Source organism: Sediminibacterium roseum (assembly GCF_009939005.1).
In the GTDB taxonomy this organism is placed as follows: domain Bacteria; phylum Bacteroidota; class Bacteroidia; order Chitinophagales; family Chitinophagaceae; genus Sediminibacterium; species Sediminibacterium roseum.
This window is the reverse complement of record NZ_JAACJS010000015.1, coordinates 592024-707366: the sequence shown is the minus strand read 5'-3', so window position 1 is coordinate 707366 and position 115343 is coordinate 592024. Positions and strand designations below refer to the sequence as shown.

The window sequence follows — 115343 nt, the reverse complement described above, 5'->3', positions numbered from 1 at the left end:
ATACTTTTACCAGGTCCGCGCCATTGCCTATTTGTGTGCGTGTTTCCCTGGTCAGTCCGTCGGTTCCGTCTGCTTCGGCGGCGCCTTTGACCAGGATGTTCGCCGTGTTTTTTGTTTTTGGCCCATAGCTGCCGGTAGCAACAATGGCCCTTGTTGCGATGATCATGCGCGGGCCGGGAACGATTCCTTTTTCAATGGCGGCCTTCAAACCCACATCATCGTAATCCGCACCCTCTGTTCCCAGGTCGCGCACCGTTGTAAATCCTGCGCGCAATGTTTTCTCCGCATGCACCACCGCGCGGGCCGTACGTTCCGCCCTTGATTCGTTCATTACCTGCTCGTCCCATTTTGTTTCGTTGTAAGGATGAAGGAACAGGTGCGAGTGGCCCTCGATCAACCCGGGCAGCAAAGTGGTTCCTTTCAGGTCGATGGTTTTGTAAATACCTTCCGGTTTTACCGTGTTTGCTTCGCCTGCGGCGATGATGGTATTTTTTTTAACCAGCACCACCCAGTTGGTATGCATGGTTTCGCCGTCGAACACACGGTCGGGCCTGAGCAGGTAAGTGGTATCGTTTGTTTGCGCGCTGAGCAATGAAGCGACTAAAACGGTAAGAGCCAATAGCAGCGTGTGTTTTCTCATAAGGATGGTTGATGGTGCATATGCCGGCACCCAGGCCGCATACACCCATGAAGTTAACCCGTTTCCCAAAATAAATTTGTTTATGATCATATTCTGCCGCATTTTTGTTTCACAATGAACCAGGCAACAAACAAATATTGGTGGTGGCATACAAACTCCGTTCGGGGATTGTAATGGCATGGCCAGTACTTTTTTGAATTATATTCAAAAGACCCCGACACAAAATGTCGGGGTCTTTTTTTTACTCCCGTTGAAAGGAGGTAAGGGCAAAAACGCTAAAAGATGAAGAAACTGGAATTACAGACACACTGCAGGAAAATGCTCGCTGATGTATTCACGCCGGTAGGGATCTACCTGCGCATCCGCGACCGGTTCAGGGATACGGTTTTACTGGAGAGCACGGATCACCACACATCGGAGAACAGCTATTCGTTTATCTGTATCAATGCGATCGGCGGAATAGAGATCAGTTCGCCGAGCACGATCGAATTCAAATTGCCCGGGCAAACACCTGAGCGTGTCAATATAAAACATGCAACCGAGGTACCCGCGCAGTTGTGGTCGTTCATGCAAAAGTTCGATGCACAACCTCCTGCTGAGAAAGAAGGAAAATTTGCGCAGGGGCTCTTTGGTTACACGGCCTTTGACGCCGTGCAGTTCTTCGACACGATCACCCTTAAAAATACAGCAGGCAATGAGCCTGTGATCCCGCTGATCCGCTACCGGCTGTACCAGTACGTAATTGCGTTCAATCATTTCAAAGATGAGTTGTATGTATGCGAGAACGTATTGCCGGGTATTGAATCTGAAATATCAATTGTTGAATCGCTGATCAGGAGCAAAGATGTTCCTGTGTTCCCGTTCAGTGCAAAAGGCGGCGAATCCTCAAACATGACGGACGATGAATACCGCAGCATGGTAAGCAAAGGGATACAACGTTGCATGCGCGGCGATGTTTTCCAGATCGTTTTAAGCAGGCGGTTCCAGCAGGGCTTTGCAGGCGATGAATTCAATGTATACCGGGCCTTACGTAGCGTGAACCCGTCTCCCTACTTGTTTTTCTTCGACTACGGCGATTACAAACTCATGGGCTCTTCACCGGAGGCGCAGCTCATTATTCAGAACGGGAAAGCGGTTGTTCACCCTATTGCCGGCACTTTTAAAAGATCGGGCGACGATGAGGTTGACCAGCAGATGGCCGAAAAATTATTACAGGATGCCAAAGAAAACGCCGAGCACGTAATGCTTGTTGATCTCGCACGCAACGACCTGAGCAGGGCATGCGATGATGTTGTAGTGAGCCGCTACAGGCAGGTGCAATATTACAGCCATGTGATACACCTTGTAAGCGAAGTAACGGGCAGGGTAAAAAAAGACCAGAACCCGTTTGAATTGCTCGCGAAAACATTTCCCGCAGGCACGCTGAGCGGCGCCCCGAAATTTAAAGCGATGGAGATCATCGACGATTATGAGCCAACTGCAAGAAGTTATTACGGCGGCGGTATCGGTTTCATCGGGTTCGATGGAAGCTGCAACCACGCTATTATGATCCGTACCTTCCTCAGCAAAAACAATACACTCATTTACCAGGCCGGCGCGGGCGTTGTTGCCGCGAGCGTTCCTGAAAACGAGCTGCAGGAAGTGAACAACAAACTCAACGCATTAAAAAAGGCAATTGAAATAGCAGAGGGAATTTAAACAAGGATAAACAACGAACATGAAAATTTTAGTATTCGATAACTACGATTCTTTTACCTATAACCTTGTTCACCTGGTTGAAAAGATCACCCACCAGGAAGTGGATGTATACCGCAACGATGAGTTGCCGATGGAGAAAGCGAAAGCGTACGACAAAATTATTTTATCGCCCGGCCCCGGTATTCCCTCCGAAGCGGGGATGTTGTTGCCTTTGATCAAGGAATATGCAGCATCAAAATCCATACTGGGCGTATGCCTGGGCCACCAGGCAATCGGCGAGGCGTTTGGCGGGCAGCTTACCAACCTGTCGACGGTGTTTCATGGTGTGGCAACGGATATTGTTGTGCACAACGAGTCGGCTGCAACACCCGATCCACGGCCCTCGTTGTTTGATGGCCTTCCATCCAGGCTGTCTGTTGGCCGCTACCACAGCTGGGTGATCGATGAGAAAAATTTTCCTGCAGAACTAGAGGTCACTGCGCGGGATGCAAATCATTACATCATGGCTTTGCAACACAAAACCTACGATATACAGGGTGTACAATTTCACCCGGAAAGCGTGCTTACGCCGGATGGCGAAAAGATGATCGCCAACTGGTTAAAGCAATAACCGCAAACTTCCCGGTGAACAATTGAAATGGCTGAAAAACAAAAAAGATGAAAAAGATCCTGCAATACCTTTTTGAACACAAAACACTTTCCCGCGAAAGCGCAAAAGAAATATTGGTGAATATGTCGCGGGGAGATTACAATGAAGCGGAGATGTCTGCTTTCATCACCATCTTCCTCATGCGCAGCATTACGATCGAAGAGCTGCAGGGTTTCCGCGATGCATTGCTGGAGCTTTGCGTAAAGGCCGATCTGAAAGACCACAAAGTGATGGACATTGTTGGAACCGGCGGCGATGGAAAGAATACGTTCAACATCTCTACGCTCTCCTGTTTTATCGTTGCCGGCGCGGGTCAGAAAATTGCAAAGCATGGCAACTACGGGGCATCGTCGATCAGCGGTTCGTCTAATGTGATGGAGCAGCTGGGATATAAATTCAAGAACAACAATGCACAATTGCTGGAAGAACTGGAAGCAGCCAACATCTGTTTCCTGCATGCACCGTTGTTTCACCCCGCATTGAAGATCGTGGGGCCGATCCGCAAAAACCTTGGCGTGCGTACTTTTTTCAATATGCTGGGGCCGATGGTCAACCCTGCGTCACCGGCCTACCAGTTGGTGGGCGTGTACAACCTGGAAATGGCGAGGATCTACAATTACCTGCTGCAGCAATCGGGCAATGCCTTCACCATCATACATGGACTGGATGGATACGATGAGATCTCACTTACCAACGATACAAAGGTGATCACCAACCACGGTGAAAAGATCATGACGCCCGAACAGCTGGGCAAGCGAACCGTAACAGCCGAAGACATTTATGGCGGCAACACTGTAGAGGAGGCGGCTGCCATCTTCACACGCATTATCAAAGGCGAAGGAACATGGGCCCAGAATGCGGTGGTACTCGCAAACGCAGCAATGGCGCTGCATTGCACGGGCAACTACGGCAGTTACAATGATGCCTATCTTGCCGCGGTTGAGAGCCTTGAAAGCGGGAAAGCGAACCAGGTTTTACAAACATTAATCAGCCTTCAATAAGATGAATATTTTAGACACCATCATCGCACACAAGAAAAAGGAAGTAGCGGCGCGCAAACAACAGGTCTCCGTTGCGGAGCTGGAGAAAGGCTATTTTTTTTCGCACCCCGTACTATCCCTCCGTTCCTTTCTCGCAGATCCTTCTAAAACGGGCATCATAGCCGAGTACAAAAGAAAATCACCCAGCAAAGGCATCATCAATGATAAGGCAACGGTGGAAGAAGTTACAATGGCCTATGCGGCAAACGGCGCTTCTGGTATTTCTGTGTTGACGGATCATGAGTTTTTTGGCGGCTCATTACAGGATCTTACCGAAGCAACCATCAACGAGGTGCCTTTGCTCCGCAAGGATTTTATGATCGATGAGTACCAGCTCATCGAGGCCAAATCTTTTGGCGCAGAAGTGATCCTGCTCATCGCCGCATGTTTATCGCCCGCAGCGGTCAAAACAATGGCCACCACGGCCAAACAACTGGGACTGGAAGTGCTGCTCGAGGTACACAATGAAGAGGAGCTGGGCCATGTTTGCGAGGCGGTTGACCTGGTGGGTGTGAACAACAGGAATTTAAAAACGTTTGAAGTGAGTATAGATACATCGCTCGGCCTTATCAACAAGATACCCAAAGAAAAGCCTGCGGTGGCAGAAAGCGGCATCAGCGATGTAAATACTATCGTAACTTTACGGGAAGCCGGTTTCAAAGGATTTCTCATCGGGGAGAACTTTATGAAAGAGGCGAGCCCTTCGATTGCTTTTGCTGATTTTGTTAATCAACTAAAAGCAAGCTGACATGCGTATCAAGGTTTGTGGCATGACCAATGCCGAACAGGTTCTTCAACTCGATGAGATGGGTGTTGAATTCGCGGGTTTTATTTTTTACCCCAAATCGCCCCGCTATGTGCACCGGTTCATGCCCAAACCAGAGTTGAAAAGACTGAAAGGAAAGAACATAAACAAGGTAGGCGTATTCGTAAATGCAACAGTGGATGAGGTGCTCGAAGCTGTTGACGATTGCGGGCTCTACATCGTTCAGCTGCATGGTGATGAAACACCTAAGTACTGTGAAAAAATTGCCAACTATGTAACCGTTGTAAAAGCGTTCCGCCTCCGTGAGGATGACAATGTGTTGTGGAAAGTAAAGGATTATACCGACATCGCAGATATGTTTTTATTCGACACAGAAGGCGCGGGTTACGGAGGTACGGGAAAAAAATTCGACTGGAACGTTCTGCAGGGACTGAACATAGGCAAACCCTTTTTTCTCAGCGGCGGCATTGGCCCCGATGATATAGATAAGCTGGCTGAATTTGCGCAGGAGCCCGTTGCCAAAGATCTTTTTTCGATCGATGTGAACAGCAGGTTTGAAACATCGCCCGGGATCAAGAACATGGATGCGCTGGAACAATTTGTAACCAAAATAAAACCGTTCTGACGGTTCGCGGTATCTCGTAAACAAAAATGGAAATGACAACATCATATCAACAACCCGATCAACAAGGGTATTACGGGCAATTCGGCGGTGCATACATTCCCGAAATGCTGCACAGGAACGTGGAAGAGCTTACGGAAAAATACCTCGGCATCATCTATGAAGAATCGTTTCAAAAAGAATTCCAGCAGTTGCTCCGCGATTATGTGGGACGGCCCACGCCTTTGTTTCTTGCAGAGCGTTTGAGCAAGGAGCACAATGTGCCGGTTTACCTGAAGAGAGAGGACCTGTGTCATACCGGCGCCCACAAGATCAACAATACCATCGGCCAGATCTTACTGGCGCGGAAGCTTGGTAAAACACGCATCATTGCCGAGACAGGCGCAGGGCAGCATGGTGTTGCCACTGCAACCGTATGCGCATTGAAGGGGATGGAATGCATTGTTTACATGGGAGAAAAAGACATAGAGCGGCAGGCGCCGAATGTGGCACGGATGAAAATGCTCGGGGCAAAAGTTGTTCCGGCAGCAAGTGGAAGCAAAACATTGAAAGATGCAACGAATGAGGCCATCCGCGACTGGATCAACAACCCGGTAGACACGCACTACATCATCGGGAGCGTGGTGGGCCCGCATCCATACCCCGATATGGTTGCGCGTTTTCAAAGTGTGATCAGCGAAGAAACCAGGAAGCAATTAAAGGAACATACCGGCACGGAACTACCCACACACGTGATCGCGTGTGTAGGCGGAGGAAGCAATGCTGCAGGAATGTTCTATCATTTTCTCGACGAACCCTCCGTACAGCTTGTTGCCGTAGAGGCGGCGGGCCACGGTGTAAACAGCGGAATGAGCGCAGCAACAACGCAACTCGGGAAACCGGGCATATTGCATGGCAGCAAGAGCCTGGTGATGCAGACAACCGATGGACAGGTAGTGGAACCGCACAGCATTTCTGCAGGACTGGATTACCCCGGCGTTGGGCCGCTTCATGCGCATTTGTTTGAAAGCGGGCGCGGAACATTTTTAAATGCAACAGATGAAGAAGCACTGCAGGCCGCTTTTCACCTGGCCAAAACAGAAGGCATCATTCCTGCGTTGGAAAGCGCACACGCGTTTTCGGTGTTGGAGAAATTGAAATTAAAACCGTCGGACCGCGTTGTGGTTTGTTTGAGCGGAAGAGGAGATAAGGATCTCGCAACCTACATGAACGCAATGCAAAAATAATTTTATGAGCAGGTTACAGGAGTTGTTTGCTACAAAAAATAAGAACGTATTGAATGTATACTGTACTGCAGGGTATCCTGAACTGAACAGCACATTGAAACTGATGAAGGCGCTGCAGCAAAACGGTGTAGACATCATCGAACTCGGCATGCCTTACAGCGATCCGCTGGCCGACGGGCCCGTGATACAGGCGAGCGGAAGCAAAGCGCTGGAGAACGGGATGACGATCACGGTCTTGTTTGATCAACTGAAAGACCTGCGTAAAGAGATTACTGTTCCTGTTGTTTTAATGGGATACATGAACCCCGTTCTGCAATACGGTTTTGAGAAGTTCTGTAAAGATGCCGCAGCATTGGGTGTAGACGGATTGATCCTGCCCGATCTTCCTGAATTTGAGTTTGAGAACGAATACGGCGCGATCATTAAAAAATACGGCCTTGATTTTATTTTCCTGGTTACACCGGAAACCTCCGAACAACGCGTGCGTAAACTGGACCAGTTGAGCAGTGGCTTCTTGTATGCGGTGAGTTCGTCTGCAACCACCGGCCAGGACAAAGATTTCAATGCAGTGGAGAAATACCTGCAAAGGCTTCAATCGATGCAATTGAAAAACCCGGTGCTGGTGGGGTTTGGCATCAAAGACAAGGAAACGTTTGATTCTGCCTGCAAATATGCAAGCGGCGCGATCATCGGAACAGCATTCATAAAAGAATTAGAGAAGGGAATCGATATCGATTCAACCATTCAATCGTTCATCGGCCAATTAAGGTAAAATGAAACTTGCGATCATAAAATACAATGCGGGTAATATCCAGTCGGTACTCTATGCGCTGGAACGGATAGGCATGGACGCGATGGTAACAGACGATCACGAACAGATCAGGCTGGCCGATAAAGTGATCTTCCCGGGTGTGGGAGAGGCGAGTACTGCAATGCATTATTTGCGCGAGCGGAAACTGGATACGCTGATCAAAGGCCTGCAACAACCCGTACTCGGTATTTGTTTGGGAATGCAGTTGATGTGTACGCATACCGAAGAGAACAACACAGACTGTCTCGGTATTTTCGATACACCCGTTAAGAAATTTTCAGGCGGGTTGAAGATCCCGCAGATCGGTTGGAACTCGGCGACAGAAACAGGCACACCGCTTTTTAAAAACATTGCCGATCCCGCATATTTTTATTTTGTTCACAGTTATTATGCCGGGCTGTGCGATGAAACGGCGGCGGTAACGGAATATACAAGAAGGTTCAGCAGCGCCTTGCAGAAAGATAATTTTTACGGCGTTCAGTTTCACCCTGAAAAAAGCGCGGAAGCGGGCGAGCAGCTGCTGAAAAATTTTATTGAACTATAGACAACAATACCATGGTACTTATACCTGCAATAGATATCATCGATGGAAAATGTGTACGGCTCACGCAGGGCGATTACGCACAGAAGACCGTTTACAACGAGAACCCGCTTGAAGTAGCGAAAATGTTTGAGGCCGCGGGATTGCAAAGGCTGCACCTTGTTGACCTCGACGGCGCGAAAGCAGGAGCGGTAAAGAACTGGAAAGTATTGGAGTCGATCGCAAACCATACAGGGCTTGTGATCGATTTCGGCGGCGGTATAAAAAAAGAAGAAGACCTGCAGTTGGTGTTCGGCTCAGGCGCTGCACTGGCAACCATTGGAAGCCTCGCGGTAAAGAACGAAGCGCTTTTTTCGGAATGGATCGAGAAATACGGCGCCGGTAAATTTTTATTGGGGGCGGATGTGAAAGACGAAAAGATCGCGATCGGCGGATGGCTGGAAACAACGGATGTTGAAGTGACCGGTTTTATAGAAAAATATGCAGGGAAAGGCATCCGGCAGTTGTTTTGCACCGATGTAAGCAAAGACGGAAAACTGGAGGGGCCATCGGTAGCGTTGTACCAAAAGATCATTGCCCGTTTCCCGGAATTGTTTTTTATTGCAAGCGGTGGCGTGAGTTCCATTGAAGACCTTGAAGAACTGCGTGCGATCGGCTGCAGCGGGGCGATCATTGGCAAGGCCATTTATGAGAACCGCATTACCATAGATCAATTGCGTTCATTTTAAACAATTGCCGCGAAAAATATGCTGACAAAAAGAATCATACCCTGTCTGGATATCAAAGACGGCAGAACCGTTAAAGGCATCAATTTTGAAAACATCCGTGATGCCGGCGACCCGGTGGAGCTGGGCGCTTTGTATGCACGCGAAGGCGCGGATGAATTGGTGTTCCTAGATATTACGGCAACGGTGGAGAGAAGGAAAACCTTAAGTGAACTGGTAAACAAAATTTCGCATCACATCAACGTCCCGTTCACTGTTGGCGGGGGCATCAGTAGTGTGGATGATGTAAGCGTGCTGTTGCAGAACGGCGCGGATAAGATCTCGGTAAACACCGCTGCCTTTAAGAACCCCGCACTCATAGCGCAACTTGCAAAGGAATTCGGGAGCCAGTGCGTGGTGCTTGCCATCGATACAAAAAAAGAAGAGGATGGAGAATGGTATGTTTACCTCAATGGCGGCCGGGTAAAAACAACAACGCGTTGCAGGGATTGGGCAAGACAGGCAGTGGATCTTGGCGCCGGCGAAATATTGCTTACCTCGATGAACAACGATGGAACAAAGCAGGGGTTTGCGCTTGACATAACCGCCGCGCTTGCCGGCGAACTTCCTGTTCCCGTGATCGCATCGGGTGGCGGCGGCACCATGGAACATTTTGTGGATGTGTTTACCGAAGGGAAAGCGGATGCTGCGTTGGCCGCAAGCATTTTTCATTTCAAGGAGATAGGGATCGGCGAGTTGAAAGATTATTTATGGGAAAAACAAATTGCAGTCAGGCGATAGGGTAAAGTTTCCGGGCAGATCAATAAAAAAAACAAAAATGAAAATCGATTTCAACAAATACGCAGACGGCCTCGTTCCGGCAATTGTGCAGGATTTCAATACCGGCAAAGTGCTGATGCTCGGTTTTATGAACCCCGAAGCGCTTGCAAAAACAGAGCAAACGGGAAAGGTGACCTTTTTCAGCCGCAGCAAGCAAAGGCTCTGGACAAAAGGCGAAGAGAGCGGCCATTTCCTGGAACTGAAAAGCCTGGCGGTAGATTGCGACCACGATACACTTTTGGTAAAGGCGCACCCCAGAGGGCCGGTTTGCCATACCGGCGCGGACACCTGCTGGGGCGAGACCAACCAGCCTGATAATTTTTTATTATACCTTGAAGAGATCATCCGCTTGCGCAGGCAGGTGGCGCCGCAAGACTCCTACGTTGCCAGCCTTTTTGCCAAAGGGATCAACAAAATAGCCCAGAAAGTGGGGGAGGAAGCGGTAGAACTGGTAATAGAGGCCAAAGACGATAACGATGAGCTGTTTTTGGGAGAGGCCGCAGACCTGCTCTTCCACTATTTGCTTTTGCTTAACGCGAAAGGGTTTAATTTGCAGAACGTATTGGATATCCTTCAAAAAAGACATACAAAATAATATGAAAAGATTGCTGGTATTATTGCTGCTGCCCTTTGCAGGGCTTGCCCAGATCAAGAACACCGGGTTTGTGGTGAAGGGGCAATTGGCAGGCATCGCGGATGGTACAACGCTTGCGCTGAACTCTATCAACGGACAAAGCATCACTACCGGCAAAATCCTGAAAGGCGCTTTCTCGCTCAAAGGAACCCTTCCCGGAACAGATATTTTAAAACTCACGGCCAACGGAACAGAACAATCGGTAGAGATGCTGATGAGCAACAATGAAACCGTTACGCTCACCGGCAACTGGGCCGATCCGAATTCTGTTGTGGTAAAAGGTGCAGCCGCCCAGGAAGATTTTGAAGCGTTTAAGAAAACAGTGTTCCCGTTCCTGGGCCAGCGCAACATGCTCGTGAGCAGCGCCAATGCCGAAAGGGATGCTGCAAAGAAAAATGCGATCATTTCCGAGATCAATAAGATCGATGTGGTGATCCCGAACCTGGCCATCCAGTTTGCCGAGAGCAAACCCAATTCTGTTGCAAGTACATGGGCGCTGTATTTTATCTCGCCCCTATTTGCCAACAGGATCATGGAACTGGAAAACGCCTACAGCAAACTGCAGTCATCCGCAAAAAAATTGGTATACGTAAGCAACCTCGAGCAATTTATCGCCAATGGAAAGATCGGTATGATCGGCTCGCAGGCGCTCGACTTTACGCAGAACGATGTGAACGGTAAACCGGTGAGCCTCTCATCGTTCAAAGGAAAATATGTACTGGTTGATTTCTGGGCAAGCTGGTGCGGGCCATGCAGGGGCGAGAACCCGAATGTGGTAAGCGCTTACCAGAAATACAAAAATAAAAACTTCACGGTGCTTGGCGTATCGCTCGACCAGTCGAAACCAAACTGGCTCAAAGCCATCAGCGACGATAACCTCGACTGGACGCACGTAAGCGATCTTCAATACTGGAACAATGCCGCGGCCCGTATGTACCACATCGAGAGCATACCGATGAACCTGTTGATCGATCCCGCAGGCAAGATCATTGCCAAGAACATCCGCGGGGAAGAACTGCAACGTACTTTAGCGGAAGTATTGAAATGATAAGCGTTTGCTGCAGCTGCTGATTTTTAAAACAATTCTTCGTAAGCCGCCGCATTGAAACCTACCGTAATTACCTTACCCGCTTTTTCGATCACGGGCCTTTTGATCGCGCTTGTATTTTGAACGAGCAGCTCGATCGCTTTTTTTTCGTTGTTGATGGTGGCCTGCGTTTTGGCATCCAGCTCCCGCCAGGTCGTGCTTTTCTTATTGAGGATCGTTTCCCAACCCACCTGCCCGCACCAGGTTTTTAGTTTCGCCGCGGTAATACCGTCGGTCTTGTAATTGTGAAAATCATATTTGATTTTGTGCGCATCTAACCAGTCCCTCACTTTTTTTACCGTATCACAATTGGGAATGCCGTACACTGTATACATATTTACCGATTAAGGCTGCAAAAATACCTATCCCAACTTATTTAGAGGCAAAATTCCGGGTCTATGCGTTTACTTTGCAGGCAAGCAATCGTTACATGAGATTTTTAGCCTTCATACTTCTTGCAGGCATCCATACTTCATTACTGGCGCAGGAAAACGGGAACCCGAAAAAAGCACAGATGGGTAGCGTGGTGGGTAATATCCTGGATAATCTATCCGGCAAAGCGTTGCCGTTTGCCAATGTTGTGCTTACCGATATGAATACGGCGGTAAAACGTTCCATCGTTGCCGATAAGAATGGCGGGTTTGAGTTTGACAGGACACCGTTTGGTTTTTACCGTTTAACAGTTGATGTGGTAGGGTTTGCCAAAACGAATATCGACAGCATACGTGTGCATGCCGACAGGCCCGATGTGAACCTGAACGATGTTCGCCTGAACGCCGCAGGCACCTCGCTCGATGAGGTGATTGTTTACGCGGAAAAACCATTGATCGAAAACAAGGATGGCAAGCTTACCTATAATGTAGCGGAGAGCCCGCTGAGCAGCGGCAGCAATGCTTCTGAAATGCTCAAGAACCTCCCGTTGATGAATGCGAATCCCGATGGTACTTTGCTGCTGCGCGGTAAAGAACCCTTGATCCTGATGGATGAGAAACCGGTTAACCTGAGCGGCCAGCAATTGTCTGACCTGCTCGAGAGCCTGCCTGCCAATGTTGTTGAGAAAGTGGAAGTGATGCTCAATCCACCGCCTGAATATGCAACCTATCCTGGCGGCGTGATCAATATCATCACCAAAAAAGGACGTGTAGGCGTTTACAAGAAGATCAACTTCAGTGCAGGCTCCAGGAAAGAGATAGCCGTTTCGGGAAATTTCAATTACAGGAGCAGCAAGCTGAACATCAGTTCCAGCGCGGGTTACGGGGCAGTGGAAGTGAGGGGTAATTCGTATTCGCACAGGCAGAATATTTACAAAGACTCGGTCAATTATTTTTATTCAGAATCAGCATTCACCAACAGGAGCAAACATCCGAATGCAAGGGTACAGGTGGATTATGATTTTACAAAGAAGAGCAGCCTGAGTGTTGTATACCAGGGCAACCTCAATTTTTTCAACAACAACAGCAGCGCGTTGTATACCAACCGGGATAGTTTGCTGCGTGTATACAAGGCAAGTTCAAGGGCCAATTCTTACGATGGTATCGGCTATAGCCACGGATTCAATACCTCCTATCAATGGAAAGGAAAGAACCCGGTAGAGAAACTGCAGGCATATGCGGGACTGAGTTTCAGCAAGAACGACAACGACAGGGATTTTTACCAGCAGTTCCTCCGTGCAGATTTTCTGCCAACGGGCCTGGATTCAACGCAATTGCAGTTGACAGACAATTACATCACGTCGTTTCATACAAATGTGAACTACAACAAACCATTGAATGATACAGGAACCACTTTTTTATCGGTGGGTAGTTCTTATTCGTCCAATACCTATCACAACATTTTAAACACAAGTTTTTTAAGAAGGATCGATCGCGTATTTGTGGGCAACGACCTGCTGAGCAATAATTTTTATTTCCGCCAGTCGATCTTTACGGTAAGGGCGGCATTGATCATTGGCATGCCGCGCCACATCAGGCTGATCGTTGGCGCGCAGGCGGAAAGAACAGGTGCGGAGTTTGAATTCATCAAAGGAAATGCGCCGAATGCGAACAATGCGTACTGGAGAATTTTGCCCAGTGTAACGATCAGGAAAGAATTTGACAAGCAGTTAAACATGTCGCTTGTATTCAGGGAAACGATCCGGCGGCCCGGTATCACTGAACTCAATCCCAGTATAGATTACGGCGATCCGTACAACATCCGTTTCGGCAATCCTTACATACAGCCCTCGCTCACGGATAATTTTGACCTGAACCTGAGTTATGTGGAAAAGAATTTCAACATCAACGGATCGCTGGGTTACAACAGGATCAAGAATGTGTTCAATTCGATCAGGACATTGATCGACAGCGGCAAAACGCAAACCACCTACCAGAATATTTCCGACCAGGAAGAATACCAGGCCAGCCTTTGGGCGGGCATCACGCTTGCAAAGCGGCTGCGCATCAGCGTGAGCGGTGGATACAATTACAACAAATACAGTGAGCGCGAAAAATTGTTGTACCGTTATGTAGACAGGGGCACTTTCTATACCACGTTCAACTACAGCTACGCTCCCGATAACCTGACCAACATCGAGGCAAACAACCGCTACACGAGTTTCGCCGGCCCGCAAGGCCGTTCGCGGAGCAACATCAATATGAGTTTAAGCGTGCAGCGTAAATTCTTTAAGAGAAAAATGATCCTCACGCTTTCGGCCATCGATCCGTTTGGACTGCAGAAGTTCAACGGCTACACAACCGGAACCAATTTCAATATTGAAAGCTTCAGCGTGCAGAACACCCAGAATTTCAGGATCGCGGTAAGTTACCAGTTCAGTAAAGTGATCGTGAAGAGCAACCTGAATTCAAAGGATAAAAAGGATGCGTTGGAGAAACTGAAGAAATAACCCGCCCTTGTGGCTGGCCTTTTATTCGTGGTGAATAGACAATCTTGTTTTGAGCCAGCTGTCTTTAACAGGGATCATCCATTCTGTAAGCAATGTTTCTTTGCTCGCCACAAGGTTATTGAAATAAGGCGTTTCTGCATTGATGAAATTATTGTCGAACGCGTATTTCAACTGCGCAAGCGGGATGGTCTGTATTTTTTCTTTAACAATAAAAGCCAGGTTCTGCCTGTTGAACATATCCACCTTGAACCGTTCTTCGATCTGTTTGATAAGACGCACGGAGCTGTCGGTGCTGCAGCCGCTTACGCCCGCGGCGGTCTCATCTGCCATCAGCACAACAAACTGTGCGAAGAGAAGATTGGCATACCCTTTTACTTTTGCACCGTGGCTGTTCCAGTTCTCTACAAAATCGTTCATCATGTCTTCCATTTCCAATGCCTCGCTGATCATGAATGAGCGGTTGGATTGATAGATCCATACGCGGGAGGAGGGGTGAAAGTCGGATGGGATCAGGTGGTGGTATTCGAAGTGGTTCATAAAGCAAAATTAGTAAAAAGGAGCCACCTGCGTACGGGCTTGTGCCGGGGGAATACAGGGTTACAGCATGCTTGCTGCCACCAGCTCTGCAACATCCATCACGGCAACATCCCCTTCTTTTTCGCGGTTCTTTACCCCGTCTGTGAGCATGGTATTGCAAAACGGGCAGGCGGAAGCGATAATCGATGCACCGGTTTCCAACGCTTCATCGGTGCGTTCTATGTTGATGCGTTTGTTGCCCGGCTCGTCTTCTTTGAACATCTGGGCGCCGCCTGCACCGCAGCAGAGCCCGTTGGTACGGCAGCGTTTCATTTCTACCAGTTCGGCATCCAGCGCTTCCAGCACTTTGCGCGGCGCCTCGTAGATGGAATTGGCGCGGCCGAGGTAGCAGCTGTCGTGGTAAGAAATCCTGCGGCCCTTGAAGCTGCCGCCTTCTTTCATTTTTATTTTTCCCTCGTCGATGAGTTGTTGTAACAAAGTAGTATGGTGTATCACCTCGTAATTGCCACCCAGCTCGGGGTATTCGTTCTTCAATATGTTGAAGCAGTGCGGGCAGGTGGTAACGATCTTTTTGATACCATATCCATTCAACACCTGGATGTTCTGGTAGGCCATCATCTGGAACAGAAATTCGTTTCCCGCCCTGCGTGCCGGGTCGCCGGTGCAGGCCTCTTCTTTACCGAGGATGGCATATTTGAAACCAACCTTATCGAGAATGGTGGCAAAAGCCTTTGTGATCTTCTGCGCACGCTGGTCGAAACTGCCGGAGCAACCCACCCAGAACAATACATCCGGGGTCTCGCCATTCGCCATCATCTCAGCCATTGTGTTCACCTTCATAAGGAAAGATTTTTACGAAAATAAGGAAAACTGGAGAGTGAACGGCGAATAGCCGATCGTTCCCAGCCCCAACGATAAGCGTTCCTCCATTCAACATTCGCGATTCACGATCTTGTTGTATTTTCATCCGCTATGATTTACATCCTCCTCCTCGGGCTCCTCGTCAGCTTTCTTGGCCAATTGCCTTTGGGGAACATGAGTTTTACGTCTACCCAGATCTGCATCCAGGAAGGCGCCAAAAAAGCCTGGCAGTTTGCATTTGGCGTGGCCATTGTTGAAATGGTGTATTTGCGGGTTGCGCTCACCGGTATGGACTGGATCGTTAAACACCGCACATGGTTCCTGGTGCTGGGATGGATTACAGTGGCCATGTTCCTTGTACTCGGCGTTCTTGCATTTCATTCAGCCAACAAACAGAAAGGAGAGAAGAAAGCTTTGCTGCTCAACAACAAGCTCAACCGTTTTGTTCTGGGACTGTTGATGAGCGCCCTCAACCCCGTACAGATTCCTTTCTGGTTTTTATGGACGTCTACCTTCATACAAACCCATGCGCTGCCTGTTGAAATGAAAGCGTTCGATTTTTTTACAGTAGGGGCGGGTGGAGGAACACTGGCCGGGCTGGCTGTGTATATTCACGGCGGCAATTTCCTTGTGTCGAAGATGAATACAAGTAACAAGACGCTGAACAAGATCATGGGTGTGATCTTTATTATCACCGCGTTGATCCAGTTGTGGAGGATGATCTATCAGCCCTTTATCTGATTTAGTCTACAATAAACAACCGGCAACCTTTTTCACTGAAGGTCCTGTGCGCATCACTTCCATCCCCTACGGTGTACATGTTGTTTTTTGTGAGGATGTGTTTTGTGCCGTCTGCCAGTTCTGTTTCCATTTCCCCTTCGATGCAGAAGATGATATGCCCTTTCTCGCACCAGTGGTCGGCGAGGTAATTGGGAGAGTAAGTAACGAGGCGGATGCGCACATCGTCCCTGTAGATGATCCTCCATTCCGCAGTGCCGGTGGCGCCTGTTTTGATCTCGGGTTCAACTTCCGCAAAATCGGTAATGGAAAAAGGAAATGGACTGAATTTCATTGGTAAGAAAAAAGGTTCACAATTGTTTTCCTGGACGAGCATATCAGGTTCCGCAAGTTCCCTTACTCACTGGTCATTTTTCCCGCTGTTCATGCGTTCAATTCAACCGCCCACCTGTCCCTGTCGTCTGGCGAAAATTTCCACGGTGCAAAGTTGTTTTCGATGTTGCTGAATGTTCCGTTCCATTCCTGCGGTGCATTGCTTTCTTCCATGATGAGCGAACGGCGCAGCTCGAGGATGATCTCCAGTGGTGAAATGCTTACCGGGCACGCTTCCACGCAGGCGTTGCAGGTGGTACACGCGCGCAGTTCTTCTACACTGATGTAATCGTGCAGCAAGGTTTTGCTATCGGCAACAAATGCCTTGTTGAGGTCGATGTTCGCGCCTACGTCTTCCATGCGGTCGCGGGTCGACATCATTATTTTCCTCGGGCTCAGTTTTTTTCCTGTGATGTTTGCCGGGCATGCGGCCGTACATCTTCCGCATTCTGTACAACTGTAAGCGTCGAGCAGGTTTTTCCAGCTCAGTTCAAAAATATCTTTTGCGCCGAAATGCGCCGGAGGTGCAGCGTCGGCGGGTGCGGTTTCGGGTTGCATGGCATACAATACTTCGTTCTGTACAGCTGGCATATTCTTCATCTTGCCCTGCGGTTCAAGCCGTGTATAATAAGCGTTCGGAAATGCGAGCAGTATGTGCAGGTGTTTTGAGTAGGGCAGGTAATTCAGGAACGCAAAAATACCGGCGATGTGCAGCCACCATGCGGTCCGTTCAATTGCAACCAGCGTTCCATCGCTCATACCGTTGAACAATGGCGTAAGTAAATGTGAGAAAAGGAATGCACCTGTCTGGTGATAATGTTCATTGCCGCGAAGCTGCAGCGTTTGATCCACTGCGTTCATTGTTAAGAACAGCGACATAAGTACGATCTCGGTAAACAGGATGTAATTTGCGTCGCTGCGTGGCCATCCATCCAGGTCCCTGCTGATGAAACGTTTTAACCTGATGATGTTTCTCCTGGCCAGGAAAACGACGCAGACAAGGATCACTCCCACCGCTAAAAATTCAAAACCATTGATCAGCCAGTTGTATAGGCTGCCGAGCACTGGTGCAAACAGGCGGTGCGTGCCGAAGATGCCATCCAGCACGATCTCAAGCACTTCCAGATTGATGATGATAAAGCCGGCATAGATCACCAGGTGCATGACGGCCACCAGCGGGTTTTTGAACATTTTCTTTTGGCCCAGGGCAAGCAGCAGCAAATTGCGCCAGCGTTTGGCGGGTTGGTCGTTGAGGTTCTCGTCTTTACCCAACAAAATATTACGCCTGATCCCGCCGATCTTTTTGGCAAACATCCATGTTGCAATCGCTGCAAGCAATACAAATCCGATCTGCTGTAAATAATGCATAGCCACCAGTTATTTTGCTAAGATAGTGAAGTATCGCCATTGCAGGAATGGCACCGCAGCTGAAAAAGTGTTGGTTCGCGGAACACGGTATTTTCTTCCCGCAGCTCACTCGTAACGGTTTAACCCCATTCCCGTATTTTTGATCCTCAAAACACGCACATGCCCGATAAAAACTACATCCTCAACAAAGAAGGCGCCGAGCAGAAATTACAGCGCATGTCGCTCGAACTTGCCGAGCACCTGAGTGGTGATGATTCGCCAGTGGTACTGATCGGAATACGCAACAGCGGCACGGTGATCGCCCAAAAGGCCGCCGCACTGCTGAAAAACGATGTGCCCAATGATGTGAAGGTGATCTCGGTTTCCATGGATAAAACGCATCCCACCACCGTTGAGCTCAGCGAAAAGATCAATTTCGATGGGTTGCACGTGGTGATCATTGATGATGTGACCAACAGCGGGCGCACATTGCTGTATGCATTAAAGCCCTTGCTTGATTTCCATCCAAAAAGCATCCAGACATTTGTGCTGGTTGAGCGGATGCACAAATTGTTCCCCGTCAGCCCCGATTATGTAGGGCTGTCTGTAGCCACTACCATCCAGGAACACATCAATGTTGAAGTGGAAGGGGACGTTGTTTCAGGTGCGTACATTGTGTAGGGCGCATGCCGTGTGTAGCAATGCCAAACCCCGGTTGTGGCTGCTTTCAGCTGATGCGGGCCCTCTTAAAAATGCAACCAGTTCCACTCGATTCCCCGTTTCGAAAAACCGATGGACGGCGACGGGAACTTCAATGAATTGATCACGGAAAAAGCGGTTTTCAGAAATTTACTTTTGGTCCTGATCTTTGTCAGATCGATGTCGGGAGCGATATACCATTGCCGGTAACGCGGCACATCGCTGCGGTTGAAGATGATGTTGCCGTTTTTGTCTTCCGCAATATTGTCTGTGCCGCCAAACATCCCTTCTGCACCGTAACCGATCGCGATGTTCAGCCATTCGGGAAGATTTGATCTTTTATAGAACGATTTAAGATTGATGCTTGCCCAATAGGTTTGCCCGTTGTAATCTTTCAATATCCTTTCAAGCGCAGCGTTGCCAAACATCTCGTTCGCGCGGGTACGCAGCGAAGGGTCGGTGTAGTTGTTGCGGTGAAATGAAAATTTCAGCTGCACCCTTTGTTCATTCCAAACCAGTTCCTGCGCCATATAAAGGCCGCTGCCGGCGATGTCTGCGCCGAGATCGCCGAGGCTGAAGCCCCATCCCTCCGAGAGGCCGTCGAGCACTTCTATCGCAGTAAGAAATGCCGTGCTGCTCAATCCACTGATCCAGACCCGCTTCCTGTGCGGAACACCCGCCCATTGCCATAAGCCATTGTTGAGTCGGGTAAGGTTGTATGCACTGTATACATGGCCCGCCTTGTCTACCTGCAGCCATCCGCTGTTGTCGTTAAAAAAATGAAAAGCCGTCTGCGCATAGTTTTTGTACCATGCATCGGAAAGGGCAACGATGGCGCCGGCGTACAGTGCCATACTTGTTGCTGCAGCGGCGCGTACGCGTTTTTTATTGGGAAGGGAGGAATACAAGGCGGTATCTGCAGAAGCATGGAGGCGGGCCGCTGCGGCAGCGCTATCCTGGCCATACAGCGCGGGGCAGCAAAAAACAGTTAGTATCAGCAGCAGTTTGTTCACTTCGCCAAACTTACACCAGTAAATCGACGGCGCGGGGTTATGGTTGGTTGAAAATGCAAAAAATATTCATAAACTTGCTGTTTGATTGAGGACGATTTAAAAATTATACTATGGACGCTTCCATTCAGGAGAGGATCAACGTGTGGGTTAACGGTAATTACGACCAGGATACAAAAGACGCGATCAGCAGGTTACAGAACGAAAACCCTGATGAACTTGCAGATGCATTTTACCAGAACCTCGAGTTCGGTACAGGTGGCCTGCGAGGCATCATGGGCATAGGAACCAACCGCATCAACAAATACACCATTGGCATGGCCACACAGGGATTCGCCAATTACCTCAGGAAAACATATGGTAACGAAGAAGTGAAGCTCGCCATTGCGCACGACAGCCGCAACAACAGCCGTTTCTTTGCAGAAACCACGGCAAATGTTTTTGCTGCGAATGGTTTTAAGGTCTTCCTGTTCGAATCGCTGCGGCCCACCCCGGAGCTGAGTTTTGCGATCAGGACACTGGGGTGCAAAGGCGGCGTGGTTTGTACAGCCTCTCACAACCCGAAGGAATACAATGGATACAAAGCGTATTGGAACGACGGCGGACAGCTTGTTCCCCCGCACGATAAAAATGTGATCGCGGAAGTAGAGGCCATCAAAGACGTAAACGAAGTGAAGTGGGATGGCGGTAGTGCGAACATCACACTCATCGGCACCGATATGGATGCGAAGTACATCGACATGGTAAAAGAGCTGAGCGTTTACCCGGATGTGATCAGCAAACAGCACGACCTTAAGATCGTATACACGCCCATTCACGGCACGGGCATCATGCTGGTGCCGGAAACATTGAAGCGCTTTGGGTTTACCAATGTTACCATTGTTTCAGAACAGGTAACACCGAACGGGAATTTTCCAACGGTAAACTATCCAAACCCTGAAGAAGCTGAAACGATGAGCATCGGTTTGAAAAAAGCAAAGGAACTGGATGCCGATATTTTATTGGGAACGGACCCTGATGCAGACCGCGTGGGCATCGGCGTAAAAAACCACAAAGGCGAATGGGTTTTAATGAACGGCAACCAGACCGCCGTACTCGCTTTCAGTTACATGATGGAAGCGCGCAAAGCGAAAGGCATTGCGCGGCCGGAGGATATGGTCATAACCACTATCGTTACTACGGAAATGATCAACGAAGTGGCCAAACAGAACAATGTTGCCTGCTACAATGTACTTACCGGTTTCAAATGGATCGCGGAAAAAATAAAGGAGCTCGACGGACAAAAGAATTATGTGATCGGTGGTGAAGAAAGTTTTGGTTTGATGATCGGCAACCAGATCCGCGATAAGGATGCCGTGAGCGCGGTGGCGTTGATGTGCGAGATGGCAGCTTATGAAAAGAACCAGGGAAAGACCCTGTTTGATAAAATGATCGAGCTGTACATCAAATACGGTTTCTATTACGAGAACCTGATCAGCATCACAAAGAAGGGAATGAACGGCCAGAAAGAGATTGCCGATATGATGGAGGGCTACCGCAGCAACCCGCCGAAAACCATTTCAGGGGCACAGGTTACCACTTTGCTGGATTACCAACTGCAACAGGGAACCAACCTCGCAACGGGCGAAACCTGGAAGATCGATCTGCCGAAAAGCAACGTACTCCAGTTCATCACAGCAGACGGAACCAAAATTTCAGCGCGCCCATCGGGTACAGAACCCAAGATCAAATTTTATTTCAGCGTGAATACAAAACTCGAAAAGAAAGAAGATTTCGACGCAAAGTTTGCCGAACTCGAAAACAAGATCAAGGCGATTATAGAGGAGATGAATTTGAAAAACTAAATGATAAAGTACGAACTACGAATCGCGGAATTCAAGATAACTTGCAGCTGACATTAATTCCTTCTTGTGCTTGCGGTTCCACTTCGTAGTTCGTTAATGGCTTTGCGAAGTTTGGGTCATCTGTGATCTCACTGCTGGCTTGGCCACTGCAGACCCAATTAACTGAAGCCAAATTATTGCTGTCCACCCACAAATTCAAAAGCTGATGGGCCAGATACTGCAGCCCGACTTTTGCAAAACCCAATGTTGGTGGCAGTGCTAGGAATTTAGGAGCGTTTCAACCTCTGATTTCAAAACAGGAAGGTATTTAATTATTATACTCTAAATAATCTCATCAGATACACTGTCGTATCCATGAATAATCCTATTTCGTGTGTCAACAATTCTTCGCGAATTTGAAATCTGAATCTCAGGAAAAGTGGAAAGAATTCGGTTCAATGCCTCTCCAATAATTTCAATATTTCTCTCACAGCTCTACGGGTGCGAAGGTCGTTTTGATAGCCGGCAAATGTTTTTGGGGTTGAGTCAAAGAAAGAATCGATCTCAGAAATGGCTTTGGAAATGTCGAATAGCCAAGTACGAACCTCATTGTCCATAAACAAGGGCTTTTTGTTTTTCTACTGTCCGAAGGAAGTATGGATTTTTTATAGCCTTTTCCTCCAAAAGATCGACTTTTCTTTTCAAAAGTTCCTCCAAAGAAAATTTTAGGTCATAATAATTGTCAGCATATTCACTTGGTTGAACAGGAAGAAATTCCACGAGTAAATCAAAATCACTTCCAATGCTGAATCGATCGGTAAGAACAGACCCAAACGCAAATAGATGTTTCACCGAATGAGATGAACATATATCTTTGATTTTATCGATATGGTCTGAAAACTGGTGCATAATCGAAGTTACAAATTATTTACAAAATGAATTTTTAAAGTACATTTTCACCAACGTGCTTCTTGTTTTGCTTATTTGTGTATCGGGATATTTGAAAAGCTTCCATTCAATATTTCATATTCTGCCGTTTTGTTGCCGTATTGATCCCAGAGAAAATATTTGAAATGGAAAGTTCCGCTCAGTGTTTTGTCTGGATTTTGCTGAACGGCTAATTGCCCTTGCTGAAAGTAGTGCAGTTTTGCTTTCCAGGACGTGGGGGTGGTTTTTGTTTCGATGAAGTTCCCGTAAAAATTTGGGTCCAGCGTATAGGTTGCAGAAACCTGGTTGGCCAATGTAAAATCCGGAACCAGGAACCTGATCTGGATGCTGCTGTCGTTGGTAAGTTTGTTCTCCCCGGATATCTTCAATTCATAATTTCCTGTGTAAGGGTTCTTTTCCGACGTGGCCGTTACCGGGTTTGTAAAGTTGGTGGGGATCTTGTTCACCACCGCGCTGAACGCCGGTGGGGCGGTGGTTACCGGTGCATCGTTCTTTGTACATGCTGTGAGCAGCAGGAGCGCCACAGCCGGCAGGATTTGTTTTGGTTTCATAGAATAATTATTGTGCCGCAATATGGTTTTGGCTACCGGAAGCAAAAATGTAAAGTTGTACCACCGGTTGTAATCTGGTGCGGATGGCATGTGCGTTATTTTATTTTAGTGTTGTTTCTTTTCACAACGGGCAAAGGGTGTGGATCGCATCGGCACTAAACGCTATATTCGTATTGCTATGAGAAAATATGAGGATACATATCAACACAAAGGCCTTCGGAAGAAACTTGTGGACCTGCTGAAGGAAAAAGGCATCACCGATGAAAAAGTGTTGGATGCCATCAACAACATTCCCCGCCATTATTTTCTCGATTCTGCCTTCGACAAGATCGCGTACGAAGACCGCGCCTTCCCGATAGCCGCAGACCAGACTATTTCGCAGCCGTACACGGTTGCGTACCAAACGCAGCTGCTGCAGGTCAGGAAAAACGATAAGGTACTGGAGATCGGAACCGGGAGCGTTTACCAATCAACCGTATTGGCCGAGATGGGTGCGTGGGTATACACCATAGAGCGGCAGAAGAAATTATACGACCTGCAGAAAGAATATTTTTTCCGCAGCAGGTATCCCAATATCAAATTCTTTTTTGGCGATGGTTTCGAGGGGTTACCCACTTTTGCCCCGTTCGATAAGATCATCATCACCGCAGCGGCGCCCTTCATTCCGCCGAAACTGGTTCAGCAACTAAAGACCGGAGGCCTTATGGTCATCCCCGTCGACGAAGGCGAGAACCAACGCATGCTCCGCCTCACCAAACAAGCAGACGGAACCGTTACCGAAGAGGCATTCGAAGAATTTTCTTTCGTACCGATGTTAACTGGAAAGAACAGAAACTAATACTTAGAAATTAGGACTTAGAAATTAGGAATTAGAAATTATAATATCATTGGTAGCATATCGCTGTTTAAATACGGGTAAATCCAAAAAAAGCCGTTCGATAAGAACGGCTTTTTTTGTTATTTGTTGAGAAGAGAAGCTGATCACCACCCATCCCAATTATTAATTCCTAATTCCTAATTATTAATTTTATTGGTTTCCTTGCATCATATCCTGTCCTCCCCCTTGTTCTGCTTTTGTGTTTTTGCGTTTGAACAGGGTTGCGTCAAACTTGCCGAAGCGGTAGTTGAAGTTGAGGCGCAATACCTGCTGGTCTCTTCTTCTCTCGCTGTTTTGTGTGAAGTAGATGCTTTCAGAATAAGATTTGAATACCTGTGTGCGGAACACATCGTTCATGCTGAGTGTCAGTGAACCGCTTTGGCCATTCTTCCAGGTCCAGTCTTTACGGATCGCGAGGTCGAAACCATAACGTGGCAGGTTGTAGCCCTGTGCAGTAGCCTGCGGGCCACCGAACATCATACCACCGCCGCCGCCACCGCCTCGTCCGCCGCCACCGCCTGAACTGGGCGGTAACACGCTTTTCGCCTGGTAGTCGCCGCTGAATTGTACAGACAATCCTTTTGCTACCTTGAATGTGCTGTTCATTTTTGCAAACCAGCTGAACATCGAATTCTTGATCGTTTGTGCCGGCATGGTTGCCGTTGCCGGTGTTGATGCATCGATGTCTGAATAGAACAGGTTTGCGTTCACGGTCAGGTCCCACCATTTTGTTACCGGCAATTTGTTGGTTAACTCAAGACCGGTTGTATAACTCGCATTTGCATTGATATACGTGGTAAAGAATGCGCTGTCGCCTGTTGCCGGCGTAAGGTCATTCGGGCGGAAATCTGTGAAACGCGTGATCAGGTTTGTTGTATGCTTGAAGAACACGGTTGCGAGGAAGTTCGCATTGCGTTTGTAAGCGTCGTTGTACGATACCTCGAAAGAGTTGGTGAATTCGGGGTTCAATCCTGCATTACCGATGTTGATGTTCTGTGGATCAGAATAATCAGGGAACGGCATCAGCTGGAAGAAATTAGGACGGTTGATACGGCGTGAATAGTTCAACTGGAAATCCTGTTTGTCGTCGATTCTGTACGTAACGAACGCACTCGGGAAAAGGCTCAAAGGATAATTCACTTTGAACTGTGATGAATCCTGTCCTTTTGAATTCAACAAAGTGCCTGTGTAATTCGAGCTCTCTGCACGAAATCCCAAAAGGTAGCTCCATTTGCCTGCTTTGAAGCTGTACGTTGCATACGCTGCAGAAACCTGGTCGTGGAACTTGTATTTGTTGCTGATGGCCGGAACCAACACATACGTTCCGGTGCCGGAATTGTACAGGTATTGGTCGCTCAGGTTGTTGAAATCACGCACCGCTGTCCTGGCGCCCGCTTCAAACTTGGTGTCGTCGCTGATCGGGTTTTCGTAATCGGCCTGGATGGTGTAGAACTTGTTTGTTCCGTTACCGATCGTGCGCTGCTGAAGACCCGGCGCCTTGATGGTGCCGTTCGGATTATAGGTTTGTGTATTGATGTTGTTGAGGTTGTCGTTCTTGCTTGAGTTGTAGTTCACATCAGCAGAAAGATCATGCCCGTTCTTCGCAAAATTGTGTTTGTAGCTGAACTGTGATCCGAAATTCTGGAACACCGAATGGCTTGTTTGCGAGATATTGTTGTAAGCGGTGTATACGGTTTTTACGGTTGAATCAACACGCTGGTTCTGCTCGTTGTTGAATTCGCCGCGGTTGAAATTTGCCGCAATGGAGAAAGTGTTCCTGTTATCAGCGAAGAAATCCAGTCCCGCACGGTAAAAACCAAAGAAACCACTGTTGGTGCCATTGCTGGTATTGTGAACGGTGCTTGATGAAGAGAAAGTGTTCCTGTCTACAATGCCTTCCGATAAAGATTTGCGCTGGTTGTAATTTCCGCTCAGCGAAAGGTTCAGTTTGTTCTGGCGGAGGTTGAGGTCGCCGCCGAGGTTGATCTTGCCACGCGAATCAACACCTGTCCTGATACCGCCGTTGTAACCGGTCTTCTTGTTTTTCTTCAGTACAATGTTGAGGATACCTGCATTGCCGCCCGATGCGTCGAATTTTGCCGACGGGTTGGTGATGAGCTCCACTTTTTCAATGATGTCTGCAGGGATCTGGTCGAGTGTAAGCGTCGTGGGCCTGTTGTCGATAAAGATCGTCGGCGATGCGTTGCGCAAGGTAACGTTGCCATCGATGTCTACGTTCAGTGCCGGTATGTTTTTCATGATCTCGGTAGCGGTTTGTCCTGTGCTCACGAGGTTTTTATCCACGTTGAATACTTTCCGGTCGATACCCATCTCAAATTGTGGTTTGGCCGATGCTGTAACGGTTACGTTGCCGAGGTCGGTTGCATCTGCTTCCATTTTTATGTTGCCAAGGTCTTTATCGGCCATACCCAGCATCTGCTGCATATCAGCGCCACCGCCCTGTGGCATTTTGATGTCGAAGCCAGCCTGTTGTTCAATTGGTTTGTAGTTGAGCGCGGAGGCTTTGAGTTTGTATTTGCCCATTACAGACAGGTTATCAAAGCTGAAATCACCATTTTGTTTGGTGATGAGGGTACCGATCGATACTTCTTTCATTTTTTTGGTCACGGTGTCGAACCTGTTGCCCAGCAACTGAACGGTTACGCCCTCGATGCCTTTGTTGGTTTTGCTGTCTACCAGCTTGCCATACAAATGGCCGATGTTTCCACCCTGGCCCGCGCCACCCGGCCGCATTCCCATACCGCCCGGCATTTGCGAAAACGCCGGCAGCGCCAAAAGGGTTACCGCGATAAAAGCTAAAAATTTTCTCATGTGTGTATGCTTATAATTATTGTACAAATCTCCGTTACCGGGCTTTTTTACCCGATTTTCATTACACCAGCGGTAATATGGCAGTTTCAAGTGGGTAAACAGCGGCTTTCGCCTCCATCCCCACCCGGTTTTGTCGGTGATCAGAGGTTTACCAGTATAAATACCTGAACGAAACCGATGACCAACCCGATGCCCGCCCCCAAAAGCGCTACCTTTCTGCCCTTGTTTCCCACCAGTACCCGTACCATTTCTTCCAGTTTGCCGGCAGGAAGTGCGGCGATCTTTTCGGAGACCAGCCTGGCGGGATCCATTCCGGCCCGCAACCCGTTCATGTAGTTTTTCATCACCACCGGGAAAAGTTCCTTTAATTCTGCTATGAAAACCGATTTCAGTTCACCGATCGTTCTTTCTCCCACCAGCATCCCGATCATGGGCATTTTTGCAGGCAGTTTTACGCGTAAAAATTCGTCAACCTCCTTTTCGATCAATGGCATCAGGCGCTCAAGATGAGCCGGATCGGAAAGCTTTTCGCCCACCAGTTCCTGCGCCCACAATGTTTCGCCTACCAGCCCGCCAACTTTCTCGGCAAGTTCCTGTTGTATGGATGGAGAAGACCCCCGGAAGCCAGGCCGGGAGCGGTTTTGCGGGTTCAGGTTCAGCAGTACCCTGATCAACATCCATCCAACCAGCCAACCCGTAAACGCGGTAAGCAAGGGAACCAGCACCAATCCTGACTGCATGTATTTAAATTTAAAAACCTACCCGCTTTGTGCAGATAGGTTTTAGAGGGAGGATGAGGGGGTTCGAACCCCCGACCTCTAGTGCCACAAACTAGCGCTCTAACCAACTGAGCTACAACCTCCGTTTTTGGGATTGCAAAAATAGGTAAAATCAACATTACTTGGAACGCATTTTTTATATCCCTTTAAAATTACCTTCCATCAAAACCTTTGTTAATTGGGAAAAGCGTTGACCGGGCGGATGGCTTTTTGGGTTATTTTTGAGAACAGTCATGCAAAAATTTACGCAATTTATGAAGAGTAGAAAAGGGTTACTGGTCCTGGCCATCGTATTGTTCGGGGGCCTGTTCTTTGCTTTCAGGTCAACCAGCCATGGTTCAACTGATATCATCATCACACTGAAACAAAGACTATTGGCGGGAGTAGGGCAGATTCTCGAGGAAAACCATTACAGTCCGAAAAATATCAACGACGATTTTTCAAGAAAAGTATTCAAACGGTTCATCGAAGAACTCGATGGCGATAAATCGCATTTTCTTCAGTCTGACATCAACATTTTGAAAAAATACGAGACCACGCTCGACGATGAGATCCACGGCACACAGGAAGTGATGTTTGCGCCGGAGGTAAGTAAGATCTATGACCAGCGCATCAAGGAAGTGCGGGCGATCTATAAAGACATTCTTTCCAAACCCTTTGATTTTACGAAAGACGAATCCATTGTTACCGATGGCGATAAACTCAATTACGTAAACGGCGAAGCGGAAAGAAAAGAACGGTGGAGAAAGAAAATGAAATACTACACCCTCGAGCGTTATGTGGATGCACTTGAACAGCGCGAAAAGAACAAGGGCGCAAAAGATTTCAAGTTCAAGGCCGATTCAACGCTTGAAAGAGAAGCAAGGGAGAAAGTGCTGAAAACAATGAACGAAACATACGATCGTATTTCAAAAACATTCAAGGAAGACGATCGTTTCAACTCGTACATCAACGTGGTAACAAACCTGATGGATCCGCACAGCGATTATTTTCCGCCGGTGGAAAAAAGGGCGTTTGATGAGCGCATGAGCGGAAAATTCTACGGCATCGGCGCCAGCCTCCAGAAAGACGATGCGGGCGTGAAGATCGCAACGCTGGTTACCGGCGGCGCAGCCTGGAAATCGGGGAAAGTGGTGGTGAACGATGTGATCACCAAGGTGGCACAGGGAGATGCGGAGCCGGTTGACATCACCGGTTTTGAAACAACCGATGCGGTTAAACTGATCCGCGGAAACAAAGGAACAGAAGTAAAACTTACCCTCAAAAAACAAGACGGTTCCGTACAGGTTGTAAGCCTGATCCGCGAAGAAGTGGTACAGGATGAACTCGATGTGCGCAGCGCCGTTGTTCAGAACGGAAAAGACAAGATCGGTTACATATGGCTGCCCGATTTCTACGCCGATTTCGAAAACGAGAACGGGCACCGCTGCTCGCAGGATGTGGCAAGGGAAGTGGTCAAACTCAAAGCAGAAAAAGTAGACGGGATCGTGATCGATGTACGCAACAACGGTGGCGGTGCCTTGTACGAGGTAGTGAAGATGGTAGGCCTTTTCATTAAGAGCGGCCCTGTTGTACAGGTGAAAGAAAGAGGCGGAAAAATAGACGCCAATACCTGGAGAGACGGCGACGAATCCGTTTTGTACGATGGGCCACTTGCCGTAATGGTAAATGAATTCAGCGCATCTGCGAGCGAGATCTTTGCAGGGGCGATACAGGATTACAAACGTGGCATCATCATCGGCAGCACATCAACCTATGGCAAAGGAACGGTGCAGCGCCAGATACCGCTTGGTAAACCCAACGACGCATTCAGTACGAGAACAGACCTGGGTGCCATGACATTGACCTTCCAGAAATTCTACCGTGTAAACGGCGGTTCTACGCAATTGAAAGGAATTGTTCCTGATGTGGTGTTACCGGATCCGTATGAGTATTACAAGGCGCGCGAGAAAGACAATCCCGAAGCCTTGCCTTACGATGAAATCCCGAAAGTGCCTTATACACCATGGAACGGCGGATATGATTTTTCTTCTGTTGTAGCCAATGCAAATGCAAAAGTAAAAGCCAATGCCAATCTCACTTTGCTCAATACAAACCTGCAATGGCTCAACCGGAACAATGAATTGCCCACTTCGCTGAACCTGAATACCTACCGCGAACGCTTGAAAAAAGTGATCGCAACCGTAAACCAGAACAACACTTTGCTGAAGAGCAAGGAAGAACTGAATGTTTACGTGGTAGATGCCGATAAAGACAAATTCTACAACAACCCGAGCGAACAGAAAGGCGAACTGTACAAAGCCTGGCTCAAAGGGTTGAAAACCGATATGTACATCGACGAAACCGTTCACCTGATCAGTGAAATGGCGAAGTTGAAGACACAAACCGCGCAAAAGTAAAAGGAGAAATTTGGAGCAGGAGTTTGAGCTATCTTTGGATCGTTCAAGCTCCTGGTCCTTAATCTCAAACGCCTAACGCCCTGTTTCCATGCCCGAGAAAAAATGGTACGCGCTTTATACAAAGCCCCGCTGGGAAAAAAAGATCGACAGCGTATTGATCCGTAAAGGTATTGAGAGCTGGTGCCCTTTGCAGAAAATAGAGCGCCAGTGGAGCGACCGGAAAAAAGTGATCGAGGAGCCGCTTTTCAAATCCTATGTGTTTGTAAGGATAGAGGACAGCGAACGCGCCAAAGTGCTCATGACAGACGGCGTCCTCAATTTTGTGTATTATCTCGGGAAACCGGCTGTGATCAAGAACGAAGAAGTAGACACCATCAAAAGATACCTCGCCGAAAAAGACGCCAGCATCTTCATCCTCTCGCAGGAAGGTTTCAAGGAAGAAACGAAGATCAAAGTGAACCACGGCGTGTTCATGGGTAATGAAGGAACCGTTTTGCGGGGCGGCAAAAAGAAAGTATATGTAAAACTGGAAAGTTTAGGGCAGGTAATGGTGGTCGAATTTCCTGCAGAATATTTGTCGCCGATTTAGTGCCGCGAACCTGCAACTCCCGATCGTTACATCGTCCAGTCAACAAGCTCGTTCGCCCATTCCTGCCTGTGCGGCGTGGTAATGCGGAGGTAGTTGTCTGTATATCCTTCCATCATTCCATTTTTATTAAATGCTTCAAACAGCACCTTGCGTGTCTGCCCGGTAAACTGGCTGGTGAAGTATTGCATTTTCATGTAGGAAAGATTGCGAAGCGTTTTGTTGCGCTCGTTGCGGATGTGGATCGGAACAACCGGTTTTATTTCCAGTGCCTTGGTATGGTCGCGCTCTGAATAAGTAAACACGTGCAGGTACGACACATCGAGTGCATGGAGAAAATCGAAGGTCTCCTGGAAATGCGCATCCGTTTCCCCGGGAAAGCCAACGATCACATCCACACCAACGGCGCAATGCGGCATCAGTTTTTTGATGAGGCCGATGCGGTCTGCATACAGTTCTCTCCTGTATCTTCTTCTCATCAAACCAAGGATATCATTGCTCCCGCTCTGCAGCGGGATATGGAAATGCGGCATGAACCGGTTGCTGTTTGCAACAAATTCGATGATCTCGTTGGTTAATAAATTCGGTTCGATGGAAGAAATGCGGTAGCGTTCTATTCCCTCCACTTTATCGAGCGCCTTTACAAGGCCGAAGAAATTTTCGTCTTTCCCGTTGCCGTCTGCGCCTTTCCCGAAATCACCAAGGTTAACACCGGTGAGCACGATTTCCTTTACGCCGTCTTTGGCAAGCTGTTCCGCTTCCTTAACCACATGGGCAATGGTATCGCTCCTGCTTTTGCCGCGCGCCATGGGTATGGTACAGAAGGAGCAGTTGTAATCGCAGCCATCCTGCACCTTTAAAAAAGTACGGGTGCGGTCGTTTTGCGAGAAAGAGGCGGTAAAACCGCTCACATCTTCGATATCGCAACTGCATATTCTGGCCGCATCGCCTTTGGCCAACTGGCCAATGTGCTGCGCAATGTTGAATTTTTCGGCCGCGCCCAATACAAGGTCAACCCCCGGGATGGATGCGATCTCTTTTGGTTTAAGCTGCGCATAACACCCCGTAATTACCACAAAACTCTCCGGCGCCTTCCGCTGGATGCGGCGTACGAGGTGGCGGCATTCTTTGTCGGCGTTATCGGTAACGGAGCAGGTATTGATCACGTACACATCGGCCAGGTCCTCAAACGCCCTTTTCTCAAACCCTTCATTCTCCAGCATACGCGAAAGCGTAGAGGTTTCTGAAAAGTTCAGTTTACACCCCAGGGTGTGAAAAGCGACTGTACGTTTGTTGTTCATCGGGCGGCAAAGATAGGAATCAGTTGGGAGAGATCGGATGGAGATTGGTTGCCGGATGGTTAAAATGGCGGGTTGCGCAAATGGACAAACCGGGCCAGACAGGTTCGGTAGTTTACCGGCAGGTACACGCGACCCCTTTAACCGCCTGGTCATTTGAACCACGTGACAACCCGATTCCGCTGGCAAACGCCAAATGCCCAACTCTCTAAATCTTCTCAAAAAATCGATGCGGTGCATCCCATTTTAGCCAATAAAAGCTATGTTTGCCAGTCTTAAAAAACCAAAACCAATGCAGTTTAAGAAGATCAATAACATGGTTGGGTGGGTAGTTTGTGTAATTGCCTGTTCCGTTTACATTTTAACAGCAGAAGCCGGCGGCAGTTTCTGGGATTGCGGTGAGTTTGTGAGCAGTTGTTTTAAACTCCAGATTCCTCACCCGCCGGGAGCGCCTTTGTTCGTGTTGCTGGGCCGTGTGTTCATTGTATTGTTTGGCGATAACCCGCTGCATGCGGCCAAAGCCGTGAACATCATGAGCGCGCTGGGCAGCGGCTTTACTATTTTATTTTTATTCTGGACGATCACGCATTTCGCGCGCCGCATCGTGCATGTGAAAACCAGCGATGTGCTTACTTCTTCACAGGCATGGGCCATCATGGGCGCAGGTGTGGTTGGTGCACTTGCCTATACCTTCAGCGATTCTTTCTGGTACAGCGCCGTAGAAGGCGAGGTGTACGCGCTTTCTTCTTTCTTCACCGCCATTGTATTCTGGGCAATCCTTAAATGGGAGGCCAATGCAGAAGAGCCGGGCGCAGACAGGTGGATCGTGTTCATCTTCTTCCTCATGGGGCTGTCCATCGGTGTTCACCTGTTGAACCTCCTTACCATCCCTGCCATCGTAATGGTGTATTATTTCCGCAGGAGAGACGGCTTCAACTATGCAAAGATCCGCAAATGGTTCCTCACCCTGCTCATCGGCGGGGGCATCGTTGGTGTGATCGGTGCATTCATCATGGCTTCCATGGAAGCATCGGGCAGCTCATTGCCTACAGATGGAACCATCCCTTCACTTGTACTGTTCGGAACGGCGATAGCCATCGGCCTGCTTTACCTTGTTGAAAGGTTCGGCAAACAAAACAAGGCGCTCTGGGGCGGAACCTATATTTTCTTTGTACTCGGTTGTGTGATCACCGGTGTGGTACAGGTTGCCGTGATACAGTATTCCATCAAAGCCGCCGGTATGTTCGATATCTGGTTCGTGAACGGGTTTGGCGCGCCATTCTTCTCAGGATTTACCTTCTTCTTTATATTGCTCGCCATACTCTGCTGGGTTGGGCTGCGCATCGCCAGCAAAAGATCGATGGCGTACCTGCGCCTGGGCATATGGTGCTTTGTATTCATGCTCATCGGGTACAGTACCTACCTCACCACCATGATCCGGAGCAGTGCCAACCCTTCGGTGGATATGTACAACGTGGATAATCCTAACAGCCTTGTTGGTTACCTCAGCCGTGAACAGTATGGCGACTTCCCGCTTTTGTACGGGCAAAGATTCACATCGCAGCCGTATGATCTGAAAGAAACGAGCATGCGTTACCAGAAATCGCACGACAAATACATCGAGCTGGGTAAAGACAAAAAATATGTGTACCGCGCAGAAGACAAAATGGTGTTCCCGCGTGTGTGGGATGCAAGCAACGACCAGAGTCATGCGGATTACTATGGCTATTACCTCGGCATCAACCGTTCGCGGGAAGGACAGTGGGAAAGGGAACCAACGCAGGCCGACAACGTTAAATTCTTTGCAGGCTACCAGGTATACTGGATGTACTTCCGCTACTTCATGTGGAACTTCGCAGGAAAACAGAACGATAACCAGGGATTGTTTGCCGGCAACGTGAGAGACGGAAACTGGATCTCGGGCCTTCCATCGGATAACCTGATGTATGGCGACCAGAGCGTGATGCCCGACAGCCTGAAAAACAACAAGGCCAACAACAAGCTTTTCCTGTTGCCGCTTGTGTTGGGAATGATCGGGTTGTTCTACCAGTTCAAAAGAAGAAAAGGCGATGGCATTGTAAACCTCCTGCTCTTCTTTTTTACCGGGTTGGCGATCGTGTTGTACCTCAACCAGGCCGGCTACCAGCCACGTGAACGTGACTATGCATACGTAGGAAGCTTCTATGCATTTGCGATCTGGATCGGCTTAAGCGTCGTGTATATTTTTGAAATCGCATCTTCATGGAACCAGAAAATCATCAACTCCGTGCTGATGTCGGGTATTGTCCTTTCAGCCGTATTCGCCATTTTAGGCGCGGCAGGCGGCGCAGGCGGCGGAGCGATCGCTTTTGCGGCAGGACTGATGATCGTATTCGGACTGGTAGCATATGGTTTGCCTTTTGTTCTGAAAGGCATCAAGGACAAGAAAACCCTCGCGATGCTTTCTTTCGTGGTATTGCTCGCGGTACCGGTATTGATGGCGCAGCAGGAGTGGGACGACCACGACCGCAGCAACAAGCAATTACCGCGCGACCTTGCCAAAGATTACCTTGAAAGCTGTGCGCCAAACGCGATCCTCTTCACTTACGGTGATAACGATACTTACCCGCTGTGGTATGCGCAGGAAGTAGAAGGCATTCGTCCGGATATCCGTGTGATCAACTTCAGCCTGTTGGGTATCGACTGGTACATCAACGAACTCCGTTACAAAGTGAACCAGAGCGATCCTGTGGATGTGATCTGGACACCAGAACAGATAGAAGGCGGTAAACGCGATTACATCGTGTACAGGCCACAGGCAGGTATTTCGGAAAGCACTTATTTTGACCTGTACGACATGATGAAAAATTATGTGGGCAGCGACGATCCTGCTAAAAAGGATTTTACAAGAAGCACAGAAGGGTTGAATACGTTCCCGGTAAGAAAGGTTTCCGTTCCGGTAGACAGGGCGCTGGTGCTGAAAAACGGTACCGTTAATGCGAACGACAGCATTGTGAGCGAAGTTCGTTTCGACATACCGAAAGGCGCGTTGGGCAAGAACGATCTTGCGTTGCTCAACATCATTGCGGCAAACAAATGGAACAGGCCGATCTACTTCACCAGCAATTCGGCAGAACTTGGTTTCGATAAATACATCCGCAGGGATGGACTGACGTACCGCCTGGTGCCGGTAGAAAACAGCCGCGTTAACACCGATTGGATGTACGAGAAAGCAATGAAAGTATTCGCATTCGGAAATGCAGACAAAAAAGGCGTTTACTTTGATGAGGAGAACCGCCGTCACCTCAACACCATCCGCACCGCTTACACGGCACTCGCAACAGATCTTTCTGCAAAGAACAGGAACGAGGATGCGAAGAAGGTACTTGAGCGGGCAGACAAAATGCTCGACCAGGGAGGCAATTTCCCTTATGGCGCAAGCAGCCGCGGCAATATGCACAACCTTACCTCGCTTCGCTTTATGGAAGCGGCGCTGCAGGCAGGCGATACCGTGCTCGCACGTAAAGTAGGAAATGCGGTGAAGAAGGACCTTGAACAGCAGATCGTGTTCTACAGCACTTTAACAGGTGATAAAGCAGAGAATATGGCCGAAGACAGGCGCTCGGCAGAAAACTATTTACGGGGCATCCAGGAGATCTATGAGGCTTACAACCCGAGGATCCAGATCCCCGGAAAAGTGATGACGCCACAGGATTCAGCCGGCGGTAAAGCTCCTGCCGACGCGAAACCGAAACCATAGGCATTGGAAAAATTCTTGCATTAATAGAAAAACGACCGGCTAAACACGCCGGTCGTTTTTGTTTGAGGGAGTTTTCAAGTGAGAGGCCTTATTACACCAGGCCCATGAAAACCGGCTCGTTTCTTGTTCGTGGTATTCCAGATCCTTACCCGGGGTGTAAACCTTTTAGAGGAAAATCCGTTAATACTATACACGCAATTTTTTTCACTAGCTTACAGTTATGATCGGACACCGGTTTGTACATTTTGATCCCAATGAAAACGGGAAGAGCAAATTTGAACAGTTGCTCGATATTTTCATGCAGTTGCTCACCTATACAAACGGGGATGCGGCGGAGGCCCTGGACTGGCTCAACCAGCTCGATAACCAGTACAAACTCACCGATGATGAATATGGCATGGGCGATTTTATCGACGATCTCAAACAGAACGGCTACCTGAAAGAAAACGAACAGGACGGCAGTTTCTCCATCACCGGTAAATCGGAGCAGACCATACGCAAGAAAAGCCTGGAAGAGATCTTTGGCAAGCTGAAGAAAAGCAGGCAGGGCAATCACCAGACGTTCAAGCCGGGGCAGGGCGATGAGGTCAATCCCGATACGCGCCCCTTCCAGTTTGGGGATATGCTGGAACAGATCGATTTTACGGAAAGCATCCGCAACGCACAGATCAACCGGGGCGTGGAGAGTTTTTCGATGCAGGAAGACGACCTGCAGATCAGGGAAAGTGATTTCAAGACGCAGACCTCTACCGTACTGATGATCGATATCTCGCACTCGATGATCCTCTACGGCGAAGACCGGATCACGCCGGCGAAAAAAGTGGCGATGGCACTGAGCGAACTCATCACCACAAAATATCCCAAAGACACTTTGGATATCGTGGTATTTGGAAACGATGCCTGGAGCATCGAGATCAAGGACCTTCCTTACCTGCAGGTGGGGCCTTACCACACCAATACCGTGGCAGGGCTGGAACTTGCGATGGATCTGCTGCGCAGGAGAAAGAATCCAAACAAACAGATCTTCATGATCACGGATGGCAAACCCACCTGCCTGAAGATCGGTAAGAAATACTACAAGAACAGCTTTGGCCTCGACCGGAAAGTGGTGAACCGCTGCATCAACCTGGCGGCGCAATGCAAGAAACTGAAGATACCCATCACCACATTCATGATCGCATCAGATCCATACCTGCAGAAATTTGTGCAGGAGTTTACAGAGATGAACAATGGCAAAGCATTCTTTGCATCGCTCGACAAACTGGGCGCGTTTATCTTCAAAGATTTTGAGAGCGGGAAACGGAAAACGGTGTACTGACCCGGCCACAAAACTTGATCGGTGAATAGCGATATGTACCAATGCATTTTATGAATGCATGATGATGTTCCATAAAGAAAAATCAAAAACAATAACAGGAAAAAGCAACTGAAAATAACAAGCAACATGCAAATTGAGCAAATCAAAACATTAGGGGACCTTAAGAAAAGTGGTTATACGCCAAAATCGATCAAGGAAGAAGTACGCGATAACCTCATCAGGTCTATGCAGAACAGGGAGAACCCGTTCGAGGGAATATTGGGTTACGAAGACACGGTTATCCCTGATACGGAAAGAGCGCTGCTGAGCCGCCACAACATCCTGTTCCTCGGGCTGCGGGGACAGGCAAAAACAAGGATGGCCCGGCAGATGATCGACCTGCTCGATGAATACATACCCGTGGTTGCAGGCAGTGAAGTAAACGATGATCCCATGAACCCACTCAGCAAATTTGCGAAAGACCTGATTGCGGAGCATGCAGACGAAACACCCATACAATGGGTACACCGGAGCGAACGCTACGGCGAAAAATTGGCAACGCCTGATGTGAGCGTGGCAGACCTGATCGGTGACATCGACCCCATCAAAGCGGCCAACCTGAAATTGAGTTTTGCGGATGAGAAAGTGATCCACTACGGCATCATCCCGCGCAGCAACCGCGGCATTTTTGTAATCAATGAATTGCCCGATCTGCAGGCGCGCATCCAGGTGGCGCTGTTCAATATCCTGCAGGAAGGCGATATACAGATCCGCGGGTTCAAACTCCGTATGCCGTTGGATATCCTGTTCGTGTTTACCGCAAACCCGGAAGACTATACCAACCGCGGCAGCATTGTAACGCCGTTGAAAGACAGGATCGAGAGCCAGATCTTAACGCATTACCCGAAAGACATCAATACATCGCTCGCCATTACAGAACAGGAAGCCGATATACTCGATGTGCAGAAACAAAGAGTAGCGGTAAGCGACCTGGTAAAGCGTTTGGTGGAACAGGTGGCATTTGAGGCGCGTTCGAACGAATACGTTGACAAGAAAAGTGGTGTGAGTGCGCGTTTAACGATCGCTGCATTTGAGAATGCGGTGAGCAGCGCCGAACGCAGGGCGATCATTCACAACGAAGCCAAAACACAGGTCTGGATCAGCGATCTGGCAGGCATCATCCCCGCCATCACGGGCAAAATAGAATTGGTGTACGAAGGAGAACAGGAGGGCCCGTACCAGGTTGCGGTTAATCTTGTTGATAAATCCATCCGCACCCTTTTTGTACAATATTTCCCGAATCCCGAGCAGGCGAAGAAAAGAAAGCCAAGCGGCAAGAGATCGGCAGAAGAAAAAGAACCGGAAAATCCATACAAGACCATCACACGCTGGTTCGATGCAGGCAATCACCTCGATCTGCTGCTCGACATGAAAGACGCCGACAAGATCGCGCATCTCTACAAAGTAGATGGCCTCTACGGTTTCGTAAAAAAATATTTCCCCCATGCAAACGAATCGGAAAACGCGTTGCTGATGGAATTTGTATTGCACGGGTTGTCGTCTTACTCAATGATCAGCAAAAAAGTGATCGATGGAAAGATCGAGTTCAAAGACCTCATGGGCAGCATGATGAACCTCGGAATGATGCAGGAAGAGGATGATGAGTTCAACGAAGAAGACTATAACTAACAACACGCAGCCAACGCCAATCTTTGATTAACGTTGTTGATGCAATAAGAAAAAGCGATCTCTGAAATGGGATCGCTTTTTCTTCTAAGGGCAATGATCACTTATTGACGTTTAAATCAGGTCCTTCAATTTTTCAACAACCGTATCGATTTCTTCCTTTGTGTTGTGTTTGCTGAAAGAGAAGCGAACGGTTACCTGGTTGGGGTTGTTGTTGATGGCGCGGATAACGTGCGAACCCTGGTCGGCGCCGCTTGTGCAGGCGCTGCCGCCGCTGGCGCAGATGTTGTTGATGTCGAGGTTGAAAAGGATCATCTCGCTTTTCTCGGTTTTTGGAAAACTTACACTCAGAACCGTGTACAGGCTTCTTCCCAACGGGTCGCCATTGAACGAAACGCCTTTTACATTGCGTTTCAGCTGCTCCATCATGTATACTTTCAAACCTTTGATGTAGGCGCTGTCGTTCTCGTAACCATCGGTGGCAAGCTGTAATGCTTTTGCAAAACCAACGATGCCATAAAGATTCTCCGTTCCCGCGCGCATGTTCCTTTCCTGGCTTCCGCCGTGTACAAATGGTTTGATCTTTACATTCTCATTGATGTATAGAAGTCCAACACCTTTGGGCCCGTGAAATTTATGCCCGGCACCGGTAACAAAATGCACCGGTGTATTTCTCAGGTCGAAAGGAAAATGGCCAACCGTTTGTACGGTATCGCTGTGAAAAATAGCGTTGTATAATTTACAAAGCTCGCCAACCGAATGTATATCGAGCATATTGCCGATCTCGTTGTTGGCATGCATGAGTGTTACCAGGCATTTCTCCTCGCTTTCTGCCAATAGTTTCTCAAGGTCTTCCAGGTCCACATGCCCGTTGGGCAGCAGTTTTACGTAGCTGAGGCTTGCTTCGCCGTTGTGGTACAGGTATTCAACCGTATGCGTGGTGGCATGGTGTTCGATAACCGAAGAGATGATGTGTTTGCACCCCAGGTCGCGTACAGCGGCCAGTATCGCGGTGTTGCTGCTCTCCGTTCCGCCGCTGGTAAAGAAGATCTCTGCGGGGTGGGCGTTCAGCGTTTTTGCCACGCTCTTCCTCGCATTCTCGATCGCCATCCGCGATTCGCGGCCGTAACTGTAGATAGAAGACGGGTTGCCAAAATTGGTCGTCAAAAACGGCATCATCGCTTCCAGCACCTGCGGATCAAGCGGGGTAGTGGCTGCATTGTCCAGGTAAATTCTTTGCATGGTGCAAAAGTAGGAAAACTTGGAGAGTTGTGCGCCCTGATCTCAAGTTGAGGGAAGTTAAAAGGGCTAAAGCAGTTAAAGAAGATCAGCAGCTGACATACCCGTCGAACGCCAAACTTTCTTAACTTCTTTAACCCTTTACCACAAAATCATCCCAAACCCCAAATATTACATCGCCTCTTTGATATCCTGCATCAGTTTCTGTGCAATGTTGCTTGCCGTGGTTTCGAAATTGCTTTCGGCGTAGATGCGGATGATGGGCTCGGTGTTGCTGGTTCGGAGGTGAACCCAGTCGTTTTCGAACTCGATCTTGAGCCCGTCTTCTGTATTGATCTCGTTCTTTTTGTATTTCTTTTTGATGTGATCGAAGATCTTTTTCAGGTCGAAACCCGGTGTGAGCTCAATTTTATTTTTGCTCATGAAATAATCCGGGTAGGTGTTGCGTAACTGTCTTGCAGATTTTTTTTCTTTTGCGAGATGTGTCAGGAACAATGCGATTCCGATCAGCGCATCCCTTCCATAATGAAGGTCGGGAACAATGATGCCGCCGTTGCCTTCGCCGCCGATCACTGCGTTTGTGGCTTTCATCTTATTCACCACATTTACTTCGCCTACTGCGCTCGGTGTGTATTCGCCTCCGTGTTTCACGGTTACATCTTTCAGTGCGCGGGTAGAAGACATATTGCTCACCGTATTGCCTTTCCGGTTGCGCAGTACGTAGTCGGCAACCGCTACAAGTGTATATTCCTCGCCAAACAAGGTTCCGTCTTCGCATACAAAACAAAGGCGGTCAACATCCGGGTCAACGGCAATACCGAGATCGGCATTTTGTTTCTTCACTTCGTTGCAGAGTCCTGATAAATTTTCCGGGAGCGGCTCGGGGTTGTGCGCAAATTTACCGTTCACTTCGCCGTTCAGTACAGATATATCCTTAACACCAAGGGCCTTCAGCAACTGCGGAACGGCAATGGCGCCGGTGCTGTTGATGGCGTCCAGTACAATGTTGAACTTCGCTTTTTTGATGGCCGCAACATCTACCAGCGGGTAATTAACCACGGCATCGATGTGTTGCTGTAAAGCATTTTCATTGGTTGAATAAGCGCCGAGCTGGTCAACCCCCGCAAAAACGAAATCTTCGTTTGCAGCGATCTCGAGCACTTTCGCACCAATTTCGCCGTTGATGAATTCACCTTTGCTGTTGAGCAGCTTCAGTGCGTTCCACTCTTTCGGGTTATGGCTGGCGGTAAGGATGATCCCGCCCGCGGCTTTTTCAAACACAACGGCCATCTCAACGGTGGGCGTGGTGCTGAGGCCGAGGTCAACAACATCGAGCCCGAGTGCGTTGAGCGTACTCACCACGAGCCGTTGTACCATCTCGCCACTGATCCTTCCATCGCGGCCGATGATCACTTTCCTGTTATCACCCTGTTGCGAGAGCCAGGTTCCGAAAGCAGCTGTGAATTTAACAACATCAAGCGGACTCAATGTATCACCCGTTCTCCCACCAATGGTTCCACGGATACCGGAAATGCTTTTGATCAATGCCATGAAAAGATTTTTTAAGGGATGCAAACATAATAGAAATTTTTTGTTTGCCCTGCTGTCGTAATTTTGCAGCATAATGCAGAATTATGCCGGATAAAGCCTGGTACAAAGATTGGTTCAATTCACACTACTACCATTTGCTCTACCAGCACAGGGACGAGGAGGAGGCATTGCAGTTCATCAACACATTGATCCGGTACCTCGATCCGCCCAAAGGGAGCAGGATGGTGGATGTGGCCTGCGGTAAGGGCAGGCACAGCAAGGCACTGGCCGATATGGGGTTTGATGTAACGGGAATAGATCTTTCTGCAGCCTCCATCGAAGAGGCGAAAAAGGACGAAGACGAACACCTGCATTTTTTTCAACACGATATGCGGCTGCCGTTCTGGATCAATTATTTCGGGTACGCGTTTAACTTTTTTACAAGCTTTGGTTATTTCAGAACCAGACGCGAGCACGACAATGCGATCCGCACCATTGCGCAGAGTTTGCAGCCGGGCGGTATTTTTGTGATCGACTACCTCAATGTTCATTACTCGGAAGACCGCCTGGAAAAAACATTCACCACCACCATCGGCGATACTACTTTTCATATTACAAAATGGCAGGATGAGGAGCATTTCTTCAAACAGATCCAGGTAACGGACCAGTTAGACAAGGCGCCGAAACATTTGTATACCGAGCGCGTGGCCAAATTTTCGCTGGGCGATTTTACAGACATGCTTGCCTACCAGGACATGCAGGTGCAGGAGGTGTTTGGCGACTATCAACTCGGCAGGTACGATGTAAGAAAATCGCCCCGTATGATCATCATCGCAAAAAAGAAATCCTGATCAACGATCTTTAGACTGTGCCGTAAAGCAATGATCACGGCTCCCTTCGGCCCCCTGCCTTGGGAACCTTGTACATTTTCGGCCCCGGCACCAGGTAAACACCCGGTACCTTTTTTACCGAACCATAATTGAGCGAAGCTTTGTTGGCGCTGTCGGGCATAAGAATGGGCATGCCATCCAGCTGTGATTCGTAAACATCGAACCCGCGGCCGTTGTTGCCCCTGAAAACGGGAGGAACGGGTTTGGCAGTAATGGCATTCGGCATCCTGTCGATCGGTGCCGCATCGTCCCCGGTAACAATGGTATCGGGCAGGCTGCGCCATAACCGCCCGGCGGTGGCGAGGTTTTTAAGCGAGGTTTTCGGCACAGAATCGGGAGTGGATGGTTTCTGCGCGGAAACACTGGTTGCCGCGGCAAGGCAGCAAATGAAAAATAACGTTCTCATACCAGTAAGATACTTTTTTTGAAAAAATTACACAAGCTGCCGGCAATTTTTTAAACGGAGGTTTCTTGCATTATCTTTACATATGCCGTCGATCACTCTTCTGACCTCTTTTTTTGAAAAAGCATGGACCTGGATCAGCCAGTGGGATACATGGCTCTTTCTCAAGGTCAACACGCAATGGACCAGCCCCCTGCTCGACAGCATCTTTCCCTGGTACCGCGAAGGGAATGCCTGGGTGCCGCTGTACCTTTTCCTGATCATTTTAGCGCTTCATAATTTTGGCAGGCGCGCATGGCCATGGATCCTTTTTGCCATTGTAACGGTAACGATCACGGATCAGACCAGCAGCCATTTACTCAAACCGCTTTTCGGGCGCCTTCGGCCCTGCCGCGATGATGTATTAGCGGGAGAAATGCGGTTGATACTGAACAATTGTTCCGGCGGGTATAGTTTTCCATCGTCTCATGCAACCAATCATTTCGGCTTCGCGATGTTTGCTTTTTTAACGCTGCTGCCGTTGGCAAAAAAATGGCGCTACCTGTTTTTTGTGTGGGCGGCCACGATCTGTTACGGACAGGTTTATGTGGGTGTACATTATCCTTTTGATGTATTCTGTGGAAGTTTACTCGGGTGTTTCCTGGGTGGAATTACGGGTTGGTTCTACAACAAGAAAATAGGCCCGCTGGATCCGGCAGGGCTATCGCCCGCCCCGCAAAGAAACGGCGCGGCATAGTTTTTTCAGCCATTGTGCAAACATACATTCCACACTAAAAACCAATCACCATGGGCTTCGATCAATACCACGAACCGCCGGAAGAATTATCTGCAGACACGCGCACTTTCGCGCGTATGATCACATCGCTTACAGAAGAAGCGGAAGCGATTGGTTGGTACGAACAACGTATTTCGCTTGAGAAAGACAAGGAAGCGAAAAAGATCATGACGCAAACCCAGCAGGAAGAGTTCATACACTTTGCAATGGATCTCGAGTTCCTGCTGCGCAGGAAGCCCAAATGGAAAACGATTATGCAGAACGTTCTCTTTAAACCGGGCGATATCGTGGAGAATGGAGAAAAAGCGGAAAAGGCGGTGGAGGACTAAGCTGCTTCAATCTTACTTAATCAAATCATCGGCCGCTTTACGTTCGTCGTTTACTACAAAGCATACACTTCGTTCCTGACCGCCTCCATCAGCGGGTATACATCCGCCACCAGTTGCTGCGCGCGTTTTTCGGGGTAGCCGGTAAAGATATCGTAATCTTTTGGCCCCTCGTTAGTGGGTGAGTGATAGGTTAACGTGATGTGTTTTTCTTCATTGAACCTTGTAATGATGTTGTATTCCTTCTGGTTCGTATAAGTATTCACGAGTTGATCCAGTAAAGCCATATCGAGTTCAAAGGAGCGGTAGGTGGGAAGGTAATCGTTTTCAAAAAAAAGCGTATCTGCCACATCAAGAATGTGAATGTGTTCCTCGCAGATATTCACGATACGGTCCGATCCTGCATGGATGGCCACATACGGGTATCCGTGGGGCGAATCGGGGTTGTGCAGCATGTAGAGATCAAACAACAAACGAAAACATTTCCAGCAAGATACGCATCTTTCAAACCACCGGGCCGGGCGCGAAGGTGTTTTTCTTTTGTATATTAGCCATCATGGAACCCAACAAACGCTTTTTCTTCAGCCTGCTGCTGCTGTTTACCGCATTGTATACACCGGCGCAGACAACACATACCATCCAGGTGCAACTCAATGAGCCCAGGGCAACCATCAGGCCCACCATGTGGGGTGTGTTTTTCGAAGACATAAACCTCGCTGCCGATGGCGGCCTGTATGCAGAACTTGTAAAGAACCGTTCATTCGAGTTCAATGTTCCGCTGATGGGCTGGAAGGAACAGAAAAAAGGAAGCACAGGCGGAAGCCTGCTCGTGATCAACCGGGGCAAAGAAAAAGAGAACAACCCCAGGTTTCTCAGGGTAAAAAACGCGGTTACGGGAAATTATGGTTTGTCGAACGAAGGCTTCAGGGGCATGGGCGTTGAAAAAAACAAGTACTACGATTTCTCCGTGATCGCACGAAGCGTAAAGGATGCGAAAATAAAAATGCGCATCGAACTCGTGAACGCAAAAGGTGAAGTGATCGGATCCACAAGTGTGGAACCTTCCGGGGCTGCCTGGAAAAAATACAAGGCGGCATTGCTTTCAAACGGTACAGACCAGAAAGCGCAACTGAACATCTGGTTCGAGGGCAAAGGAGAGGTTGACCTCGATATGGTGTCGCTGTTCCCGAGGGATACCTGGAAAAACCGGCCGGGTGGGTTGCGTGCGGATCTTGTTCAACTGCTCGCCGATCTGAAACCCGGTTTCGTGCGTTTCCCGGGCGGATGTATCGTAGAGGGCCGCGACCTTGCCAACCGCTACCAGTGGAAAAAAACGGTGGGTAATGTTGAGGACCGCGAACTCATCATCAACCGTTGGAACACGGAGTTTGCCAACAGGAGCGCACCGGATTATTTCCAGAGTTTCGGGCTTGGCTTTTATGAATATTTTTTATTGTCGGAAGATATTGGAGCCACCCCTTTGCCGATACTGAATTGCGGCATGGCCTGCCAGTTCAACACATCCGAAGTTGTTCCTGCGGATCAGCTCGATCCTTACATACAGGATGCGCTCGACCTGATCGAATTTGCCAACGGGCCCGTAAGTACCAAATGGGGAAAGCTGCGTGCGGCCATGGGGCACCCGTCTCCATTCAACCTTAAAATGATCGGTGTGGGCAATGAACAATGGGGCCCGCAATACGTGGAGCGGTATACGGTGTTTGCAAAAGCGATCAAACAGAAATATCCATCCATACAGCTTGTAAACAGCACAGGTCCTTACTCGGATGGCGAGCTGTTTAATTTTCTCAACGATACGCTTCGCAAAATGAACGCCGATATCCTCGACGAACATTATTACAAACCGCCCGAATGGTTTTTGAAGAATGCGGCGCGTTACGATACCTACGACCGCAGCGGCCCTAAAATTTTCGCCGGTGAATATGCTGCGCACAGCGTTGGCATTCCCAATGGAAAAACAAAGAACAACTGGCGCTCTGCGCTTGCAGAGGCTGCGTTCATGACGGGCCTCGAACGCAATGCAGACATTGTAAACATGGCTTCGTATGCGCCATTGTTTGCGCATGTTGATGGGTGGCAATGGTCGCCCGACCTGATCTGGTTCGACAACCTGCAATCGTATGGCACGCCCAATTATTACGTGCAGAAAATGTTCTCCAACAACCGCGGCACAACGGTGGTTCCCATTCAAATGAACAATGCGGTTATTGCCGGGCAGGATAGTTTGTATGCATCTGCGTGCATAGACAAACCGCGCAATGAGCTCATCATAAAAATCGCAAACACCTTCCACCAAACGAAGCGCATCTCTTTTGTGATGAACGGATCGATGGATCAAAACGCAAAAGCCACGATGCAGGTTTTACGGAACGATGAGATGAATGCAGTGAACTCGTTTGAACAGCCGACATTGATCGTTCCGGTGAACAAAGATGCAGAAGTGAAAAACAAAACACTGAATACAGAACTACCGCCGTATTCTTTTTCGGTGATCAGGGTGAAATTGTAATGAACTAAAACACGAGTTGCAACCCACTTAATTTTTCATCGATCCATTTCATTTCATCGTCACTCAAAACCACTTCGCCTGCCTTTGCATTCTGAACCGCCTGTTCCGCATTGCGTGCGCCAACAAGGGCATGGGTGATGCCGGGGCGCCTGATGGTCCATGCGATCACCAGTTGCGAAAGCGAAATATTTTTTGACGAAGACAGCGGCCTTAATTGATCGAGAAAAGCGTTTACCCGCGTGATGTTCTCATCGGTAAAAAAGCGGTTGCCCTTGCGTGTATCGCCTTCGGCGAAGGGTTGCCCGGGTTTTATTTTGCCCGTTAGCAAACCGCGTTGCATGGGACTGTAAACGATGACGGCTTTTTTATGTTCGATGCAATAGGGAACGATATCAGCTTCAATATCGCGCAGCACCATACTGTAAGGAACCTGGTTTGCCTGGAGCGTTACTGTTTTCTCCGCTTCCTGCATTTGTTCCACCGAATAGTTGGAAACGCCGGCGGCCCTGATCTTTCCCTGTTGAAGCAGCTGCTGCAGCGCTTCCATGGTTTCAGCTATGGGTGTGGTAGGGTCGGGCCAGTGTAGTTGGAAGAGGTCTATGTAATCGGTGCCCAGCCTGCGCAGGCAGTTTTCGCATTCCAGTATCACGCTTTCTTTTTTCGCATAGCGGTACACTTTTTCCCCGTCGAGTTCGAAATGCAGCGAGCCCACTGTAAGATCCCAGCGCAGGCCGAACTTGGTGAGCACTTGCACCTTGTCGCGCGGCAATGTTTTCAGGGCCTCGCCAAGGATCTCTTCGCTGGTGCCCTGCCCGTATACAGGTGCCGTATCGATGGCCGTAACACCGTGTTCGTACGATGCAAGGATCGCCTCCAGCGCCTGTTTGCGGTCTGCGCCGCCCCACATCCATCCGCCAATGGCCCATGCGCCAAACGTGATCGCAGATGCCCGTATTCCCGATTGCCCGATTTGCCTGTATTCCATGCCCCTAATTTCATCAATTAATCGGATTGTACAAGTGAAAAAAGGTTTAGATTAGAGACGGGTTTGAACCAGGCCAGGCGTTGAAGTAAATTAAAGTTTACCCGCCACCAGCCGCCCGGTACTGACCCATCACTCCAAACTTAACCGCATGTCCGATTCAACACTTCTCAACACCAAAGCAAAAACACAGAATACATTTGATGCGATCGTAGTAGGATCGGGAATCAGCGGCGGATGGGCCGCCAAAGAACTTACCGAAAGGGGATTGAAGGTATTGATGCTGGAGCGTGGCCGCGACCACCAGCACATCAAGGATTACAAAACATCGTTCAAAGACCCGTGGGAGTTTCCTTACCGCGGCAAAACAACACAGGCGCAACGCGAGACCTACCCCGTGATCCACCGCGGATGGGCCGCCAATGAACGGATCATGGATTCATGGGTGAATGAAAAGGAAGCGCCTTACACCGAAGTAAAACCCTTTACCTGGTGGAGAAGCTACCAATTGGGCGGTCGCTCCATTTTGTGGGGCAGGCAAAGCTACCGCTGGAGCGATCTCGATTTTGAGGCCAACGCAAAAGAAGGCATCGGTGTAGACTGGCCCATCCGGTACAGAGACATTGCCCCGTGGTACGACCATGTAGAAAAATTCGCGGGCATCAGCGGTTCGCGCGAGGGACTGGCCCATTTGCCCGACGGGCATTTTCTACCACCGATGGATCTGAATTGTGTAGAGAAAGATGTAGCGGCACGCATCAAAGAAAAATTCAAAGGAGAACGGCACCTGTTCATCGGCCGCGTTGCCAATCTTACAGAAGCAATTGAAGGCAGAACCAAGTGCCAGTTTCGCGACAGGTGCTGGGAAGGCTGCCAGTTTGGTGGATACTTCAGCACACAGTCTTCAACCCTGCCCGCCGCGATGAAAACAGGCAACCTTACGGTGCGCCCTTTTTCGATCGTGAAAAACCTTATCTACGATAAGAACACCAAAAAAGCAAAAGGCGTAGAGGTACTGGATGCAGAAACCAACCAAACCTACGAGTACTACGCGAAGATCGTTTTCCTGAACGCATCGGCACTGAATTCAACATGGGTATTGTTCAATACGGCAACCGATGTATGGCCGGGCGGATTGGGCAGCAGTAGTGATCAACTCGGGCACAACGTAATGGATCATCACTACAATTTAGGCGCATCGGGTTCGATAGAAGGGTTCGAGGACAAATATTATTCGGGCAGAAGGGCCAACGGTTTTTACATACCGCGTTTTGTAAACCTGGGCAACGATAAACGGGATTTTCTCCGCGGCTTCGGCTACCAGGGCGCGGCCAGCAGGTTTGGTTGGAACAGGCAGGTGGCAGAACTAAGCGTTGGCGGCGAGTTCAAAGACGAAGCCGCCGAACCCGGCGGATGGGGCATAGGCGCAACAGGGTTTGGTGAAATACTTCCGTATCATGAAAACAGGATCACGCTCGACAGGAATGCGAAAGACAAATGGGGATTACCTGTTTTATCAATGGACTGCGAAATGAAAGACAACGAACTCAAAATGCGCAAAGCCATCGTGGAAGAGATAAAGAACATGTTTGAAGCGGTGGGCGTAAAAAAAATAAATACATGGGACAATGGCCATGCGCTTGGTCACGGCATCCACGAAATGGGAACGGCGCGCATGGGCAATGATCCGAAGACATCTGTGCTCAATAAAAACAACCAGGTATGGGATGCGCAGAATGTTTTTGTAACCGATGGTGCGTGTATGACGTCTTCTGCCTGCCAGAATCCATCGCTTACTTATATGGCGCTTACGGCAAGGGCAGCGGATTTTGCGGTTGGTGAGTTGAAGAAAGGTAACCTCTGATCCTGCGTTTTTTGGATCGCGGTTCTCAATCTATGCGCCTGCCCAATATAAGCAGGCTTCTTTCAACTCCATCCAGCGAAGCGATGTTGGGCAAATGGCCCCATTCGTCAAAACCCGCATGGCGAAAGAGTTTCAGGCTGGGTAGGTTGTGCGAGAAGATGTAACCGATCAGGGTTTTAAGCCCGAGCGTTTTTGCGCGGCCGATGGTGTAAAGTAATATTTCTTTTCCCAGGCCCTTTCCTCTTTGCGTGTGATGAAGGTAAATGCTGATCTCAGCCGTGGCCGCATACGCGGGTCTTCCATAAAACGCCTGGAAACTTACCCAACCGATGGTGTTTTTTTCTTCGTCTTCAATGACCCACAAAGGAAGTTGTTCGTTGTGCGCTTCAAACCATCCGCGTTTGCTGCTGGTGCTAACTTCTTCGGTATCTGCCGTAACCATTCTTGTGGCAATGGTAGAATTGTAGATAGACACGATGTTGTCCAGGTCGTCAATCACTGCGTTGCGGTAGGATGGCATCAGGCGGGTATTTCCGGTTTGGCAATTTTTTTATCGCGGTAAAAAAACAGCAGCCCGATCGCTCCCGCAGACACACAAACATCTGCAAAATTGAAAACACCCGTTCGTATGCTTTCCGTTCCGATCACCATAAAATCCGTTACGTGCCTGTCGAACAAAAGCCGGTCTATGATGTTTCCCAACCCGCCCGAAATGATCAGCGCAAAAGAAAATACTTTCATCGCGCGCATCTGTTCCGTTTGCCGTAAGATGTAAACCGACAGGTAAAGCAAAAAAGCCAATGGCAGTATTCCCAATAGCCAGAGCCCTGCCGTTTTGGGCAGCCCATCGCCAAAACTCATGGCAGCCCCTGTGTTTTCTACATACATCAACTGCACCGTTTTGTTGAAGTACGAAACAGTGGGCTTGTTCATCAGGTGTTTTTTCGCAAGGTCCTTGGTTACCCTGTCGCAACTGATGAAAAGAATGGTGCTCAGGAAGAAAATGTAGATTTTATAACGTGCGCTCATACCGGTGCATTTGGGTTAATAGGCCGCAATAGAATCGTAGACGGTTACTTTTTTCCAGAGGTGTTTACAGGTTGCCACAAAGTGGAGGTGCAGGGGGTCGTCCTGGTACTCATCCTGCGCCTCCCTTGAGGGGAAAACGGCGAGCCAGGAGAACTGGTAAGTTGTTTCAATCACATCGCGGTTGGTGGATGCAGGCACACCAATGTGAAACTGTTGTATCGACGGCACTTTGGCCAATGCTTCGAGCCCTGCCAGCAATGCAGCGTGGTCTTCTTTGCTTTCAGGATTGGCGAGCCAGAAATAGACGTGGTGGATGAAAAGGTCTTGCGTAAGCATGGGATCTTATTGAATTGATTCATTTAAATATAAGAAAAGAAAACAAGCTTCCCGAAAAAGGCACAGGAGCCAAGGCCAACACCGTTATCACTAGTTAATCCCGGTGCCGTTGCCACTGCTCTTGTGCCTTCGTGTTTTCTATATCGTTTGCTCGATGATCTTACCGGTATGTTTGTTTTTCAGGATCAGCTTTTTGGCGCCGTAGTGGGTCATCTCTTCTTTTACGAGGTAATGGTCTGTATCGTATTCCACGAGGTGGCTCTCTTTGGTTAACCCGGTTTGTCCGCGCCAGATATCGAGCTGCACCGGCTCCCATAATTTGCTTTTGGCCGAGCGGTAGGCTGCGTCGAGAATGGCATTTACAACATAGCCGTCGTAAAACGTTTCTTTGGGCGGTTCATTTTTTTCCATCGCGTTGAACATGTCCATGAACATATGGTTGTAACCAAGTTCATTCAGTTCATCGCCCACCGGGAACAGCCAGCCGCTGTTGCTCTCGGCTTTTTCGGCCACATAGTCTGCGCCTTTTCCTGTGGTGAACATATCGAAACCCGTACGGAGAAAACTGTTGATCCAGATCGTTCCTTCGGTGCCCATCACCTCATCGCGCAGGTCGAGGCCGCCCCTGAAGGTCCAGCTCACTTCAAACTGACCGATGGCGCCGTTCTCGTATTTTACAAGGCCTATGGCATGGTCCTCCGCATCTATTGGTTTTACCTGCGTATCTGCCCAGCACATTACTTCTACCGGCCTGATGTCTTTGCCGATGTAACTGCGCGTAATTTCCACGCAGTGGCAACCCAGGTCGAGGATACAACCGCCGCCTGCCTGTTCAATATCCCAGAACCAATCGCTGTGTGGGCCGGGGTGGGTTTCTCTCGATTTTGCCCACAACACCCTGCCCAATGCGCCGTTCCGTACGCTCTCATTGGCTTTGATGAATTTGGGTGTGTAAACAAGATCCTCGAGGTATCCGTTAAAAATGCCTGCTTCTTCAACCGCAAGCAACATGCGTTTGGCTTCTTCGGCATTGCGGCCGAGTGGCTTGGTGGTCATCACGGCTTTTTTGTACTTGCAGCAAAGCATCACCGCCGCTTCGTGCAGGTTGTTGGGCAAGGCGATGCAAACGATGTCTACAGCCGGGTGTGCGATCGCTTCTTCCATATTGGTTGTCCAGTGTTCGCAGCCATAATCCTGTGCAAATTTTTTTGCGCTTTCTTCCCTGCGGGAATAAATACTGGTCACTTTATCCCGGCTCCTGTAGCCCTGGAGCGAGTCGGCATAAAAACGCCCGATAAAACCGGAGCCGAGCATGGCAATTCTTTTCATATGGTTTGTTTTCATTTTTTGTTTAACTCATCCTTTCTGCGCGGCAGTGAGGGTTTGGGAACGATTCTCTTTGAAGAAAATGATAAAATACAGCAACACCCCCGCCGCAATATACGCCGGCACGTGCCATATCGCCGTCCAGTTGTGCGATCCATCGCCAACGGCATGCTGGTCGTACACATACCCCGAATACCAGGTTCCTATAAACATACCCACGCCATAGGTGGCGAAGGTGAACAATCCCTGCGCCGCGTTTTTTATTTTGGCGCCGGCTTTCTTTTCGGTATACATGTAGCCGGTTACAAAGAAGAAATCGTAACAGATGCCGTGCAATATGATGCCGGCATACAGCATCCAGCTGTTGTTTGCCACATCACCGTAAGAGAAAAATACGTAACGCAGTATCCAGGCGAGCATGCCCACCAGTATCATTTTCTTTACGCCAATACGGTTGAAAAGGAACGGGATGGCAAGGATAAACACCGCTTCCGAAACCTGCCCCAGGGTCATTTTACCTGTCGCATTTTCAAAACCTATTTCGTCGAGAAACTTGTTGCCGAAGCCATAGTAGAAAGAGAGCGGAATGCAAACCAGGATCGCTGCGATAAAAAATACGGTATACGACCGTTGCCTGAATAAAACAAATGCATCGGTGCCCAGCGCTTTTGCGGCAGATGCTTCTGTAGACCGGGCCTTGGGGGGCGTATCGGGTAAAACAAAACTCAGCAGTCCCAATACTACTGAAACGGCTGCGGCCATGTAAAATGTGTAAGATGATTTTGCGATGTCGAATTTGGTGATGAGCAGTCCTGCAACGATCCAGCCCAGCGTTCCGAACACGCGGATCCATGGAAACTGTTTACCGGCGTCTGTCATCTGCGAAAAAGCAACGCTGTTGCTGAGTGCGATGGTGGGTGTATACAGCAATGAATAGCCCAGTATGACCCAATAAAAAGTGCCGCTGTTCTCTATTTTGGTGGCAAGAAACAAAAGCGCCGCGCCGAGCAGGTGCAATACACCCATGATCTTTTGCGCGGAGAAGAAGCGATCGGCCACCAATCCTACAAAAAAAGGAGAGATCATGGTGGCAATGGCAAGCGCGCCGTAGGTGGTTCCGATCTCTACGCCGGTGGCATGAAGACTGGTGGCCATGTAGGTGCCCAGCGTAACGTACCAGGCGCCCCAGATAAAGTATTCCAAAAACATCATCGAAGCAAGCAGGGAGCCGGTGGTGGTTTTCATGGGCAGTGTTTATTTCAGTTTCTTTTGGTAGATTTATGATCCAGCGTTGAATCGCTGTCAATTTAGCCAATAAATCAACAACGGTATCAAAAAAACCATATGAAAAAAATTACCCTGCTCGCCAGTTTCAGCATTGCCGCCTGCCTGTTTTTCTCTTTTACGGTTGAGAAAAAAATGAAACGCATATTGGTGTATTCCAAAACAAAAGGATATCACCACGCAAGCATCCCCGCGGGTATCGCGGCCATCCAGAAACTGGGCGCCGAAAACAGGTTTGCGGTAGACACTACCACCGACTCCACTTTCTTCACCAAAAGAACACTGAAAAAATACGCAGCCGTTGTTTTCATGAGCACCACGGGCAATGTGCTTACCGATGACCAGCAGGCAGCATTTGAAAAATACATCCGGGGTGGCGGCGGTTTTGTGGGCATCCACGCAGCAACAGATACCGAGTACGACTGGCCCTGGTACAATAAACTGGTCGGCGCTTATTTTAAAAGTCACCCGAAACAACAAAAAGCCATCATCCAGGTTGTCGACTCCACGCATATTTCTACCCGGCACCTTCCGCAAAAATGGGAGCGTTTTGATGAATGGTACAATTTCAAAAGCCTGCAGAACGGGTTGCATGTGCTGCTGACCATCGACGAGAAGAGTTATACCGGCGGCGAGAACGGCGATGTTCACCCGATGGCTTGGTACCACGATTTTGATGGCGGGCGTTCTTTTTATACCGAACTCGGGCATACCGATGAGTCTTTTTCAGACCCGCTTTACCTCAGGCACCTGCTGGGTGGTATACGCTATGCGATGAAGGATTAGTATGGGGAAATAATTCCCCCGTAACGCATATAATTTTACTGCACCGTTTTTGCATTGGTATTGTTACAACTAAACAACACCAATCACGATGAAAACGACCGATTCTACCTACAACAGACCGGAGGGAGCAAGGGTTCTGGACGCTCCGTATGTGATCACCGACATCAACACTTCTTTGCAACAATTGCAACATGAGCATGGTTGGGAAGAGACTGACTGCAACGGCATCACCCTGTTTAAAACAGACAATCTTACCACGGTGCTCATCTGTATGCACACCGGCTCCCGCATTGGAGAAAACTCTATTGATGGAACCGTTACCATGCAGATCCTCGAAGGCGAAGTGGAACTGACCGCCGATGAAGAGGTGGTAACTTTACACGCCGGCCAACTGGTAATGCTGCACCACGAAGTTACCCACAGCCTGCTGGCTACAGAGGAAACGATGGTGTTGCTTACCAATCACACCTGCTGTTAAGCATTAACATTTTTCAAGCGCCTGGAGAATATCGTTGAGTATATCTTCCTTATGTTCCAGGCCAACGCTGATACGGATCAGGCCGGGCGTAATGTTCACGGCCTGCCTTTCCGCTTCGCTCAGTTTTGCATGCGTGGTGCTTGCCGGGTGCGAGGCTATGCTTCTTGTATCGCCAAGGTTTGCGGTGAGCGAAAGCATTTCCAGGCTGTTCAGGAATTTTCTGCCCGCATCAAGGCCGCCCTTCAGTTCAAAACAAACAACACCGCCGCCATTCTGCATTTGTTTTTTTGCGATGGCATATTGCGGGTGGCTCTGTAGGAACGGGTAGCGCAGCGAGCTGATCTTTTCATGTTTCTCCAACGCTTCCGAAATAAACAACGCATTTGATGCGTGGCGCTCCATTCTTACATCAAGCGTTTCCAGGCTTTTACTCAATACCCATGCATTGAAAGGAGAAAGTGCCGGTCCCGTGCTCCTGCAAAACAGGTAAATTTCCTTGATCAGTTCTTTTTTCCCAACTACCACGCCACCGAGCACACGGCCCTGCCCGTCTAACCATTTTGTTGCAGAATGAACCACCAGGTCGGCGCCATAGGCGATGGGTTGCTGCGCCATTGGTGTTGCAAAGCAATTGTCTACATTAAAAATGATGTTGTGTTTTTTTGCAACACGGCCGATCATTTCCAGGTCCAGTACATCGAGGCCGGGATTGGTTGGCGTTTCCAGGTAGATCATTTTTGTATTGGGCCTGATGGCGGCTTCCCAATCCTTTTCTGTTGCATCGGCCGGAACGTATGAGAATTCGATGCCGAACCTGGGCAGGTATTTCGAAATCACGGTATGTGTGCTGCCAAAAATGGCATTGCAGCCGAGCAGGTGATCGCCCTGTTTCATCAGCGCCATGAATGAACCAAATACGGCGCTCATACCCGAGGCGGTAGCGTAACCCGCTTCAGCGTCTTCGAGCGCGCACATTTTATCGATGAATTCCTGTACGCCGGGATTGCTGAAACGGCTGTATATATTATCATCCGACTCATCCGCAAAAGCCGCGCGCATCTCCTCCGTATTGTCGAAACAGAAACTGCTGGTGAGAAACAGGGGAGTGGAGTGCTCCATTTCATTGGTGCGTTCGGTTTGTATGCGTACCGCTTTTGTTTGTTTGTGTGGCATGGAGGGAATTTTGAAAATTTGGAATAAGGAAAACGGAACGGCTGTTTGCTATTTTACTTCAACATCCCATTCGATCGAACATCCCGCTGTGCGCAGTGTTGCCGCAACGGAGCAATATTTTTCCAGCGACAAGGCACATGCTTTTTGCGCTTTGTCAAGATCAACCTTTCCTGAAAAAGAAAATTGAATGTGCACGTGCTTCCACAAAGCCGGTTCTTTCCCGGTTTCGCGTTCGCCGTTGACCACCATTTCGAAAGAATCGATCTCCTGTCGTTGTTTTTTCAGGATCGAAAGGATGTCGATACCGCCGCAACCACCCAGTCCCATCAGGATCGTCTGCATCGGGCGAATACCCGAGCCGTGCCCGCCAATGGCTTCAGCCGCATCCATCCTAAGCGAATGACCGTTAGTATCGGAGGCTTCCATCGCGTAAGCGTCATCCACTCTTTTGATATGAATTGTTGCCATTTAAAAGATTTATGCAAATGTAATTTAACCATGCACTTATTTTGCTTTGAAATGCGGAATAATACTTTATGAAATTCTTTGACCATACAGACGATTTTACACTCGAGAACGGCACTACGCTTCCTTCCCTCCGTATCGCTTACCATACCTACGGCCAATTGAATGCGGATAAAAGCAACGTCGTATGGATCTGTCATGCATTAACGGCCAGCTCCGATGCGGCCGACTGGTGGAAAGGGCTGGTAGGAGAGGGCTGCCTTATTGACCCGGCAAAATATTTCATCGTCTGCGCCAATATACTCGGCTCCTGTTACGGATCAACCGGTCCTGCAAGCGAAAATCCTGCTACCAGAAAACCTTATTACTCCGATTTTCCCAATGTAACCATACGCGATATGGTGAATGCACACATATTGCTGCGCAAACACCTTCACATCAACCAAATCCATTTGCTGATGGGCGGAAGCATGGGCGGTTACCAGGCGCTTGAATGGGCAGTGATGGAAAAAGACGTGATCGGGAAATTATTTCTCATCGCCACCTCGCCTTCAGAAAGCGCATGGGGTGTTGCGGTGCACACCGCGCAGCGACTGGCGATTGAAGCAGACAGTACCTGGAAAGATCATACACCAGGCGCCGGTGCCAAAGGCTTGAAAGCAGCACGCGCCATCGGTATGCTTACCTACCGCAACTATGGAACTTTCCAGGAAAAACAAACGGACCCCGACCCGGAAAAGACCGATGATTTTAAAGCGTCGTCTTATTTGAACTACCAGGGAGATAAACTGGTGAAACGTTTCAATGCGTACAGTTACTGGTTGCTTACCAAGTCGATGGACAGCCATCACCTCGGAAGGAAAAGGGGTGGTGACCTCATCACTGTTCTGCGATCCATACAACAACCCACGCTCATCATCGGGATACGCAGCGATATTTTATGTCCGCTGGATGAGCAACGATTCATGGCAGACCATATCCCCAATACAAAATTCATCGAGATCGATTCTGCGTATGGTCACGACGGCTTCATCATTGAAACGGCGCAGATCAGTCATTTTCTCCGGGAGATGCTGTAGCATAACGCGTTCTGTGATCAGGCTTCAGCATTCATGGATCCTGCACGGTCATCGCGGATCTTTTTTCGGGATCGCCTTGCGCTCCGTATAACCAGCGGTAGACACAGCGAACGTGGCATCGGGAACCGGTTTGAGCGATAATTCGGTTGCGGTGACCTTTGATTTGATCGCCCCTTTGTCTATGTCGATCTCGAGCGGCATGCCCTTTATTTTTGCCGCGATCGCTTCATTAATAAATCCTGTTGAAGCCGAACAGTTTATTTTATCGGTATACCAGATGGTAAGGGTTGCGGTATTGCCCTTGTGGTCCTTGTCGGTAACGATCATTTTGGTGCAATCAAATCCCAATATTTTTTTCTTTTCAGTGGTAACCGTAACCACGGGCTCGGGAGCCTTTGGCTGCGGTATGCGTTTCAGAGCGCTGTTGGGGTTGCGGGTATATATCTTTTCCCCGGTGCCATCCATGAACGTGATCGTTTCTTTGCTGTCGGTAAGCGTACGCATGGTATACAACGGGGTAACCAGCTCGGTGAGAGATCTTTCGTTTTTGAAATAAATACTCATTCCGCTGTTGCCGGCCAGTGCAGACAACATTTCGTTTCCACCAGCACCCGAAATTGCGGTCTTGTACCTTACAAAACCTTCTTTTACCTGCGCAAGGCCCGGCAGCCAGCCAACAAGCGCCGCCAGCACGATCAGTTTTCTCATTTCAAACAATTTGTTCAAACAATATACTGCTAAATCACAATCGGCTGCGTGTTTTGTATGAACGGTTTTATACCTTTGTAAGGAGACGGGAAGAACAAACGCAATGACCTGTACATGCGAAACGCCTGCCTCCAAACGCTTATGGGCATCTGGAAACAAATAGCGGAATACCTTTACATCAAAAAGCGCGACCCCAACGAAGAACGTACGCAGTGGATGAAATACATGCACGGTATGAACCGTATCTCACTCATCATGTTCCTGGTAGCCGTGCTGATCATTATTTTTAAGCTGGTGGTGATCCCGTTGCTGAGAGGGCACTAGCATCTTTCAATTTTTCAGCAAACCCAGGATCTTTTCTGCCGCCTGTTCAGATGCATGTCCGCCTGCACGCAGCAGGGTTTTCAGGTCTGCATAATCTTTCCGGAGGGCTTGGATTTTCTTTTCATCGTTGAGCAGGAGGGTGAGCTCTTTAACGAGGTTGTTTGTTGTGAGCTCGTGTTGAATCAGCTCTTTTACCACTTCCTTATCCATGATCAGGTTAACCAGTGAAATGTATTTGATCCTGATCAGTCGCTTCGCGATCTGGTAGCTGATGTTGCTGCCCTTGTAACATACCACTTCCGGCACACCAAACAGGGCCGTTTCGAGCGTTGCCGTTCCGCTGGTTACCAGCGCGGCGCGGGAGCGGAGCAGGAGGTCGTAGGTCTGGTTGCGAACAGACGAAACATTTTTATAGGCCGCCAGTAACGGCGCGTAAAAATCATCTTCCAACCCAGGCGCCTTTGCTACCACGAACTCATATTGCGGAAACGATTTTGCCACATCGAGCATGATGGGTAGTTTTTTGCTGATCTCCTGTTTGCGGCTGCCGGGCAACAGCGCGATCGTATTTTTTTCTGCGGATGACACGGTTGCCCCGGCCAGTTTCGCATCGATCACTTCTGCCAGCGGGTGCCCTACGTATTCCACATCCCAATCCCAGCGGTTCTTGTAATACGCTTTTTCAAAAGGAAGGATACAAAGCATCAGGTCGATGTTCTGTTTCATTTTCTTCACGCGGTTCTCTTTCCACGCCCATACCTGTGGAGAGATGTAGTACACTACCGTAAACCCCTGCTGCTTTGCCCATTCGGCAATACGAAGATTGAAACCCGGGTAATCGATCAGTACCAACACATCGGGTTGAAAACGGGCGATGTCCTGCTTACAGAATTTTATGTTCTTAAGGATCGTGGGCAGGTTCCTGATTACTTCTGCAAAACCCATGAAGGCCAGCTCGCGGTAGTGCTTCACCAGCGTGGCCCCGGCGGCCTCCATCAGGTCGCCGCCCCAGCAGCGGATCTGCGCCTGCCCATCCTTTGCAAACAACTGTTTCACGAGGTTGCTCCCGTGCAGGTCGCCACTGGCTTCGCCGGAAATGAGGTAGTATTTCATATTCACGTGCAAGTTAGGGGGCAGCTTTGAGCCATACGCTATGAACCACCGGCTTTTTTATAGGCATGACCGGATCAAAACCCGGATCCCGACCGCGTAAGCAGACTAGAAAAATAGTTTGCAAACTAAATAATTAGTTATTATATTTACTTACAATCAAACCGCACCACATGAAACCATTGACCAAGGCAGAAGAACAGATCATGCAAAGCATCTGGAAACTGGAAGAGGCGTTCCTCAAAGACATCATTGAAGCGCAGCCTGAGCCGAGGCCGCATTCGAATACGATTGCAACGATCGTGAAGATATTGGTGGACAAAGGTTTTGTAGGCGTTACACCTATCGGCCGCGTGCACCAGTATTACCCATTGGTTTCGAAGGAAGATTATTCAGCGGGCACGATCCGCACTTTGGTAGAGGGTTATTTCGAGGGCTCGTTCAGCGATGCGGTTTCTTTTATGGTAAAGCAGAAAGACATCAGCGTCAAGGAACTTGAATTGTTGTTGCAACAGATCAAACACGCTAAAAAATAATTGCCATGCTTACGATCGCTTATTACTTTTTACAGGTGATGCTCTGCAGCGGGATGCTCATGGGCTATTATTGGCTGGTGCTGCGCAACAAACGTTTCCACCAGTACAACCGTTTCTTCCTGCTTGCGGCCGCGCTGCTTTCGTGGATCGTTCCGCTGATCAAGATCACCTGGACCGCACCCGCGCTGCAAAGCGAGGCGCCCCCGGTGATGAATATTTTAGCGGTCGTTGCCAATAACAACACGCAGATCGAAACCACGCTCACGCAAAAAGCATTTGTCTGGAACTGGGACCTTGCGGCCTCCATTCTTTACATAACCATATCGGCCATACTGTTGCTGGCCATGATCCATGCTTTTGTAAAACTGTACCGGTTGCTGAAACACCATTCCTGTAAAAATGTGGGCGATGTGTTCCTCATTCTCACACATGCAAAAGGAACACCGTTCTCATTCTTCCGCTACATTTTCTGGAACGAAGAAATTGATATTCGGAGCCAGGCCGGGCAGCAGATACTCAGGCACGAGCTTACGCATGTGCAGCAGAAACATTCTTTCGATAAACTTTTTATACAGGTCATGCTCATCGGCGGGTGGTTCAATCCTTTCTTCTGGTTGTTGAAAAAAGAAATGGAAATGATCCACGAATTCATCGCCGATAAAAAAGCGGTGAACAACGGCGATACGGCTGCGCTGGCGCAGATGCTGCTCACGGCCGCTTACCCGCAGCAGAGATTTGCGTTAACGCACCCGTTTTTCTTTTCACCCATCAAAAGAAGGTTGCTGATGCTTGCCAACAACAAAACGCCGCGTTTCAGTTACATACGCAGGTTGGTGGTATTGCCTTTGCTGGCCATCGTAGTGGTATTGTTTGCCTTCAGGAGCAAGGCCCAGCGCAACGGCGAAATATCCATCGCTTCGGTTGTTGAGAATTATAAGGAAGACATCAGGGATGTATTTGCGAAAGAAGAAGAACAACCCGACGGCTTTATACTGGTGAATGGAAAAAAGATCGATGCGGAAACCATCAGCATGAAAGAACTGGTAAGCACCTCTTACATGATAGGATTGCTGGATGAAAAACGGATTTCCTCAGACAGGAACAGCATCGCCTTCGAACCCATAAGAAATATGCAGGTTGCCGACCCGGTTTTTATCCTCAACGGGCAACGCGCTTCTAAAGAAGAGATCTACAATATCGATCCCGCAACGATCGAATCTATACACGTCTACAAAAATGCACAGGCCATAGAATTGTTTGGCGCAGATGCTGCAAACGGGGTAATTGCCATTAACCTGAAACCGGGTACAGGAAATGCAGTAAATGCTGCTTCGGTAAAAGAAAACGGCAACTTTTCCTTACCACTTCAATCCGGCGTTGCAAAAGATACCTACAACAACGTTGCACGGAACAGGAAGGTATATGTCAATGTGATCCTTTACCAGGGCGAAGAAAAAAACCGCATTTATGAAGAAGTGAGTGAAACAAAAAGTGATGAGAACGGAAATTTTTCCGTTAAGATCGGAGGGGGAACAAAAGACGCGTCTTCAAAAGACCTGTCGCAGGTAGACCTCTCGCGCGGCCCCTTTTACGTTAACCTCAAAGTGGCCGTAGCGCCATCCATTCCCGCGGCATGGTGGCAGCCTTCGCAGAATTATGCAGATCTTGGTTTTTCGCAGGTTTTGGTAAAAGACAACAGGAAAGAAAACGACCCGGATGCGCTGAAAGATGTAGTTGTATCCGGGTACAAAAGCGCGAATACCGGAACGCAAACCGTATCAAAAAATACATTTCTTGTAACCGACACCACCGGCAATGTGAGCTGGAGAACACCGCAGGTAGGCGGCCAGAAAGACAAAGGCGCGGATGAGGTTACGGTGGTTGGTTATGCAACGCCCATCTCAAGACAAACCGCGGCGCAACCCGCGCGTTTCCCCGGTGGTGATATTGCCTGGGAGAAATACCTGGTGCGTAACCTGGATAAGGACATTCCCAAGAAAAACAACGCAACGCCGGGTAGGTATACGGTTGTGGTTTCTTTCCTGGTCGACAAAGAGGGCGGCATCAGCGATGTGCACGCGGAGAACGATCCGGGTTTCGGCACAAAAGCAGAAGCAGAGCGCATGATCCTGAAAGGCCCGAAATGGGTTCCGGGAACAAACGAGCGCGGCAAGGCAGTATTGTTCAGGCAGCGCCAGCCCATCAGTTTTGTGTATGAAGACGAAAAACCAACTATTACCGTAACGGGTGTTAAGATCAAGGCACCCAACACGTCTTCCGACAGCAGGGGTATGATATCGGCGGTATCCGTTCCGGGTATATCCGGAACGATCACCGGCGGAACATTCAGTGGTACATCGGGCGCTTCAACGGTTACGCCGCCCGCATTCCCGGGTGGATTGCCTGCGTGGTCGAAATACGTTGAAAGAAGTGTAAACCTCGAAGAAATGGTCGCCAAAGGCGCGCCGCCGGGAACCTATACGGTGATCGTATCGTTTTTTGTAGCGGAGGATGGAACGGTCTCCGACATCCGCGCCGACAATGACCCTGGTTTCGGTTCAAAACAACAAGGCATCCGCCTCATAAGCAAAGGCCCAAAATGGGTTCCTGCGATGGCCAACGGGAAACCCACCACGGCGCGTCACAGGGCAGCGATCTTATTTACCCTCGGGGGAGGGCAGCCCTAGTGTTCGCAGAGAACAGTGAGTGGTCAGTAGTGAGTAACGTTGTAGGAGGAGCCGGCCCAACGGGGGTTAATGAAAATTTTCCGGGCTGTCTTCCGGCAACAACTTACTGCTGACCACTTATCACTTACCATTGATCATCAGATACCGCGCCATTCGCGGATCGCGCAAGCTTTCTCGCCTCCCTTATACTAAACCAACCCGCTTTCCCGTTTACAGTAAGTTAAAATGCATGTTCTGTATATGGAATATGCCTATTTTGATTTCTTATAGTCAATGGAAAATATGTACTGGAGGAAAATAATAGCTGTTTTGGTACTGTGTTCCGCAATGGCGGCATCGTATGGCCAAACCGGCACGACGGGGAAAAAACAGCCTTTGAAAAGGATCGTGATCGACCCCGGTCATGGAGGCCCTGCTTCCCAGGCTCGGTTGTTTTACGGGGCATCGGGAAAACATATGGAAGAAAAAGATGTGGCCCTTGCAACAGCGCTTAAACTGCGCGATGTATTGCAGCAGGAAATGCCCGACGTGGAGATCACCATGACGCGTACCACCGATGTATTTGACCACCCCACCGTAAAAGCCAAGAAAGCAAATGCCGCCAAAGGAGATCTTTTCATTTCATTGCATTGCAACGGCATGGACCCGGTAAGGCACAAAGAGATCACCGGCTATACCACCAAAACGGTAAAACGCAAAGGCAAGAAAATAAAAAAACAGATTCCTGAATACCGCACCTGGACAACCCCGCATCCTGCCAAAGGAACCGAAACGTATTTGTGGGGTGTTGGTAAAACAAAGGATAAGGAAGAGGCGCTATCGGAAAGCGGGTACATAGACAGTGCCATGATCGAGTTCAAAAAGAACGACAACCCGGCGATGAAAATGCTCAATGCCATGCGCACGAGCGAGTACGCGCAACGCAGCCGCAAACTGGCCGAAATGGTGGAAGAGGAATTTGTAAGATCGGGCCGCGAAAGCCGCGGTGCAAAACAGCGTGACGAAAAAGGCATCTGGGTGTTACAGGCCGTAGCCATGCCCGCCATACTGATCGAACTAGGTTTCTTATCCGATCCCGAAGAAGAGGAATTCATTACCAGCAGCGAAGGGCAGCAGAAAAATGCAGAGTCGATTGCAAAGGCCGTTAAACGGTACCGCACGTCTTTGGAAACGCAGGTGAACGGAACGAATTAAACCGGGTAAATTAAAAGAACCACCTGATCGCCAGCGCAGTGCCCCCATACACACAACTCGCAATAAAAATACCGATCGCAAGTTGATCTTTCCGCTTGTTAAGCGCCAGGGTAAAAACGAGCACATTCATCAGCAATGAAATACTGATGATGCCCGACAGCAGCGAGCGTTGCATCATCAGCACCTGCCAGAATTCTTTCAGCGTAAAAAGGCGGAAACGCATCAGGTAATAGATAAAAAAACCAAGGAACGGCGCAATTGCACCTATGATGAAGCCTGCTTTTTTGGTGTCTTGTATGCCCATCAGAATTTCCAGTTGGTTTCAAGTTTCTTCTTCAGCGCATAATGTGTGAGGTCGAACTGAACCGGCACCACGCTTACGTAGTTGTTTTTCAGCGCCCACACGTCGGTATCTTTCCCCTTGTCGAAATTTACAAAAGCGCCCGTGAGCCAGAAATACTGGCGGCCATGCGGGTCCTTCCTGCCATCAAACTCTTCCTCGTATTTCGCGTACGCCTGCCTGCAGATGCGGATCCCTTTGATGATCCCTTCCTCGCCTTTCGGAATGTTTACGTTGAGGCAAAGATGTTTGTCGAGCGATTTGCTTCCCAGCACATGCTCCACTAAAATGCGCGCATATTTTTTCGCCGCGGTAAAATCGGCCTCGATGCTAAGATCGAGCAGGCTGAACCCAATGCTCGGTATGCTTTCGATCGATGCTTCCAAGGCGGCAGACATCGTTCCCGAATAGATCACATTGATAGAATGATTGGCGCCATGGTTGATGCCGCTCAGGCAGATATCGGGTTTGCCTTTTAATACTTTGTCAACCGCCAGCTTCACACAATCAACCGGCGTACCGCTGCACGCATAGGTTTCAACGCCATCAAAAACACTTACTTTCTGTAAACGCAGCGGGTGGCCGATGGTTATGGCGTGGCCCATCCCGCTCTGCGGTTTATCGGGAGCCACTACAATGATCTTCCCCAATCCCTTTACCGATTCTACCAATGCACGTATGCCCGGCGCCGTAACGCCATCATCGTTGGTGATCAGGATCACCGGCTGTTTTTTCTTCGTACTCTTTTTTGCCTTAGCCATATTGTGCAAGATACGATTAAGAATTTTGGGAGATGTTAATGGGACGGAAATATTAGAGCGTGGCCCGCTCCCCGGTTTACGCACCTCTCACCACCTATTTCTTCTTCGGAGAATATTTGAACACCGGGAACTCCACCGCCTTGTTTTTTACATCGTTCTGGTCGAGGTAGGTGTCAAAGAAATTCCAGGTGAGCAAACCATCGTCGGATTGCGGCTCGAGCATGTAGAAGATAAGGTTGGCCAGCGGTTGGGCGAGGTCTATTTTATAATCGCCGGCATGCGCGGTGCGCGTGGCAGGACTGAATTTCCCTTCGGCGGATGCCATATAGTGCCCCTCAAATTTTCTTGCGCCGCGTGTGTATTTCTCTATCGTGAATACCTCGCCGCTGAGCTCCTCGTCTTTTTCGAGCTGGGTTACTTTTGCGCCTTGCCTTTTCAATTGCTCAGCAATAAGCGACATGGCGGCAGGAATGATGTAACCTCTCGGCACGGTGCTCTGCACGGTGTCTTTGAATTCGCCGTAATAGGTAATGCTGTCGTAGGTAACGATGTTTCCTTTTCTCAGCAACGATCTTGTTCCGTCTGCTTTGGTGAACGAGGTATAATCGTATGTTCTGAAGCCGTTGAGTTTTTTTGCAGTTGGCACCATTTTAAAACGAACGCCTTTTTTTGCCTTGCCGGCGTTGTCGATCACATTTTTAACCGCGGCCAGTTCGGCATCGTGGTTTATTTTGGCGATCTCTTTTCCGTGTTTGTTACAGTAATCAAGGATCTCGAAAACAAAAGTGTAGGTGCTGTAAATACGCTGGTAAAAACGTTCGTGCGAGAAGGCCTCGCTCAAAACAGCCATCCGGTTGCGCAGGCCAAACTGGTTAACGATGTAGCGCGGATGGTGGTTGTAAGTGTAGAAGTTTTTCAGGGGCCATCCTTCTCTTGTGTTGTAGTCGCCATAAGGGCTAAAAAACATCCCGTATTTTTCTTTCACTGTTTTGGTGATGAAGGGAAGCATCACGCCATTGGTATAATTGTAGGTAGATGGCTCGCCGGCATACTGATAGCTTGGCGCCCAGGTAAGGGAGTAGGCGTGCCAGGTACCGTTGGTGGTATGCAGGTCAACGCTCATCTGCGGATCCCATGCTGTGATGATGTTCTGTATCATACCCTGCGATTCGGGTGTTTCCATTTTTATGCCGTCGCGGTTGAGGTCGAGTCCCTGCCCGTTTTCGCGCTCACCTGTTTCCAGCGGGCTGTTCTCCTGCGATGGGCGCAGGCCTTTTGCCATCTTATCGTTCCCGTCGGTATTGTAAATGGGAACGATGAGGATCACCTGGTTATCGAGCAGGTGGCTTTTTTTGCCGAGCAGGATATCGCGCATCATCATCATCATCGCCTCCTTGCCCTCCACTTCGCCGCCATGTATATTGGCCTGGATATAAGTAACGAATTTACCTTTTGCTTCTGCGGGTGTGCTGATCCCGGTTCTGGAAAGAATCACCAGCGGAATGTCTTTGCCACCGGTGCTTTTGCCTATGCTGGTAATTTTGATGTTGTTGCTTTTTGTTTTGATCGCGTTCAGAAAACTGATCACATCGGCGTGGGTCGATGTTTTCTCGTAGTTCGATCGCTCGGGTGTAAGTACCAGGTCGTCGGTCCACGATTGAGCGGTCTGTGCAAAAGCGATGCTGTTGATCATTAAAAAAGTAAGAAGGGCTTTTCTCATGTGCAGGTATGGTTTGGGCAAGGAAATTACGGCAAATGGCCAAGTTAGCGCCGCCTCGGCCCCCTGTAAAAAAAATATTTTGCCATTAACTAAAAATATTAGTAAATTTGAACTAAATGAATTAGCTATGTCAAACGCCGGAAAAAATTTACGTTACCTGCGCAAGTTGCGTGGCTGGACGCAGGAGGAATTTGCCAACAAACTCAAGATCAAAAGATCGCTTGTAGGAGCGTACGAGGAAGAGCGTGCGGAGCCCAGGCTCGAGGTGATGGAGCAGATCTGCAACACGTTTAAATTGAGTCTTGAAGATTTTCTCTTCAAGGATCTTTCTGCGCCCAAGGCCCTCAGCTACCTCGAGAAGCGCCGCCAGTTGAAAATGACGGCCGATGTTGCGGAGGTGCGGTTCGTGCCTGTCAAGGCGGCTGCGGGTTATCTGGCGGGTTACGGTGATCCGGAGTTTATCGATGAGCTGAATACATTTACCTTACCCATGCTCGGCCCGGGCCAGTACAGGGCATTTGAGATTGTGGGCGACAGTATGTTGCCAACACCGAGCGGCAGTGTTATTGTGGGTGAGAAAGTGGATGATCTGGAGGATGTGAAGAACAGCAATACCTATGTTGTGCTTTCGAAGAACGAAGGCGTTGTTTATAAACGCATCATCCGCAACAACCGTGTAAAGAACAAGATCACTTTGTTAAGCGATAATCCGCAATACGAGCCATACAATGTAAGTGCCGAAGATGTGCTCGAGGTCTGGAAGGCGGTTTACATTATGCAAAAAGCCAACACCGCACCGAGATGGGATGTGAACCAGCTGGCAGGTATGGTCAATAACCTGCAGGAACAGGTTTCGACGCTGAAGAAGAAGATGAATTAACGCGGTTGCTGAGCGAGCGTGACCATGTGTTGTGTAAAGGCATAGGATGGTGTGATGCGTGGCGCCGGCAGAACTTTCATCTAAGGCAGCCGTTCCGGAGGAGACGAGCGATCAATTGGTTGAAGGTCCGTTGATCAATGCACGGTATCGATATACATTTCTTGCCATGCGGAACGCGTTGCAAAATGTGCGGCATCAATATACATAGCTTGCTACGCGGAACGGATTGCAATGCACAGCATCAATATACATCCCTTGCCACGCGGAACGTGTTGCAATGTGCTTCCACGATGATCCTGGTATCGGCTGAATAGCCGCCGCCCATCGCAACGGTTACCGGGATATTGTTTTGTTTGAGTTGATGGAACACAAATGCATCACGGCTCCTGCAATCGGCTATACTCAATTTCAGTTTCCCGAACTTATCCGTGTCGAGCACATCAACACCGGATAAATAGAATGCGAAACCCGGTTTTACTTGTTCGATCAGTGCCGGCAAATGTTCGTGCAGCAATTGCAGGTAGGTTGGGCCATCGGTTCCGTCTTTCAACCCGATATCAAGATCAGAGCGTTCTTTGTGGAAAGGGTAATTGTGCGCCCCGTGCATGCTGAAAGTAAAAACCGACGGGTTGTTCTCAAAGAGCTTTGCCGTTCCGTTTCCCTGGTGAACATCCAGGTCGATGATCAATATTTTTTCCGCCGGATCTTGCTGCAGTAAATGATTTGCCGCAACAGCCATATCGTTCAACAAACAGAATCCTTCTCCATGGTCGGCAAATGCGTGGTGCGTTCCGCCGGCAATATTCAGTGCCACCCCGTTTTGTTTTGCATGTGCGCAGCAATCGATCGTTCCCTGTGTAATAACGAGTTCCCTTTTTGTTAATGCGGGCGATTGCGGGAAGCCGATCTTTCTTTGCTCGGATGGCGTAAGCGTTTGCTGGATAAGCTTATCGAAATAGGGTTTATCGTGCGTTAACAACACCACTTCTTCTTCGCAGGGCGCGGGTGAGAACAATTGTTCTTTTGTGATGGTTCCCTCGTGCAGCAATTGCCCGGGGATAAGATCGTATTTCAACATCGGGAAACGATGTCCTTCGGGCAGGGGATGCGCATAAACAGGGTCGAAGGCTATCTTTATCATTTGATCTTTACCAATACATCGTTCACAATCGCATACACCGTTTCTTCCTTTGTTTTTTTGATCATCGCAAGACCACTGAATTTACTGAATGCAGGAAGGATCGCCTGTGTATCCGAAAAATAATAACATGGGAAACGCAGGCTCTGCTTCGCCGATCCATACAGGCTGATGCCGGGATGCAGGTGGCCCGAAAAAATAAAACCACCCGGCAGCATTGCTTCCGGCACCTCTTCTGGATCGTGCACGAACGAAAAATTACCGATCGAATAAATCCCTTCTTTTACCTGGATCGATGCATTGTTGTACCACTCCTGGTTCAGGATATCGTGGTTGCCCCTTACCAATATAAATTCCAGTTCAGGCAGGTCGCGCCGCCATTTCAGGAACAGGTCCATCTCCTTGTTCGCCCTGCTGTGAAACAGGTCGCCCACTGCAATCACTTTCCTTGCGCGGAAATGAATGAGCTGCTCCACCAGGCGTTGCAGGTCCTCGATAAAAACAGCCTGTGGCACCGCTATGCCATGCTTCCTGAAATGACCGGTCTTGCCTAAGTGCAGGTCCGATAAAATCAGCGTTTCCTCTTCTTCCCAGAAAATACATTTGCAGGGAGAGAGCCAGAAATTGTTGTTGTGAATGATGTGGCGGACAGGTGCGTTCATGCGGCTGCAAATGTAAGAAATAGCAGCGCGCACCGGGCCGGGTTAAACAGATTTTGAGAGATCTTTTATCTTCCTGTTTACCATGCGGCTCCCGGTGTTTACGACTCCGCCAACAATGCCTGCATTTTCTTTACACGGTCTTCAAGTCGCTCTGAAGAAAGGTTGATCCTGCTCAATCCATCTACTACGATAGGAAACGACAACGGGGTAAGGTGTTTTGGAAAGGTGACAACAATATTGCTGTTCGAAATACGGTTGAGCGCGTTGCGCAGCCGCTGTTCATCCATCTGCTGCACCAGTACTTCGTGGTAGGCCTGCCGCAAAAGAATGTTTTTCGGATCGTACTCTTCGAACACTTTGAACAGGAGCGAGGCAGACGATTGCAGGTGCCTTGCTTTTTTTTGTTCTCCCGGCATGCCCTGGAAGATAAGCCCCCCGATCACCGCGATATCCCTGAATTTGCGCCGTGCCATTTCGGTGCTGTTCATGCTGCGTTGTATATCGGCCAGTAAATTATCTGTGGTGAACAGTTCGCGCGCATTGGAATCGTCGACCGGGATGGGCTGGTCGCTCAGTAATTCAAAACCATAATCGCTCATTGATATTGAAAACGTGATCGGCGTTAACTGGCTGATGCGGTACGCTAGTATGGCGCTCATGGCCTCGTGCACCTGTCTTCCCTCGAATGGATATACCAGTAAATGATAGCCGTCCTTACCCTCTATCTGTTCGATCAGCAATTCGTTGCCGCGCGGGATGTGCGAAAGATCCTGCTGCACTTGAAACAGCGGGTGCAGGCTTTTGAGTTCTATTTCTTTTTCATCCACCAATACTTTGTTGAATGTTTCGCGGAGAATACGCCCGAGGTTGGCTGTCAAACTCATGCGGCCGCCCATCCACGCGGGCACGATGCTTTTTTTTGAATTGGATTTGCGCACCAGCACCGACATGTCTTTTATCATTACGAGTTCCAGGTTTTTTCCTGCGAGTGTGAATACATCGCCTGGCTCGAGCCTGCTGATGAAATATTCCTCGATCACACCCACATAACCGCCGCCCATGAATTTTACTTTCAGCATCGCGTCGCTCACAATGGTGCCTATGTGCATGCGGTGGCGCATGGCAATGCGCCGGCTTTTGATATGGTATACACCATTTTCCAATTCCACTTTTTTGTATTCATCGTATTGCTGCAGCGCCTTGCCGCCTTCGGTGAGGTGGTGGAGTATTTCGTTCCACTCGTCGCGCGTCATTTCTGAAAAACAGAAAGTGCTTTTGATCTCATCAAACATTTCATCCGAGCGGAAGCCGTCGCTGATGGCGAGTGTACACAGGAACTGCAGGAGCACATCAAAACACAAGACCATGGGTTGCCTGCTTTCGATGGCGGTTTCCCTGATGGCCTGTTTCAACGCAGCCACTTCAAGCAGCTCGAGTGAGTGTGTGGGAAGAAAATAGATCTTGCTGATCTCGCCGGGTCTGTGCCCGCTCCTTCCTGCCCGTTGCAGGAAACGGGCAACGCCCTTGGGAGAACCTACCTGCACAACGGTATCCACCGGCCTGAAATCAACGCCGAGGTCGAGGCTCGAGGTGCATACAACGGCTTTCAGCCTTTCTGTATGCAGGTTGTCTTCCACCCACAAACGCAATTCCTGTTCAATACTTCCGTGGTGCAGTGCGATGGCGCCGGCAAACTGCGGGGCAATGTCGAGCAGGGTCTGGTACCAGCGTTCACTCATGCCTCTTGTGTTGATGAAGATGAGCGTGGTCCTGCTCTTTTCAATGATCGGGATGAGTTTTTCTGCGAGCCTGATACCCAGGTGCCCGGCCCATGGGTATTTCTCGATCTCATCGGGTATGATGGATTCTACTTTTATTTTTTTATCGATGTTCGCGCGAACGATCACGCCTTCTTTCTTCACCGGTGCAAGCAATACCTCTTTTGCTTCGTCGAGATTACCTATTGTTGCACTGATGCCCCAAACAGAGGGCCGGTCGTTTTCCGTGGCAGGTTGCACGCAATTCACGAGCCTGCATACGGCCAGTTCTACCTGCACGCCGCGTTTGCTGCCGATGAGTTCGTGCCATTCATCGATTGCAATGGTTTTGAGTGATTGAAACACTGTGGGATAATCTTTCTGTGCGAGCAGCAGGTGTAAACTCTCCGGCGTTATGATCAGTACCTCCGGCATATTTCTTTTTTGCCGCTGGCGCTCCGCGGTATCCGTATCACCGTTCCGGATGGCCACGCGCCACTGCATGCCCAACTCGGCAATGGCCTCCTCCATTGCACGGCCGATGTCTTTCGCCAGCGCGCGCAGCGGTGTAACCCAGAGTAATTGCAGCCCGTTGTTTTTTTTGCCGATAAAATCATCGGGATGATCGTTGATAAAGCGGATGAGCGCTCCAAGAAAAACAGAATAGGTTTTACCACAACCCGTAGGCGCATTCACCAAACCGTTTTCGCGGTTGATGATGTGTTGCCATGCTTCTTCCTGGAACCTGAACGGTTTGAAATTTTTATGGGCGAGCCATTGCGAAATAATTTTGTATCCTTTGGTTGACTTTAATTTCATTTGCCGTAGGTCGTAAGTAGTTTTTTCAGGTCGTCCAGGGTATTGATCTCATCCGCTTTCTTATCTTTCCGCCACCGGCTGATCCTCGGAAACCGAAGCGCCACGCCGCTTTTGTGCCTGTTGGAAGCCGCAATTCCCTCGAACGCAATTTCGAAAACAAGTTCGGGTTTTACGGTTCTTACGGGGCCAAATTTTTCGATCGAATGTTTTTTAACAAAATCATCTACCTGTGCAAACTCTTTGTCGGTAAGACCTGAATACGCTTTGGTAAAAGTTACCAGTTTATCTCCATCTTTTACGGCAAAAGTATAGTCGGTGTATAAATTACTTCTTCGCCCGTGGCCCTTTTGTGCATAGATCATCACCGCATCAATGGTAAGCGGGTCGATCTTCCATTTCCACCAATCCCCGGTTTTGCGGCCCACCTGGTAAATGGAACTTTTTCTTTTCAGCATCAATCCCTCGGCGCCGTTGTTGCGCGATTGCGACCTTGTATCCGCAAGATCGCCCCACGAAGAGAATGGGATCACCGGCGACAACATTACCGGAACAGCCGATGCATCGTCTGCTTTGTCAAAAATATCTTTTACAACGCGTTCGAGTTTGTTCCTTCTTTCCTGCATAGGCTCGTTGCGTATGTCAATTCCTTCGTATTCCAGTATATCGTATACAAAGAAGGAGATGGGCGCTTCCTGTAATTGTTTTTTTGAAACATTTTTTCTGCCGATGCGTGTCTGCATCAGTGCAAAGGGCAGCGGCGCACCGAGTTTTGCGGGAATGATCTCGCCGTCGAGCACCGTTCCATCGGCGAGCAGGCGCGCCAGGATCTCGTATTCGGGAAATTTTTCCGTCATCAGTTCTTCGCCACGGCTCCATACAAAGAGTTCATTGTTTCGTTTGATGATCTGCCCGCGGATGCCATCCCATTTCCACTCTGCCTGCCATTCTTCTGTTGGCCCCAGTTCGGCGGGATCGCCTTCCAATGCATAGGCAAGGTAAAAGGGATAGGGTTTTGAATGATCGATGGCGCCGCTGTCTGCATGCAGCAACCCGCTGAACGTAACAAGCGCCGGATCCCAATTGCCGCTGATGCGGTGGGCGATCACCGATGCGTCGAGTGAAACGGTTTTTGCCAGCGCGTTCACCATTACCTTCTGCGAAACGCCGATCCGGAACCCGCCGGTGATGAGTTTGTTGAACACGAATCTTTCTTCCATCGTCATCGACATCCAGCTGCTGGTGATGAACGCTTTTTTCTCGCTCTCACCTGCTTTTGAAAGTTGTATGAGTTGACCGATGTAGTAAGAGAGCGTGAAACTTTGTGTGGCTGTGGGTTCGGGCAGAAGCAGGGCAATCGTTTCACCCAGGTCGCCAACCGTATGGTAAGATTCTTCGAACAGCCACAAAGGAAGGCCCACCAGTTCTGCGCACCAGGTTACGAGTTGTGTTGAATTAACGGTTCTTTTTGGCCTGCGCCCGCTGAAGATGGCGATCACCCATACCTTGTCCTCATCAGCCGCAGTAGCAAAATAATCAGACAGCGCTTCCAGTTTGTCGTTTGTTTTTGTGGAAGTGCCCAAAACATTTACCAGTGCAGCAAACTGTTTCATGCCGTTTCATTTAGGGTTGATGGTTCATCGCCTTCGTCGTTTCCGTATTCTGTTTTTACTTCGGCTGCAGCTGTTCCATTCTCGTTCAGGTAGCGGCTGAGCGCGGCCTGGAAGCCGTGTGTTACAAAAACTTTTTCCGCACCCGTTGCTTTGATTGCCGATAAAAGACCGGGCCAATCGGCATGGTCGCTCAATGCAAAGCCCGCATCCACATTTTTCCGGCGCACATTTCCACGCACCTGCATCCATCCGCTGCAAACGCCAACTTCGTAAGGGGAGAACCGTTTCATCCAGGGTGTGTCTTCTGCACTCGGCGGCGCAATCACCACGTTGCCTTTGAAGGCCTCTTTGGGCATATAGGGTGTTACCCTTGTAACGTTTGGCAACTGCATGCCGGTTTGCAGCAATACCTGGTGCACGTTCCATACTGCGCCGTGTACAAATATTTTATCTGTTACTGCTGCGATCGCCTTTAAAACACGCTGCGCTTTTCCCAGGCTGTAAGCAATCACAACGCTTGTTTTTCCAACGGATTGGTTTTCCATGATCCACTGCTGTATTCCGGAAAAGATCTCCTGCTGCGGTTTCCAGTTGTAGATGGGCAATCCAAAAGTTGATTCTGTGATGAAGGTGTTGCACCTGACCGGTTCAAATGCACCACTGATACCATCGTTTTCCGTTTTGTAATCGCCGCTTACCACCCAGACCTCTCCTTTGTGTTCTATTCTTATTTGTGAGGAGCCGATGATGTGTCCTGCAGGGTGCAACGAAACTTTTACATCGTTTACCGCCCGCGTGTCACCCCATTCCATGCTTTCGAAGGGATGTTCCCCGAGCCGCAACTGCAGCAGGGGCTTTGTAAGGTGATGGCACAGGTAGGAACCCGACCCCGCCCGTGCATGATCGCTGTGCGCATGTGTGATAACGGCGCGCGGAACGGGCCGCCAGGGATCGATGTAAAAATCGCCGGGCGGACAGTAAAGGCCCTTGTCTGTGAATTCTATCAATGGCATCCAGGGACTGCTTAAAAGTTTATGCCATAGGTTAAGTACTTCGCATCTGTTTTAGTTGATGGTTCGTACCGCGCCGTCTTTTTTCCTGATGAAGTAGAGCTTTTTGTTTTCGAGATAATCTGTAACGGCGGGGTCGGTGGAAGATTTTACGGCCTGTATATCAAATTCGTTAAACAGTTTGAATTCTTTGTCTGAAAGGTGCGCCGGTAAAGCGTTGCCATATTTCAACAGCAGTTTTGTAAAATGATACATCGATTCAAAGCCCTTGAACACCATATCCGTGGCGCGGCCCGCGTATTTGCTTTTGTATTTTTCTGCGAGCAGGATACCCTGTTTTTCGGTTCTTGGGAAATGATAGGGTGTTGAGTAAACCACTTCCAGGTTCTTGCTCATGTCGCGAACGCCGTCCCATGTGGGCATCCCGATGGCCAGTACCCGGTAGCTTTGGCTGCTGCTGAGTGCTTTTGTGAGGGAAGAACCAAAGGCTTCGTTTAACGATCCGCAAACAACGATGTTCTGTCGGTTGCTGTCAAGATTAGCCAACACGTCGTTCTCGGAAAAATTTTCTGAAAGCGTTACCGATCTCAGCTTCAGCTGCGGGCCGGCTGCTTTTTTTTGCTGTGCCGTAAAAAGGGTTTCGATCTGGTCCTCCGCCTCTCCCGATTTGCGGAACCAGGTGATGGTTTGTGTGGGATACGACCGTTTCACATATTTATACAGTCCCTCGATATGCGCAGTAAGGGTGGGGTTCAGGAGGACCAAAAAAGGGTTTGCAGACACACCGCCATCGTTCGGGTAAGTGGCGGAGAGCAGCAGTATCTTTTTGGAAAGGGCAAAGTCTGCAACGGGCCTGATCTCCTCTTTGTTGCTGAACGATGCGATGATCAATGCAACATCCTGCATGGATGTATCTGACAGTTGCTGCGCGAGGCCGGTTTCGGATTTGGTATCGTAAAACAAAACTTCTACCTGCGCCTTTTCCTTGTTGAGCGAATCGATCGCAAGCATTACGCCGTCGTAAAAATCGAGGCCCGGCAAAATATAACGGGGGAGGGTAGCGGTCTTGCTTAATTTATAGTCATTGCCCGCAAAAACAGAATCGAGGTAAACCGGCGCAAACACGGCCACTTTCATGGGCCTTGCCACTGCGGTTTGTGCATGCACACAAACGGCGCTCAACAAAAACAATATGGCAAACAGGAACCTCATCTTAATTGGCAATTGATAATTAGCAATTAATAATTGTGTGTTGATCAATGATGGACCCGCTCCACCTGTTCAGGCGAAACGGGCAATGGAATGATTACGAATGCTTAATTACCAGGTACCAATAAAAAAATTATTCCCACTCTATGGTAGCCGGCGGTTTACTGCTGATGTCGTACACCACGCGGTTGATCCCTCTCACATTGTTGATGATCTCGTTGGAAATATAGGCCAGGAAATCGTAAGGCAGGTGTGCCCAGTCTGCCGTCATACCATCTACCGATGTTACTGCGCGCAGCGCCACGGTAAATTCGTAGGTTCTTTCATCGCCCATTACGCCAACACTTTTCACGGGCAACAGGATGGTTCCCGCCTGCCAAACGGATGTGTACAGCCCATGGTCCTTTAATCCTTTGATATAGATCTCATCTGCAGCCTGCAGCAGTTTTACTTTTTCTTCCGTTACTTCTCCCAGGATCCTGATGGCAAGACCGGGGCCGGGAAAAGGGTGGCGGTTGATCATGTCTGCAGGAATGCCCAGTTCCAGTCCTACTTTACGCACCTCATCCTTGAACAGGAAACGCAGCGGTTCTACCAGTTCAAGGTGCATGATATCGGGCAGGCCGCCTACGTTGTGGTGCGATTTAATGGTTTGCGAGGGACCGTGTACGCTTACGCTTTCAATTACATCGGGGTAGATCGTTCCCTGGCCCAGGAACTTTACGCCCTGTACTTTTTTTGATTCTTCGTGGAATACGTCGATGAATAATTTCCCGATCACTTTTCTTTTCTGCTCCGGGTCTGTTTTTCCCTTGAACTGGTCGTAAAACATCTGCTTTGCATCGATGCCCGTTACATTGAGGCCGATGGCATCGTATGTTTTCAGCACCTGTTCAAACTCATCTTTGCGAAGCACGCCGTTGTCTACAAAAATACCATGGAGCCTGTCGCCGATCGCTTTGCTGATCAGCGTTGCTGCCACTGTGCTGTCAACACCGCCGCTCAACGCCATGATCACGTGGCTGTCGCCGATCTGCTCTTTCAGCCTGGCAACGGTTTCATTCACAAAAGAAGCGGGTGTCCAGTCCTGTTTGCAACCGCAGATGTCGATAAGGAAATTGTTGAGCACTTTTTTTCCTTCGATCGAATGATATACTTCCGGGTGAAACTGTATTCCGTAAAGTGGTTTTTCCGGGCCGCCTGTTTTTTTGAAACCGGCAACGGGAATGCTTTCTGTAGTGGCAAGTATCTCGAAGCCTTCTGGCAACGCGGTGATCGAGTCGCTGTGGCTCATCCATACCTGCGATTCTTCTGCAACATTTTTAAACAGTACATCCTTTTTCCCGATATGCATTTTTGCGCGGCCGTATTCTCTTTTGTTCGACTTGTCTACCCGCCCGCCAAAATTCTTTGCCGTTAACTGCGCCCCGTAGCAAACACCAAGTACAGGAACTTTTTGTATGAAAGAGGCGATGTCTACCGAAGGCGCATTTTCTTCATTTACGCTGAACGGCGAGCCGCTCAGTATGATGCCTTTCAACCCTGGATCTATCTCGAAAGATTTCTGGAAAGGAATGATCTCGCAAAATACATTCGCCTCGCGAACGGCGCGGGCAATGAGCTGTGTGAACTGGCTCCCGAAATCAAGGATGAGTATTTTTTCTGTCATGCCAGCGAAGGTAACTCAAAATTTCATGGCCTAAAAACCGCCGGCCGAAGAAACCACACAATCTTTTCATTAACTTTCGGGTCAAAGCACACCTATGAAAAAAACAACTCTTTTCCTGGCACTGGTAATGGTACTGGGATTAACCGCCTGCCGCTGGAAACGGGTTACAGGCAGCGGCGTGATCGTTTCAAAAGACATCTCCGTTCGCCATGCAGACCGCATCCGCCTTTCGGGAAGTGTAGACGTATACATTACCCAGGGGCCCACTGTTTCTGTCAAGATCGAGGGCGACGATAACATCCTCCCGTTGATCAAAATAGAAGAAAACGAAGGTGCGTTGAATATCAAACAAAAAGACCATGTGAGTTTTTCAACCGAAAACCCTGTCAAGGTTTACATTACCACCGATAAACTGAATTCTGTGCGGGTAAGCGGCAGCGGTGATGTATTCGGGAAGAGCAGGTTCACCGGCAGCGAGAAGATCACAACCGCTATCAGCGGCTCTGGCAACATAACGCTTGAGCTCAATGCGCCAGAAGTGGAGTCGGAGATCACCGGCAGCGGGTCGATCAGTTTGGCGGGCGAAACGGCCAGCCAGAAAGTAAAGATCACCGGCAGCGGCGATTTCAATGGCAGCGAACTCAAATCGGAAAATGCAAACGTGCGCATAACGGGATCGGGAGACGTAAAGGTTTTTGCAGATGCAAAGCTCGATATCCACATCACCGGCGGCGGCAGTATCTATTACAAAGGAAACGCCGTGATCACCCAGAAAGTAACAGGGTCGGGCGACATAAGAAAAATGGAATAGCAATAACTACCCATTAACAATTAGAAATTAGTAATCGGTAACCGATAATTATTAATTACTAATTACTAATTATTAATTAAATTGATGTCATGAGTTCAACACACAAAATACTATTGGTAGAAGACGAAGTAAAACTGGGCAAGATCATCTGCGATGAGCTTAGAAGCAACGGCTACCAGACTGACCTGGCCGTAGACGGGCTTGAAGCGTCGAAATTGTTCAGTGAGAATACCTATGCGCTGGTGTTGCTCGACATCAATCTTCCTTATAAAAATGGTTATGTTTTGTGCCGTGAGTTCAGGGATCAGAACAAGAGCATCCCGATTATCATGTTGAGTGCAGCAGGGGAGATCCATGACAAGGTGGAGGCATTCAACATTGGCGCAGACGATTACATCGTAAAACCGTTCCATTTTGTGGAACTGTTTGCGCGCGTAAAAGTTTTCCTGAAAAGATCCGACCTGCCCACCGCATCGGATACGATCGTAGTGGAGGACATGGAGATCAACTTCCTGAACAAGACCGTTACCAGGGGCGGCGTCAACATCAATCTTACTGCAAAAGAGTTTACCCTGCTCGTACTGCTCGCGCGTAACAAAGACCGCGTTATATCGAAACAGGAGATCCTGGAGAAGGTGTGGGACCTGAGTTTTGACACCGGGACCAATACCATCGAAGTTTACATCAGCTTCCTGCGCAACAAGATCGATAAACCGTTTGCGCAGAAACTCATCCACACCAAACCGGGCTTTGGCTACTACATCAAATAAACCCGCCCTGCGATGAACCTGAAACTTCGCTTTGCGCTGTTGTTCACTTTTTTTGTGGCGGTCATTCTTTTGATTTCCTGTATCACTATTTACATATTGTTCTACAACGCGCGTTACGACGATTATTACCGCCGTGCCGTGAAAGAGGGAAACGATATGTATAATATTTTCATGGATGTAAAGAAAAAGGACGAAGCATCAACCTACCGGCTCATCAAGGAGATACACGACAAGGCGCTTTTCAATGAGCGGTTGTACATCATCGATTCTGCCGGGGCGGTCATCTTCCGGTTCCCGGATACCATGCATATTCCACCGCTTCCACTTTCACTGGCAGAACTGCGTACTGCAAAAGAATTCAGGAGCATGAACCCGGTTAACAAAGACGAAAGCGTGGCGCTTTACATGGAGAATACGGGGTCGTATGTTTTTGTTACGGGTTACGACCGGCAGGGGTTTCTTAAACTGAAGAACCTGCGGTTGATCCTTGTGTTCGTATTCTTTGCCGCGCTGGTCTTATCCGCATTCGTTTCCTTTCTTTTTGTGCGCGAGGCGGTAAGGCCCCTGAAAGAGCTGGCGCTGCAGATGCAGAAAACGAATGTGCAGAACCTGACAGAGCGGGTAGACGAATCTACGGTGAAAGACGAGATCAACGAGATCGCCAGAAACTTCAACGGCATGCTCGAACGGCTGAGCAAGGCATTCGAGTTCCAGAAAAATTTTGTGTTCCATGCCTCCCACGAATTGCGTACGCCATTGGCAACGATGTTATCGCTCACAGAGTCTGCATTGAACCGAAACATGACGGAAGCGGAATACAAACAAACATTATCGTCTTTGAAAGAAGAACAGCAGGAGCTGATCGAACTCACCAATTCGCTGTTGCTGATCTCGCAGTTTGAACAGATGGGTTACGTGGAAGACTGGCCGCTGCTGCGCATCGATGAGGTGATCTACGAAACGGTGAGCAGCTCCAAAAAGATCTTTGGAGACCTGGACGTGAACATTACTTTCGCGGCAGTGCCGGAGGAGGATGATGATTTTGTGGTGAGGGGAAATGAATCGATCTTGAAATCGGCCTTCTCCAATCTCATCAAAAATGCCTACATCTATTCGGTAGACCACAAGGTGAACATTACACTGGATGCCGACGGCAAAACAATTTTTGTTCACCTCGACAATGCGGGAACGCAGTTGCCTGCCGATGAGAAGGAGAGCATCATGGTGCCGTTTTTCCGTGGAGGAAACGCGTTGAAAACGAAGGGCTATGGATTAGGGCTTTCGATGGTGTACCGTTTTATCGCCATCCACAAGGGCACGGTAACCTATACGCCCATTGCCAATGATGTGAACCGCTTTACGGTTACGCTCAATAAAGCAGGTGCATAAAAAAACCATCCGCCGTAAGGGGATGGTCGTTCAATATCCTATCCGAAGATTAAGCGAGGGTGGTCGCTTTCTTGGTGAGTTTGCTTTTCAGGTTGGCAGCTTTGTTCTTATGGATGATGCCACGTTTTGCCAGTTTATCGATCATAGAAACCACCTCGGGCAATTGCTCCTCGTAGCCTTTTTTATCTGAAGTAGCTTTCATATCGCGGATAGCGTTACGGGTAGTTTTACCATAGTAACGGTTACGGTCGCGACGCTTGGTAGCTTGTCTCACATCTTTCTTGGTAGCTGAATGGTTTGCCATTTATTCTAATTTTTCAGGACGGCAAAGGTAAGGGGAAATGCTGGAAATGGAAAAGAAAAACGCAAAAAAATCTTTTTCCTGCCGGAAATAGGTGGCAAGATAGCGGGAACCGGGCAAAACGGGGTGAAAAGACGGTGCCAGGTAGGCTAAAAAAATCGTTTTGTTGAATGCCCCGGTTCACCGGATCTTAACTCTTTTGACTAGTTTCTTAACCTTCGCCGAATCTTGGCTTTCTGTTCCTTGTTTCTTGCCGCTAAAGGCCGATATTTGCCGACACTTGATAAAAAGCAGTACAATTTCTCCAAATGAAGGACTTTTCTTACATCACCAATTCGCATCCCGCTTATATAGAGGGGCTTTACAACGACTTCGTAAAAGACCCGGCCAGTGTGGATCCCGACCTCAGGAAATTTTTTGAGGGATTTGATTTTGCAGTGTCCAACGGCTTGTCAACCAACGGAAAAGCCCCCACAACCGCACCAGCCGGTATCGATTGGATGAAAGAGATCAGGGTATACCGTCTCATCCTGGGGTACCGCAACAAAGGGCACCTGCTGGCGAAGACCAACCCGATCCGTACGCGCAAGGACCGCGGGGCCAACCTGGACCTGTCGTTTTTCGGGCTGTCTGATGCAGATATGGATACGGTGTACCAGGCCGGGAACCTGATCGGCCTCGGGGCGGCGAGCCTGAAAGACATTCTCGCGCATTTGCAGAAAACCTATTCAACGCATGTAGGCATCGAATTCAAATACATCAGCGACCAGGCAAAGATCGACTGGCTGACCACCGAAATGGAGAAGAATTTTTCAACGCCCATTTCACTCGACCAGAAAAAACGCATCCTTGAAAAGCTGAACCAGGGTGTGATGTTTGAGAAATTCCTTCACACAAAATACATCGGGCAGAAGAGGTTCTCGCTCGAAGGGGGAGAAACAACCATCGCAGCACTTGATGCGATCATTAACGTAGCCGCCAACAACGATGTACAGGAAGTAGTGATCGGTATGGCGCACCGCGGGCGTTTGAACGTGCTCGCCAACGTAATGGGCAAAACCTACGAGCAGATCTTCAGCGAATTTGAAGGTACCGCAACGATGGACCAGACCATGGGCAGCGGCGACGTAAAATACCACATGGGCTATGGAAGCGAAGTGCAAACGGCCGATAATAAAACCGTGCATCTCAAACTCATGCCCAACCCATCGCACCTCGAGGCAGTAGACCCGGTGGTGGTTGGTTTTGCAAGGGCCAAAGCCGATGTATTATACAAAAGCGATTTCGACAGGATCCTTCCGATATTGATACATGGAGACGCTTCGGTGGCCGGCCAGGGTATCGTGTACGAAGTGTTGCAGATGAGCAACCTCCGCGGTTATTATACAGGCGGTACCATACATTTTGTGATCAACAACCAGATCGGTTTCACCACAGATTTTGATGATGCGAGAAGTGCGGATTATTGCACATCGGTAGCCGCAATGGTTCAGGCGCCTGTTCTGCACGTGAATGGCGACGACGCAGAAGCCGCAGTGAAATGCGCAGAGATCGCAACGCGCTACAGGCAGGAGTTCAACAGCGATATCTTCATTGATATGGTTTGTTACCGCAAACACGGCCACAACGAGGGCGACGATCCGAAATACACGCAGCCACAGTTGTACGCACTCATAGACAAGCACCAGAACCCGCGCGAGATCTATACACAATACCTGATCGAGAACGGCGAAGCCGATGCGCAGGCGCTGGCAAAGGAAATGGAGAAGAAATTCTGGGCCGACCTGCAGGAACGTCTCGACGAGATCAAACAAAACCCATTGCCCTACAAATACCAGCAACCGGAACTGGCATGGAAAAGCCTGCGCAAAGCAAAAGAGGAAGATTTTGATGTGTCGCCCTCTACCGCGATCACGGAAGAAGAAGCAAGGAAATTATTCGGCGACCTGATGAAATGGCCGTCGGATTTTCAACCGCTGAAAAAAGTGGAGAAACTGATCCAGGAAAAAATAAAAGTACTCGAAACAGACCAGAAGATAGATTGGGCAACTGCAGAACTGATGGCCTATTCATCGCTGCTCGTTGCCGGGAACATCGTGCGCATGAGCGGGCAGGATGTGCAGCGCGGAACCTTTAGCCACAGGCACGCGATATTGCGCGACGAAAACACGAACAAGGGCTACAACCGCCTGAATCATTTCAAAGAGGACCAGGAAAAGTTCCGCATCTACAATTCTTTGTTGAGCGAGTACGGTGTACTTGGTTTTGAATACGGCTACGCGATGGCAAATCCAAATGCGCTGGTGATCTGGGAAGCACAGTTCGGTGATTTCTCAAATGGCGCACAGACAATGATCGACCAGTTTATCGCCGCGGGCGAACAAAAATGGCAACGGCAGAACGGGGTGGTCATGTTATTGCCGCACGGTTACGAAGGCCAGGGCCCCGAGCACAGCAGTGCGCGGCTGGAACGTTTCCTGCAGATGTGTGCCGAGCTCAACCTGGTGGTCACAAACATCACAACAGCAGCTAACCTTTTCCACGCATTGAGGAGACAGCTGGCATGGAGCTTCCGCAAACCGTTGATCAATTTCTCGCCCAAGGCAAACCTCAGGAACCCTGTAACGTTTAGCCATATCAACGATTTCACCAGGGGAGGGTTCAAAGAAGTGATCGACGATGCATTTGCCGACGATGCGGCGCAGGTGAAAAAAGTTTTGCTGTGCAGCGGCAAACTGTATTTCGAGCTGGCGGAAAAACAACAGAAAGAGAACAGGAAAGACATTGCGATCGTGCGTCTTGAACAGATCTACCCGCTGCCTCAAAAACAACTCGATGTACTGCACAAGAAATACAGCAAGGCAACCTGGTTCTGGACACAGGAAGAACCGCTTAACATGGGCGCGGCCTCGTTCCTGACGATGAACCTGAAATCGATCAACTTCGGCGTGATCAGCAGAAATGCAAGCGCATCAACCGCCACGGGCTATCATAAGGTGCATGGACAGGAGCAGGCGGAGATTATTGAAACAGCGTTTAATATTTAGTAACGTAATTGTCCGCCGAATTAGTAATTAGCAATGAATAATTAATAATTTAAAAATCATCCAATAAATCATCAGCCCAATTCCTAATTACTAATTGCTAATTATTAATTAAAAGTGGGTGTTAAACATTTTTTATGATTGATATAAAAGTTCCAACGATAGGCGAATCGATAAGCGAAGTGACTTTGTTGAAATGGACAAAGAAGGAAGGAGAATACGTAGAACGTGATGAGGTGATCGCAGAACTGGAAAGCGAAAAAGCAACATTTGAAGTGAACGCAGAAAAAGCGGGAACGCTGAAGCCGCTTGCCAAAGAGGGCGATACATTGAACATCGGTGATGTGCTGGCGCAGATAGACGAAACGGCCACCAAACCCGAAGCCAGTGCTGCGCCCCAAGCAGAGGCCCCGGCAGCAAAACCGGCAGAAGCGCCGAAAGCTGCACCTGCACCGGTAACCAACCAGGCGCCGGTAACTTCTGTTCCGAACGATATCAAGGCCACACCGGTTGCATCGGCAATCATTGCCGATAAGAAAGTAGATGCATCATCCATCAAACCATCAGGAACAGGTGGTAAGATCATGAAAAACGATGTGCTTGAAGCATTGAACAACCCAGGCAAGAAAGCATTTGCAGGCACCGAACTGATGAGCCGCAACGTACGCACCGAAAAGATGAGCGCATTGCGCAGAACCATCAGCAGGCGCCTGGTAGAAGCGAAGAATACAACCGCCATGCTTACCACTTTCAACGAAGTGGATATGACACGCATCATGGAAGTGCGTAAACAGTTCAAAGACAAGTTCAAAGAGAGCCACGGCGTGAACCTCGGTTTCATGAGCTTCTTTGCGAAAGCATGCGCGATCGCACTGGGCGAATGGCCATCGGTGAACGCATACATCGACGGGGATAACATCGTGTACCACGACTATGCCGATATCAGCATCGCAGTAAGTACACCGCGCGGTTTAACAGTACCGGTAATGCGCAATGTAGAAAGCATGAGCATGGCGGATATAGAGAAAACCGTTGTAACACTTGCGGGTAAGGCGCGCGACAGCAAGCTCACCGCAGAAGACCTGCAGGGAGGAACATTCACCATCACCAATGGCGGTGTGTTTGGAAGCCTGATGAGCACGCCGATCATCAACATACCACAAAGCGCCATATTGGGGATGCATAAAATACAGGAAAGGCCGATGGCGATCGATGGAAAAGTGGAGATCCGTTCTATGATGTACCTCGCGCTGAGCTACGACCACCGCATCATCGACGGAAGGGAAAGCGTGAGCTTCCTGGTAAGGGTGAAAGAATTGCTCGAAAACCCCGAACTGCTGCTGCTGGGGAAAGATCCCGTAAAGACTTTGCTTGAATTATAATTTTTGTAAATTCAGCATATGAAACGAAACCAGCTGTTTGCTTTTTGGGCCGTTGTCGTTGTACTGCTCGCAAGCTCCTGCCAGAAGCAATACGAACGCCCGGATATAACCCTTCCAACAGGATCGGGCGGTGGCGGCGGAACAACAGGTAGCACTACCGGCTCCTTGCTGATTAAAGCAGAGGCCAAAACAACAGGCAACACAACAGAGGGCAGCGTTACAAACTACGAATGGGACGCAAACAACAGGATGACGAAAGTTGTGGTTTCGGTTACCGATAGCTCAAACAACACGGTCAGTATTGCCTATCGTTTTGTAAGGGATGCTTCGGGCAGGGTTACAAAGATCATTTCAAATTCGTTTTCGGCCGTGCAACCGGGCGCAGGTTTTCCTGATAGTATTTACATAGATGTTCATTACCCACCGGGGTCAAACGACTTCGACTATTCAAAATATACAGTGGATTTTGGGGGATTGAGTTTGACCGACAGCGTTGCCTACAAATATTCAAACGGCACGATGGTATCGCGGACGGATTATTCCGGGTTTTCCGCAATCGGCGGAGTTACGATGGCACAGCATAGCACCTTCGAGTACGCAAACCAGAACCTCACGAAGATCAAGGTATTTGCTGCAGGAAACCTCACTACGCCGGCGGCAACAACCACCTGCGCGTACGACAGCAAGAATGCTGCGCTGCCAACAGGCAACGAATCTTTCCTGCCAGGGATGAACCTGGCAAGCGTTTCTAAAAACAATCCATCACAGGAATCTACGGCAGACAATACAGGGAGCGTGATCTTCCTCGCCAATTATACATTCCAATACAACGCAGATAACTACCCTGTAACGGGAACGATCACAACAGCCAAACCATCTGCGAAAACACAGACCGTAAAATTCACCTACAAATAAAAGAAACAGGCATCGGGGAACAGGGAAACAAGTACCCGGGATTATTCTGAACATGATCCTGAATGCCTGTTTCCCTTTTTCACTTGACCTTGTAAGAAGATGATCAAGTATGCCCAACAATATCTCCGTTCCGCTGTTGCCGTGATCGCGCAGTATGATGGTGTGCTGCCATTGTCGGCGTTCCTCAAACAATATTTCAAAGCCAACCCGAAATTCGGATCAAAGGATAGAAAAAACATAAGCCATCTCTGTTACACTTTTTTCCGTGCGGGAAATGGGGTCAACACCTCATCGGTCGAAGAAAAAATAAAGGCATCCGTTTTTATCTGTGAAACAAATGCCGACGATTGGGGGCTGCTGGTTGATGAGCAATGGCGAAACAACTGGAACGCGGATATCGAAGCGAAATGGCGCTTTGTGGCTTCTGTTTTCCCGGGGTCCGATCCGGCGAATCTATTTCCATGGAACCAGGAACTGAGCAGCGGAATCGATGCAGTACCGTTTGCTGTTTCTCACCTGGTGCAACCCGATCTTTTCCTGCGCATTCGCCCAGAGCGAAGCAGGAAAGTGTTTGAAAAATTATCGGCCGCAAAGATCCCGTTCAGGCAGGTTTCGGGTAATTGCCTGGCGTTGCCCAATGCCTCAAAGATCGACGAGGTGCTCAACATTGATACGGAGGTGGTGATACAGGACCTGAGTTCGCAACGGGTGGGCGATGTGTTGAAGTTGTGTATCGATGATTCAAAGCTCACCAAAACGGTTTGGGATTGTTGCGCGGCAAGCGGGGGCAAATCGATACTTGCCTTTGATCTTATCAAAAACATCCAGCTCACCGTTTCGGATGTGCGCGCCTCGATATTGCGCAACCTGCAGGATCGTTTTGAAAGGGCCGGTATTAAAAATTACCATTCTTTCGTTGCAGACCTGGCAGGAGAGCTAAAGGTTCCACCCACCAGCTACAGGATCGTTATCTGCGATGCCCCATGCAGCGGCAGCGGCACCTGGGGAAGAACGCCGGAGCAATTGCATTTTTTTACAAAGGATAAAATAGACAGCTATTCGGCCCTTCAAAAAAAGATCACAACAAACGTGATCCCTTATATTGAAGAGAATGGCTACTTCCTGTACATCACCTGTTCCGTTTTTAAAAAAGAAAACGAAGAGATCGTATCCCACCTTCTTGAAAGCAAAAAACTGGAACTGGTAAGATCGGAATTGTTGAAAGGATATGAAGAGAAAGCAGACAGCATGTTTGTGGCATTGTTCAGGAGAAGCAACGCTTGAAGAAATCAAAAAGGGTTAAAAATTTTTAACCCTTTTTGTAACTCTTGACTCTCTATTTTAATCCGGTGCGCTAGCTCAAAACAAGTTCACCTCTCTGTATGATCCCTCCGCCAATAACATCGTTTCCTTCGTAGAACACGGCGCTTTGCCCGGGCGCGATGCCTTTTACATTTTCATAGAACCGCGCACGTATGCCATTGGGAGCATTGTATAGGTTGCTGAGTGCACCTTTGTCTTTGTAACGGATCTTGGTAATGGCTTCCATACCATCCGAAATGCCATCGTATTTCATCCAGTTGATCTTGCCAACCATCATGTCGTTTTGGTCCAGATCAGATTCATCACCCAGCACTACAGTATTTGTTTCGGGGTTGATGGCGGTTACATACACGGGATGTCCCATGGCAACAAGGCCCTTGCGTTGTCCCACGGTGTAAAAGGGATACCCTTTGTGTTGCCCGAGTTTTTTGCCAGATTTGTCAACAAACCAGCCTCCGTTCACTTTTTCCTCCAATCCTTCAACCCGGTTTTTCAGGAAACCGCGGTAATCGTTATCGGGAACGAAGCAGATCTCGTAGCTCTCGCTTTTTTTGGCCAGTTCCGGGTAACCGAGGTCCACGGCCATCTGGCGGATATCGGATTTGTGATAGCCACCGAGCGGCAGCATGGTGCGGCCCAGGAGTTCCTGGTCGAGCCCCCACAATACATAGCTCTGGTCTTTTGTTTCGTCCAGCCCCTTGCTAATCACATACCTCCCGTTATCATGCTGGCGAACGAGGCCGTAGTGGCCCGTTGCAATGAATTCGCAGTCCAGCGCATCGGCTCTTTTGAGCAGGGCGCGCCATTTGATATGTGTATTGCACATCACACAGGGGTTGGGGGTGCGGCCGGCGAGGTATTCGTCCACAAAATTCTCGATCACAAAATCGCCAAACTCCTCGCGTATATCGAGAATAAAATGCGGGAAGCCGTGGTGAACCGCTGCCTGTCGCGCATCGTTGAACGAATCTATATTGCAACAACCTGTTTCTTTGGTACTGGTGCCGCTGCTGGCATAGTCCCATGTTTTCATGGTAATGCCAACCACCTCGTAGCCTTCATTATGGAGCATGAGTGCAACCACGGTACTGTCGATACCGCCGCTCATTGCCACCAAAACCTTTCCTTTACGGCTCATAAAATAAATGTATGCTTCGGCCGCGAAGTTAGAACAACTAAAGGAGAAGAACCGGGAACCGCGCCCGCGGGCGGTTTCGAAAGGGGAAATTTTAACAATAGATGGTTCAAAAATGATATATTAGACATCCGATCAAACCAGATTTTATGAAATTACTGTTTACAGCCTTCCTGGCTTGTATGTTTTCGCTGGCTGCTTCTGCCCAGGCAACCGGGTCAAAAGTGGTGCAGCGGTCCAGGTCGCTTAGCGATTTTGTTGTGAAAGATTCTTCGGGTACGGTTTATCCCACGAATATTGTGCAGGGGTTATTGATGACGGGCAAATACACCATCCGCCCGGTTCCGGGCACAAATGAGGCGATGCTTGTGCCGCTGAGCGAGAAGGAGCGGGAGTTTAGAGAGGCCAGCCTGCCGAAACCGAAAGAAAGTAATTTTTTCAGGGAAGGCGATGCGCTTTCGCCATTCCGCGAACGCGATATGAAAGGCAATAAATACAACCTGAAGGAGCTGGCGGGAAAAGTGGTGGTGTTGAATTTCTGGTTCATCAATTGCCCGCCCTGCCGGCGCGAGATCCCCGAGCTGAACGAGGTAGTGGCGAAATACAAGGAAAACAAGGACGTGGTGTTTCTTGCCATTGCGCTAGACCAGAAAGCGGACCTGCAGGATTTCTTAACGACAACGCCGTTCGATTACAATATCGTAGACGACGGGAGGTTCACGGCGCAGAAATACGGCATCAATCTTTTTCCAACGCATGTGGTGGTAGACCGGCAGGGGAAAATACTGTTTCATACATCCGGATTTTCATCGGCCACGCTGCCGTGGTTAAGGAAATCGATAGAAGCGGGATTGAACAATACAACGGTCAAGTAAAAGCAACCGGTTATTTAACCCCATTTTATACAGTGAAGAAAAACTTGTTTATGCGGTAAATACGCAATTGTAGTATTTTCATTCCTTTGATATTTACAAAAACAAATCATTATGATAAAGCTTCAGGTAATTGGAAATTTAGGGAAGGATGCGTTGGTCAACAATGTCAATGGTAAGAACGTGATCAACTTCACTGTTGCACATACAGAGCGTTTCAAGGATGCGCAGGGCAACCAGAAAGACAAAACCGTTTGGGTTGATTGCGCGTACTGGACAGACCGCACGGCCGTTGCCCCTTACCTCAAAAAAGGCACACAGGTTTATGTGGAGGGCCAACCCGATGTAAGAACGTACAATACCCAGGACGGCCGCCAGGGTGCCACATTAACCCTTCGTGTATTGAGCGTACAGTTATTGGGCAGCCGTCCGGAAGGTGGCTCCGGTGGCGGAGGTTACCAGCCTTCACAACCTTCGTATGCTTCCCAACCACCGGCGTCAGCGCCATCGGCGGGAGAGATCACAGAGCCGTTGGACGATCTGCCGTTTTAATGGAAAATGGATTTTTTTGAAGAAAGAGATGCCCAGCATCTCTTTCTTTTTTGGTATGGGCCGTGGGATAGCAATCACTATGCAGAATCGGACGACGCCATTGTCCCCGCGGCTTTGATACCGGCATGGGCCGCAGCCTTCCGTCAACCTGTTCAATTTCTGGAATTGAATTAATACGAAGTATTAATTCAACCCGTAGTCGCTCGGCTCCGCCGAGTGACTTTTATAAATTGGCTTCCAAGCCAATTTATAAACCATGAGCGAGTTACGAAAAGCAAATTACGACGGCATTTTCTTCATCACCCTGACAGTAGTCAGTTGGGTAGACGTATTCACACGCAGCAACTATTGCGAAGAAATCATCCGCAACATTAAGTTCTGCCAGCAACACAAAGGGTTGGAACTGTATGCCTATGTTATCATGAGCAACCACATGCATTGGATAGCCGGACAACGTGATGGTAAACTCAACTTGTTGCTGCGTGATTTTAAAAGCTATTCTGCCAAACAGCTGCTATCTATGATCTATAACAGCCCATACGAGAGCCGGCGCGACTGGATGAAAATCGTTTTCCAGTACAACGCGAAATACCAGAAACAAAATGCGGAGAATATGTTTTGGCAAAAGACGAATCATCCGGTTGATTGCTATAGTCCGAAAGTGATGATGCAAAAAATCAACTATGTTCACGAAAACCCGGTGAGGGCGGGATTGGTAAAGAATGCCGGTGATTGGTGGTATAGTAGCGCGAATGAAAGATCGCCAATTGAAGTATTGCCTTTTTAAGGGGGATTGGGCCGGAGGCCGGGGATAGCAGTCACTCGGCGGAGCCGAGCGACTGGATGTGTGAGGCTGGGGATAGTAGTCATTTGGCGAAGCCGAGCGACTGTGTGTGCGACTGAATGGGTGAGGCGGCGATAGTAGTCATTTGGCGAAGCCGAGCTGCTGCGTGCGGCCGTTGATAGTATTCACTCGGCGGAGCCGATCAACTGCGTGTTTTGTTTCGGCAATAATTTATCTTGCGCTCCTAACCACCACGCAATGCATTTTTCCTACGATCATCTCTATCATTTTACACATACCGTTTTCACAAAAATGGGATGCCCCGATTCACAGGCGGCAACCGCTGCAAAAGCCTTGCTGTCTGCCGATGTTCGCGGAATAGACAGTCACGGTGTTGCCCGGCTCACCGGCTATGTACGTTTGTGGGAAGCCAAAAGAGTGAACGCCACGCCTGATATCAGGATCGTTCACGAAACACCATCAACCGCTGTGGTCGACGGCGATGCAGGCCTGGGCCTCGTGGTTGCACCATTTGCCATGCAGGTGGCAATTGAAAAAGCAAAAACTGTAGGTACCGGATGGGTAAGCGTGCGCAACACAAATCATTTTGGTATCGCGGGTTACCACGCATTGATGGCCCTGCAGCACGATATGATTGGCATGGCAATGACCAACGCAAGCGCATTGGTGGCGCCCACGTTTTCGGTTGAAAAAATGCTGGGCACAAACCCGATCGCCGTGGCCATACCGGCAGGCCAGCAACCCCCGTTTGTTGCAGACTTTGCAACCACAACCGCCGCCAATGGTAAACTGGAACTGCTGCAACGCAAAAACGCCGATACGCCATTGGGCTGGGTGCAGGATAAAGACGGCAACCCATCCACCGATGCCAATATCCTGAAAAAGCAGGGCGCATTGCTTCCACTGGGCAGCGACAGGGAACACGGCAGCCACAAAGGATATGCATTGGGAAGCATCGTTGATATTTTTTCCGCAGTGCTGAGCGGCGCGTCGTATGGCCCGTGGGCACCGCCGTTCCCCGCATACGTGCCAATGCCTGAAAACATGCCGGGCAAAGGACTGGGGCATTTTTTTGGAGCGATGCGCGTGGATGCGTTTCGCCCGGCAGATGAGTTCAAACAGCATATGGACAACTGGATACAGCGCTTCCGTTCAGCAACGCCAGCGGAGGGACACGACAAAGTATTGATCCCCGGCGATCCTGAACGTGAAATGGAAAGCATCCGCATGACAGAGGGCATTCCGCTGGTTGATAGCGTGGTCAAAGAATTGAGAGAAGTGGGCGCTAAATTTGCTATAACCCTTTGATGTTTTTGCCGAAGATCATACCGCCGTTAAAAAACACTGCACTGTTGTGCTTCGTTTTTATGCTTTGCACCTTGCAAACACATGCACAGCGGAGCAACGTCCGCAAATACCTTTCAGAAAAAAAATGGAACGAACTTTTCCCAAACAGGATTGGCATCGATCCTGCCCATGCCAGTAAAACCGCCATCGATTTTTATTCATACAAGTCATTTCTTGCAGCCGCAGACTCCTTTCCCCAGTTTCTTTCTAACCCCGATCCGGTTATACAGAAACGCGAACTCTGCGCCTTCCTTGCCAACATCGCGAAAGAAACAGGAGGTGGGTGGGACGATGCGCCGGGTGGTTATTACAAATGGGGGCTTCGCTATACAGAAGAGCTCAACTGTGTAAAGGGCTGCCCGCAATACAGCGATCCATCCAAAAAAAATTACCCGCCTGTTGCCGGGCAATCTTACCACGGCCGCGGCCCGATACAGATCAGCTGGAACTACAATTACGGCCAGTTCAGTGAGGCCTATTTTAAAAACAAAAATGTTTTGCTCAACGATCCGTCGCTCATCACAAAAAACGCGCAACTTGCTTTTGCTTCCGCGTTGTGGTTCTGGACAACGCCCCAATTCCCAAAACCTTCCTGTCATGAAGTGATGTCGGGCACCTGGCAGCCATCGCCCAAAGACATAGATGGCGGGCGCCTCCCGGGTTTTGGCACGGTTGTGAATGTGATCAATGGCGGAATTGATTGCGGCCCTTCGGGCGATCCGGATACAAAATACCGCTACGGCTATTATCTGTTCTTCTGCAGGTATTTCAATGTAACGCCGGGCGACAATGTAGAATGCAGCAATCAAAAGCCTTTCGGTTCTTAGTGTTGTTTTTTATAACTGACATTTGTTAGCCCTCACAATCCCGCAGTTCTCCGCAGTCTCCTGCAAAGCGCGCAATTATTAATTTGAACTGTTATTTACTGATTATCGGGTTACATTTGCACGAATATTCAATCACTAAAAAATCGGGGAGGGGGTTTCACATGAAAGTAATGAAGTTTGGCGGTACCAGTGTGGGTAAGCCGGAACGTATGCACCAGGTATCGCAACTGATCACCAGGGATGCAGAGCCAACCATCGTTGTATTAAGCGCATTAAGCGGTACAACCAATGCATTGGTAGAGATCAGCAATAGTTTAGCACAGGGCGACCGCACCGGCGCCAAACAGAAGATCGATAAGCTGGAGGCGCATTACAGGGCTTTTGTGCTGGATCTTTTGAAGGAAGAACATACAAGGGCAAAAGCGAATGCTGTTATCACGGAACATTTTGAGTTCCTGAACATCATCCTCCGGATTTCATTCAGCGAAGCGTTGAACAAAGATATTCTTGCACAGGGCGAACTGATGAGCACAAAACTCTTCAGCACTTACCTGGAAGAAAAAGGCATCGATCACATGCTGTTGCCTGCGCTTGAGTTTATGTCGGTGGATTCGAACGAAGAACCGCAGCTCGGCAGCATCAAGATCAAACTGAGCCAGTTGCTGCAACAGAACAGCGATAAAAAATTATTCATCACGCAGGGATACATCTGCCGCAATGCGAAAGGTGAAGTAGACAACCTGAAACGTGGCGGAAGCGATTACACAGCTTCACTGGTGGCCGCGGCCATCAACGCAAGCGTTTGCGAGATATGGACGGATATCGACGGTATGCACAACAACGATCCACGCGTGGTTGAAAAAACAAATGCCATCAAACAACTGAGTTTTGACGAGGCCGCCGAGCTTGCTTATTTCGGTGCAAAGATCCTGCACCCAACCTGTATCTGGCCCGCGCAACTGGAAAACGTTCCCGTAAAATTGCTCAACACCATGCAACCCGATGCGGCCGGAACGGTGATCATGAAAGAAGCCGGAACCGTTGGCGTAAAAGCGGTGGCAGCCAAAGACGGCATCATCGCCATCAAAATAAAAAGCAGCCGTATGCTGCTGGCTTATGGCTTCCTGAGAAAAGTATTTGAGGTGTTTGAAAAATACCATACGTCTATCGACATGATCACCACTTCTGAAGTTGCGGTCTCAGTTACCATCGATTCCGACACATCGTTGAAACAGATCGTAAAAGAACTTGAACCCTTTGGAACGGTTGATGTGGAAAAGGACCAGTCCATCGTATCCATTGTTGGTAATGAAATTGCACAAACAGATCACGTGCTGCAACGCTTGTTCACCGCCATCAGCGAAGTACCGGTAACCATGGTAAGCTACGGCGGCAGCCCGCACAATATTTCATTGCTGGTACCAAGCGCACACAAAACCCGCATGCTCCAGTTGCTGAACAGCGGGCTGTTCGGTTTGTAGCGCTATAGCCTGCACATTTTTTTGCCATAGGTTTTACAGCCCGGCCCGTTTGCCTGCGTGTAAAACCTGTGGCATTTTTTTTAATGCACCGATTCAAACAAATATTCCCCCAGGTTTTTCTATAACTAAAAAGTTCGTTATCTTTCTCTCCTGAAACCCAACGAGTGAGAAGCGCTTTTATTTTTTTGTTTTGTTTGTTCACCTCTGTTTCTTTTGCCCAGGCTTTGAAAGGAAGGGTGTTGTATGCCGATACGCGCCGCCCCGTGGTTGGCGCCAGTGTTTTTCTTGCCAATACATCGATCGGAACGGTTACGCAGGAGAATGGTGAGTTTGTGTTGCCGCGCTTCCCGGAAGGAAGTTTTGATCTCGTGGTTTCGTTCGTCGGGTACGAGTCCTTTACATTACCCATCCGTTCCAACCGCATCCCCGAAAACATCGAAGTGGTACTAAAGCCAAAAGTGGATGAACTCAAAGAAGTGATCCTTGAACCTTACGAGAAAGATGGATGGCAGAAATGGGGAAGGTTTTTCCTGGAGAACTTTATCGGGATGTCTGCCGGCGCAGAAGATTGCAAACTGCTCAACAAAGAAGTGCTACGGTTCAGGCTGAACCGCAAAGAGAATACTCTATACGTGAGCGCCGACGACCGCATCCTCATCGAGAACCGTCATCTCGGCTACCACCTGACATACGATCTTGTGAATTTCCAGTACAACATGCGCACGCATGTTTTTCTCTACCAGGGATATCCTTTGTTCAGAGACATAGAAACCAAACGTTCGGCGCAGAAAAGAAGGTGGCTCGCCAACCGTGAAGCTTCTTATTACGGATCGATCATGCACTTCATGCGGAGCCTCTACCGGAACAAATTGATCGAACAGGAGTTCGATGTCAAGCGCATCATCAAAATTCCAAACACGGAAAGGGAACGCATTTCGCAGATCAACCGCGCAAAAATGACCGGGACCAGGGTGACCACAGGCGGATCTGTTGTGATAGGTGACGTATATGCCGGCCTTCACCCTGATACCGCCGCCTATTACCGGAAAGTGATGCGTATGCCTGAAACAACAGACTACCTCATCAACCGTACCCTTACCGGCGACAGCATCGCTTACGCAATCGACAGTACGGTCGCCGGTTTTAATTTCAAAGATTATCTCCAGGTGGTTTACAAACCAAAAATGGCGCCCGTGGAATTTTACCGTTCCCTGAACCAGGCCTATATGGAAGCGCCCGTTACCTCGCAGATCAAACGCACAAGCGAAGAACCAATGATGGTCTGGTCCAATGGTACCTACTACGAAGGCACCACCATGATCTCTTCGGGTTATTGGGGTTTTTCGGAAAAAATAGCGGAGTTACTGCCCATCGACTACTGGCCACCGCCTAAGAAAGCAAAATAGTTTTTGTAAGTTACAGGAAACGGGGAGCCGGGAGCCGGAACATGGCATTAAAATTGTGCATGGTTTACGTCCGACCATTCTTCTCCAAAACCAAAACTGGTATGCGAAAGCTCCTGCTTTTACTATGTTCCTCTTTTTTGATGGTTTTCGCCCAGGCGCAGAAAACCATGTCGGGGCGCATCTTCTCCCAGGATAAAACACCTGTGGCCGCCGCCAATATTTACCTCAGCAATACATCGAAGGGAACGGTGAGTGACGAGAACGGCGTTTTTGTGCTGCGGAATTTTCCCGAAGGAAAGTACGAACTGATCATTTCATGCGTAGGGTTCGAATTGTTCAGAACACTGATCGGTTCAGACCAGTCGCTGGATAATGTGGTGGTCTATCTCAAACCAAAAACAGAAGAACTAAAAGAAGTAGTGGTGGCAAACGATCCGTACGATCCGTATGGATGGTCGCGGTACGGCCATTTCTTTATGGATAATTTTATCGGCACAGAATCTTTCGCATCCGAATGTACGCTTGTGAACAAAGAAGCGCTGCGTTTCCGCTATTCTCCCCGGACGGACCTGGTAAAAATAACAGCGAAGGAGGACCTGGTTATTGAAAACAATGCATTGGGATACATATTGAAGTACACGCTCGTAAATTTTGAATACAGCCTCTCCACCAAACAATTTATTTACCGCGGTTACCCGTTCTTTACCGAAATGCAGTCAACAGACAAACGCCTTGAAAAAAAATGGAAAGAGAACAGGGACAAGGTTTACAAGGGTTCGCTCCTGCATTTTATGCGCAGCACTTACCGTGATAAAATAGCCGAAGAACAATTCGAGGTACGCGAAATAGCGAAGATCAGCAAAATGGAAAAGCAGCGTGTGCGTGAAATGTTCGACCGGCAGAGTAAAAAGAAATTATCAAACTCCGGTTACATTCATGCCAACGAAAGCCTGCTTTTTATAGAAGAGAAAGATACAGCCCGCATCATCAACAAAGACACGCTGGCGTATTTTCAAAGTGTAATGAAACAGATCAGGCAGGAAGAGATCCTGATCGATATCAAACTTGGCGCAAAGAACATCGCATCAGACAGGGACCATAATTCCAAACAACTCATTTTCCCGAACAGGATCGAAGTGGTTTACCTGCCAAAGATCAAATACCCCGATTACCAGAAAACACTTCCCGACGATCAAAAATTTAACCCGGTCGTTTCCCATCTTATGAATGTGCCCGAACATCTCGTGTTTCTTTCGAACGGAAGTTTTTACGGAGAAAATATTGTAGGCGTTAAAGGTTTTTGGTCATGGTCGGAAAAAATGTGCACCAAGCTGCCTTATGACTATGAGCCCTGATTGTTTTGTTGCGCTTAACCATAAACACAAAGAAGCCTGGTGTTTCTACCAGGCTTCTTTGTTATGAAAAGACTTGCAATTGCAAAGCGTACTCAGATGATCAGCAACGCATCGCCGTAACTAAAGAAACGATACTTGTCCTTGATCGCTTTTTTATAAGCTTCCATGGCGAGATCGTAACCGGCGAATGCGCAGGTCATGATAAGCAGGCTGGTTTTTGGCAGATGGAAATTGGTAACCAGGCTGTCTGCAACATTGAATTTATAAGGTGGATGGATAAAGTGGTTGGTCCATCCCTCGCTTGGTTTTAATAATTTCTGCGCGGTGAAGCTGCTTTCCATGGCGCGCATGGTAGTGGTTCCGATGGAACAGATGCGGTGCCCGGTTTCTTTCGCTTTGTTTACGATGTTGCAGGCCTGCTCGTCAATGGCGTAGTATTCTGCATCCATTTTGTGTTTGCTGAGATCTTCCACTTCAATGGGGCGGAAGGTGCCGAGGCCCGTGTGCAGGGTAACTTCCGCAAAACGGATCCCCAGTATCTCGCAACGTTTGATGAGCTCTTTGCTGAAGTGAAGCCCTGCAGTAGGCGCCGCAACAGCGCCCTCGTATTTCGCATACACCGTCTGGTAACGTTCCTTGTCTTCCTCGTCCGGTTTGCGTTTGATGTATTTAGGCAAAGGCGTTTCTCCAAGATGTTCGAGCATCTTTTTGAAGCTCTCGTCATCGTCGTCCCATAAAAAACGGATGGTACGGCCACGGCTGGTGGTATTGTCGATCACTTCGGCAACGAGTTCTTCGTTCTCGCCGAAATATAATTTGTTGCCTACGCGGATCTTTCTTGCGGGATCAACGATCACATCCCATAAACGGTTTGGTTTGTTCAGCTCACGAAGCAAAAACACCTCGATCTTCGCACCCGTTTTTTCCTTGCGCCCATACATACGCGCGGGAAATACTTTGGTGTTGTTCACTACAAAAACATCCTTGTCGTCGAAATACTCAAGAATGTCGCGGAAATGTTTGTTTTCCATGTGGCCGCTCTTTCGGTCAACCACCATCATGCGACTGTCTTCCCTGCGTTTGGTAGGGTTCTGCGCAATGAGGTTTAGTGGAAGGTCAAACTTGAACTGTGATAATTTCATGTGTCTAATCCTGTTTTAAGATGATAGCCACATTCAGGTTGCCATCCCCAGGACTTGCGGGAAGTAGCTCGCTTCATGTTACGGCATGAATTTCAGAAGTTGGCAAAGGTACGATATAGGTACAAACCCGCCAATTTGAATCATATCAATTGATTAAACAATTGATTGTCAAACATATATAAGTCTTTCACCCATGACCAAAAAATGTTATTTTTGCGCTCGCGGCAACCTTCTGCTAAAGTTTCCGTTTTATGGATCATGATTCAGACAACAAAAACCAAAACAGCCATTTTGTTCACAATGGCCGTAATTCTTTTTTTGGCTTCCTGCACAAAAAAAACGGAGGATCTTGAAGTGATTGCGCGCACCGGCAAAACCGTTCGCTTTGTATTGTACACCGAGCAGGATTTTTCGCAGGAGCAGAAGAACATAACCTTTTCTGTGTTTATCAGGAAAGCCGGCGACAGCCGCCACCTGTTCGATTCCACTTTTTCTGTTATGAAAGTGAAAGACATTCCTTCTCCCACCAACAAGATCGTTTTTGAGAAAACGGTTCCCGCGGGGCTTAACGAGGCATTGGAAGCAGGATTTGTGTATTATCTCGAGAATGTTGGTTATTCGTGGAAGATTGATCGTTTCGATGGGGGCAACTGGTTCCAGGAACTCAACTATTCTTTCAGATAACCGCACCGGGAATGGAAGCGATCAGCCTTTGCGTGTAGGCGCTCTGCGGGTTGCGGTACACGTCTTCCGCATTGCCCATTTCTTCGATCTTTCCTTTGTTCATCACCATGATCCTGTCGCTGATGTACCTGACCACCGAAAGATCGTGCGAGATAAAGATAGCGGTAAAGCCGAATTCCTTTTTAAGGTCGTTCAGCAGGTTTAGCACCTGTGCCTGTACGCTCACATCCAGTGCAGAAACACTTTCATCGCAAATGATAAAAGAAGGGTTGAGAGCCAATGCCCGTGCGATCACGATGCGTTGCCGCTGCCCGCCGCTGAATTCGTGCGGGTAACGGTTGTAGTGTTCCGACCGCAGGTTTACTTTTTCCAGCAGTGAAACAACTTTTTCTTTCCGCTCTTTTTCATTCCTGGCCAAACCGTGCACCAGCAAAGGTTCTGCGATCGCATCGCCGATGGTGATCCTTGGGTTGAGCGATGAGTAGGGGTCCTGGAAAATGATCTGCATGTCTTTGCGCAGCGATTTCAATGTTGCCGGCGCCGTTTTTAAAAGATCGATTCCTTTGTAAAGAACTTTTCCTTCTGTTGCCTCTATCAGCCGCAGGATCGTTCTGCCCAATGTGCTTTTTCCGCAGCCCGATTCGCCCACCAGTCCGAGTGTTTCTCCCGCGTAAACTGTGAAACTCACATCATCAACTGCTTTTGTATAAGCGGTGACCTTACCAAGAAAAGATTTTTTGGCAGGAAAATAGACTTTGAGGTTTTCTACTGTTAGAAGCGGTGTTTGAGAACTGGTTCCAGGTGCCGGGTATACATGGCTTTCCTGTTTTGCGGCTTGTTTTTCTTTTATGTTTCCTTCGCCGTCCACTTCCATAAAATCGCTTACCACCGGGAGGCGCTCGCCTTTTTCGTGTAAACCGGGTCTGCAGGCAAGCAATGCTTTTGTGTAAGGATGCCGTGGTGATGAAAGCAGCGTTGCCGTTGTGTCCTGTTCAACAATTTCTCCCTTGTACATAACGGCGATACGGTCTGCGATCTCTGCCACTACGCTCAGGTCGTGCGTAATAAATATTACACCCATGTTATTCTGGACTTGCAGTTCGCGAATCAGTTCGAGGATGTTTTTCTGAACGGTGACGTCGAGTGCGGTGGTGGGCTCATCGCAGATGAGCAGGGCGGGCTCGCAGCTCATCGCCATGGCGATCATCACCCGCTGTTTTTGTCCGCCACTGAGTTGGTGCGGGTATCTTTTGAACATACCCGCCGGGTCGGGAAGTTTAACTTTTTCGAAAAGTGCGATCGTTTTTTCCATCGCTTCTTTTTCTGTGAGCGGTTCGTGCTGCCGGATGGCTTCCATTACCTGGAAGCCGCAGGTGAGAACGGGGTTCAGGGAGGTCATCGGTTCCTGGAAGATCATCGCAATTTCATTGCCGCGGATGCGCTGGAGCTTTTCGCGTGGGATGGTCAGCATGTCGGAGCGCTCATCGTTTGTGGTGAGTATGATCTCCCCTGAAGTGTATACTGCGGGTGGCGACGGCAATAATTGCAGGATGGAGAGCGAGGTCACGGATTTGCCTGAGCCCGATTCGCCCACAATCGCCAGTATTTCACCGCGCGAAACAGATATTGAAATGTTTTTTAATGCTTTTGTGGTGGTTTGGTCTGTGACGAAATCAACCGAGAGGCCATTGATGGTTAAGAGGGGTGCTGCCATCCTGTAAAGTAAATTATTTTTTTGCCACGGAATGCACGGATCAACACAGCGTGGCGGATCTCGACCGGTGGGATGCTGAACTGTGTTTGAAACCAGTGGATCGCAAAACACAAGTTTTCCCGATTTAGGTAGGTATAACCCGTATTTTTTACACAATCATTCTTGTTATTGGGCCCCTTTCACCTAATTTTGCGCTCACAGTTGTTAGTTTGTTGAGGGTGCTGAATGGACACTGTAAAAAACAGATCATGCTTCGAAAATCCTGGTGGAAAATAGCAAGTTTTATTTTACTCTTATATACCTGCTCTTACGGTTTTCTTGTGCCGGTTCCTTCACCGCCCGGGGTGCCTTTGAAAGAAACGATCCGTAATTTATTTTTTCATGTGCCGATGTGGATCGCCATGATGGTTTGTTTTACGGTGTCTGTTGTATATGCCATCAAATACCTGCGCAAACAGTCGGTGAAAGACGAGATCTATTCAACCGAATTTGTAAGAACGGGAAACATGCTCGGCATTCTCGGGCTGGTAACGGGAATGATCTGGGCCAACTACCAATGGGGCAAGCCCTGGAGTGGCGATGCCAAGCAAAACGGTACGGCCATTGCGTTGCTGATCTACTTCGCCTATTTTGTATTGAAAGGAAGTTTGCAGGATGAAGAGAAGCAGGCAAGGATAGGAGCGGTATACAATGTCTTTGCATATTTTATGTTGTTTCCCTGCATATGGATCCTTCCGAGGCTGGCGGAGAGCCTGCATCCGGGCGGATTGGGAAGTGAGGGCAACCCGGGGCTTAACCCGAAAGACACCACAAATTCCATGCGCAGTGTGATGTATCCTGCGTTCATCGGCTGGACATTGATCAGCGTATGGATCACCACCCTGCGCATCCGTGTGCGGCTCATTCAACAAAAACAATTGGCGTATGAATAAGGTAAAAAGAATGGCAGGCATGTTCCTGTTCGCATTTACAGCAGCAACCACACAGGCACAGGAAACAGTGGCCAATCCCGAGAATGCGGACCTTATGCGCAGCAACGGCAAATTATACGTAGTAGTTGCCGTAGTGGTTACGATATTGATTGGCCTGTTTTTTTATGTATATAGCCTGGACAGGAAGATCAGCAAACTCGAAAAAAAATAACGGGGCCGGGTGAGCCGGCGATCCGTGAACAAAATAGCTTTCCATAAAAGAAAATAAAATCTAAAAGAATCAATCATGTCAAGTCAACAACCGTATAGCTTTTTCCAAAGTGTTGAAAAAAGCTTTGATAAGGCGTCAAAATTTACAAAGTGGGAGAACGGTTTGCTCGAGCAGATCAAGGCGTGCAACAGTGTGTACAGCATGCGTTTCCCGGTGAAGATGGATGATGGTCGCATTGAAGTGATCGAGGCTTACCGTGTACAGCATTCGCAGCACAAATCGCCTTGTAAGGGCGGCATCCGCTTCAGCGATGAAGTGAACCAGGATGAGGTGATGGCGCTTGCATCGCTCATGACCTATAAATGCGCTATCGTGAATGTTCCGTTTGGCGGGGGCAAGGGCGGGATTAAAATCAACCCGAAAAAACACAGTGTATACGAGCTCGAAAAGATCACCCGCCGTTATACAAGTGAACTCGTAAAGAAAAATTTCATCGGTCCCGGCATCGATGTTCCCGCTCCTGATTATGGAACCGGTGAAAGAGAAATGGCCTGGATCGTTGATACCTACGCTTCTTTGAAACCGGGCGAGATCGATGCTGCCGGTTGTGTTACCGGCAAACCGATCACACAGGGCGGCGTGCGCGGTCGTAAAGAAGCAACCGGCCTGGGCGTATTCTTCGGTATCCGTGAAGTGTGCAACATGGAAGATGTGATGAAGAAACTGGGACTGAGCCTTGGTGTTGAAGGAAAAAAAGTAGTGGTGCAGGGTCTTGGTAATGTTGGCTACCACAGCGCTAAATTTTTCCGTGAACATGGTTCAATTGTTGTTGCCATTGCCGAGTACGAAGGTGCCATTTACAAAGCAGATGGGTTGAACGAAGAAGAAGTGTTCCAGCACCGGAAAGCGACCGGTTCTATTCTCAATTTCCCTGGCGCAACCAATCTTGCAAAAAGCAACGACGCGCTCGAGCTCGAGTGCGATATCCTGATCCCGGCTGCGCTGGAGAACGTGATCAATGGCGATAATGCGGGTAAAGTAAAAGCAAAGATCATCGGCGAAGCTGCCAATGGACCGCTTACACCGGAAGCAGATGACATCCTCATCGGCAAAGGCGTACTCGTTGTACCTGATATGTACCTCAATGCAGGCGGTGTTACCGTTTCTTATTTCGAATGGTTGAAAAACCTCAGCCACGTGCGTTACGGGCGTATGGAAAAACGGTTCACCGAAAACCTCAATACACATATCCTCGACCAGATCGAGGGCCTCACCGGTAAAAGCGTTTCGGATGTTGAGCGCAAGTTCATCAAACACGGCCCCGAAGAAGTAGACCTCGTGCACAGCGGCCTCGAAGAAACCATGATCACCGCAACGCGTGAGATCATGGACATCTGGAAAAACAACCCCGATATTCCTGACATGCGCACCGCCGCTTACGTATGCGCTATCAATAAAGTAGGAACATCTTATAGTGAGTTGGGGATATTTCCGTAACAAACCCACAATAGGAATTAAGAATTAGGAATTAGGAATTAGGAATGCGGATTAGCAACTGTTAATTCCTAATTACTAATTACTAATTCCTAATTAATTACTACTTCCTGTTTCCGGCAATTCGGCTATCGGCTCCGGGATGCCTTTCGCAATACAGAATGCCCTGTGTTCCGTGCCATTGGTTACCATGATGTAATCTGCCCGGATGGTTATATTGTAGTTGAGGATCTGCCTGATGGTAGCTTCGCTCAGCGGCACATTCATTTCCTTGCATTCGATGATCATCCATGGTTTTGCTTCCTTGTAAACGAGGATGTCGAAACGTTTGCGCAATTCGCCCAGCGCAATTTCCTTTTCGACGGCGATGAGCGATGCGGGGTATTTTTTTACCTGCAGCAGGTATTGCAATATGTTTTGCCGCACCCATTCCTCCGGCGTGAGCCGCACCCATTGTTTGCGTACCTCGTCAAAGATCCATTCCTTTTCATTCTCTTTTTTTATACGGAAATCGAAAGGTGGATATTCTATCCTTGTCATACGCTTTGTTTATGGCCGCCTTTTTTGTATTTTAGCCAATTATTTTTTTCAAAGTTAGGAATTAGGGAGGCTGAAGTTAGGCGTTTCGTACGCTAACTCCTAAAGCCCCCGTTCAAACGCCTGGCTCAAAACCGTACACCATGAAAACAAAAGAAGACATCGTTAATAACTGGCTGCCCCGTTACACAGGGGAGAAGCTGGAAAACTTTGGTAAATATGTGTTGCTTACCAATTTCAGCAACTACATTACCATGTTTGCCAAATGGAACAATGTGGAGATCGTGGGCACCGACAGGCCCATGCAATGCGCAACTGCAGATGGCATCACCATCATCAATTTTGGAATGGGTAGCCCGGGTGCGGCCACGGTCATGGACCTGCTCACGGCCATCAACCCCGAAGCCGTTTTGTTCCTGGGCAAGTGCGGCGGATTGAAAAAACGCAACAAGATCGGCGACCTGATCCTTCCCATCGCGGCAATCAGGGGAGAAGGTACCTCGAACGATTATTTCCCGCCCGAAGTTCCTGCAATGCCAGCCTTTGCTTTGCAGAAAGCGATCTCAACAACGATCCGCGATTATTCGGTTGATTACTGGACAGGAACGGTTTATACCACCAACCGAAGGGTTTGGGAGCACGACGACGAATTCAAGGCCTACCTGACCAAAGTACGCGCCTATGCCATTGACATGGAAACGGCGACGATCTTTACCGTTGGCTTTTACAACAAGATCCCCACAGGCGCACTGTTACTGGTAAGCGATTCGCCGATGATACCGGATGGTGTAAAAACAGAGGAGAGCGATAAGAAAGTAACTTCCGAGTTCGTGGAGAATCACCTGAAGATCGGCATCGATTCATTAAAGCAGTTGATCAATAAAGCGCAGACGGTGAGGCACCTGCGGTTTTAGCGTTGCTTTGTGGCAGATGTTCTGTTTGCAGAATATGATGTTCTTTAATCCTTCCACAAAAACGGGAAAAGAATAACCGCCAGTGCCACTACCATCAGGTCAAGCCCTCCGAGCAGCAGCACCATTTGCCACCAGCCGGATTGAATCACCGAAGAAAAAGCAACAGAAGAGATCTTCATCAGCAAAAGCAGTTGCGGAATGATGAGCGGGAACCCCATGATCGCCATCAGGGCCGCCTGTTGCTGTGCCTTTGCCGCGATGGCCGCGAGGAAGGTGAAAACAAGCCCGAGGCTCATCCCCCCAAAACAGGAAATAAAAATAAAAACGGGCCAGTTTTCAAGCGGGTTGCCCAGCCACAATGTGAAGATGCCGAGACTCAGCAAACTCATCACCACCATCAATACGGCATTGAAGATGAGTTTTGACAAAACAAAATCAACCGGGCTGGCGATCGAATAAAAATAAAGCATGCGCCCGCGGTTTTCCTGCAGGAAACTTTTGGCCACGGCATTGATGCATACAAACAATTGTATCACCCAGAACATGGCGTTCCATATTTTGTCCTCGGGCTGGTCCATACACAGGTACACCACAAAAATGGTAGACGCCACATAAAGCAGTATCCCATACAATGTATACTGCTGGCGGGTTTCAAGGAGCAGGTCCTTGCGCATGAGGGCTAATATGCGTCGGCTACTTTTCATTGGCGCATTTGCGGCAGCGTGGCTCGTAGGTTTCTTTTTCGCCCAGTAATACCTGTCCGCCCTGGCCCGTTTTTCGATACGATACGTTTGCGATGTTCCCGCACTTCATACAGATCGCGTGTAATTTGGTGATGTAGTCGGCGATGGACAACAGGAACGGCATCTGCCCGAAAGGTTTGCCGAGGTAATCCATATCCAGTCCGGCCACGATCACCCGCACACCCCTCAATGCCAGCATTTCGCAAACGTTAATGATCTCGTCGTCAAAAAACTGCGCCTCGTCGATGCCCACCACGTCTACGCCTTCGGCCATCAGGAGGATGGTTTGTGAGTTTTCGATGGGGGTAGACTGTATCGCGTTCGAATCGTGGCTCACTACGTTGTTTTCGTCGTAGCGCACGTCTATTGCAGGTTTGAAGATCTCTACTTTCAGGTTGGCGATCTTGGCCCTTTTGAGGCGGCGGATGAGCTCTTCGGTCTTTCCGCTGAACATGCTCCCGCAGATCACTTCGATCCAGCCTCTTCTTTCGCCTGATATATTGGGTTCAATAAACATCTGTAAAATAAATTGTAAAAGAAAACGTTTGTACCTTTAAACGATCCCTGTTTTTTGGTAACCCCCAAATGTATTACATCCGATGGAAAGAGTGGGCACCTTGATAAACAAACTCAAAGAACAGTTTGAGCAACAGGCCGGCGCTGAAAAGATGGCCGTTACGGCCCAGCTATTGCTCGCCGAACTGCAGCGGGCCGAAGTGCGCCCGGCCGCGGCAGGTAAGATATCTGTTGTTCTGCCCAAGGTCTCGGGCTCACCCATCCCTGTTGCGGAAGAAAAGATGGAAACCGCTCCTGTGCCGCAGGCAAAACAACCTGCCAAAGAAGAACAGGCCGCGAACTGGATCTTTGAATCACCCATAGAAATTCCAACCCTGGCACATCAGCAGGAAGCGGCTGTTGCCGCTCCGCAGGAGCCCGTGAAACGCGTGGAGACAACACAGGTTGCCGCACCAGTTGTTGAATACAACCACTCATTCGCTCAGCCCGGCGAGAGCCTGAATGAAAAACTGAAGGAAGAAAAAAGGGAAGTGGCCCATGCATTGCAGGGTGCACCCATCCGCGACCTGAAAAAAGCGATCGGGATCAACGACCGTTTCCTGTTTGTGAACGACCTTTTCCGAGGCGATGAGAACATGTACGAGCGCAGTTTGAAAACCATCAACGCATTCACCATTTACCCCGAAGCGGAATACTGGATACAGCGCGAACTGAAAGTAAAACTCAGCTGGCCCGATAACAGTGAAACCGTGAAATTATTTGATCAGTTGATCAAGAGACGGTTCGCCTGAATAAATTGAACCACGCTTTCCGTTGCTCCTGCACGGTCTGCTACATATTTACCGGCCGCCGCCGCCGCTGCATTGTACAGTGTTTGTTTTTCAAGCAGGTCTTTTAACAACGCTTCCAGCTCAAGCGCATCACTTATGCTGAATGCGCCTCCGCGGTCGAGCAACTCTTCTGCCTCGAAATATTTATCGTAAACAGGGCCGAAAACCACGGGTTTGCCGTACACGGCAGCCTCGAGTATGTTGTGGATGCCATCCTCGCCAAAGCCACCGCCTACATAGCAAACCGCTGCGTATTTGTAAAGCCTGCTCAACATGCCCACATTGTCTATAATGATCACGTTGATGTCTGCAGGCACCGATCTTCCCTGCTGCAACGCCCTTTCATAATCTGAATACAGGATGGCATTTTTGTAAAGCTGCAGGCATTCGATGAGCCTGTCTTTTCCAATATCGTGTGGGGCTATGATAAACCTGAGGGATGGGTTTGTATTTGCGAAATGATCCAGCTCTTCATCGTCGTCTGTCCACGTACTGCCCGCAACAATGGTCGTCCTGTTCGCGCAAAATTCACCGATCACCGGTACGGGTTCAAAGCCGTTCGCGATGCTGATCACGCGGTCGAAACGGGTATCGCCGCTGAGCATTACATTCTCTTCGTAGCCGATGCTTTCCAGCAGCGCAGCCGATGCCTGGTTCTGTACAAAAAGACAGGTAAAAAAAGAAAGCATTTTCCTGTGCGCACCGCCGTACCACCTGAAGAACAACTGGTCTTTTCTGAAGATGCCCGACACAAGCAGCAAAGGGATGTTTCTTTGTTTTGCTTCGCTGAGGTAGTAAAACCAGAATTCATACTTTACGAACAGGACCAAAGAAGGCTGAACGATATTCAGGAACCGCGACGCATTGGAGGGGGAGTCCATGGGCAGGTAAAAAACATGATCAACACCATCGTAATTTTTCCTGATCTCGTACCCGGACGGTGAAAAAAAAGTAAGCAATAAGCAATGCGACGGGTATTCCCTGCGGAGCGCTTCCAACACGGGTCTTCCCTGTTCAAATTCGCCGAGCGATGCGCAGTGCATCCATACCACAGGTTTGCTGTTTTTGTAAAAAGCGGCCGCCAGTTTTTTGAAGATGCCCCTTCTGCCGGTTACCCAAAGCCTGGCTTTCGGATTGGTAAAGCGCAAGAGCCATACGATTTTAGGGTACAACAGTATGAAAAGCCGGTACGCAATCATAGGCGGGAGTTGATGGCACAAAGAAACGAATAAAGAACCATGTGGGAAATTTGAAGGATGAAATGAGGGCGGGCAGACTCCTACTTCGTGCCTGTAAATTGCCGCTTTTCGCTTGTTTTTCGCTAATTTCGCCGCTCTAAACCATGATCATGCGCCCAATCCAGATGGTTGATACAAAGACTCAATACCTGCACATAAAAGATGAAATAGATTCAGCCATACATTCGGTACTTGACAGTGCGGCATACATCAACGGCAAACCCGTCCAGGATTTCGCCGCTGCGTTGAGCACCTATACCGGTGCAAAATTCACTATTCCCTGCGCAAATGGTACCGATGCGCTCCAGATCGCGATGATGGCCCTCGATCTGCAGCCCGGTGATGAAGTGATCACTCCTTCCTTCACCTACATCGCCACAACCGAAGTGGTTGCTTTGCTCAAACTGAAACCCGTATTTGTAGAGGTGGATCCCAAAACATTCTGTATGGATCCACAGTCGTTGCGCGCGGCCATCACCCCAAAAACAAAAGCGATCGTACCGGTGCATTTATACGGGCATGCGGCGCCGATGGAAGAGATCATGCAGATCGCAAAGGAGTTTAACCTGTACGTGATCGAAGACAATGCACAGGCCATTGGTTGCGATTATACTTTTTCAGATGGAACAAAAAAGAAAACCGGGACCATCGGAACGATCGGAACCACTTCTTTTTATCCAAGCAAGAACCTCGGCGCCTACGGCGATGGCGGTGCGATCTTCACGAACGATGAAGCGCTCGCGCATAAACTAAAGATGATCGCCAACCACGGACAGGAAAAAAGATATTACCACGAGCTGGTAGGTTGCAACTCGCGCCTGGACACATTGCAGGCAGCAGTGCTGAATGTTAAGTTGAAGAGACTCGATCAATACAATGCGGCGCGCCGTAAAGTAGCAGCGTTTTACAACAAAGCCTTAGAGGGAAATAAGCACATTACCGTTCCGTTTGTTGCGCCGTACAGCGATCACGTATACCACCAGTACACTATTTTACTGAACGATGCGGATCGCGACGGGTTGAGCGCCCATCTCGCAGAACAGAAAATACCTTCAATGATATATTACCCGGTACCCGGGCACAAACAAAAAATGTTCTCATCACTCAAACTGCCCGAACTGGATCTTGCCACTACCGACTCGCTCACCGGGCGGGTGATCTCTCTGCCCGTGCATACGGAAATGGACGAAGAACAGTTAACATTTATCACACAACAGGTACTGAATTTCTTAAACCGATAATATGAAGATCGCAGTAATAGGAACGGGCTATGTTGGACTGGTTACAGGTACGTGCTTTGCAGAAACAGGCAACAAGGTAACATGCATAGATATCGACGCAGATAAAGTGGAGAAATTGTCGGCGGGCGAGATCACGATCTATGAGCCGGGACTTGAAAAGATATTCCTTCGCAACCTCAAAGAGAAACGTCTTACATTCACAACCGATCTTGCAGAAGGCGTAAAAGATGCGGTGATCGTATTTCTTGCATTGCCCACCCCTCCGGGGGAAAATGGCGCGGCGGATCTGCGTTATGTTTTAGGCGTTGCATCCCAGCTGGGAAAGCTGCTTACCGATTATAAGGTGGTCGTAGACAAAAGCACCGTGCCCGTAGGCACAGCCGAAAAAGTACAGAAGGCCATCGCAGAAAACTTCAAAGGTGAATTTGATGTGGTGAGCAATCCGGAGTTCCTGCGCGAAGGCGTTGCGGTTGACGATTTTATGAAGCCAGACCGCGTAGTGGTGGGAACAACCTCAGAGCGGGCAAGAAAAATAATGACCGATTTATATGCCCCCTTTGTGCGCCAGGGAAACCCGGTGATCTTTATGGATGAGAAATCAGCGGAACTTACAAAATACGCGGCCAACTCGTTCCTTGCTACAAAGATCTCTTTCATGAACGAGATCGCGCAGTTGTGCGAGAGGTTGGGTGCTGATGTGGATATGGTACGAAGGGGGATCGGCAGCGATGAAAGGATCGGTAAACGTTTTCTCTTCCCAGGCATCGGCTACGGCGGAAGCTGTTTCCCGAAAGATGTGCAGGCATTGGTAATGTCTTCGGAAGAAGTGAAATACGATTTCAAAATATTGAAAGCGGTAGAACAGGTGAACGAACTCCAGAAACTTCACCTGCTGCCCAAGATCAGGGAATACTTCAACAATGATCTGAAGGGGAAACGCTTCACACTCTGGGGGCTTGCTTTCAAACCCAATACAGACGATATAAGAGAGGCGCCCGCCCTGTACCTGGCTGATGCGCTCATCAACGAAGGTGCAACGATCGTTGCCTTTGACCCGGAGGCGATGCCGAATGTAAAAAAATCGGTCGGCGACAGGATCAGTTACGCCGAAAGCCAGTACGATGCACTCAACGATGCAGATGCATTGATCATCGCAACAGAATGGAGCGAGTTTCGTACACCCGATTTTGAGATCATCAACAGCAAGCTAAGGAACAAAGTGATATTCGATGGAAGAAACCTGTTCGACGTTAAATATATTTCGGACCTTGGCTATCACTACGAAAGCATCGGTCGTCCAATAGCGAAATAATATGCCAGCAAAAAGAATACTCATAACAGGTGCGGCCGGTTTTCTGGGCTCGCATCTCTGCGACCGGTTCATCAGGGAAGGCTATCACGTGATAGCGATGGATAATCTCATCACAGGCGATCTCAAAAACATTGAACACCTGTTCAAACTGCCGGAATTCGAGTTTTACAATCACGATGTTTCCACGTATATCCATATCGCGGGACACCTTGATTACATCCTGCATTTTGCATCGCCGGCGAGCCCGATCGACTACCTGAAGATCCCGATCCAGACATTAAAAGTAGGCGCGCTGGGAACACACAACTGCCTGGGGCTTGCCAAGGCGAAGCAGGCACGCATACTGGTTGCTTCAACAAGCGAGGTGTATGGGGATCCGTTGGTGCATCCGCAGACAGAAGAATACTGGGGCAATGTAAACCCCGTTGGCCCGCGCGGCGTATACGATGAGGCCAAACGATTTATGGAATCCATCACACGCGCCTACTATACATTTCATGGGGTTGAAACACGCATCGTCCGCATTTTTAACACCTATGGCCCGCGCATGAGGCTTAATGATGGAAGAGCGCTCCCCGCATTCATCGGGCAGGCATTGCGCGGCGAGGACCTTACGGTATTTGGCGATGGCAGCCAGACACGTTCATTTTGTTATGTAGACGACCTTGTGGACGGTATTTACCGTTTATTGATGAGCGACTACTCAATGCCCGTGAACATAGGCAACCCGAACGAAATTTCGCTGAAAGATTTTGCGGAAGAAGTGCTGAAACTTACAGGCTCTTCTGTAAAGATCACATACAAACCACTGCCGGTAGACGATCCAAAACAACGCAGGCCAGACATCACCAAAGCCCGGGAAATTCTTGGGTGGGAGCCAAAGATCGACAGGGCAGAAGGACTGAAAAGAACCTACGATTATTTCAGGTCGCTGCCCGAAGAGGAATGGTCGAAACAGCCGAAAGAATTTACCGCAAAAAAATAAACCGTACCGCATGTTGAAACCGCTTGTTGTTGTAACCGGTAAAAATGGCCAGTTGGGATGGGAGCTGCAGCAACAATCGGTTCATGCAAACGCGTACGAATTCCTGTTTATCGACAGCGATGACCTTGACCTGGCACAACCTGCAACGATCCCTGCTTTTTTTGAAAAACACAAACCTTCTTTTTTTATCAGTTGCGCCGCATATACTGCGGTAGACAAAGCCGAGACCGAAAAAGAGCTGGCTTATACCATCAACGCAACATCGCCACGCGTGATCGCTGAGCAATGTGCGCAATGTGGTTGTACTCTCATACAAGTCTCCACCGACTATGTATTCAACGGCAACGGAACAGAACCGTACCGCGCTGATGCCGCAACAGAACCGGTAAACTACTATGGATTTACCAAGGCAGAAGGAGAGAAGCATGCATTGGCCGCTAACCCCGGAACGATCATCATCCGAACCTCGTGGTTGTACAGCTCGCACGGGAATAATTTTGTGAAAACGATGCTGCGGTTGATGAAAGAACGGACCGGGATCAAAGTGGTAAACGATCAGTTGGGCTCACCCACGTACGCTGCAGACCTTGCCGAATTGATCATCACGATCATTGATTCGGTAAACAGTGGAAACGCGGTGAAAAATTCCATTTACCAGTTCAGCAACGCGGGCGTGATCTCCTGGTTCGATTTTGCAACAGCCATCCGCGATGATGCGAACTTGCCTTGTGAAATTTTGCCGATACCCAGTTCTGCCTATCCCACACCCGCAAAACGGCCGGCCTATTCTGTGATGGACACAGGAGCGGTCAGCAAAGATTTTGGTATTCAGCTGAAAGATTGGAGAACAAGCCTGCGCAAGTGTTTGCAACTGCTTGCGGAGAGCAAAGGTTGATCTTCCCCAATGTTTTGAATTTCCCGGATCATTCGATCGATTTTGAAAAACAAATGCTGTTTTCAACACCGGCGTACTGGCCGTAATTGGGAATGACGTGGTAGCCGTTTTTCTGGTACAACTGAACCGCATCTGCCTGCCGCTTCCCCGTTTCAAGCACGCACCTTTTGAAAGAGAGTTCCGCCGCCCATTTTTCCAGCTCCGCGAGAACCGCTGTGGCTATGCGCTTACCGCGATGCGTTGGTGACACGAACATACGTTTCACTTCCATTGCCTCGTTGTCGAAGGCCTTGATGGCGCCGCACCCAATGGCTTCTCCGTTCTCATAAGCCACCACCACATGTTTGATGGCATCGATGCCGTTGAACTGGTTGTAAAAGGCATGGTCATCCCCATCTTTTGTTGCGAGGTCCGCATCGAGCTGTTTTACGAGCTCAATAAAGTCGTTGTTTGCTGAGTTGGTTCGTTGAAGTGTGTGCATCTTCAAATTTACAAACAGGACCGGTTTATTGCAAACATCAAAGGCGCATATAATCGCCCACCCAGTTGCGGATCGAACGTTTGATCTCATCACCTGAAATTCCCTCTTTTAAGGCGCGGTCCAGGAGTATTTTAAATTCTTCATCGTCACAGAACCTGAGTGCCGCAATCTGCGAAAAAGACAATTTTTTCTCAATCTCCTGTGTGTTCTTTCCAAACAACTCAAAATAGCGCAAACGAAACTCAAGCCTTACGATCCTGTCCTGGTTGCCCAGTGCATAATGTTGCCTGAGCATGATCGCAAGGAACAGTATACAGAAGCAAACAATGCTGAACAGGATCCAGGCCAAACGATCAGGCTCATCAACAAATGCTTTCCATACACCCAACACCACGAGAAATCCCATCAATGGAAGAAACACAAAATGATGGAGCGGGTAATAGCGGACATGGTTTTTGTAGTTCTGTTGTTTCATGGTAAAGGGATTGCAAAAAATGAGCCAGCCGACCTTCACCTGCTCTGCACCCGCAGAACGTGTCTGCCGCCAACTTCATCACAGCCTGTTCTGTTCCGAAGATGCCCCGGTACTGCGGTTCCTTGCCGCTTTGATTTTCATGTTGCCGAACTGGTATGTGAAGCTAAGCGAAAAACGGCGGCTCTCCCACTCGTTCTGCCAGGTTGTGTTTACGTTGTTGTATTGAAGCACACTCCTGTAACGGTTGCCAAAGAAAACATCACGCACTTTAAAGCTGATCGTCGCTTTTTTATCGAGGAACGTTTTGTTGATGCCCAGGTCGACCTGTGAGCCAGGCAGGGTTCTCGCCAATCCGCTTACAGAAGCTGAATAATACATGGCCGTTAACTGGATCTTGTAATTTGAGGGAAGGATGAATGTCTGGTCGAGGTTGCCCGACCATGAAAACCTTTCTGCATGATAGTCCACCGACTGTACCTTGCTATTTACAATATCATATGCGCCATCCAGCTCTGCATTCATGTTCCACCAGGTGGTGATGTTGAAACTTCCTGCACTGGTTGCACTGAATGATTTCGTGTTGCCCATGTTCTGGTACTCGGCAATGCTTTCTTTGGTCGCATCATTCTGCGTGATGATGTTGGTTACGGTATTGTCTACTTTGATATAACTCAGGCTAAGTACCTGGAAATTTTTGAAATTGTAACTAAACAGGAACGATTTCGAGAACGAGGCCAGCAGGTAAGGGTTGCCTTTGATGGCCGTATATGGATCGCTGTAAAAAGTGAACGGGTTCAGGCTGCCATATCCCGGCCTGCTGATCCTTCCACTGTAGGAAAGATTGAACTGGTTGTCGCCGCCTGCATGATAAGTAAGGAAGAAGCTTGGTGCAAGTGTCCAGTAATCCCTTTTCACTTCGGGTGTTCCGCTTCCTATCGAGTTTGCGGTTGACCGGGTCTGTTCCGCGCGCAGCCCCGCTTTCACTTCAAACAGGGTTCCGATCTTTTTATCTACGGTGAGGTAAAATGCGTTGATGTTCTCATCGTAAAGGAAATGATTGGAACGTTTTGGATCCGTCACCCATCCCGCTGTTTTCAGTGAGTCAAAACGTGCGTCGTTGTCTGTTGATACCCGGCTGCTTTTCAATCCTGTTTCCAGGCGCCAGGTTTTTGCAAAAGGATATACATAATCCATTTTGAAAGAGCGAATGGAATACGAAGAAGGATTGTTGTTGCGCAGTTTGATCGTGTCGCCGATCAGTTTCCCTGCAGCATCAACGTATGCATTGAAAAATTGTTCCGTGTTTGTATTGCCGCCATTGATGTAGTCCGCATCCATGCTGAGCTTCTGCCCGGTAGTATCTATTTCAAACGCATAGTTCAGGTTAAAAACATAGGACCTTCCGTTTGTGTGCTGCGGCTTGAACATGTCTGCACCATTAACCTTGGCACCTGCGCTGTTCAGTGTTACGGAATTGCTGGTTACCTCTGCATGCTGCGGCGAATTGTATCCCCTGAAGAGAAAGCCAAACGTATGTTTTTTGCTTGCGAAGTAATCTGCTCCCGCCGTGTAACTGTAGCTGCTGCCGATGGGATGCCAGTAATTGACCTGGTTGTAAAGTTCTGAGCCGATCGTACGACCGAGCTTCAGCTCATTGTATGAATTGGAGTACCCTGCATTGGTGCGTATGTACGAGCTGATCTTGCCTGTATTGTAATTCAGGTTCAAACCACCGGATGCTTTTCCATACCGGCCATACGAGGCCGTTGCCGTTGCCGTTCCGTTAATGCCCTGCAGTTTGTTTCGTTTCAGCCTGATGTTGATGATACCCGCTGTTCCCTCCGCGTCGTAGTTGGCGGGCGGGTTTGCAATGAGTTCTATCTTGCTGATCACATTGCCGGGTAAGTTCTTGAGGTAATTGCTTAGTTCCGATCCGCTCATGTAACTGCGTTTTCCATCGATCAGCACCACCACGCCGCCGTTGTTCCTGAAAAGGATGTTATCGTCTTTGTCGAGGCGGATGCCCGGCGCTTTCCTCAGCACATCGAGTGCATTATCGCCTGTCGTGTTCATCTTCTCTACGTTTACAACAAGCCGGTCGCTTTTCTGTTCCAGTTTGGGTGTGAGCGACGTAACG

The 115343-nt window shown here is 48.9% G+C and carries 108 protein-coding genes and 1 tRNA gene (2 of these 109 only partly in view); 60 read left to right on the top strand and 49 right to left on the bottom strand.

Annotation, left to right across the window (positions count from 1 at the left end):
* Positions 1–730, bottom strand: partial view of a metal-dependent hydrolase family protein gene (locus GWC95_RS14220; protein ID WP_237722164.1) — the 5' portion only. Its footprint begins 647 nt before the window's first position; only the first 730 of its 1377 coding nucleotides appear in the window; its start codon is at positions 728–730; its stop codon lies off the left edge, out of view.
* Between the two features lie 192 nt (positions 731–922).
* On the opposite strand from GWC95_RS14220, the gene GWC95_RS14215 reads away from it, so the two are divergent.
* The 12 genes from GWC95_RS14215 to GWC95_RS14160 are packed head-to-tail and all read left to right on the top strand — an operon-like array spanning position 923 to position 11219.
* The gene (locus GWC95_RS14215; RefSeq protein ID WP_161819385.1) at positions 923–2338 is read left to right on the top strand and encodes an anthranilate synthase component I family protein; all 1416 of its coding nucleotides are present in this window, start codon (positions 923–925) and stop codon (positions 2336–2338) included.
* Positions 2339–2357: 19 nt separating this feature from the next.
* Positions 2358–2948 carry an anthranilate synthase component II gene (locus GWC95_RS14210; protein ID WP_161819384.1) on the top strand — a complete coding sequence of 197 codons (591 nt, stop codon included), beginning with the start codon at positions 2358–2360 and terminating at the stop codon, positions 2946–2948.
* Positions 2949–2995: 47 nt separating this feature from the next.
* Positions 2996–3988, top strand: coding sequence for an anthranilate phosphoribosyltransferase (gene trpD, locus GWC95_RS14205; protein WP_161819383.1), 993 nt, complete (start codon positions 2996–2998; stop codon positions 3986–3988).
* Position 3989: 1 nt separating this feature from the next.
* Complete coding sequence (gene trpC / locus GWC95_RS14200) at positions 3990–4775, top strand: indole-3-glycerol phosphate synthase TrpC (RefSeq protein ID WP_161819382.1); 786 nt, start codon at positions 3990–3992, stop codon at positions 4773–4775.
* A gap of 1 nt (position 4776) precedes the next feature.
* Positions 4777–5418, top strand: coding sequence for a phosphoribosylanthranilate isomerase (locus GWC95_RS14195; protein WP_161819381.1), 642 nt, complete (start codon positions 4777–4779; stop codon positions 5416–5418).
* 32 nt (positions 5419–5450) lie between these two features.
* Positions 5451–6641, top strand: coding sequence for a tryptophan synthase subunit beta (gene trpB, locus GWC95_RS14190; RefSeq protein ID WP_449421093.1), 1191 nt, complete (start codon positions 5451–5453; stop codon positions 6639–6641).
* Positions 6642–6645: 4 nt separating this feature from the next.
* Entirely contained in the window at positions 6646–7413 is a 768-nt protein-coding gene (trpA, locus tag GWC95_RS14185; protein WP_161819379.1) for a tryptophan synthase subunit alpha, read from the top strand.
* Between the two features lies 1 nt (position 7414).
* A complete protein-coding gene (gene hisH / locus GWC95_RS14180) occupies positions 7415–7996 on the top strand; it encodes an imidazole glycerol phosphate synthase subunit HisH (RefSeq protein ID WP_161819378.1) in 582 nt (193 codons plus the stop codon).
* 11 nt (positions 7997–8007) lie between these two features.
* Positions 8008–8721: a 1-(5-phosphoribosyl)-5-[(5-phosphoribosylamino)methylideneamino]imidazole-4-carboxamide isomerase gene (gene hisA, locus GWC95_RS14175; protein WP_161819377.1), complete on the top strand. Its 714-nt coding sequence runs from the start codon at positions 8008–8010 to the stop codon at positions 8719–8721.
* A gap of 18 nt (positions 8722–8739) precedes the next feature.
* A complete protein-coding gene (gene hisF / locus GWC95_RS14170) occupies positions 8740–9498 on the top strand; it encodes an imidazole glycerol phosphate synthase subunit HisF (protein WP_161819376.1) in 759 nt (252 codons plus the stop codon).
* Between the two features lie 37 nt (positions 9499–9535).
* Positions 9536–10132, top strand: coding sequence for a bifunctional phosphoribosyl-AMP cyclohydrolase/phosphoribosyl-ATP diphosphatase HisIE (hisIE, locus tag GWC95_RS14165; RefSeq protein ID WP_161819375.1), 597 nt, complete (start codon positions 9536–9538; stop codon positions 10130–10132).
* 1 nt (position 10133) lies between these two features.
* Complete coding sequence (locus GWC95_RS14160; protein ID WP_202630295.1) at positions 10134–11219, top strand: TlpA disulfide reductase family protein; 1086 nt, start codon at positions 10134–10136, stop codon at positions 11217–11219.
* Between the two features lie 26 nt (positions 11220–11245).
* Here the strand turns inward: GWC95_RS14160 and GWC95_RS14155 are convergent, their stop codons facing one another.
* Complete coding sequence (locus tag GWC95_RS14155) at positions 11246–11593, bottom strand: ArsC family reductase (RefSeq protein WP_161819374.1); 348 nt, start codon at positions 11591–11593, stop codon at positions 11246–11248.
* A 95-nt stretch (positions 11594–11688) separates the two neighbouring features.
* Between GWC95_RS14155 and GWC95_RS14150 the strand changes: the two genes are divergently transcribed.
* Complete coding sequence (locus GWC95_RS14150; protein WP_161819373.1) at positions 11689–14139, top strand: outer membrane beta-barrel family protein; 2451 nt, start codon at positions 11689–11691, stop codon at positions 14137–14139.
* Positions 14140–14160: 21 nt separating this feature from the next.
* Here the strand turns inward: GWC95_RS14150 and GWC95_RS14145 are convergent, their stop codons facing one another.
* Positions 14161–14676: a hypothetical protein gene (locus GWC95_RS14145; protein WP_161819372.1), complete on the bottom strand. Its 516-nt coding sequence runs from the start codon at positions 14674–14676 to the stop codon at positions 14161–14163.
* Positions 14677–14736: 60 nt separating this feature from the next.
* Positions 14737–15516: a (Fe-S)-binding protein gene (locus GWC95_RS14140; RefSeq protein WP_161819371.1), complete on the bottom strand. Its 780-nt coding sequence runs from the start codon at positions 15514–15516 to the stop codon at positions 14737–14739.
* Positions 15517–15648: 132 nt separating this feature from the next.
* On the opposite strand from GWC95_RS14140, the gene GWC95_RS14135 reads away from it, so the two are divergent.
* The gene (locus GWC95_RS14135) at positions 15649–16278 is read left to right on the top strand and encodes a LysE family translocator (RefSeq protein ID WP_161819370.1); all 630 of its coding nucleotides are present in this window, start codon (positions 15649–15651) and stop codon (positions 16276–16278) included.
* 1 nt (position 16279) lies between these two features.
* Here the strand turns inward: GWC95_RS14135 and GWC95_RS14130 are convergent, their stop codons facing one another.
* Positions 16280–16609 carry a DHCW motif cupin fold protein gene (locus GWC95_RS14130; protein ID WP_161819369.1) on the bottom strand — a complete coding sequence of 110 codons (330 nt, stop codon included), beginning with the start codon at positions 16607–16609 and terminating at the stop codon, positions 16280–16282.
* An 89-nt stretch (positions 16610–16698) separates the two neighbouring features.
* A complete protein-coding gene (locus tag GWC95_RS14125; RefSeq protein ID WP_161819368.1) occupies positions 16699–18015 on the bottom strand; it encodes a (Fe-S)-binding protein in 1317 nt (438 codons plus the stop codon).
* A gap of 159 nt (positions 18016–18174) precedes the next feature.
* Here GWC95_RS14125 and GWC95_RS14120 point away from each other — a divergent pair, with 159 nt between their 5' ends.
* Positions 18175–18675, top strand: coding sequence for a phosphoribosyltransferase family protein (locus GWC95_RS14120; RefSeq protein WP_161819367.1), 501 nt, complete (start codon positions 18175–18177; stop codon positions 18673–18675).
* A gap of 65 nt (positions 18676–18740) precedes the next feature.
* On the opposite strand, the gene GWC95_RS14115 is transcribed toward GWC95_RS14120, so the two are convergent.
* Positions 18741–19706, bottom strand: coding sequence for a DUF2279 domain-containing protein (locus GWC95_RS14115; RefSeq protein WP_161819366.1), 966 nt, complete (start codon positions 19704–19706; stop codon positions 18741–18743).
* Between the two features lie 110 nt (positions 19707–19816).
* On the opposite strand from GWC95_RS14115, the gene GWC95_RS14110 reads away from it, so the two are divergent.
* On the top strand, positions 19817–21547 hold the full coding sequence (locus GWC95_RS14110; RefSeq protein ID WP_161819365.1) for a phospho-sugar mutase: 1731 nt from the start codon (positions 19817–19819) through the stop codon (positions 21545–21547).
* A 321-nt stretch (positions 21548–21868) separates the two neighbouring features.
* Here the strand turns inward: GWC95_RS14110 and GWC95_RS20075 are convergent, their stop codons facing one another.
* From GWC95_RS20075 to GWC95_RS14095, 3 genes are all read right to left on the bottom strand, one after another.
* Positions 21869–22006, bottom strand: coding sequence for a HepT-like ribonuclease domain-containing protein (locus tag GWC95_RS20075; RefSeq protein ID WP_394351285.1), 138 nt, complete (start codon positions 22004–22006; stop codon positions 21869–21871).
* 126 nt (positions 22007–22132) lie between these two features.
* Positions 22133–22435, bottom strand: a complete 303-nt coding sequence (locus GWC95_RS14100) for a nucleotidyltransferase family protein (RefSeq protein WP_161819364.1) — start codon at positions 22433–22435, stop codon at positions 22133–22135.
* A 71-nt stretch (positions 22436–22506) separates the two neighbouring features.
* Positions 22507–23025: a hypothetical protein gene (locus GWC95_RS14095; RefSeq protein ID WP_161819363.1), complete on the bottom strand. Its 519-nt coding sequence runs from the start codon at positions 23023–23025 to the stop codon at positions 22507–22509.
* A gap of 178 nt (positions 23026–23203) precedes the next feature.
* Here GWC95_RS14095 and GWC95_RS14090 point away from each other — a divergent pair, with 178 nt between their 5' ends.
* Positions 23204–23863 (top strand): protein-L-isoaspartate(D-aspartate) O-methyltransferase, encoded by a 660-nt coding sequence (locus tag GWC95_RS14090; RefSeq protein WP_161819362.1) that lies wholly within the window; start codon positions 23204–23206, stop codon positions 23861–23863.
* Positions 23864–24052: 189 nt separating this feature from the next.
* On the opposite strand, the gene GWC95_RS14085 is transcribed toward GWC95_RS14090, so the two are convergent.
* The 3 genes from GWC95_RS14085 to GWC95_RS14075 all read right to left on the bottom strand — a co-directional run bounded on the left by GWC95_RS14085 (position 24053) and on the right by GWC95_RS14075 (position 27596).
* Positions 24053–26734, bottom strand: coding sequence for a TonB-dependent receptor domain-containing protein (locus GWC95_RS14085; protein WP_237722163.1), 2682 nt, complete (start codon positions 26732–26734; stop codon positions 24053–24055).
* A 140-nt stretch (positions 26735–26874) separates the two neighbouring features.
* The gene (locus GWC95_RS14080; protein ID WP_161819361.1) at positions 26875–27474 is read right to left on the bottom strand and encodes a DUF445 domain-containing protein; all 600 of its coding nucleotides are present in this window, start codon (positions 27472–27474) and stop codon (positions 26875–26877) included.
* 48 nt (positions 27475–27522) lie between these two features.
* A tRNA-His gene (locus GWC95_RS14075) sits at positions 27523–27596 on the bottom strand.
* A 171-nt stretch (positions 27597–27767) separates the two neighbouring features.
* On the opposite strand from GWC95_RS14075, the gene GWC95_RS14070 reads away from it, so the two are divergent.
* Both GWC95_RS14070 and GWC95_RS14065 read left to right on the top strand, forming a co-directional pair.
* Positions 27768–29912 (top strand): carboxy terminal-processing peptidase, encoded by a 2145-nt coding sequence (locus GWC95_RS14070; RefSeq protein ID WP_161819360.1) that lies wholly within the window; start codon positions 27768–27770, stop codon positions 29910–29912.
* Between the two features lie 88 nt (positions 29913–30000).
* On the top strand, positions 30001–30501 hold the full coding sequence (locus GWC95_RS14065) for a UpxY family transcription antiterminator (protein WP_161819359.1): 501 nt from the start codon (positions 30001–30003) through the stop codon (positions 30499–30501).
* Positions 30502–30527: 26 nt separating this feature from the next.
* Here the strand turns inward: GWC95_RS14065 and mtaB are convergent, their stop codons facing one another.
* The gene (gene mtaB / locus GWC95_RS14060) at positions 30528–31799 is read right to left on the bottom strand and encodes a tRNA (N(6)-L-threonylcarbamoyladenosine(37)-C(2))-methylthiotransferase MtaB (protein ID WP_161819358.1); all 1272 of its coding nucleotides are present in this window, start codon (positions 31797–31799) and stop codon (positions 30528–30530) included.
* Positions 31800–32088: 289 nt separating this feature from the next.
* Here mtaB and GWC95_RS19785 point away from each other — a divergent pair, with 289 nt between their 5' ends.
* The 3 genes from GWC95_RS19785 to GWC95_RS14045 all read left to right on the top strand — a co-directional run bounded on the left by GWC95_RS19785 (position 32089) and on the right by GWC95_RS14045 (position 38521).
* A complete protein-coding gene (locus tag GWC95_RS19785; protein ID WP_237722162.1) occupies positions 32089–35535 on the top strand; it encodes a glycosyltransferase family 117 protein in 3447 nt (1148 codons plus the stop codon).
* Between the two features lie 220 nt (positions 35536–35755).
* Positions 35756–36853, top strand: a complete 1098-nt coding sequence (locus tag GWC95_RS14050; protein ID WP_161819357.1) for a vWA domain-containing protein — start codon at positions 35756–35758, stop codon at positions 36851–36853.
* A gap of 126 nt (positions 36854–36979) precedes the next feature.
* Positions 36980–38521, top strand: a complete 1542-nt coding sequence (locus GWC95_RS14045; protein WP_161819356.1) for a sigma 54-interacting transcriptional regulator — start codon at positions 36980–36982, stop codon at positions 38519–38521.
* Positions 38522–38632: 111 nt separating this feature from the next.
* Here the strand turns inward: GWC95_RS14045 and GWC95_RS14040 are convergent, their stop codons facing one another.
* Together GWC95_RS14040 and glmM are read right to left on the bottom strand one after the other, a co-directional pair.
* Positions 38633–39760 carry a cysteine desulfurase family protein gene (locus GWC95_RS14040; protein ID WP_161819355.1) on the bottom strand — a complete coding sequence of 376 codons (1128 nt, stop codon included), beginning with the start codon at positions 39758–39760 and terminating at the stop codon, positions 38633–38635.
* A gap of 168 nt (positions 39761–39928) precedes the next feature.
* The gene (gene glmM, locus GWC95_RS14035) at positions 39929–41308 is read right to left on the bottom strand and encodes a phosphoglucosamine mutase (RefSeq protein WP_161819354.1); all 1380 of its coding nucleotides are present in this window, start codon (positions 41306–41308) and stop codon (positions 39929–39931) included.
* Positions 41309–41391: 83 nt separating this feature from the next.
* On the opposite strand from glmM, the gene GWC95_RS14030 reads away from it, so the two are divergent.
* Positions 41392–42138, top strand: coding sequence for a class I SAM-dependent methyltransferase (locus tag GWC95_RS14030; RefSeq protein ID WP_161819353.1), 747 nt, complete (start codon positions 41392–41394; stop codon positions 42136–42138).
* 34 nt (positions 42139–42172) lie between these two features.
* Here GWC95_RS14030 and GWC95_RS14025 read toward each other — a convergent pair whose 3' ends face one another.
* Complete coding sequence (locus tag GWC95_RS14025; RefSeq protein WP_161819352.1) at positions 42173–42583, bottom strand: hypothetical protein; 411 nt, start codon at positions 42581–42583, stop codon at positions 42173–42175.
* Positions 42584–42665: 82 nt separating this feature from the next.
* On the opposite strand from GWC95_RS14025, the gene GWC95_RS14020 reads away from it, so the two are divergent.
* Positions 42666–43316, top strand: coding sequence for a phosphatase PAP2 family protein (locus GWC95_RS14020; protein ID WP_161819351.1), 651 nt, complete (start codon positions 42666–42668; stop codon positions 43314–43316).
* 50 nt (positions 43317–43366) lie between these two features.
* The gene (locus GWC95_RS14015; protein ID WP_161819350.1) at positions 43367–43684 is read left to right on the top strand and encodes a ferritin family protein; all 318 of its coding nucleotides are present in this window, start codon (positions 43367–43369) and stop codon (positions 43682–43684) included.
* A 53-nt stretch (positions 43685–43737) separates the two neighbouring features.
* Here GWC95_RS14015 and GWC95_RS14010 read toward each other — a convergent pair whose 3' ends face one another.
* A complete protein-coding gene (locus GWC95_RS14010) occupies positions 43738–44154 on the bottom strand; it encodes a hypothetical protein (RefSeq protein ID WP_161819349.1) in 417 nt (138 codons plus the stop codon).
* A gap of 83 nt (positions 44155–44237) precedes the next feature.
* On the opposite strand from GWC95_RS14010, the gene GWC95_RS14005 reads away from it, so the two are divergent.
* Positions 44238–46211: an alpha-L-arabinofuranosidase C-terminal domain-containing protein gene (locus tag GWC95_RS14005; RefSeq protein WP_161819348.1), complete on the top strand. Its 1974-nt coding sequence runs from the start codon at positions 44238–44240 to the stop codon at positions 46209–46211.
* A gap of 4 nt (positions 46212–46215) precedes the next feature.
* Here GWC95_RS14005 and GWC95_RS14000 read toward each other — a convergent pair whose 3' ends face one another.
* Positions 46216–47196 carry an aldo/keto reductase gene (locus tag GWC95_RS14000; RefSeq protein ID WP_161819347.1) on the bottom strand — a complete coding sequence of 327 codons (981 nt, stop codon included), beginning with the start codon at positions 47194–47196 and terminating at the stop codon, positions 46216–46218.
* Between the two features lie 148 nt (positions 47197–47344).
* On the opposite strand from GWC95_RS14000, the gene GWC95_RS13995 reads away from it, so the two are divergent.
* Positions 47345–49057 (top strand): GMC oxidoreductase, encoded by a 1713-nt coding sequence (locus GWC95_RS13995; RefSeq protein ID WP_161819346.1) that lies wholly within the window; start codon positions 47345–47347, stop codon positions 49055–49057.
* Positions 49058–49082: 25 nt separating this feature from the next.
* Here the strand turns inward: GWC95_RS13995 and GWC95_RS13990 are convergent, their stop codons facing one another.
* The 5 genes from GWC95_RS13990 to GWC95_RS13970 form a co-directional block, all read right to left on the bottom strand.
* Complete coding sequence (locus GWC95_RS13990; RefSeq protein WP_161819345.1) at positions 49083–49577, bottom strand: GNAT family N-acetyltransferase; 495 nt, start codon at positions 49575–49577, stop codon at positions 49083–49085.
* Entirely contained in the window at positions 49577–50086 is a 510-nt protein-coding gene (lspA, locus tag GWC95_RS13985) for a signal peptidase II (RefSeq protein ID WP_161819344.1), read from the bottom strand. The genes GWC95_RS13990 and lspA overlap by 1 nt, the downstream gene beginning before the upstream one ends.
* 15 nt (positions 50087–50101) lie before the next feature.
* Positions 50102–50422: a Dabb family protein gene (locus GWC95_RS13980; RefSeq protein WP_161819343.1), complete on the bottom strand. Its 321-nt coding sequence runs from the start codon at positions 50420–50422 to the stop codon at positions 50102–50104.
* A 138-nt stretch (positions 50423–50560) separates the two neighbouring features.
* Positions 50561–51751, bottom strand: coding sequence for a Gfo/Idh/MocA family protein (locus GWC95_RS13975; protein WP_161819342.1), 1191 nt, complete (start codon positions 51749–51751; stop codon positions 50561–50563).
* A 27-nt stretch (positions 51752–51778) separates the two neighbouring features.
* On the bottom strand, positions 51779–52993 hold the full coding sequence (locus GWC95_RS13970) for a nucleoside permease (protein WP_161819341.1): 1215 nt from the start codon (positions 52991–52993) through the stop codon (positions 51779–51781).
* Positions 52994–53092: 99 nt separating this feature from the next.
* Here GWC95_RS13970 and GWC95_RS13965 point away from each other — a divergent pair, with 99 nt between their 5' ends.
* Complete coding sequence (locus GWC95_RS13965) at positions 53093–53818, top strand: ThuA domain-containing protein (RefSeq protein ID WP_161819340.1); 726 nt, start codon at positions 53093–53095, stop codon at positions 53816–53818.
* Between the two features lie 88 nt (positions 53819–53906).
* Positions 53907–54296, top strand: a complete 390-nt coding sequence (locus GWC95_RS13960; protein WP_161819339.1) for a cupin domain-containing protein — start codon at positions 53907–53909, stop codon at positions 54294–54296.
* A 3-nt stretch (positions 54297–54299) separates the two neighbouring features.
* Here the strand turns inward: GWC95_RS13960 and GWC95_RS13955 are convergent, their stop codons facing one another.
* Both GWC95_RS13955 and GWC95_RS13950 read right to left on the bottom strand, forming a co-directional pair.
* Complete coding sequence (locus GWC95_RS13955; RefSeq protein ID WP_161819338.1) at positions 54300–55469, bottom strand: trans-sulfuration enzyme family protein; 1170 nt, start codon at positions 55467–55469, stop codon at positions 54300–54302.
* 48 nt (positions 55470–55517) lie between these two features.
* Positions 55518–55937, bottom strand: coding sequence for an OsmC family protein (locus GWC95_RS13950; RefSeq protein WP_161819337.1), 420 nt, complete (start codon positions 55935–55937; stop codon positions 55518–55520).
* A 68-nt stretch (positions 55938–56005) separates the two neighbouring features.
* Between GWC95_RS13950 and metX the strand changes: the two genes are divergently transcribed.
* On the top strand, positions 56006–57013 hold the full coding sequence (metX, locus tag GWC95_RS13945) for a homoserine O-acetyltransferase MetX (protein WP_161819336.1): 1008 nt from the start codon (positions 56006–56008) through the stop codon (positions 57011–57013).
* A gap of 48 nt (positions 57014–57061) precedes the next feature.
* Here the strand turns inward: metX and GWC95_RS13940 are convergent, their stop codons facing one another.
* Positions 57062–57721, bottom strand: coding sequence for a hypothetical protein (locus GWC95_RS13940; protein WP_161819335.1), 660 nt, complete (start codon positions 57719–57721; stop codon positions 57062–57064).
* Positions 57722–57835: 114 nt separating this feature from the next.
* On the opposite strand from GWC95_RS13940, the gene GWC95_RS13935 reads away from it, so the two are divergent.
* Entirely contained in the window at positions 57836–58045 is a 210-nt protein-coding gene (locus GWC95_RS13935) for a DUF6728 family protein (RefSeq protein WP_237722161.1), read from the top strand.
* Positions 58046–58051: 6 nt separating this feature from the next.
* Here the strand turns inward: GWC95_RS13935 and lpxB are convergent, their stop codons facing one another.
* Positions 58052–59158 (bottom strand): lipid-A-disaccharide synthase, encoded by a 1107-nt coding sequence (lpxB, locus tag GWC95_RS13930; RefSeq protein WP_161819334.1) that lies wholly within the window; start codon positions 59156–59158, stop codon positions 58052–58054.
* A gap of 170 nt (positions 59159–59328) precedes the next feature.
* Between lpxB and GWC95_RS13925 the strand changes: the two genes are divergently transcribed.
* The 3 genes from GWC95_RS13925 to GWC95_RS13915 all read left to right on the top strand — a co-directional run bounded on the left by GWC95_RS13925 (position 59329) and on the right by GWC95_RS13915 (position 63572).
* Positions 59329–59691, top strand: a complete 363-nt coding sequence (locus GWC95_RS13925) for a BlaI/MecI/CopY family transcriptional regulator (RefSeq protein ID WP_161819333.1) — start codon at positions 59329–59331, stop codon at positions 59689–59691.
* 5 nt (positions 59692–59696) lie between these two features.
* Positions 59697–62378 carry a M56 family metallopeptidase gene (locus GWC95_RS13920; RefSeq protein ID WP_161819332.1) on the top strand — a complete coding sequence of 894 codons (2682 nt, stop codon included), beginning with the start codon at positions 59697–59699 and terminating at the stop codon, positions 62376–62378.
* Between the two features lie 309 nt (positions 62379–62687).
* Entirely contained in the window at positions 62688–63572 is an 885-nt protein-coding gene (locus GWC95_RS13915) for an N-acetylmuramoyl-L-alanine amidase family protein (protein WP_161819331.1), read from the top strand.
* 10 nt (positions 63573–63582) lie between these two features.
* Here the strand turns inward: GWC95_RS13915 and GWC95_RS13910 are convergent, their stop codons facing one another.
* The 3 genes from GWC95_RS13910 to GWC95_RS13900 form a co-directional block, all read right to left on the bottom strand.
* On the bottom strand, positions 63583–63876 hold the full coding sequence (locus tag GWC95_RS13910) for a hypothetical protein (protein ID WP_161819330.1): 294 nt from the start codon (positions 63874–63876) through the stop codon (positions 63583–63585).
* Positions 63876–64673, bottom strand: coding sequence for a 5'/3'-nucleotidase SurE (surE, locus tag GWC95_RS13905; protein ID WP_161819329.1), 798 nt, complete (start codon positions 64671–64673; stop codon positions 63876–63878). Before surE ends, GWC95_RS13910 begins: the two co-directional genes overlap by 1 nt.
* Before the next feature lie 94 nt (positions 64674–64767).
* Entirely contained in the window at positions 64768–66393 is a 1626-nt protein-coding gene (locus tag GWC95_RS13900) for a M14 family metallopeptidase (protein ID WP_161819328.1), read from the bottom strand.
* Between the two features lie 127 nt (positions 66394–66520).
* Between GWC95_RS13900 and GWC95_RS13895 the strand changes: the two genes are divergently transcribed.
* Positions 66521–67273, top strand: coding sequence for a LexA family transcriptional regulator (locus GWC95_RS13895; RefSeq protein WP_161819327.1), 753 nt, complete (start codon positions 66521–66523; stop codon positions 67271–67273).
* 241 nt (positions 67274–67514) lie between these two features.
* Here GWC95_RS13895 and GWC95_RS13890 read toward each other — a convergent pair whose 3' ends face one another.
* The 7 genes from GWC95_RS13890 to guaA form a co-directional block, all read right to left on the bottom strand.
* Entirely contained in the window at positions 67515–68414 is a 900-nt protein-coding gene (locus tag GWC95_RS13890) for a histone deacetylase family protein (RefSeq protein WP_161819326.1), read from the bottom strand.
* Positions 68411–69073, bottom strand: coding sequence for a ligase-associated DNA damage response endonuclease PdeM (pdeM, locus tag GWC95_RS13885; RefSeq protein WP_161819325.1), 663 nt, complete (start codon positions 69071–69073; stop codon positions 68411–68413). The genes GWC95_RS13890 and pdeM overlap by 4 nt, the downstream gene beginning before the upstream one ends.
* 98 nt (positions 69074–69171) lie before the next feature.
* A complete protein-coding gene (locus GWC95_RS13880) occupies positions 69172–71649 on the bottom strand; it encodes a ligase-associated DNA damage response DEXH box helicase (RefSeq protein WP_161819324.1) in 2478 nt (825 codons plus the stop codon).
* Positions 71646–73259: an ATP-dependent DNA ligase gene (locus GWC95_RS13875; protein ID WP_161819323.1), complete on the bottom strand. Its 1614-nt coding sequence runs from the start codon at positions 73257–73259 to the stop codon at positions 71646–71648. Before GWC95_RS13875 ends, GWC95_RS13880 begins: the two co-directional genes overlap by 4 nt.
* Positions 73256–74272 (bottom strand): ligase-associated DNA damage response exonuclease, encoded by a 1017-nt coding sequence (locus tag GWC95_RS13870; RefSeq protein ID WP_161819322.1) that lies wholly within the window; start codon positions 74270–74272, stop codon positions 73256–73258. The genes GWC95_RS13875 and GWC95_RS13870 overlap by 4 nt, the downstream gene beginning before the upstream one ends.
* 51 nt (positions 74273–74323) lie before the next feature.
* Entirely contained in the window at positions 74324–75481 is a 1158-nt protein-coding gene (locus GWC95_RS13865; RefSeq protein ID WP_161819321.1) for an ABC transporter substrate-binding protein, read from the bottom strand.
* A gap of 130 nt (positions 75482–75611) precedes the next feature.
* Positions 75612–77147, bottom strand: a complete 1536-nt coding sequence (gene guaA, locus GWC95_RS13860; RefSeq protein ID WP_161819320.1) for a glutamine-hydrolyzing GMP synthase — start codon at positions 77145–77147, stop codon at positions 75612–75614.
* Between the two features lie 94 nt (positions 77148–77241).
* Between guaA and GWC95_RS13855 the strand changes: the two genes are divergently transcribed.
* From GWC95_RS13855 to GWC95_RS13845, 3 genes are all read left to right on the top strand, one after another.
* Positions 77242–77958 (top strand): head GIN domain-containing protein, encoded by a 717-nt coding sequence (locus tag GWC95_RS13855; protein ID WP_161819319.1) that lies wholly within the window; start codon positions 77242–77244, stop codon positions 77956–77958.
* An 89-nt stretch (positions 77959–78047) separates the two neighbouring features.
* Complete coding sequence (locus GWC95_RS13850; RefSeq protein WP_161819318.1) at positions 78048–78728, top strand: response regulator transcription factor; 681 nt, start codon at positions 78048–78050, stop codon at positions 78726–78728.
* Positions 78729–78740: 12 nt separating this feature from the next.
* Complete coding sequence (locus GWC95_RS13845) at positions 78741–80117, top strand: sensor histidine kinase (RefSeq protein ID WP_161819317.1); 1377 nt, start codon at positions 78741–78743, stop codon at positions 80115–80117.
* 49 nt (positions 80118–80166) lie between these two features.
* Here the strand turns inward: GWC95_RS13845 and rpsT are convergent, their stop codons facing one another.
* Positions 80167–80421 (bottom strand): 30S ribosomal protein S20, encoded by a 255-nt coding sequence (rpsT, locus tag GWC95_RS13840; RefSeq protein WP_161819316.1) that lies wholly within the window; start codon positions 80419–80421, stop codon positions 80167–80169.
* A 305-nt stretch (positions 80422–80726) separates the two neighbouring features.
* Here rpsT and GWC95_RS13835 point away from each other — a divergent pair, with 305 nt between their 5' ends.
* The 4 genes from GWC95_RS13835 to GWC95_RS13820 all read left to right on the top strand — a co-directional run bounded on the left by GWC95_RS13835 (position 80727) and on the right by GWC95_RS13820 (position 87043).
* Positions 80727–83465, top strand: coding sequence for a 2-oxoglutarate dehydrogenase E1 component (locus GWC95_RS13835; RefSeq protein WP_161819315.1), 2739 nt, complete (start codon positions 80727–80729; stop codon positions 83463–83465).
* Positions 83466–83599: 134 nt separating this feature from the next.
* A complete protein-coding gene (gene odhB / locus GWC95_RS13830) occupies positions 83600–84844 on the top strand; it encodes a 2-oxoglutarate dehydrogenase complex dihydrolipoyllysine-residue succinyltransferase (RefSeq protein WP_161819314.1) in 1245 nt (414 codons plus the stop codon).
* 18 nt (positions 84845–84862) lie between these two features.
* Complete coding sequence (locus tag GWC95_RS13825; protein WP_161819313.1) at positions 84863–85759, top strand: hypothetical protein; 897 nt, start codon at positions 84863–84865, stop codon at positions 85757–85759.
* A gap of 99 nt (positions 85760–85858) precedes the next feature.
* Complete coding sequence (locus tag GWC95_RS13820) at positions 85859–87043, top strand: RsmB/NOP family class I SAM-dependent RNA methyltransferase (RefSeq protein ID WP_161819312.1); 1185 nt, start codon at positions 85859–85861, stop codon at positions 87041–87043.
* A 70-nt stretch (positions 87044–87113) separates the two neighbouring features.
* Here the strand turns inward: GWC95_RS13820 and mnmA are convergent, their stop codons facing one another.
* Entirely contained in the window at positions 87114–88220 is a 1107-nt protein-coding gene (gene mnmA / locus GWC95_RS13815; protein WP_161819311.1) for a tRNA 2-thiouridine(34) synthase MnmA, read from the bottom strand.
* A gap of 146 nt (positions 88221–88366) precedes the next feature.
* Here mnmA and GWC95_RS13810 point away from each other — a divergent pair, with 146 nt between their 5' ends.
* From GWC95_RS13810 to GWC95_RS13775, 8 genes are all read left to right on the top strand, one after another.
* Positions 88367–89092 carry a TlpA family protein disulfide reductase gene (locus tag GWC95_RS13810; protein ID WP_161819310.1) on the top strand — a complete coding sequence of 242 codons (726 nt, stop codon included), beginning with the start codon at positions 88367–88369 and terminating at the stop codon, positions 89090–89092.
* 111 nt (positions 89093–89203) lie between these two features.
* Positions 89204–89641 carry a single-stranded DNA-binding protein gene (locus GWC95_RS13805; RefSeq protein ID WP_161819309.1) on the top strand — a complete coding sequence of 146 codons (438 nt, stop codon included), beginning with the start codon at positions 89204–89206 and terminating at the stop codon, positions 89639–89641.
* Positions 89642–89897: 256 nt separating this feature from the next.
* Complete coding sequence (locus GWC95_RS13800; RefSeq protein ID WP_161819308.1) at positions 89898–90428, top strand: REP-associated tyrosine transposase; 531 nt, start codon at positions 89898–89900, stop codon at positions 90426–90428.
* Positions 90429–90683: 255 nt separating this feature from the next.
* A complete protein-coding gene (locus GWC95_RS13795; protein ID WP_161819307.1) occupies positions 90684–91754 on the top strand; it encodes an Ldh family oxidoreductase in 1071 nt (356 codons plus the stop codon).
* A gap of 5 nt (positions 91755–91759) precedes the next feature.
* Positions 91760–92620 carry a chitinase gene (locus tag GWC95_RS13790; protein ID WP_161819306.1) on the top strand — a complete coding sequence of 287 codons (861 nt, stop codon included), beginning with the start codon at positions 91760–91762 and terminating at the stop codon, positions 92618–92620.
* A gap of 170 nt (positions 92621–92790) precedes the next feature.
* Positions 92791–94101: an aspartate kinase gene (locus tag GWC95_RS13785; RefSeq protein WP_237722160.1), complete on the top strand. Its 1311-nt coding sequence runs from the start codon at positions 92791–92793 to the stop codon at positions 94099–94101.
* 164 nt (positions 94102–94265) lie between these two features.
* Positions 94266–95507 carry a carboxypeptidase-like regulatory domain-containing protein gene (locus GWC95_RS13780; protein WP_161819304.1) on the top strand — a complete coding sequence of 414 codons (1242 nt, stop codon included), beginning with the start codon at positions 94266–94268 and terminating at the stop codon, positions 95505–95507.
* Positions 95508–95608: 101 nt separating this feature from the next.
* Positions 95609–96862 (top strand): carboxypeptidase-like regulatory domain-containing protein, encoded by a 1254-nt coding sequence (locus GWC95_RS13775; protein ID WP_161819303.1) that lies wholly within the window; start codon positions 95609–95611, stop codon positions 96860–96862.
* A gap of 92 nt (positions 96863–96954) precedes the next feature.
* On the opposite strand, the gene queA is transcribed toward GWC95_RS13775, so the two are convergent.
* Complete coding sequence (queA, locus tag GWC95_RS13770; protein WP_161819302.1) at positions 96955–98004, bottom strand: tRNA preQ1(34) S-adenosylmethionine ribosyltransferase-isomerase QueA; 1050 nt, start codon at positions 98002–98004, stop codon at positions 96955–96957.
* A 300-nt stretch (positions 98005–98304) separates the two neighbouring features.
* Between queA and GWC95_RS13765 the strand changes: the two genes are divergently transcribed.
* Positions 98305–98688 (top strand): hypothetical protein, encoded by a 384-nt coding sequence (locus GWC95_RS13765; protein WP_161819301.1) that lies wholly within the window; start codon positions 98305–98307, stop codon positions 98686–98688.
* On the opposite strand, the gene GWC95_RS20000 is transcribed toward GWC95_RS13765, so the two are convergent.
* On the bottom strand, positions 98681–100402 hold the full coding sequence (locus GWC95_RS20000; RefSeq protein ID WP_161819300.1) for an ABC transporter ATP-binding protein: 1722 nt from the start codon (positions 100400–100402) through the stop codon (positions 98681–98683). The genes GWC95_RS13765 and GWC95_RS20000 overlap by 8 nt on opposite strands.
* 248 nt (positions 100403–100650) lie before the next feature.
* On the opposite strand from GWC95_RS20000, the gene ccsA reads away from it, so the two are divergent.
* The 3 genes from ccsA (at position 100651) to GWC95_RS13745 (ending at position 103042) form a co-directional block, all read left to right on the top strand.
* On the top strand, positions 100651–101334 hold the full coding sequence (gene ccsA, locus GWC95_RS13755) for a cytochrome c biogenesis protein CcsA (protein ID WP_161819299.1): 684 nt from the start codon (positions 100651–100653) through the stop codon (positions 101332–101334).
* Positions 101327–101545, top strand: coding sequence for a CcmD family protein (locus tag GWC95_RS13750; RefSeq protein WP_202630293.1), 219 nt, complete (start codon positions 101327–101329; stop codon positions 101543–101545). The genes ccsA and GWC95_RS13750 overlap by 8 nt, the downstream gene beginning before the upstream one ends.
* A 75-nt stretch (positions 101546–101620) precedes the next feature.
* Positions 101621–103042, top strand: a complete 1422-nt coding sequence (locus GWC95_RS13745; protein WP_161819298.1) for a Glu/Leu/Phe/Val family dehydrogenase — start codon at positions 101621–101623, stop codon at positions 103040–103042.
* 93 nt (positions 103043–103135) lie between these two features.
* Here the strand turns inward: GWC95_RS13745 and GWC95_RS13740 are convergent, their stop codons facing one another.
* Positions 103136–103579 (bottom strand): type I restriction enzyme HsdR N-terminal domain-containing protein, encoded by a 444-nt coding sequence (locus GWC95_RS13740; RefSeq protein ID WP_161819297.1) that lies wholly within the window; start codon positions 103577–103579, stop codon positions 103136–103138.
* Between the two features lie 140 nt (positions 103580–103719).
* Here GWC95_RS13740 and GWC95_RS13735 point away from each other — a divergent pair, with 140 nt between their 5' ends.
* The gene (locus tag GWC95_RS13735; RefSeq protein ID WP_161819296.1) at positions 103720–104490 is read left to right on the top strand and encodes an AMP nucleosidase; all 771 of its coding nucleotides are present in this window, start codon (positions 103720–103722) and stop codon (positions 104488–104490) included.
* A gap of 44 nt (positions 104491–104534) precedes the next feature.
* On the opposite strand, the gene GWC95_RS13730 is transcribed toward GWC95_RS13735, so the two are convergent.
* Both GWC95_RS13730 and GWC95_RS13725 read right to left on the bottom strand, forming a co-directional pair.
* Positions 104535–105194 (bottom strand): heme exporter protein CcmB, encoded by a 660-nt coding sequence (locus tag GWC95_RS13730; protein ID WP_161819295.1) that lies wholly within the window; start codon positions 105192–105194, stop codon positions 104535–104537.
* Complete coding sequence (locus GWC95_RS13725) at positions 105184–105750, bottom strand: thymidine kinase (protein ID WP_161819294.1); 567 nt, start codon at positions 105748–105750, stop codon at positions 105184–105186. Before GWC95_RS13725 ends, GWC95_RS13730 begins: the two co-directional genes overlap by 11 nt.
* A gap of 82 nt (positions 105751–105832) precedes the next feature.
* Here GWC95_RS13725 and GWC95_RS13720 point away from each other — a divergent pair, with 82 nt between their 5' ends.
* Entirely contained in the window at positions 105833–106540 is a 708-nt protein-coding gene (locus tag GWC95_RS13720) for a hypothetical protein (RefSeq protein ID WP_161819293.1), read from the top strand.
* Here GWC95_RS13720 and GWC95_RS13715 read toward each other — a convergent pair.
* Positions 106513–107778, bottom strand: a complete 1266-nt coding sequence (locus GWC95_RS13715) for a 3-deoxy-D-manno-octulosonic acid transferase (RefSeq protein WP_161819292.1) — start codon at positions 107776–107778, stop codon at positions 106513–106515. The genes GWC95_RS13720 and GWC95_RS13715 overlap by 28 nt on opposite strands.
* A 149-nt stretch (positions 107779–107927) precedes the next feature.
* Here GWC95_RS13715 and GWC95_RS13710 point away from each other — a divergent pair, with 149 nt between their 5' ends.
* The 4 genes from GWC95_RS13710 to rfbD are packed head-to-tail and all read left to right on the top strand — an operon-like array spanning position 107928 to position 112250.
* On the top strand, positions 107928–109058 hold the full coding sequence (locus tag GWC95_RS13710; RefSeq protein WP_161819291.1) for a DegT/DnrJ/EryC1/StrS family aminotransferase: 1131 nt from the start codon (positions 107928–107930) through the stop codon (positions 109056–109058).
* A 1-nt stretch (position 109059) separates the two neighbouring features.
* Positions 109060–110370 carry a UDP-glucose dehydrogenase family protein gene (locus tag GWC95_RS13705; RefSeq protein ID WP_161819290.1) on the top strand — a complete coding sequence of 437 codons (1311 nt, stop codon included), beginning with the start codon at positions 109060–109062 and terminating at the stop codon, positions 110368–110370.
* A gap of 1 nt (position 110371) precedes the next feature.
* Positions 110372–111355: a UDP-glucuronic acid decarboxylase family protein gene (locus GWC95_RS13700; RefSeq protein ID WP_161819289.1), complete on the top strand. Its 984-nt coding sequence runs from the start codon at positions 110372–110374 to the stop codon at positions 111353–111355.
* Positions 111356–111365: 10 nt separating this feature from the next.
* A complete protein-coding gene (gene rfbD / locus GWC95_RS13695; protein ID WP_161819288.1) occupies positions 111366–112250 on the top strand; it encodes a dTDP-4-dehydrorhamnose reductase in 885 nt (294 codons plus the stop codon).
* Between the two features lie 28 nt (positions 112251–112278).
* Here rfbD and GWC95_RS13690 read toward each other — a convergent pair whose 3' ends face one another.
* The 3 genes from GWC95_RS13690 to GWC95_RS13680 all read right to left on the bottom strand — a co-directional run.
* A complete protein-coding gene (locus GWC95_RS13690) occupies positions 112279–112731 on the bottom strand; it encodes a GNAT family N-acetyltransferase (protein ID WP_161819287.1) in 453 nt (150 codons plus the stop codon).
* Between the two features lie 37 nt (positions 112732–112768).
* Entirely contained in the window at positions 112769–113206 is a 438-nt protein-coding gene (locus GWC95_RS13685; protein ID WP_161819286.1) for a DUF6526 family protein, read from the bottom strand.
* A gap of 78 nt (positions 113207–113284) precedes the next feature.
* On the bottom strand, positions 113285–115343 hold the 3' portion of the coding sequence (locus GWC95_RS13680) for an outer membrane beta-barrel family protein (RefSeq protein ID WP_161819285.1). Its footprint extends 347 nt past the window's final position; 2059 of the gene's 2406 nt are visible here — the last part of the coding sequence; its start codon lies off the right edge, out of view; it ends in the stop codon at positions 113285–113287.

What these genes read in the sequence shown, in the direction of transcription:
- GWC95_RS14215 (WP_161819385.1), top strand. Translation starts at nt 923, where the DNA reads ATGAAGAAACTGGAATTACAGACACACTGCAGGAAAATGCTCGCTGAT.
- GWC95_RS14210 (WP_161819384.1), top strand. Translation starts at nt 2,358, where the DNA reads ATGAAAATTTTAGTATTCGATAACTACGATTCTTTTACCTATAACCTT.
- trpD (WP_161819383.1), top strand. Translation starts at nt 2,996, where the DNA reads ATGAAAAAGATCCTGCAATACCTTTTTGAACACAAAACACTTTCCCGC.
- trpC (WP_161819382.1), top strand. Translation starts at nt 3,990, where the DNA reads ATGAATATTTTAGACACCATCATCGCACACAAGAAAAAGGAAGTAGCG.
- GWC95_RS14195 (WP_161819381.1), top strand. Translation starts at nt 4,777, where the DNA reads ATGCGTATCAAGGTTTGTGGCATGACCAATGCCGAACAGGTTCTTCAA.
- trpB (WP_449421093.1), top strand. Translation starts at nt 5,451, where the DNA reads ATGACAACATCATATCAACAACCCGATCAACAAGGGTATTACGGGCAA.
- trpA (WP_161819379.1), top strand. Translation starts at nt 6,646, where the DNA reads ATGAGCAGGTTACAGGAGTTGTTTGCTACAAAAAATAAGAACGTATTG.
- hisH (WP_161819378.1), top strand. Translation starts at nt 7,415, where the DNA reads ATGAAACTTGCGATCATAAAATACAATGCGGGTAATATCCAGTCGGTA.
- hisA (WP_161819377.1), top strand. Translation starts at nt 8,008, where the DNA reads ATGGTACTTATACCTGCAATAGATATCATCGATGGAAAATGTGTACGG.
- hisF (WP_161819376.1), top strand. Translation starts at nt 8,740, where the DNA reads ATGCTGACAAAAAGAATCATACCCTGTCTGGATATCAAAGACGGCAGA.
- hisIE (WP_161819375.1), top strand. Translation starts at nt 9,536, where the DNA reads ATGAAAATCGATTTCAACAAATACGCAGACGGCCTCGTTCCGGCAATT.
- GWC95_RS14160 (WP_202630295.1), top strand. Translation starts at nt 10,134, where the DNA reads ATGAAAAGATTGCTGGTATTATTGCTGCTGCCCTTTGCAGGGCTTGCC.
- GWC95_RS14155 (WP_161819374.1), bottom strand. Translation starts at nt 11,593, where the DNA reads ATGTATACAGTGTACGGCATTCCCAATTGTGATACGGTAAAAAAAGTG.
- GWC95_RS14150 (WP_161819373.1), top strand. Translation starts at nt 11,689, where the DNA reads ATGAGATTTTTAGCCTTCATACTTCTTGCAGGCATCCATACTTCATTA.
- GWC95_RS14145 (WP_161819372.1), bottom strand. Translation starts at nt 14,676, where the DNA reads ATGAACCACTTCGAATACCACCACCTGATCCCATCCGACTTTCACCCC.
- GWC95_RS14140 (WP_161819371.1), bottom strand. Translation starts at nt 15,516, where the DNA reads ATGAAGGTGAACACAATGGCTGAGATGATGGCGAATGGCGAGACCCCG.
- GWC95_RS14135 (WP_161819370.1), top strand. Translation starts at nt 15,649, where the DNA reads ATGATTTACATCCTCCTCCTCGGGCTCCTCGTCAGCTTTCTTGGCCAA.
- GWC95_RS14130 (WP_161819369.1), bottom strand. Translation starts at nt 16,609, where the DNA reads ATGAAATTCAGTCCATTTCCTTTTTCCATTACCGATTTTGCGGAAGTT.
- GWC95_RS14125 (WP_161819368.1), bottom strand. Translation starts at nt 18,015, where the DNA reads ATGCATTATTTACAGCAGATCGGATTTGTATTGCTTGCAGCGATTGCA.
- GWC95_RS14120 (WP_161819367.1), top strand. Translation starts at nt 18,175, where the DNA reads ATGCCCGATAAAAACTACATCCTCAACAAAGAAGGCGCCGAGCAGAAA.
- GWC95_RS14110 (WP_161819365.1), top strand. Translation starts at nt 19,817, where the DNA reads ATGGACGCTTCCATTCAGGAGAGGATCAACGTGTGGGTTAACGGTAAT.
- GWC95_RS14100 (WP_161819364.1), bottom strand. Translation starts at nt 22,435, where the DNA reads ATGCACCAGTTTTCAGACCATATCGATAAAATCAAAGATATATGTTCA.
- GWC95_RS14095 (WP_161819363.1), bottom strand. Translation starts at nt 23,025, where the DNA reads ATGAAACCAAAACAAATCCTGCCGGCTGTGGCGCTCCTGCTGCTCACA.
- GWC95_RS14090 (WP_161819362.1), top strand. Translation starts at nt 23,204, where the DNA reads ATGAGAAAATATGAGGATACATATCAACACAAAGGCCTTCGGAAGAAA.
- GWC95_RS14085 (WP_237722163.1), bottom strand. Translation starts at nt 26,734, where the DNA reads ATGAGAAAATTTTTAGCTTTTATCGCGGTAACCCTTTTGGCGCTGCCG.
- GWC95_RS14080 (WP_161819361.1), bottom strand. Translation starts at nt 27,474, where the DNA reads ATGCAGTCAGGATTGGTGCTGGTTCCCTTGCTTACCGCGTTTACGGGT.
- GWC95_RS14070 (WP_161819360.1), top strand. Translation starts at nt 27,768, where the DNA reads ATGAAGAGTAGAAAAGGGTTACTGGTCCTGGCCATCGTATTGTTCGGG.
- GWC95_RS14065 (WP_161819359.1), top strand. Translation starts at nt 30,001, where the DNA reads ATGCCCGAGAAAAAATGGTACGCGCTTTATACAAAGCCCCGCTGGGAA.
- mtaB (WP_161819358.1), bottom strand. Translation starts at nt 31,799, where the DNA reads ATGAACAACAAACGTACAGTCGCTTTTCACACCCTGGGGTGTAAACTG.
- GWC95_RS19785 (WP_237722162.1), top strand. Translation starts at nt 32,089, where the DNA reads ATGCAGTTTAAGAAGATCAATAACATGGTTGGGTGGGTAGTTTGTGTA.
- GWC95_RS14050 (WP_161819357.1), top strand. Translation starts at nt 35,756, where the DNA reads ATGATCGGACACCGGTTTGTACATTTTGATCCCAATGAAAACGGGAAG.
- GWC95_RS14045 (WP_161819356.1), top strand. Translation starts at nt 36,980, where the DNA reads ATGCAAATTGAGCAAATCAAAACATTAGGGGACCTTAAGAAAAGTGGT.
- GWC95_RS14040 (WP_161819355.1), bottom strand. Translation starts at nt 39,760, where the DNA reads ATGCAAAGAATTTACCTGGACAATGCAGCCACTACCCCGCTTGATCCG.
- glmM (WP_161819354.1), bottom strand. Translation starts at nt 41,308, where the DNA reads ATGGCATTGATCAAAAGCATTTCCGGTATCCGTGGAACCATTGGTGGG.
- GWC95_RS14030 (WP_161819353.1), top strand. Translation starts at nt 41,392, where the DNA reads ATGCCGGATAAAGCCTGGTACAAAGATTGGTTCAATTCACACTACTAC.
- GWC95_RS14025 (WP_161819352.1), bottom strand. Translation starts at nt 42,583, where the DNA reads ATGAGAACGTTATTTTTCATTTGCTGCCTTGCCGCGGCAACCAGTGTT.
- GWC95_RS14020 (WP_161819351.1), top strand. Translation starts at nt 42,666, where the DNA reads ATGCCGTCGATCACTCTTCTGACCTCTTTTTTTGAAAAAGCATGGACC.
- GWC95_RS14015 (WP_161819350.1), top strand. Translation starts at nt 43,367, where the DNA reads ATGGGCTTCGATCAATACCACGAACCGCCGGAAGAATTATCTGCAGAC.
- GWC95_RS14005 (WP_161819348.1), top strand. Translation starts at nt 44,238, where the DNA reads ATGGAACCCAACAAACGCTTTTTCTTCAGCCTGCTGCTGCTGTTTACC.
- GWC95_RS14000 (WP_161819347.1), bottom strand. Translation starts at nt 47,196, where the DNA reads ATGGAATACAGGCAAATCGGGCAATCGGGAATACGGGCATCTGCGATC.
- GWC95_RS13995 (WP_161819346.1), top strand. Translation starts at nt 47,345, where the DNA reads ATGTCCGATTCAACACTTCTCAACACCAAAGCAAAAACACAGAATACA.
- GWC95_RS13990 (WP_161819345.1), bottom strand. Translation starts at nt 49,577, where the DNA reads ATGCCATCCTACCGCAACGCAGTGATTGACGACCTGGACAACATCGTG.
- lspA (WP_161819344.1), bottom strand. Translation starts at nt 50,086, where the DNA reads ATGAGCGCACGTTATAAAATCTACATTTTCTTCCTGAGCACCATTCTT.
- GWC95_RS13980 (WP_161819343.1), bottom strand. Translation starts at nt 50,422, where the DNA reads ATGCTTACGCAAGACCTTTTCATCCACCACGTCTATTTCTGGCTCGCC.
- GWC95_RS13975 (WP_161819342.1), bottom strand. Translation starts at nt 51,751, where the DNA reads ATGAAAAGAATTGCCATGCTCGGCTCCGGTTTTATCGGGCGTTTTTAT.
- GWC95_RS13970 (WP_161819341.1), bottom strand. Translation starts at nt 52,993, where the DNA reads ATGAAAACCACCACCGGCTCCCTGCTTGCTTCGATGATGTTTTTGGAA.
- GWC95_RS13965 (WP_161819340.1), top strand. Translation starts at nt 53,093, where the DNA reads ATGAAAAAAATTACCCTGCTCGCCAGTTTCAGCATTGCCGCCTGCCTG.
- GWC95_RS13960 (WP_161819339.1), top strand. Translation starts at nt 53,907, where the DNA reads ATGAAAACGACCGATTCTACCTACAACAGACCGGAGGGAGCAAGGGTT.
- GWC95_RS13955 (WP_161819338.1), bottom strand. Translation starts at nt 55,469, where the DNA reads ATGCCACACAAACAAACAAAAGCGGTACGCATACAAACCGAACGCACC.
- GWC95_RS13950 (WP_161819337.1), bottom strand. Translation starts at nt 55,937, where the DNA reads ATGGCAACAATTCATATCAAAAGAGTGGATGACGCTTACGCGATGGAA.
- metX (WP_161819336.1), top strand. Translation starts at nt 56,006, where the DNA reads ATGAAATTCTTTGACCATACAGACGATTTTACACTCGAGAACGGCACT.
- GWC95_RS13940 (WP_161819335.1), bottom strand. Translation starts at nt 57,721, where the DNA reads ATGAGAAAACTGATCGTGCTGGCGGCGCTTGTTGGCTGGCTGCCGGGC.
- GWC95_RS13935 (WP_237722161.1), top strand. Translation starts at nt 57,836, where the DNA reads ATGCGAAACGCCTGCCTCCAAACGCTTATGGGCATCTGGAAACAAATA.
- lpxB (WP_161819334.1), bottom strand. Translation starts at nt 59,158, where the DNA reads ATGAAATACTACCTCATTTCCGGCGAAGCCAGTGGCGACCTGCACGGG.
- GWC95_RS13925 (WP_161819333.1), top strand. Translation starts at nt 59,329, where the DNA reads ATGAAACCATTGACCAAGGCAGAAGAACAGATCATGCAAAGCATCTGG.
- GWC95_RS13920 (WP_161819332.1), top strand. Translation starts at nt 59,697, where the DNA reads ATGCTTACGATCGCTTATTACTTTTTACAGGTGATGCTCTGCAGCGGG.
- GWC95_RS13910 (WP_161819330.1), bottom strand. Translation starts at nt 63,876, where the DNA reads ATGGGCATACAAGACACCAAAAAAGCAGGCTTCATCATAGGTGCAATT.
- surE (WP_161819329.1), bottom strand. Translation starts at nt 64,673, where the DNA reads ATGGCTAAGGCAAAAAAGAGTACGAAGAAAAAACAGCCGGTGATCCTG.
- GWC95_RS13900 (WP_161819328.1), bottom strand. Translation starts at nt 66,393, where the DNA reads ATGAGAAAAGCCCTTCTTACTTTTTTAATGATCAACAGCATCGCTTTT.
- GWC95_RS13895 (WP_161819327.1), top strand. Translation starts at nt 66,521, where the DNA reads ATGTCAAACGCCGGAAAAAATTTACGTTACCTGCGCAAGTTGCGTGGC.
- GWC95_RS13890 (WP_161819326.1), bottom strand. Translation starts at nt 68,414, where the DNA reads ATGATAAAGATAGCCTTCGACCCTGTTTATGCGCATCCCCTGCCCGAA.
- pdeM (WP_161819325.1), bottom strand. Translation starts at nt 69,073, where the DNA reads ATGAACGCACCTGTCCGCCACATCATTCACAACAACAATTTCTGGCTC.
- GWC95_RS13880 (WP_161819324.1), bottom strand. Translation starts at nt 71,649, where the DNA reads ATGAAATTAAAGTCAACCAAAGGATACAAAATTATTTCGCAATGGCTC.
- GWC95_RS13875 (WP_161819323.1), bottom strand. Translation starts at nt 73,259, where the DNA reads ATGAAACAGTTTGCTGCACTGGTAAATGTTTTGGGCACTTCCACAAAA.
- GWC95_RS13870 (WP_161819322.1), bottom strand. Translation starts at nt 74,272, where the DNA reads ATGCCATTGATAGAATTCACAGACAAGGGCCTTTACTGTCCGCCCGGC.
- GWC95_RS13865 (WP_161819321.1), bottom strand. Translation starts at nt 75,481, where the DNA reads ATGAGGTTCCTGTTTGCCATATTGTTTTTGTTGAGCGCCGTTTGTGTG.
- guaA (WP_161819320.1), bottom strand. Translation starts at nt 77,147, where the DNA reads ATGACAGAAAAAATACTCATCCTTGATTTCGGGAGCCAGTTCACACAG.
- GWC95_RS13855 (WP_161819319.1), top strand. Translation starts at nt 77,242, where the DNA reads ATGAAAAAAACAACTCTTTTCCTGGCACTGGTAATGGTACTGGGATTA.
- GWC95_RS13850 (WP_161819318.1), top strand. Translation starts at nt 78,048, where the DNA reads ATGAGTTCAACACACAAAATACTATTGGTAGAAGACGAAGTAAAACTG.
- GWC95_RS13845 (WP_161819317.1), top strand. Translation starts at nt 78,741, where the DNA reads ATGAACCTGAAACTTCGCTTTGCGCTGTTGTTCACTTTTTTTGTGGCG.
- rpsT (WP_161819316.1), bottom strand. Translation starts at nt 80,421, where the DNA reads ATGGCAAACCATTCAGCTACCAAGAAAGATGTGAGACAAGCTACCAAG.
- GWC95_RS13835 (WP_161819315.1), top strand. Translation starts at nt 80,727, where the DNA reads ATGAAGGACTTTTCTTACATCACCAATTCGCATCCCGCTTATATAGAG.
- odhB (WP_161819314.1), top strand. Translation starts at nt 83,600, where the DNA reads ATGATTGATATAAAAGTTCCAACGATAGGCGAATCGATAAGCGAAGTG.
- GWC95_RS13825 (WP_161819313.1), top strand. Translation starts at nt 84,863, where the DNA reads ATGAAACGAAACCAGCTGTTTGCTTTTTGGGCCGTTGTCGTTGTACTG.
- GWC95_RS13820 (WP_161819312.1), top strand. Translation starts at nt 85,859, where the DNA reads ATGATCAAGTATGCCCAACAATATCTCCGTTCCGCTGTTGCCGTGATC.
- mnmA (WP_161819311.1), bottom strand. Translation starts at nt 88,220, where the DNA reads ATGAGCCGTAAAGGAAAGGTTTTGGTGGCAATGAGCGGCGGTATCGAC.
- GWC95_RS13810 (WP_161819310.1), top strand. Translation starts at nt 88,367, where the DNA reads ATGAAATTACTGTTTACAGCCTTCCTGGCTTGTATGTTTTCGCTGGCT.
- GWC95_RS13805 (WP_161819309.1), top strand. Translation starts at nt 89,204, where the DNA reads ATGATAAAGCTTCAGGTAATTGGAAATTTAGGGAAGGATGCGTTGGTC.
- GWC95_RS13800 (WP_161819308.1), top strand. Translation starts at nt 89,898, where the DNA reads ATGAGCGAGTTACGAAAAGCAAATTACGACGGCATTTTCTTCATCACC.
- GWC95_RS13795 (WP_161819307.1), top strand. Translation starts at nt 90,684, where the DNA reads ATGCATTTTTCCTACGATCATCTCTATCATTTTACACATACCGTTTTC.
- GWC95_RS13785 (WP_237722160.1), top strand. Translation starts at nt 92,791, where the DNA reads ATGAAGTTTGGCGGTACCAGTGTGGGTAAGCCGGAACGTATGCACCAG.
- GWC95_RS13775 (WP_161819303.1), top strand. Translation starts at nt 95,609, where the DNA reads ATGCGAAAGCTCCTGCTTTTACTATGTTCCTCTTTTTTGATGGTTTTC.
- queA (WP_161819302.1), bottom strand. Translation starts at nt 98,004, where the DNA reads ATGAAATTATCACAGTTCAAGTTTGACCTTCCACTAAACCTCATTGCG.
- GWC95_RS13765 (WP_161819301.1), top strand. Translation starts at nt 98,305, where the DNA reads ATGGCCGTAATTCTTTTTTTGGCTTCCTGCACAAAAAAAACGGAGGAT.
- GWC95_RS20000 (WP_161819300.1), bottom strand. Translation starts at nt 100,402, where the DNA reads ATGGCAGCACCCCTCTTAACCATCAATGGCCTCTCGGTTGATTTCGTC.
- ccsA (WP_161819299.1), top strand. Translation starts at nt 100,651, where the DNA reads ATGCTTCGAAAATCCTGGTGGAAAATAGCAAGTTTTATTTTACTCTTA.
- GWC95_RS13750 (WP_202630293.1), top strand. Translation starts at nt 101,327, where the DNA reads ATGAATAAGGTAAAAAGAATGGCAGGCATGTTCCTGTTCGCATTTACA.
- GWC95_RS13745 (WP_161819298.1), top strand. Translation starts at nt 101,621, where the DNA reads ATGTCAAGTCAACAACCGTATAGCTTTTTCCAAAGTGTTGAAAAAAGC.
- GWC95_RS13740 (WP_161819297.1), bottom strand. Translation starts at nt 103,579, where the DNA reads ATGACAAGGATAGAATATCCACCTTTCGATTTCCGTATAAAAAAAGAG.
- GWC95_RS13735 (WP_161819296.1), top strand. Translation starts at nt 103,720, where the DNA reads ATGAAAACAAAAGAAGACATCGTTAATAACTGGCTGCCCCGTTACACA.
- GWC95_RS13730 (WP_161819295.1), bottom strand. Translation starts at nt 105,194, where the DNA reads ATGAAAAGTAGCCGACGCATATTAGCCCTCATGCGCAAGGACCTGCTC.
- GWC95_RS13725 (WP_161819294.1), bottom strand. Translation starts at nt 105,750, where the DNA reads ATGTTTATTGAACCCAATATATCAGGCGAAAGAAGAGGCTGGATCGAA.
- GWC95_RS13720 (WP_161819293.1), top strand. Translation starts at nt 105,833, where the DNA reads ATGGAAAGAGTGGGCACCTTGATAAACAAACTCAAAGAACAGTTTGAG.
- GWC95_RS13715 (WP_161819292.1), bottom strand. Translation starts at nt 107,778, where the DNA reads ATGATTGCGTACCGGCTTTTCATACTGTTGTACCCTAAAATCGTATGG.
- GWC95_RS13710 (WP_161819291.1), top strand. Translation starts at nt 107,928, where the DNA reads ATGCGCCCAATCCAGATGGTTGATACAAAGACTCAATACCTGCACATA.
- GWC95_RS13705 (WP_161819290.1), top strand. Translation starts at nt 109,060, where the DNA reads ATGAAGATCGCAGTAATAGGAACGGGCTATGTTGGACTGGTTACAGGT.
- GWC95_RS13700 (WP_161819289.1), top strand. Translation starts at nt 110,372, where the DNA reads ATGCCAGCAAAAAGAATACTCATAACAGGTGCGGCCGGTTTTCTGGGC.
- rfbD (WP_161819288.1), top strand. Translation starts at nt 111,366, where the DNA reads ATGTTGAAACCGCTTGTTGTTGTAACCGGTAAAAATGGCCAGTTGGGA.
- GWC95_RS13690 (WP_161819287.1), bottom strand. Translation starts at nt 112,731, where the DNA reads ATGCACACACTTCAACGAACCAACTCAGCAAACAACGACTTTATTGAG.
- GWC95_RS13685 (WP_161819286.1), bottom strand. Translation starts at nt 113,206, where the DNA reads ATGAAACAACAGAACTACAAAAACCATGTCCGCTATTACCCGCTCCAT.